Here is a 93339-nt window from a genome sequence, read left to right on the forward strand (position 1 = left end):
GAGCACGATGTCTTGAGAGTTCATAGCGGCACTCCATGTCACGGCTGACTATGGAAGAGTAGCTCAAGTAGGAAATTTATTTTTGAGACAGAACACTAGCAGCTCGTCGGCGAGAGGGCGTTTTGCTCATGTGTCACCGGTTCGAGCCGACAATGTCGATCATGAGCCGGTTGCATATGAATTCGGACAACATCGCGGCCTTTTGCGACGGCCGGCCGCAATTTGTAAATGGACGACCCACCATGCTTTGGTGGTAATTGTCACCATCCACCCGGTGCGCTCTTGCTTAATTCCAGTCTTCAGGCTAATCATTAGCAAATTTACAGGATCGCGTGGACTGTCACGTTCAGGTGCCGATCGCCTCCATCCAGCATGCGTGAGTGGATTGATCGTAACCTCCATATGAGTCAAGTCAAGAAAAATAAGTTATGTCTCGAATTTTTGATATAGATACAAATCTGTGGCGTACCTTCAAGTCCGTGAGCGAAACCCGCAGTATTACCCGTTCGTCGACTTTGCTTTGCAAAACGCCTCCCGCTATTAGCATGCAGATCAAGAAGCTTGAGGAACTGCTGGACCTACAACTTTTTCTACGCGGAGACCAACGCTTCAAACTAACTCCTATGGGTGAAGAGGTTCTGCTGACTGCCGAAAAGATACTAGGCATGAACGACAGCCTATTCACCCTCAAAGAGAAGGTGGGAAGCTATGATCTCCGCCTGGGGTTACCCGATGATTACTCACTTTTCTTCCTTCACGACATTATCAAATCTCTTAAACAGTTGCCGACTACCATCCACATCAGTGTGACCTGCAAGACTTCTGGATTGTTGCTTAAGGATATTGAACAGGATCTGCTGGATCTAGCGATTGTTGCCGCCCCGGAAGGTAAATATCTCAAGAATTCCGAACATATCCGTTTCGAAGAGTTATGCTGGATAGGTGACAAAAAACTGGTTAACCCTGGGCAACCGATTCCTCTGGTCCATTTTCCTCAAGGTTGCGTGTGTCGCGAGATTTCGATCAACACATTGAAGAACTCCAATGTTGAATCCCGCGTCGAGTTTACTTCCGACTCTAACTTCTCTGTATTCAACGCCATCAATGCGGGCGCAGGTATCGGTCTGAGTGAGCGGTCGTTCGTGCCCAGAGCAACACCTGTCATCCACAGCTCACTGTTGCCCGCATTACCACGTATTGAGATAAGTACTGTAGCGAACACTCAACGAATTCCAAGGCGAGTCTTGAAACAAATATTCTCGAGCGTTCAAACATGTGTGAACAAAGTGTGTGACGATTACAGGGCAAAAGCGAACGACTCCCAACATGATTGACCCTGGTAACGACCTGCTTCAAAACCCGTCACTTTCGGTCACCGAGGTGGCCTTACGGTGGGGCTTCGTGAACATTAGTAGGTTCAGTCGCTACTTTCAAGATGCATACGGAGTCAGGCCAGCCATGGCCGGACGAGATCTTTCGCATCAAAAATAGGTCACTGCTGGCGACCGAAGTAGTGGCACCGCCTGAGGTATGATTTTTTTACCGTGACGCTCTAGACCGAAATTATCTGTTGGACGGTCGTGCAAAGACCTTTAATCTCTAATATCCGAGAATTGCTAGGCTGATCCGCGCCTATGAGAGCGAATAAAAAAACGATAATCCATATCCAGCCTGGCAAAGCATACGAGGACATGAGGCTGCTCCAGCACCATGTCACGCCAGACCACACCCAAGAAAAAAATCTTACGATATATGCTCTGGCATCTGGTACTAACAACATAACAAAACCAGCAATCACAGAAGCAATTGTGCCATTCCGAATTGACCTGAAAGAACTCTCGCTCATGCTTCTCCCCGAGCTTGGTGTTAATGGATGTCGTACAACTGTCCTCGTCACCCTGCAAGCGTTTATCAAGCTTGGACGACGGCGCAGCAATCTTGGCGAGTCCGTAAAAAATGCTGCATGGATGGCTGTGCAAATCTGACGCTACCAATTCGCCACCATCTCGTCCAGCAAGGCTTTGCGCTCAATCCCGAGGAGTGAGAGAGGCGGGCGGACACCGTCGTTTCGGGCAATTCCGACCACCTTTTGTTACAATGCGCGATTTCCTGCGCTGGCCTGTGCAATCGGCCAAGGGCACCTTTTCAACTGTGTACATAACAGCGTACACAATCGAGATCCAGAACGATGTCCGACAGCAAAATTGTCAATGAAGTCAACAGCCGACGCACGTTTGCCATTATTTCCCACCCCGACGCGGGTAAGACCACCATCACCGAGAAGCTGTTGCTGATGGGCAAGGCGATTGCCATTGCCGGTACGGTGAAATCGCGAAAGTCCGACCGCCATGCCACCTCTGACTGGATGGAAATGGAGAAGCAGCGTGGTATCTCCATCACCACCTCGGTGATGCAGTTCCCTTATCGCGAGCACATGATCAACCTGCTCGATACCCCGGGTCACGAAGACTTCTCCGAAGATACCTATCGCACCCTGACCGCGGTCGACTCAGCGCTGATGGTGCTAGACGGTGGTAAAGGCGTCGAGCCACGGACCATCGCTCTGATGGATGTCTGCCGTCTGCGTGATACGCCGATCGTCAGCTTCATCAACAAACTCGACCGCGATATCCGTGATCCGATCGAACTGCTCGACGAGATCGAGGCGGTACTGAAGATCAAGGCCGCGCCGATCACCTGGCCGATTGGCTGCTACCGCGATTTCAAAGGCGTGTACCACCTGGCCGGTGACTACATCATCGTCTACACCCCGGGCCACGGCCACGAGCGTACCGAGGTGAAGATCATCGAGAAGCTCGACTCCGACGAAGCCCGGGCGCACCTGGGTGACGAGTACGAGCGTTTTCTCGAACAGCTGGAACTGGTGCAGGGCGCTTGCCACGAATTCGACCAGGGCGAGTTCATGCGCGGCGAGTTGACGCCAGTGTTCTTCGGTACCGCGCTTGGCAACTTCGGTGTTGACCATGTGCTCGATGCCGTCGTCGATTGGGCACCACGTCCGTTGCCACGCGTTGCCAACGAGCGCAGCGTCGAGCCGGTCGAAGAGAAGTTCAGCGGTTTCGTGTTCAAGATCCAGGCGAACATGGACCCCAAGCACCGCGACCGTATTGCCTTCATGCGTATCTGCTCGGGCAAGTACGAGAAGGGTATGAAAATGCGTCACGTACGTACCGGCAAGGACCTGCGTATCGGCGACGCGCTGACCTTCTTTTCCTCCGAGCGTGAGCAACTGGAAGAGGCTTGGGCCGGTGACATCATCGGTTTGCACAACCATGGCACCATCCAGATCGGCGATACCTTCACCGAAGGCGAAGCCCTGGGTTTCACCGGTATCCCGCACTTCGCTCCGGAGTTGTTCCGCCGCGTGCGCCTGAAAGACCCGCTCAAGTCCAAGCAATTGCGCCAGGGCTTGCAGCAGTTGGCCGAAGAAGGGGCAACCCAGGTGTTCTTCCCCGAGCGCAGCAACGACATCATCCTCGGCGCCGTCGGTGTGCTGCAGTTCGATGTGGTCGCCAGCCGCCTGAAGGAAGAGTACAAGGTCGAATGCGCCTACGAGCCAATCACCGTGTGGTCGGCGCGCTGGATCAGCTGTGACGACAAGAAGAAGCTTGAGGAATTCAAGAACAAGGCCGTGGAAAACCTGGCCATCGACGGCGGTGGTCACCTGACCTACCTGGCCCCGACCCGGGTCAACCTGGCGCTGATGGAAGAGCGCTGGCCGGACGTGAAATTCCGCGCGACGCGCGAGCACCACTAAAAACATCGCGGGGCAAGCCCGCTCCCACAGTGTTCAGCGGTGGGAGCGGGCTTGCCGCGATTGTCTCAATTCCCCGCTTTAATGCTGGTCCAGATCCGCGTACGAATGCGGTCGATCTTGGCCGGCATTGCCTCCAGTGCATACAGCTTGCCGAGCATCTCGTCGCTCGGGTAGATCATGGTGTTGGCCTTCAGGGCCGGGTCCACCATTGTGTCAGCCTTGAGGTTGCCGTTGGCGTACTGCACATGGTCGCTGATATTGGCCATCACCGCCGGTTGCAGCAGGTAGTTCATGTAGGCGTAGCCGGCTTTTTCGTCCGGGGCATCGGCCGGCATGGCAACCATGTCGAACCACATCGGCGCGCCTTCCTTGGGAATCGAATAGCCGACCTGCACGCCGTTGTTCGCTTCCGCTGCACGGTTCTTGGCCTGCAGCACGTCACCCGAGAAGCCCACCACCACGCAGATGTCACCGTTGGCCAGGTCACCGGTGTACTTGGACGAATGGAAGTAGCTGATGTACGGGCGCACCTTCATCAGCAGTTCCTTGGCTTTTTCATAGTCCTTCGGGTCCTGGCTGTGGTGCGGCAGGCCCAGGTAGTTGAGGGCGATTGGCAGCAGCTCCGGACCGTTGTCGAGCACCGCCACGCCGCAACTCTTGAGCTTGCTGATGTACTCGGGCTTGAAGATCAGGTCCCAGGAGTCCACCGGCGCATTGTCGCCCAGCACGGCCTTGACCTTGTCGATGTTGTAGCCGATTCCGGTGCTGCCCCACAGGTAGGGAAAGCCGTACTGGTTGCCCGGATCGTTGACCTCCAGTGCCTTGAGCAGCACCGGATTGAGGTTCTGCCAGTTTGGCAGTTGGCTCTTGTCGAGCTTTTTCAGCGCTTTGCCCTGGATCTGCCGGGCCATGAAGTGGTTGGACGGGAACACCACGTCGTAGCCGGAGTTGCCGGTCATCAGCTTACCGTCGAGGGTCTCGTTGCTGTCGAACACGTCGTAGGTCGGCACGATACCGCTGGCTTGCTGGAAGTTTTTCAGGGTATCGGGGGCGATGTAGCTGGACCAGTTGTAGATTTTCACCGAATCGGCCGCCTGGGCGACGGCGGTAGCCAACAACAGGGGGGCGATGAGCAATGGGCGCATGTCTGGATTCCTTGCTTTGTCTGTTTTTATTGAAGGAGGCAGGCGATCAAATGATCAGAAAATCAGTACATAGGTTTTGCGCACGGTTTCCTGGATATCCCAGATTCCGGTGCTGTTGGCGGGCAACATGATGGCGTCGCCGGCTTCGATGGTCAGCGGCTCGCCACCGTCAGGGGTGAAGATGCAGCGGCCCTTGATGAAGTGACAGAACTCCTGCTGAACAATCTGCCGCCGCCAACGCCCCGGGGTGCACTCCCAGATGCCGGTTTCGACGCCGTCGCTGCGCTCGACAGCGGTCACCGAGGCAATCGACACCGGCTCACCGAGGGGCACGGCGACCGGATTTGATTCTTGCAAAGCGACAGTGTCGGTGTTTTTGAACTGGGTAATGCTCATACCGGTGGATCCTGTGCAGGGGGAACGAAAAATCAGCGCATGAAACCTTCCATGAAGTCCGCCACACCACTGGCCAAGCGTCGGCGCCAGGGGGCGCTGTCCGGGTTGGCGAGGGTCTGGTCTTCATGGACGAAACTTTTGATGATCGCGTTGTAGCCGAGCCAGCGGCACGGCTCCGGCTCCCAGCCTTTGAGGCTGGACAACGTGCTGTCGGGGTAGACCCAGGGTTGTTCGGTCAGCTCACTGCGCCGCTCCAGAATCAGCTCGGCCAGGGTCCGTCCGCCCAGGTTGCTGGCACCCACCCCTTCGCCACCGTAGCCACCGGCCAGGGCGATGCCTTGCTTGCGATCACAGAGCATGTGTGGCTGGAAGCGCCGGGCCATGCCGAGGTTGCCGCCCCAGGCGTGGGTGATGGCGACGTCCTTGAGCTGCGGAAACAGCTCGCCAAACAGGTAGCGACGCAATTCGATTTCGCTGTCAGTGAGATCGAAGTTTTCCCGCAGGCGCCCGGCAAAGCGATAGCCGCCACGAGCCCCGAACACCAGACGATTGTCGGCGCTGCGTTGGCCGTAGGTGACCTGACGGCTGTTTTCGCTGAAGGCCTGACCGCGGTCCAGGCCAATCTTTTCCCAGATGTGCTCCGGCAGGGGCTCGGTGGCCACCAGCAGGCTCTGCACCGGCATCTGGTAATGCCCCAGCGGCGGCAGGTTGACCGAGTAGCCTTCGACGGCCGGCACCAGCCACTGACACTTGACCCGTGCCTGGGCCGTACGCACCTCACCTGCACGCCAGTCAATCACCGGACTGTTCTCGTAGAGACGCACGCCCATACGCTCCACCGTGCGCGCCAGGCTGCGCACCAGCTTGGCCGGTTGAATGGTTGCCACATTGGGGTTGAAGATGGCCCCATAGGGTTTACTGATGCGCAGTTGGCTGGCCAGTTGTTCCGGGCTCAGCCAGCGGTAGTCGGCTTCGTTCAGGCCTTGCTTGTAGAGCTTGTCCAGATAGGCGCGAAGGGTAGCTTGCTGCTCCGGGTAGCGTGCCGCGCAATACAGCACGCCACCTTTACGGTAGTCGCAGTCGATACTTTCGCGCTCCAGCACACCCTGCACTTCATCGGGAATGCCATGCAGCAGGTCATAGGAGGCGCGGCGTTGCTCGGGGGAACTGCCAGCGAGCAGGCGGTCCTCGCCCAGCAGATTGCCCATCAGCCAGCCACCGTTGCGCCCGGAGGCGCCGAAGCCGGCGATGTTGGCTTCGACGATGGCGATGTTCAGTTGCGGAGCGTGTAGTTTCAGGTAGTAGGCAGTCCACAGCCCGGTGTAGCCGGCACCGATGATGCAGACGTCCACGTCCAGGTCTTGCTGCAAGCCTGGGCGAGCGCTCAACGGTTCTTCCAGCTGGTCCATCCAGAGGCTGATCTTGCGCCATGCCTGCATTGTCTTCGGCTCCACATCCGTTACGGTCTGTGGGCGATCCTAGAAGCAGGCGGGGGGCGTTGTCTTAGCTGCGTGCACGCAGAGAATTCTGCTTGAGCCAGGCCTTGGGCGAGAGCCCGGTGTGCTGACGGAAACACTTGTAGAAAGCCGAGAGCGAATTGAAGCCGGCGGCAAACGCCAGGTCGTCGATCTTGGCGTTGCCCGGCGCTTGCTCCAGGCCATTGAGCAGGTGCTGCAGGCGAGCCTGGTTGACGTAGCGGTAGAAGCTTTGGCCGAGCACCTGGTTGAGCAGGTACGAGATCTGATTACGGCTATATCCGCTCTCGCGGGCTACCCGTTGCAGGTCCAGTTCCGGGTCAAGGTAGGGTTGCTGGCGCTGGAAGTACTGTTCCAGATCCTGAGCCATGGAGCTCAGTTGCCGGGGTGACAGGCCCAGGCGGCTCATGGTCGGGCGCACATCACCCTGACCGGATTGCGGCTTGGCTTCGCGTACCAGCGAGGCATATTCATTGACCCGCCAGACCAGCCCGTCGCGCACGGTGATCGCTTCGCTGGACTGGAACGCCACCAGCCCTTCGCCACCGCGCAGGGTGACCTGGTACTGGATGAAAGCGGTGCAGCCGTCGACGCGGATGCGGTCGCTGTGGACGATGTCTTCATCGGCCTCACGGGGCATGCTGACGCGCACGTACTCGCGCAGCTCGGCGAAGTGCATCACGCGGTTCAGGAAGAAGTCGTTGTACTGGATATCCGGATGGTACAAGGCCATCACCCCGTCCAGGTCGCGATGCTTCCAGCACAGGTGGTAGCGCAGGACAGTGGCGGCGGTTTCCGGGGTTTGTTCCGGGCCGTCGGGGATTGGGTCTAGGGTCATTGGAGGATAGTGATGGAGGGCTTCATCGCGGGTCAAGCCCGCTCCTACAGGTCCATGTAGGAGCGGGCTTGACCCGCGATAGACTTAGAGGAACTGCTCGGCGTAGTGACACGCCACCTGCCGCGTCCCCACCTGCCTGAACGCTGGCTCCTCAGAGGCACAACGCTCGGTGGCATACGGGCAGCGCTTGTGGAACGCGCAACCCGATGGCGGGTTCAAAGGGTTGGGCAACTCGCCGGCGATCTTGATCTTCGGCTTGAGCGGGTCCGGGTGGATGGTCGGGGTGGCCGACAGCAGGGCCTGGGTGTAGGGGTGCAATGGCTTGTTGTAGATATCTTCCTTGGGCCCCATTTCCGCCGGACGGCCCAGGTACATCACCAGCACCTGGTCGGCCACATGGCGCACCACTGCCAGGTTGTGGGAGATGAACACGTAGGCGGTGTTGAACTCCTTCTGCAGGTCCATGAACAGGTTCAGCACCTGGGCCTGGATCGACACGTCGAGGGCCGAGGTCGGCTCATCGGCCACCAGCACCTTGGGCTGCAGCATCATCGCCCGGGCCAGGGCAATGCGCTGGCGCTGACCGCCGGAAAACATATGCGGGTAGCGCTGGTAATGCTCCGGACGCAGGCCGACCTGTTGCATCATGGCCTGGACTTTTTCCCGCCGTTCGCGCTTCGGCAGGTTGGTATTGATCAGCAGCGGTTCGGCCAGCTGGTCACCAATCTTCTGCCGTGGGTTGAGCGAGGCGTAGGGGCTCTGGAACACCATCTGCACATCCTTGCGCAGTTGCTTGCGTTCGGCTTTGTTGGCCCCGGCCACTTCCTGGCCGGCAATTTTCAGCGAGCCGGAAGAGGGTTCCTCGATCAGCGTCAGGGCTCGCGCTAGGGTCGACTTGCCACAGCCCGACTCGCCGACCACGGCGAGGGTCTTGCCTGCTTCCAGTTCAAAAGACACGCCGTTAAGCGCACGGACCAGGGCATAGCCCTTGAACAGGCCACGGGAAACTTCATAGTGGCGGGTCAGTTCACGGGCGGTAAGGACGACGGTCATTACGCCACCTCCTGGTTCAACGGGTAGAAACAACGGACCTGGCTATGGGCCTGGGGATCGAGGGTCGGGCGTTGCCGGCGGCAATTGTCCTGGGCGTAAGGGCAGCGCGGTGAAAGCAGGCAGCCTTCGGGGCGGTCATAGCGGCCGGGAACGATACCCGGCAAGGTCGCCAGGCGCTCGGCGCCTTCGCTGTGCTCGGGGATCGCCGCCAGCAGCGCTTCGCTGTAGGGGTGCGCGGGAAAATCGAACAGCTCCGGCACCTGACCGACTTCCACGGCTTGCCCTGCATACATCACACAGACCCGCTTGGCAGTCTCGGCGACCACGGCCAGGTCGTGGGTGATCAGGATCAGGGCCATGTTCTGCTCTTTCTGCAGGTTGAGCAGCAGCTCCATGATCTGTGCCTGAATGGTCACATCCAGGGCGGTGGTCGGTTCGTCGGCGATCAGCAGCTTGGGCTCGCCGGCGATGGCCATGGCGATGGCCACGCGCTGACTCATGCCGCCCGAGAGTTGATGAGGGTAGGCGTCCAGGCGGCTTTCGGCGGCCGGAATCTCGACTTTCTTGAGCAGTTCCAGGGCGCGTTGACGGGCAGCCTTGCCACGCAGGCCGAGGTGCTGGCGCAGGACTTCCTCGATCTGGAAACCCACGGTGTAGCTAGGGTTGAGGGCGGTCATCGGGTCCTGGAAGACCATCGCCATATCCTTGCCGACTACCTTGCGCCGTTGCCGACCGCTGAGTTTGAGCATGTTGGTGCCGTCGAAGGTGAGGGCGTCGGCGGTGATCCGCCCAGGGGCGTCGATCAGCCCCATCAGCGCCATCATGGTCACCGATTTACCTGAGCCGGACTCGCCGACAATGGCCAGGACTTCGCCTTCGTTCACCGTTAGGTCGAGACCGTCGACCACCGGCACCGCGCTGGCATCGCCAAAGCGCACATTCAGATTCTTGATTTCTAGAAGTGACATGGCAATCTCCTCAGGCGGCATTCTTGAGCTTCGGGTCCAGCGCATCGCGCAGTCCGTCACCCATCAGGTTGATTGCCAGCACGCTGAGCAAAATGGTCAGCCCCGGCAGGCTCACCACCCACCAGGCGCGTTCGATGTAATCGCGGGCCGAGGCCAGCATGGTGCCCCACTCGGGGGTCGGCGGCTGGACACCCAGGCCCAGGAAGCCCAGGGCTGCGGCATCGAGAATCGCCGAGGAGAAACTCAAAGTGGCCTGGACGATCAGCGGCGCCATGCAGTTGGGCAGCACGGTGACGAACATCAGCCGCGGCAGGCCGGCACCGGCCAGGCGCGCGGCAGTGACGTAGTCACGGTTCAGTTCACCCATCACCGCGGCGCGGGTCAGGCGCACATAGGACGGCAACGACACGATGGCAATGGCGATCACTGTGTTGATCAGGCCAGGGCCGAGGATGGCGACGATGGCCACGGCCAGCAGCAGCGACGGCAGGGCCAGCATCACGTCCATCAAGCGCATGATCGACGGGCCGAGGATGCGCGGGAAGAACCCGGCCAGCAGGCCGAGGAAGATCCCCGGGATCAACGAGATCACCACCGACGACAGGCCGATCAGCAGCGACAGGCGCGAGCCCTGGATCAGCCGCGACAACAGATCGCGGCCCAGTTCGTCGGTGCCGAGAATGAACTGCCAGTTACCGCCTTCGAGCCACACCGGTGGGGTCAGCAGGAAGTCACGGTATTGCTCGCTGGGGTTGTGTGGCGCCACCCAGGGCGCGAACAGCGCGCAGAACACGATCAGGCTCATGAACATCAGCCCGGCCACAGCACCCTTGTTGCGCGAGAACGCCTGCCAGAACTCCTTGTAGGGCGAGGGGTAGAGCAGGCTCTGGTCGACAGCGGTGGCCTGAGTGGTGACAGATTTTGCAAGTGGGGTAGTCATGACTGGGCCCTCAGCGCTGATGACGGATGCGTGGGTTGGCCAGGCCGTAGAGGATATCCACGACGAAGTTGACCAGGATCACCAGGCAGGCAATCAACAGGATGCCGTTCTGTACCACGGGGTAGTCACGGGCGCCGATGGCTTCGATCAGCCATTTGCCGATGCCCGGCCAGGAAAAGATGGTTTCGGTCAATACCGCACCGGCGAGCAAGGTGCCGACCTGCAGGCCGAATACGGTGAGCACCGGAATCAAGGCATTGCGCAGGCCGTGCACGAACACTACTCGCGCAGGCGACAGGCCTTTGGCCCGGGCGGTGCGGATGTAGTCTTCGCGCAGCACTTCGAGCATGGATGAGCGGGTCATCCGCGCGATCACCGCCAGTGGAATGGTACCGAGGACGATGGCCGGCAGAATCAGGTGCATCAGGGCGTCCTTGAATGCGCCTTCCTCATCGCTGAGCAGGGTATCGATGAGCATGAAGCCAGTTTTCGGCTCGATGTCGTAAAGCAGGTCGATGCGTCCGGAAACCGGGGTCCAGCCCAGGCTTACGGAGAAGAACATGATCAGAATCAGGCCCCACCAGAAGATCGGCATCGAATAGCCGGCCAGGGAGATACCCATGACCCCGTGGTCGAACAGCGAGCCACGCTTGAGGGCGGCGATCACCCCGGCCAGCAGGCCGATCACCCCGGCGAAAAACAACGCCGCGATGGCCAGTTCCAGGGTCGCCGGGAACAGCGCTAGGAACTCGGTCCAGACGCTTTCGCGGGTACGTAGCGATTCACCCAGATCACCCTGGGCGAGCTTGCCGATATAGTCCAGGTACTGCGCTGGCAGCGGCTTGTTCAGGCCGAGGCGCTCCATGGCCTGGGCATGCATCTCGGGATCCACCCGACGCTCACCCATCATGACCTCCACCGGGTCACCGGGTATCAGTCGTATGAGCGCGAACGTCAACAAGGTGATGCCGAAAAAGGTCGGGATCAGTAATCCCAGGCGCCGGGCAATAAAACTAAACATCTTCTGGTGTACCTCATCAGCCGGTCAGGCATGCCCGCCAGCACCCGGGTAGGGGCTGGCGGCCGTTCTTGTTCTACTTCACCTGGGTAGTGGCGAAGTTGTTATTGGTGAGGGGGTTGATGTGATACCCCTCCACGTTGTTGCGCATGGCGGTGAACATCTTCGGATGCGCCATGCTGATCCACGGTTGGTCTTCATCGTACACCGCCAGCGCCTTTACATAGAGCGCTGCGCGCTCATCCGTGTCGGTTACTTTGCGGGCGTCGTCGATCAACGTCTGGAATGTCTGGTTGCACCAGCGGGCATAGTTCTCGCCGCTTTTCACCGCATCGCAGCTGAGCAGCGGGGTGAGGAAGTTGTCCGGGTCGCCGTTGTCACCCGCCCAGCCGGCAGACACCATGTCGGGCTCGCCCTTCTTGGCCCGGCGCAGCATTTCGGCCCATTCCATCACGCGGATATCGACTTTCAGGCCGATCTTGGCCAGGTCGGCCTGGAGCATCTGCGCGCTCAATTGCGGGTTGGGGTTGGTCGGGCCGCCGCCGTTGCGGGTGAACAGGGTCAGCACTGTGCCTTCTGGGACTCCGGCTTCCTTGAGCAGGGCGCGGGCCTTGTCGAGGTCGCGGGGCGGGTTCCGGTTGGCGGTGTTGTAGCCCATCAGCGTTGGTGGATAGGGGTTGATGCCAACTAGTGCATTACCCTTGCCGAACAGTTGGTCGACGTGGGTCTGACGGTCGAAGGCGATATTGATGGCTTTGCGCACGCGCACGTCGCTCAGGTATTTGTGCTCGGTGTTGAGCGAGATGTAACCGGTGGTCAGGGCTTCCATCTCGGCGACTTTCAGCTTGGGGTCGGCCTTGATGCTGGGGATGTCATCGGGCTTGGGATAGAGCGCCACCTGGCATTCATTGGCCTTGAGCTTCTGCAGGCGCACGTTGTTGTCGGTGGCGATGGCGAAAATGAGCGCATCGGCCGGTGGTTTGCCGCGAAAGTAGTCCGGGTTGGGCTTGTAGCGGACCTGGGCGTCCTTGTTGTAGCGCTGGAAAATGAATGGGCCGGTGCCGATGGGTTTGCTGTTGAGGTCAGCGGTCTTGTCGGCGTTGAGCAACTGGTCGCCGTACTCGGCGGAATAGATCGAGGTGAAGGCCATGGCCAGGTCAGGCAAGAATGGCGCTTCCGGGCGGGTGAGGGTGAAGACCACGGTGTGATCGTCGGTTTTCTCGACGCTCTTGAGCAGGTCCTTGAAACCCATGCTCTCGAAATAAGGGAAGCCGATGCTGGTCTTGTTGTGCCACGGGTGGTTCGGGTCCAGCTGTCGTCGGAAGCTCCACAGCACGTCGTCGGCGTTCATTTCGCGGGTCGGGGTAAAGTACTCGGTGCTGTGGAACTTCACCCCTTTGCGCAGGTGGAAGGTGTAGGTCAGGCCGTCGTCACTGATTTCCCAGCGCTCGGCCAGGGCCGGCTGGATCTCGGTGGTGCCGGGTTTGAAGTCGACCAGGCGGTTGAACACGGTTTCGGCTGAAGCGTCGGCGGTCACCGCCGTGGTGTACTGGACGATATCGAAGCCTTCCGGGCTGGCTTCGGTACAGACTACCAGCGGCTTGGCCGAGAGGCCCGCCGCAGTGCTCAACAGGACGGCTGCCAGGGCAGCCTGAAGCGGTAGCAATTTCATGAAACCTCCCTGCTATCAATTAAGCCAGCGTAGTCGCCACGACCGATTCAGTGAACCGGCCGTGACAGCTGACGCTTAGAGAATGTTGAATGGAATGGTGGTCACGATACGCAGCTCGTCCAGGCTGCCGTCGCCCTGGTTCTTGCTGGCCCGGTGCGCGGTGTAGGTGGCGCGGATGGTGGTGTCCTTGAGTGAACCGCTTTGTACCGCGTACGTGGTGCCGATGCCCCACTCGTAGTGGTTCTCGTCGTCCAGCTTCTTCACGTCATAACCGGTGCCGTTGTAGTGGGTACCATCGATGCCCCAGCCACGGGCGTTGTACAGGTTGAATTTCAAGCCAGGCACACCGTACTGGGCCATGTTCAGTACATAGGCGATCTGCACGGACTTCTCGTTCGGGCCGTTGAAGTCCGAAAGCAGGGAGTTGGCCAGATAGATCGCGTTGGTGTCGTGCAGGTAATCGAAGTATTCGTTACCGTTTACTTGCTGGTAGGAAAAGCTCAGGGTGTGCGCCTGATGCGTCAGGCCGAATGACAGACTGTAGGTGTCGTTGTCGATCTCACCGAGTTGGCTTTTACCTTCGTCTTTGGTTTTGTAGTAGTTCAGACCAGTGGTAAGGCTCAATACCGAACTATCGCCCAACTCGTGATTGGCGCCGAAGTAGTACTGGTTCCACAAGTCTTCGACGTTGGACACGTAGAAGCTGGTTTTCAAGCTCTTCAGTGGCTGGTAGTTCACACCGGCGATGTTGACGTGATCGGCTTCAAAGGCGCGATCACCATACTCGGCAACAAATTTGCTGGTGCCTTGTTCGGTCCGCGTCGAGAGCCGGTCGAAGGTGCCGATATCGAAGGCCAGGTTGTCGAATTCTTCGCTGCGGATGCTCACGCCCTCGAAGCTCGACGGCAAGGCACGGTTGCCGATGTAGGCAATGACCGGGGTGTCGATGGACTGGCGACCGGCGGTCAGCGTGGTGTTGGAGACACGGGCCTTGACGTTGGCCAGGCCCATCTTGCTCCACTGGCCGATTACATCACCGTCACTGTGGGTCAGGGTGCGGTTGTTCGGCCCGGCTACCGCTGCGCGTCCCTGCTCGAGGGCGATGGCGTTGTAGGCCGCGACTTCGGTGGCGAGACCGATGGTGCCTTCGGTGAAGCCTGAGCTGTAGTTGAGGATGGTGCCTTGCACCCAGTTGTCGCGGCTGTGCGTGTCATGGCGGGTGCCGTCGCTTTTGTAGTACTTCCACAGCGGTGCACGGGTGGCGCGTTCGCGGGCATACCAGTTGCGGGTCGAGCCGGACAGGCTCTGGCCTTCGATAAAGCCTGTGGCTTCGCTCTGGGCACTGGTGGATTTGACGCTGACCGGAACAAAGTCCTGGCTCACGGATTCGGCCTGGGCCACAGCTGACAGGCCACTGAGGGACAATGCCAGTACTACGGTTTTAGTTGGTCTCAAGGTAAAGCTCCCTTTCTTTTCTTTTTTTAGTTGCCGCCTGGCCTTGTGAGCTGGGCGTCTTTCTCGGTGGAACAAGGGTTGCAATCGTTTGCTGCAAGGAAATCGGGCATATTCAGGCTGAGTCAGGGCACGAGGGTGGGTTGCACCCCCGTGGCCGAATCAGGTCTTTACTCGGTGCTGACGCCTGAGAAAATGTTGCGCCCGAAAGGACTTACCTTGAAATCCACGACCTTGGCACTGAGCGGTTGGTTGACCGTCGAGTGGGCGATCGGGGTGATGGGCAACTGTTGCTTGAGGCGCTGTTGCGCCTGTTGGTAGAGCACGGTGCGCTGCTCGCGGTCGGTGATGGTCTTGGCCTTCTTGACCAGTGCGTCGTACTGCGGGTCGCACCACATCGAGTAGTTGCTGCTGCCGATCGCATCACAGCTGTACAAGGTGCCCAGCCAGTTGTCCGGGTCGCCGTTGTCACCGGTCCAGCCGATCAACGAGATGTCGTGTTCACCGTCCTTGGTGCGCTTGAGATATTCGCCCCATTCGTAGCTGACGATCTTCACCTTCAGACCGACCTTGCCCCAGTCGGCCTGGAGCATTTCGGCCATCAGTTTGGCGTTGGGGTTGTACGGGCGTTGCACAGGCATGGCCCAGAGGGTGATTTCGGTGCCTTCCTTGACTCCGGCGGCCTTGAGCAGCTCGCGGGCCTTGTCCGGGTCGTAGCCAGCGTCCTTGATGGTATCGTCGTAGGACCACTGAGTCGGCGGCATGCTGCCCACCGCCAGTTGTCCGGCCTGCTGGTACACCGCGTTGACGATGGCCGGTTTGTTCACCGCCATGTCCATGGCCTGGCGTACTTCGAGCTGGTCGAAGGGTTTGTGCTGCACGTTGTAGGCGATGTAACCGAGGTTGAAACCGGGCTTCTCGATGACCTGCAGCTTTGGATCGTTCTTCAGCGCATCGAGGTCGGCGGGGCGCGGGTGCAAGGTGACCTGGCACTCGTTCTTGCGCAGCTTCTGGATGCGCACCGACGGGTCGGTGTTGATCGAGAAGATCAGCTGATCGATCTTTACCTGGCTCGGGTCCCAGTAGTCCTTGTTGCCGCGGTAGCGGATCTGTGAATCCTTCTGATAACGCTGGAACACGAACGGCCCGGTGCCAATCGGCTTTTGGTTTATATCGCTGGGGCGCCCGGAGGTCATCAACTGCTCGGCGTATTGGGCCGAAAGCACCGAGGCGAAGCTCATCGCCAAGTTCTGCACGAAGGCGGCATCAATACTGTTGAGGGTAAAGACCACGGTCATCGGGTCGGTCTTCTCGATCCGGGCGATGTTCTTGTCCAGGCTCATGCCGACGAAGTAGGGGAATTCGGTGGGGTATGCCTTGCGAAACGGGTGTCCGCGGTCGAGCATTCGCTGGAAAGTGAACAGCACGTCGTCGGCATTGAACTCACGGCTTGGGGTGAAGTCCTTGTTGCTATGGAACTTCACACCTTCGCGCAAATGGAAGGTGTAGGTCAGGCCGTCATCGGATACGTCCCAGCTTTTTGCCAAGGCCGGCTTGACGGCGGTGGCGCCGCGCTCGAACTCCACCAGACGGTTGTAGATCGGCTCGGCGGCATCGTTGTCGGTGGCGCTGGTGTACTGGGCGGTGTCAAAACCACCTGGGCTGCCTTCGGAGCAGAACACAAGGTTACTGGCCAGGCCCGCGGGGGCCTGGGCGAGCAGGCCGAGGCCCAGCAATGCTGCATAAGTCGGGGTGTGGCGCATGACGATCCCTTCTCTCTTGTTGTTTTTCAAGCGGTCCATGGCGCACAGCCGTGCGAATCGCGCCGACTGCGACGCTGCCTTGACGGTAGGGCCGTCAGGACGCTGTCGGTAGGTACGATTACGCAAAGATGTGTAGGAGGTGTCCGGTAGGGCGCGCGACGTTTCCGTGTCGATGCGCTAACGGCTGACCTGCCAGGCCATCAGGCTACGGCCCCTGGTGCCGTACGGCATCAGCGGGGCCGGGGCCGGTGGCTGCTATTGGCTTACGCTGACCCCATAGAAGGAGTTCAAGCCAAACGGGCTGATCTTGAAGTCCTGTACGGTGCTGCGCATAGGTTGATACACCGTCGAGTGAGCAATCGGTGTCATTGGCACCTGGTCTTTGAGGCGATGCTGGGCTTGTTTGTACAGCTCGGTACGTTTGGCCTGGTCGGAGGTAGCCTTGGCCTGCTTGATCAGATCGTCATAAGGCTTGTCGCACCATTTGGAGAAGTTGTTGCCGGCAACAGCGTCGCAGCCGAACAGGGTGCCGAGCCAGTTGTCCGGGTCACCGTTGTCACCGCTCCAGCCAATCAGCATGGCGCCGTTCTCGCCACCCTTGGAGCGCTTGATGTACTCGCCCCACTCATAGCTGACGATCTTGGCATTGATACCGATCTTCTTCCAGTCGGACTGGAGCATCTCGGCCATCAACTTGGCGTTGGGGTTGTACGGGCGTTGCACTGGCATGGCCCACAGGGTGATCTCTGTGCCCTCCTTGACCCCGGCTTCTTTGAGCAGCTGCTTGGCTTTTTCCGGGTCGAACGGCACGTCCTTGATGGTGGTGTCGTAGGACCATTGGGTTGGCGGCATGGCGTTGACCGCCAGTTGGCCGGCACCCTGGTACACCGACTGGATGATTTCAGGCTTGCTCACAGCCATGTCCAGAGCCTGGCGGACCTTGAGCTGGGCCATGGGGTTGGCTTCGTTGCTGCCTTTGATCTTGTCCATCACGTTGTAGGCGATGTAACCGAGGTTGAAGCCAGCCTGGTCGGGCATCTTCAGGTTCGGGTCAGCCTTGAGCGGCTCGATGTCAGCGGGGCGGGGGAAGAGGGTGACCTGGCATTCGTTCTTCTTGAGCTTCTGCATACGCACCGAGGCGTCGGTGGTGATGGCGAAGATCAGGTTGTCGATCTTCACGTCATCGGGCTGCCAGTAGTCCTTGTTGCCCTTGAAGCGGATCTGCGCGTCTTTCTGGTACTTGCTGAACACGAACGGCCCGGTGCCGATCGGCTTCTGGTTGATGTCGGCGGGCTTGCCTTCCTTGAGCAGATGCGCGGCGTATTCGGCCGACTGGATCGAGGCGAAGCTCATGGCCAGGTTCTGGATGAACGCGGCGTCGACACCATTGAGGGTGAACTTGACCGTGTGATCGTCGACCTTCTCCACCTTGGCGATGTTCTTGTCCATGCCCATGTCGGTGAAGTACGGGAACTCGGTCGGGTAGGCCTTACGGAATGGCATGTCCTTGTCGAGCATGCGATTGAAGGTGAACAGGACGTCGTCGGCGTTGAATGCACGGGTTGGCTTGAAGAAGTCGGTGGTATGGAACTTGACCCCTTCGCGCAGGTGGAAGGTGTAGGTCAGGCCGTCTTCGGAAATGTCCCAGCTGGTCGCCAGGCCCGGAATCACAGCAGTACCGCCGCGCTCGAACTGGCTCAGGCGGTTGAAGACAGTCTCGGCTGAGGCATCGAAGTCGGTTCCGGTGGTGTACTGGCCCGGGTCGAAGCCAGCGGGGCTGCCTTCGGAGCAAAACACCAGATTAGTCGCCGCGAGGGCGGAAGGTGCGCCGGCAAGCAAGCTTGCGCCGACTAGAAACGGAATGACCGCGTGTTTGAGCATGGTGGCCTCATTGTTGTCATTTTTGGTTTTGAGGGGGCCTTGTGAGCCGACCTGCGGATACTTATGCAGGCCCCATACCCAATGCAACACTCAAAGGGATGTGTAGCGACAAACAGTGGGACGAACGTACAGGAATGTCGCATCCGTATAATTTTTTACGGAGTTGAACGTTTGCGAGTGGGTGATTCAGTATGTTTCGTAGACGTTACATGTCGGCGTGGTCACGTCTGGCACCAGAGTAGTGCATGGAGTTGCTACGCGTAACAGTGTTCGTGGCAGCCGCAACTGCCACGAAACAGCACAAAAGTAACGTTACTCAGGGCATCTGAACTTCGATGGTACCGTCGGCGCTGAGGCTGACCTGGCTGGTGCCTGCTTCGATGTCCGGGGTAGGCGCGGCGTCTTCAGCCATGCCGGCTTTCATCATCATTGGCGCACTACGCGCATAGGGATGCGGATAGCCGCTGCTATTGAGGTTGAGGTTGACCACTTTGTAGCCTTTGCCACCCAGTGCTTCGCTGGCCAGTTGCGCGCGGGCCTTGAAGGCATTGACTGCATCCTTGAGCAGCTCATCTTCGCTGGTCTTGCGCGTGGCCGGGGCGATGGAGAAATCCATGCCGCCCATTTTCAGGTCCTGCAGCAAGGTCCCGGTGAGCTTCGACAAGGCCGGGAAATCGGCACTTTCCAGACGCAGTTCGGCGCGCTCACGCCAACCGGTGATCTTCTGGCCCTTGTTGTCATAGATCGGGTAGCTGTTGCGGCTGCCCTGGCTGATCTTCACTTCCTTGACCTCGCGGGCCTGTTGCACCGCCTTGTTCATGGTCTCGGTGATTTCTTTGGCCAGCTTGCCCGGGTCGGTATTCTGCGCTTCGCTGTACAGGGTCACGATCATCAGGTCGCGCGATACTTCCTTGCTGACTTCAGCGCGCAGCGAGACCTGGTTGTAACGTGGCTCTTGTGCCCATGCTGGGAGGCTGGCGAGCAGGCTGGTGGCCATCACGAGGGCAGCGCTGCGACGGGAATTAAGCATGTAGGACTCCTTGAAAATGAGGCGTGGACACTGACTAATCCTTTCCACGCAGGCCCATGAGACTCGCAAGAGTGTAGTGAGGTTCAAAAAGGCCATCATTGTTGTGTAAAAAAGTGTGGCGCTTTGCCGCATCTCTGCAGACCAAGGTGCAGCTTCGGTATACTCGCCACGATTCGCCCTGGAGCACTCATCAGGAGAGCTCATGCTCGCCCCCGTACAACTGCTGTCCGCTACCCGTCAGAACCTTTGGCGCCTGACTTTCATCCGCATTCTGGTACTGGCCGCCCAGGCAGGCTCGGTGGGCGTTGCCTACTGGACCGAACTGCTGCCGCTGCCATGGGTGTCGCTGGTTATCACCCTGGGTCTGTCGAGCTTGCTGTGTGCTTTCACCGCCCTGCGCCTGCGCCTGTCGTTGCCGGTCACGGAGCTGGAATACGCCCTCCAGTTGGCCTGTGACCTGTTGATCCACAGTGCCTTGCTGTATTACTCCGGGGGCTCGACCAACCCCTTCGTTTCCTATTATCTGGTGCCGTTGGCCATTGCCGCGGTGACCTTGCCCTGGGTCTATTCACTGGTCCTCTCGGGTATCGCCCTGGCGGCCTACAGCTTGTTGCTGGTGCAGTTCTACCCGCTGGAGACCTTCCCCATGGCGCGGGAGAAAATGCAGGTCTATGGCATGTGGTTGAGCATTGCCCTGGCAGCTGCGGTGATCACCTTCTTTGCTGCGAAAATGGCCGAAGAGCTGCGCCGTCAGGAGCAACTGCGTGCCGAGCGACGCGAAGAAGGCCTGCGCGATGAGCAACTGCTGGCTGTTGCGACCCAGGCCGCCGGTGCTGCCCATGAACTGGGCACGCCGCTGGCGACCATGAGCGTGTTGATCAAGGAAATGCGCCAGGACCACAACGACCCGTTGCTACAGGAAGACCTGGCCGTGCTGCAGGACCAGGTCAAGTTGTGCAAGGAAACCCTGCAGAACCTGGTGCGGGCCGCAGAAGCCAACCGGCGTATGGCGGTGGAAGATCAGGAGGTCACGGCCTGGCTGGATGAAGCCCTCAATCGTTGGCACCTGATGCGCCCCGAGGCCAGCTATCGCTTTCAACGTCTGGGGCTGGGCAGTGTACCGCGCCTGGCGCCTCCGCCGGACTTGACCCAGGCGTTGCTGAACCTGTTGAACAATGCCGCCGATGCCTGTCCGGACGAACTTGAAGTGCGCCTGGACTGGGATGCACAAGATATGGTGATCAGCATCCGTGACCATGGTCCGGGTGTGCCGGTGGCCATTGCCGAGTCGATCGGCAAACCTTTCTTTACCACCAAGGGCAAAGGTTTCGGCCTGGGCCTGTTCTTGAGCAAGGCCAGCGTGACCCGTGCTGGCGGCTCGGTAAAACTCTATAGTCATGAGGAAGGCGGAACGCTCACCGAGCTGCGCCTGCCGCGTGACGCGCGAGGAGATGTGTAATGAGTGATGAAATCCAGGTTGAAGGCGAAGAACTCCCGCACCTGTTGCTGGTAGATGATGACGCCACCTTTACCCGGGTCATGGCACGAGCCATGAGCCGCCGTGGTTTTCGCGTGAGCACGGCGGGTTCCGCCGAAGAGGGCTTGCTGCTGGCTCAGCAGGATGTGCCGGACTACGCAACCCTGGACCTGAAGATGGATGGTGACTCGGGCCTGGTGTTGTTGCCCAAGCTGCTCGAACTCGACCCGGAAATGCGCGTGGTGATCCTTACCGGTTACTCAAGCATCGCCACTGCCGTAGAGGCCATCAAGCGTGGGGCCTGTAACTACCTGTGCAAACCGGCCGATGCCGATGACGTACTGGCTGCGTTGCTGTCCGAGCATGCTGACCTGGACAGCCTGGTACCGGAAAACCCGATGTCGGTCGACCGCCTGCAGTGGGAGCACATTCAGCGGGTGCTGACCGAGCACGAAGGCAACATCTCAGCTACAGCCCGCGCCCTGGGCATGCATCGGAGGACCTTGCAGCGCAAATTGCAAAAGCGTCCGGTGCGGCGCTGAAGGCCTCACCACGGGGCAAGCCCGCTCCTACCAGGTGGAGCGGGCTTGCCCTACGATAAATCTACTTGGTGCCTAGGATCGTCCGATCCACCCGCACCGCCTGCTGCCCGGTCCCGGGCGCTGCATCAAACACCACCTTGCCCGTCTCAGCCAACTTGGCCCGGCCAATCACTACGCCATCGCGCAGCAGTTCCAGTGGTACATCCTTAAGTGACTGGCCCGACGCCAGCTCGATGTTCAGGGTAATGCTCATAGGTGATTTCCTTATCACTGATGATGATCGATATAGGTTGTGGTGCCGGCAGCGAGCGCAGCAATCAGTTCCGGCGAACCGCCGCGAAACTGCCGGAACAGGTGGCGCGAGGTGGATTTTCCCGAGTTGTCCACTGGTACCGTCAAGGTCGGCTGGAAGCGGTCGTTGAGCTCGGCGTAGTCACTCCAGGGGCCGATGTACGATTCGTTCAGGCCGTTGACCATGCTCACTGCATAACGCACGGCGTGGCCGGGCAGCCAGTTCGGCGGGCTCGGCACCTGGGTCTGCCAGCCGTCGGCGTGAATGCTTGGCGCAGCAGCAGGGGCTTCGAGGTAGCCGCTGGGTTTGTTCGGCGTGTAGTTCTTAAGCAACAGGTAGGTGCTCCAGCCCCACCAGTTGTCGATCTGGGCCTGATCATTGAGGTTGCTGACATCGGCGCGGCGCATCAGCTTGCCGTTGCGCATGGCGAACAAAGGCGCGAAGTTGCCCGGCACCTGATCTTCAACGACGGCCTGCAGGTCGGCTGCAACGCGCAAGGCGCCGTAACTGTCTGGCGTTGGCAGGGTGCCGGTGTTGAAGGCCTGGAAAACTTCATCGGCAGACTTCTGCACCGCCTCGGCGATCTGTTTGCGGTTGGCCACATCGATGGTGTCGAAGTAGCGCTTGTCGCCATAGCCGCGCCAGGTATCGCCCTGGGCATTGCGCAGCACCAGGCCGTATTTACTGTCTTCGTCGTGCATGAAGCGCGAGATCAGCGAGCCGAGGTCGGCTGGGGTGACGTTGTCCTTGATTGCCTTGCGCGGTACCCGCACATGGCCGGCCGAGAACAGGTCGGTGAGGAAGTGGTCGGCGAAGGCGTTCATCGCGTAGGCCAGTTCCAGCTGCCCGACATCGCCACTGGCCCGTGCTTTCATGGCCTGATGCAAGGCGCCAGTGTGCCCGGCGATATAGGCGAGCAGCGCCCATTCACCGAAGTGGTCCCAGTTGCTGGCAGCCAGTTTCAGGTAGCGGCCCAAAGGGAACATCGGCGAGACGAAGCTGCCGCCACCGGTGATCTTGTTCCATTCTTCCGAGAGGCTGTCGCCCAACTGGTCGTACGCTTCATGCGGCTGGCGACCGTCTTTGATTGCTTGGTTGGCGGCGGCAATTTCCCGCTGCATTACCGCAAGGATCCTGCCAGCTTCGTCTCGGGAGGCGGGCAGTACGGCCAGGGAATCAAAGGCGGCGGCAAAGCGTTCGACCCGTTCCTGGGCGGTGGCGCCATCTGCAATCGGTCGCTCGGGGATGCCATAGAAGTCGCCGCCCAAGGCAGCGATCTGGCCATAGCTCAAGGTCAGGCCGTTGGGCAGATGCAAGGCGACTTTCCAGGCCTCAATCGGCGCGCTGTCGGCACTGAAGCGCAGCAGGGTATTGTCGCCGATGGCGATGTGTTCGCCGCCTTCGAAACGCAGTACCGGTTTGCCACTGGCTGGCGGTTTGGCTGGCAGGCCGAGGCGGTGATACTTGATGGTGTGATGGCCATCGAGCACCAGCACTACGCGGGCGTCGGGGCCAGGGATTTTGATGCCGTCAACGCTGAAGAGGGCATCGAGGTCGGCGACCACGGTGGTGGCAAGCGCCGGTTGGGCGTGCGGCCCGGTTTGCATACCTGACATGTTCAACTCCTTTGAGATGTCGTGAGTTTCCGTAAGTAGCTGTATATGCATACAGTGATTCAAACTGTATCCGAACCGCTCCCTATGTCAACAATTTTTTTTCTTACGCCAGAATGCCATTCATCAACTGGTGGCTGGCGTATCATTAGCCCCCTAACGACAGCCAACGGGACCGCCCTGCATGCTCGCCCTTTTTCTCCAGACGCTGAACATCACGGCGCCGGTGTTTGCCATGTTGTTCATGGGCGTGCTGCTCAAACGCATCAATGCGATCAACGATGGCTTCATCCATACCGCCTCGGCGCTGGTGTTCAATGTCTGTATGCCGGCGTTGTTGTTCCTGGGGATCTACCACGCCGATCTGACCTCAGCCGTACAACCGGGGCTGCTGCTTTACTTTGCAATCGCGACCTTGCTTGGCTTTGGCCTGGCTTGGGGGATGGCGATCTGGCGCTGCCCACGGGATGACCGCGGGATCTACACCCAGGGCGCGTTTCGCGGCAACAACGGGGTGATAGGGTTGGCCCTGGCCGCGAGCATGTATGGCGATTACGGCATTTCGCTTGGCGCGATCCTCGCCGGCTTGGTGATCCTGCTCTACAACTCGCTGTCGGTGGTGGTGCTGGCGGTATACAGCCCGAGCGCCAAATCCGACCCCTGGAGTATCTGCAAGAGCATCCTGCGCAACCCGCTGATCATCAGCGTGTTGCTGGCGGCAGTGCTGGCTTACGGGCAGGTAGCACTGCCGAACTGGCTGCTGACCTCCGGCGACTACCTGGCACAGATGACCCTGCCGCTGGCGCTGATCTGTATTGGTGGCACCCTGTCGCTCGCTTCGTTGCGCCAGAGTGGCGGACTGGCCTTCAGTGTCAGTCTGCTGAAAATGGTCTGGCTGCCGTTGCTCGCCACCCTTGGCGCCGTTGTCTGTGGTTTTCGGGGGGCCGAGCTGGGTATCTTGTTCCTCTACTTCGGTAGCCCGACGGCGGCGGCCAGCTATGTCATGGCCAGGTCGAGCAATGGCAACCATGAGTTGGCGGCGGCAATCATCGTCATAACTACCCTGATGGCCGCTATTACCACCAATATCGGCATCTTTTTCTTGCAGTGGGGCGGCTGGATCTAGATTCTGTAAGAAAATAATTCCAACACTGCCTCTTACCTTCGAGGACACTTCATGCAAGACGAGATCACCCCAGAGCGGTTACACCGCGGGCTGAAGAATCGCCATATCCAGCTGATCGCGCTGGGTGGCGCCATCGGCACCGGTCTGTTCCTGGGTATTGCCCAGACGATCCAGTTGGCCGGCCCGTCCGTGCTGCTGGGTTACGCCATTGCTGGTCTGATTGCCTTTTTCATCATGCGCCAGTTGGGTGAGATGGTGGTCGAAGAACCGGTTTCCGGGACCTTCAGTCATTTTGCTCACCGCTACTGGAGTGAGTTCGCCGGGTTCATGTCCGGCTGGAACTATTGGGTGCTGTACGTGCTGGTAGGCATGGCCGAACTCACCGCCGTGGGCATCTATATCCAGTACTGGTGGCCAGGCTTTCCTACCTGGGCGACGGCGGCAATCTTCTTCGCCGTGATCAACCTGATCAACCTCAGCCAGGTGAAAGTCTTCGGCGAGATGGAGTTCTGGTTTGCCCTGATCAAGGTCGTTGCCATCGTCAGCATGATTGCCTTTGGTGGCTACCTGTTGATCAGCGGCACCGGTGGGCCCGATGCCAGCGTGGCCAACCTGTGGCAGTTCGGCGGCTTCTTCCCCAATGGCGTCAGCGGCCTGATGATGGCGCTGGCGGTGATCATGTTTTCCTTTGGCGGCCTGGAGCTGGTGGGTATCACCGCCGCCGAAGCCGACAATCCCAAGTACAGCATTCCGCGGGCCACCAATCAGGTGATCTATCGCATCCTGATTTTCTACATTGGCGCCCTGGCAGTGCTGCTTTCGCTGTACCCGTGGCAGAAAGTGGTGCAGGGCGGCAGCCCCTTCGTGATGATTTTCCATGCCCTGGACAGCAATCTGGTGGCCACCATCCTCAACCTGGTGGTGCTGACGGCGGCCCTGTCGGTCTACAACAGTTGCGTGTATTGCAACAGCCGCATGCTGTTCGGCCTGGCGCTGCAGGGCGATGCACCCAAGCGTCTGCTCAAGGTCAACGCCCGCGGCGTGCCGTTGGCGGCTTTGGGGGTCTCGGCGCTGGCGACTGGGCTGTGCGTGGTGATCAACTACCTGATGCCGGCTGAAGCCTTTGGCCTATTGATGGCGCTGGTGGTGTCGTCGCTGGTAATCAACTGGGGCATCATCAGCATCACCCACCTGAAATTCCGCCGCGCCAAGCAGGCCGCTGGCGAGACGACGTTCTACAAGAGCTGGGGCTATCCGCTGAGCAACTATGTCTGCCTGGCCTTCCTTGCCCTGATCCTGGTCATCATGTACCTGACCCCAGGCATCCGTATTTCGGTGCTGTTGATTCCGGCGTGGTTGGCCGTACTGGGTGTGGCCTTCTGGCTGAAGAAAAAGGGCCACAAGACCGCCGTCACTGCCGACTGACGGCCTGGTGCGCAGTGATCGATCAGCTCTTCTGGTAGTTGTCGATCACTTCCTGGGCGGCGCGAAATGCATCGATGGCCGCCGGCACGCCGGCGTACACCGCGCAATGCAATAGCGCTTCGCGAATCTCTTCGACACTGCAGCCATTGTTCAGGGCGCCACGTACGTGGCCCTTGAGCTCCTGTGGGCACTTGAGTGCCGTCAGCGCGGCGAGGGTGATCAGGCTGCGGGTTTTCAGCGGCAAGCCTTCGCGACTCCAGACACTGCCCCAGGCATGTTCATTGACGAAGTCCTGTAGTGGCTGAGTGAACTCGGTGGCATTTGTCAGTGCGCGATCGACAAAAGCATCGCCCATGACCTGGCGGCGGACCTGTTCGCCGGTTTTGGTGTTGTCGCCCATGTTGTTTTCCTTAGTGTTGGCGGCGCCAGGCGTGCAGGGTCGTGTACAGCAGCAACGCCCCGAGCACTGGCAGTGCATAGAACAGCATCAGTTTTTCCAGGCGGGTGGCCAGCGGCATGCCGGTGGTGAAGGCCACCACATGCAGGCCATAAGCCAGGTACAAGCCAAGAAACACCAGACCTTCGGCGCGGGTTACCCGGTAGCCCGAGTAGAACACCGGCAGGCTCAAGGCGGCGACGCCAAGCATCACCGGCAGGTCAAAATCCAGGGCGTTGGGCGAGATCGACAGTGGCTCGGGTGCCACCAGCGCAGTCAGGCCGAGCACGGCCAGGAGGTTGAACAGGTTGCTGCCGATGACGTTGCCCACGGCGATCTCCCGTTCGCCGCGCAGTGCGGCAATCAGCGAGGTGGCCAGTTCCGGCAGCGAGGTGCAGACCGCGACCACCGTCAGGCCGATGACACGTTCAGACAGGCCCAGCTCGCCCGCCACTTCGACGGCGGCTTCAAGCAACAGGTGTCCGGCTGCGCTGAGCAAGCCCAATCCGGCCAACATCAGCAGCAGGCTGGTGATCCAGAATCCGCCCCCCTGTTGCGGTCGTGGACCGGGGGCAGGGAAGGTGCGGGCATAGTGACGCGACTGGTGCCAGAGGATCGCCAGGTAGGCAAAAAGGCCGAGCAGCAGCAACGCACCTTCAAGGCGGCCAAGCAGTTCATTGAGTGCCAGCAGGTAGACCAGCAGACTGGCGCCGATCATCAGCGGGATATCCAGGCGTACCAACTGGCGCGAAACGCGCAATGGAATGATCAGTGCGGCCAGGCCCAGGGTGACCAGGATGTTGAAAATGTTGCTGCCAATCACGCTGCCCACCGCCACATCCGGGGCGCCGGTGTAGGCCGCTTGCAGGCTGACGGTAAGCTGCGGTGCGCTGCTACCGAAAGCCACCAGGCTCAAGCCGATGATCAGCGGACGGACCTGCAAGCTGGCTGCCAGGCGCAGGGCGGAGCGCACCAGCAGCTCGGCACCGGTGATGAGTAGCAGCAAGCCGAAGGCCAATTGCAGCAGGCTGAAGGTGGGTAAGGCGGCCAGGTCGAAAATGGTCGTGCTCCGTTACAGGGTCAGTCGCTGAGACTTTGTACCCGTACGCGAGCCGTTCCGCTACGGATCATCCCCAGTTTTTCTGCGGCGGCGCGGGACAGGTCGATCAATCGGCCGCGGGTGTGTGGGCCACGGTCGTTGATGCGCACGACCACGCTACGGTCGTTGTTCAGGTTGGTGACCTGGACCCGGGTACCGAAGGGCAAGCTGCGATGGGCGGCGGTCATGGCATTCTGATTGAAGGGTTCGCCACTGGCGGTGCGTTTGCCATGGTGACGGGAGCCGTAATAGGAGGCGGTGCCAGACTTGTCGTAACCGCGAAGATCGATATCGTGGCTGGCGCAGCCGGCCAGCAGGGTAAAGAGTGCGAGTGCGCTAATGGGACGCCACATGTATCCAGTTGCTCCGAAGTGTGGCTTTCGCCTGTAGGAGTCGGCGTTGCCGGCGATGGGCTGCAAAGCAGCCCGGGAAGCTGGCAAGGTGCTGCCTTGCATCGCCGGCAACGCCGGCTCCTACAGCGCGATTTGCGATTACCCTTCGAGCTTGCTCTTGAGCAATTGGTTCACTTGCTGCGGGTTGGCCTTGCCCTTGGAGGCTTTCATGGCCTGGCCGACGAAGAAGCCGAACATCTTGCCACGCTTGGCTTCATCGGCGGCGCGGTACTGCTCGACCTGCTCGGCGTTGGCCGCCAGCATTTCGTCCAGCACCTTCTCGATCGCACCGCTGTCAGTCACCTGTTTCAGGCCTTCGGCCTCGATGATCTGGTCAGCATCACCTTCACCGGCAGCGATCTTCTCGAAGACCACCTTGGCGATTTTGCCGCTGATGGTGTTGTCGAGGATGCGCTGCAGCATGCCGCCCAGTTGTGCGGCAGTGACAGGTGCCTGATCGATTTCCAGGCCAAGCTTGTTGAGCAGGCTGCCCAGCTCGACCATGACCCAGTTGGCGGCCAGCTTGGCATCGCCACACACGGCCACTACCTGTTCGAAGTAGTTGGCTTGCTCGCGGCTCGAAGCCAGCACGTTGGCATCGTAGGCCGACAGACCGAACTGACTCTGGAAGCGCTCGCGTTTCTGCGGCGGCAGTTCCGGCAGGGTGGCACGAAGGGAGTCGAGGTAAGCGCCCTCGATCACCACCGGCAGCAGGTCCGGATCGGGGAAGTAACGGTAGTCGTTGGCTTCCTCCTTGCTGCGCATCGAGCGCGTCTCGTCCTTGTTCGGGTCGTACAGGCGGGTTTCCTGGGTGACCTTGCCGCCGTCTTCGATCAGTTCGATCTGACGCTGGATTTCGGTGTTGATTGCGCGCTCGATGAAGCGGAACGAGTTGACGTTCTTGATCTCGCAGCGGGTACCGAACTCGGCCTGGCCTTTGGGGCGTACGGAGACGTTACAGTCGCAACGCAGCGAGCCTTCGGCCATGTTGCCGTCGCAGATGCCCAGGTAGCGCACCAGGGCGTGGATGGCCTTGACGTAGGCCACGGCTTCCTTGGCGTTGCGCATGTCCGGCTCGGAAACGATTTCCAGCAGGGGGGTGCCGGCACGGTTCAGATCGATACCGGTGGAACCGCTGAAGTCTTCGTGCAGGCTCTTGCCAGCATCTTCTTCAAGGTGCGCACGGGTGATGCCGACGCGTTTGACCGTGCCGTCTTCGAGGGCGATGTCCAGGTGGCCCTTGCCGACGATCGGCAGCTCCATCTGGCTGATCTGGTAACCCTTGGGCAGGTCGGGGTAGAAGTAGTTCTTGCGTGCGAACACGTTGTGCTGAGCGATCTCGGCGTCAATCGCCAGACCGAACATGCAGGCCATGCGCACCGCTTCCTGGTTGAGCACCGGCAGCACGCCGGGCATGCCCAGGTCGATCAGGCTGGCCTGGGTGTTCGGCTCGGAACCGAAGGTGGTGGCGCTGCCGGAGAAAATCTTCGACTGGGTGGCGAGCTGGGTATGAATCTCCAGCCCGATGACAACTTCCCATTGCATGTGGTGATCCCTCAGAAGCCGGTAGGTGCGCGAGTATGCCAATCAGTCACTTGCTGATAGCGGTGCGCGACGTTGAGCAGGCGGCCTTCCTGGAAATACGGGGCGAGCAGTTGCACGCCAACCGGCAGACCATCGACAAAACCGGCCGGCATCGACAGGCCCGGCAGGCCCGCCAGGTTGGCGGTAATGGTGTAGACGTCCTCCAGGTATTCTGCGACCGGGTCGTTGTTCTTGGCGCCGATCTTCCAGGCCAGGTTTGGCGTGGTCGGGCCGAGAATCACGTCGACGTCGTTGAAGGCGGCCATGAAGTCGTTCTTGATCAGGCGGCGAATCTTCTGCGCCTGCAGGTAGTAGGCGTCGTAGTAACCGGCCGACAGGGCATAGGCACCGACCATGATCCGGCGCTGAACTTCGATACCGAAGCCTTCGCCACGGGAGCGCTTGTACAGGTCGGTGAGGTCGACCGGGTTCTCGCAGCGGTGGCCGAAACGCACGCCGTCGAAACGCGACAGGTTGGATGAGGCTTCGGCCGGGGCGATCACGTAGTAGGCCGGAATCGCGTGCTGCATGTTCGGTAGACTGATTTCCTTGACCACGGCGCCGAGCTTTTCCAGCTCCTTGACGCTGGCCTGGACCAGGTCGGCGATGCGTGGGTCGAGACCGGCGCCGAAGTATTCCTTCGGCAGACCGATGCGCAGGCCTTCGAGCGAGCCGTTGAGGCTGGCGCTGTAGTCCGGCACCGGCTCATCGATGCTGGTGGAGTCCTTGGCGTCGAAACCGGCCATGCCTTGCAGCATCAGCGCGCAGTCTTCGGCAGTGCGGGCGAGTGGGCCGCCCTGGTCGAGGCTCGAAGCGTAGGCGATCATGCCCCAGCGCGAAACACGGCCATAGGTCGGTTTCAGCCCGGTCAGGCTGGTCAGCGCCGCTGGCTGGCGAATCGAGCCACCCGTGTCGGTGGCCGTGGCCGCTGGCAGCAGGCGCGCCGCAACGGCCGCCGCTGAACCACCTGAAGAACCACCTGGAACGTGTTCCAGGTTCCACGGGTTTTTTACCGCGCCGTAGTAGCTGCTCTCGTTGGCAGAACCCATGGCGAACTCGTCCATGTTGGTCTTGCCCAGGGTCACCGCGCCGGCTTCGGCCAGTTTGCTGACCACGGTGGCGTCATACGGCGCCTTGAAGTTGTCGAGCATCTTCGAACCGCAGCTGGTGCGGATGCCCTGGGTGCAGAACAGGTCCTTGTGGGCGATCGGGGCGCCGAGCAGGGGGCCGTTCTCACCGGCGGCGCGACGTGCGTCGGCGGCGCGGGCCTGGCTGATGGCCAGCTCTTCGGTGATGCTGATGAAGCTGTTGAGTTGCGGGTCGAGCTGGTTGATTCGCGCCAGCAAGGTGCGGGTCAGCTCTTCGGAGGAGAAACTCTTGTCGGCGAGTCCGCGGGCGATCTCGGCCAGGGTCAGTTGATGCATGGCAGGCTCTATTCCCTTACTCGATGACTTTCGGAACCAGGTACAGGCCGTTTTCCGTCGCCGGGGCGATGGCCTGGTAACTGTCGCGATGGTTACTTTCTGTTACTACATCAGCGCGAAGGCGCTGATTGGCTTCCAGCGGGTGCGCCAGTGGCTCTATGCCAGTGGTGTCGACTGCTTGCATCTGGTCGACCAGTCCCAGAATACTGTTCAGGGCATCGGTAGTGCGTGGCAGATCGGCTTCATTCAGGCCCAGTCGGGCCAGATGAGCGATCTTTTCCACGTCGCAGCGTTCAAGCGCCATGGGGATCTCCTGGGAAAACAAAAAACGGATTTGGTCCGCGATAGAGGAACATGCTGGCAGATTTACGGTCATAAGGCCGCGATTGTGCGCTGGCTTGCTCGGAAAACTACCAATTTAACATATTGGCGCCTTGCCCAAAATCCCCGCCGTTGTTAGAGTTTGCCGCACTTTTTTACCCACGCGTTGCCTAGGGTCACTTTCCCATGTTCAAGAAACTGCGTGGCATGTTTTCCAGCGATCTTTCCATCGACCTGGGCACTGCCAACACCCTTATTTACGTGCGTGAGCGCGGTATCGTCCTGAATGAGCCCTCGGTTGTGGCCATTCGTACTCACGGCAACCAGAAAAGTGTCGTCGCGGTAGGTACCGAAGCCAAGCGCATGCTGGGCCGTACACCCGGCAACATTGCTGCCATTCGTCCGATGAAAGACGGCGTGATCGCCGACTTCAGCGTTTGCGAAAAAATGCTGCAGTACTTCATCAACAAGGTGCACGAGAATAGCTTCCTGCAGCCAAGCCCGCGGGTACTGATTTGTGTGCCGTGTAAATCGACCCAGGTCGAGCGTCGCGCCATTCGTGAATCGGCGCTGGGCGCCGGTGCCCGCGAAGTGTTCCTGATCGAAGAGCCGATGGCTGCCGCTATCGGTGCCGGCCTGCCAGTCGAGGAAGCCCGTGGTTCGATGGTCGTCGACATCGGTGGTGGTACCACTGAAATCGCACTGATCTCCCTCAATGGCGTGGTTTATGCCGAATCCGTCCGTGTCGGTGGTGACCGCTTCGACGAAGCGATCGTGACCTACGTGCGCCGTAACTACGGCAGTCTGATCGGCGAATCCACCGCCGAGCGCATCAAGCAGGAAATCGGTACTGCCTATCCAGGTGGTGAAGTGCGTGAAGTCGATGTTCGCGGCCGTAACCTGGCCGAGGGCGTGCCGCGTGCCTTCACCCTCAATTCCAACGAAGTGCTTGAAGCACTGCAGGAATCCCTGGCGACTATCGTTCAGGCGGTCAAGAGCGCCCTGGAACAATCGCCACCGGAGCTGGCTTCGGACATCGCCGAGCGCGGCCTGGTGCTGACCGGTGGTGGCGCCCTGCTGCGCGACCTGGACAAGCTGCTGGCCCAGGAAACCGGCCTGCCGGTGATCGTCGCCGAAGACCCGCTGACCTGTGTTGCCCGTGGCGGTGGCCGCGCCCTGGAAATGATGGACAAACACACCATGGACCTGCTCTCCAGCGAGTAAGCTGGCTGCAGCAAACATGCCGCCCGGTTTACAGGTAGTGCCCGCAGTGCTACCTGTATGTGCTGGGCTGACGTCCGTGTGGGCGTCATTTTCCGTCAATCCACAAGCAGGCCGGTGCGTTGCCGTATGAATGACCTCTTGAATCGTCGTCCACGAGGAGCGGCTTATTAAACCGCTTTTCGCCAAGGGCCCTTCGCTGGGCGTGCGCCTGCTGGTGCTGGTTGTGCTGTCGATCACTCTGATGGTGGTCGATGCGCGCTTCACCCTGCTCAAACCGGTACGCAGCCAGATGGGGCTGGTGCTGATGGAGTCCTATCACATCACCGACTTGCCGCAGAGCCTGTGGCAGGGTATCGCCAGCCAGTTCGGCAGCCGCACAGAGCTGATCGCCGAGAACGAAAAACTCAAGACCGAAGCCTTGCTGATGCAAGGGCGCGTGCAAAAACTGGCCGCCCTGACCGAGCAGAACGTGCGCCTGCGCGAGCTGCTCAATTCGTCGGCATTGGTCAATGAGAAGGTCGAGGTCGCCGAACTGATCGGTGTTGACCCCAACCCGTTTACGCACCGTATCCTGATCAACAAGGGCGAGCGCGATGGCGTGGTCCTTGGCCAGCCGGTGCTCGACGCCCGCGGCCTGATGGGGCAGGTGGTCGAGCTGATGCCCTATACCGCGCGGGTTTTGCTGCTGACCGACACCACCCACAGCATTCCGGTACAGGTCAACCGCAACGGCCTGCGGGCGATTGCCAGCGGCACGGGCAACCCCGAGCGCCTGGAGCTGCGCCATGTCGCCGATACGGCGGACATCAAGGAAGGCGACCTGCTGGTCAGCTCGGGCCTGGGGCAGCGGTTCCCGGCCGGTTACCCGGTGGCCACGGTCAAAGAAGTGATTCACGACTCCGGTCAGCCGTTTGCCATTGTCCGGGCGATTCCTACTGCCGCACTCAATCGCAGCCGTTACCTGTTGCTGGTGTTCACCGACAGCCGTACCCCCGAGCAGCGTGCCACTGATGCCGCCATGGCCCAGGAGGCTGCCGATCGTCAGGGGTTGCCTGGCAATGCCGAGGCAACACCGCCTGGCGCAGCTGCAGCCACTGCGGCGCCCCCCCCCGGTACTGCTCCGGTAACGTCCGCCAACGCCGGCCAAGCACCTGCTGCGCCGCCGCTGGCTGTACCCACGGCAACCCCGGCTGCAGCCAGCGGCACTGCCCCGACCCCTTCCCGGGAGAGACACTGATGGTGAGTACACGCAGCCGAAACGGCTGGGTAGTCTGGCTGACTTTCGTGCTTGGCCTGCTGCTCAGCGTTTCGCCGTTGCCGCAGTTCATGGAAGTCTTGCGGCCCATGTGGTTGGCCTTGCTCCTGGCTTTCTGGACCCTGGCCCTGCCGCACAAGATCGGCATGACCACGGCCTTTGTCCTGGGCCTGGCCGAGGACGTGCTGTACGGCACGTTGCTGGGGCAGAACGCCCTGGTGCTGACCCTGATCACCTTCCTGGTGTTGACCTTGCAACAACGCCTGCGGATGTTCCCGATGTGGCAGCAAAGCCTGGTGATCCTGGTGATCTTCGGTCTTGCCCAGCTGGTGCAGCTATGGCTGAGCGCCCTGACCGGAAACCGCCTGCCGACTCTGGCGCTGATCTGGTCGGCGGTCATCAGCGCCTTGCTCTGGCCGTGGATCAGCTTCGCCCTGCGCGGGCTGCGTTTGCGCCTGAGCATCAACTGAGCCCGCTTCCCGACGTTGACAGGGAGAAGTCACGATGACCCCGCTGTACCTGGCCTCCGGTTCACCCCGCCGTCGGGAATTGCTGACCCAGATCGGCATTCCTTTCACGACGCTCAGCGCCTCGGTCGACGAAAGCCCGCTGCCCGATGAAGCCGCGCCGGCTTACGTCGAGCGCCTGGCGCGGGCCAAGGCAAACGCCGGACTGGCCGCGCTGCTGCCCCTTGATGCGAGTGCGCCCCTGGCGGTGCTGGGGGCTGACACTGCTGTGGTGCTCGATGGGCGGATCCTTGGCAAACCTGTCGGTCGTGACGATGCTCTGGCCATGCTGGCCTTGCTGTCGGGCCGTGAGCATCAGGTGCTCACGGCCGTTGCGGTCGCCGATCAGCAGCGCTGCCTGAGCGTATGCGTCGTCAGCCAGGTACGCTTGCGGCAGATTTCTACCCAGGAAGCACAAGCCTACTGGGCCAGCGGCGAGCCGCTGGATAAAGCCGGCGCCTATGCCATCCAGGGTCTGGGTGCGGTGTTCGTGCAGCGTATCGAAGGCAGCTATTCGGCAGTGGTTGGTTTGCCGCTGAGCGAAACCGCCGAGTTGCTGGGACAATTCGCCATTCCCTGTTGGCAACCGCTGTCGGCCCGTTGAGCGAGGACAGACAAGAGCGCTGCTAGCCAGTCGCCCGTGAGCGATCCATCATTACTGAAGTCCTTTGACGAGAGCCAGCCATGAGTGAAGAGATTCTGATCAATATCACACCGATGGAATCACGCGTGGCGGTGGTGGAGAACGGTGTTCTTCAGGAAGTGCATGTTGAGCGTACCCAGCGGCGCGGGATTGTCGGCAACATCTACAAGGGCAAGGTGGTTCGCGTGTTGCCAGGGATGCAGGCAGCGTTCGTCGACATCGGCCTGGACCGCGCAGCCTTTATCCACGCCTCGGAAATCTCCCAGCGCGAAGGCTCCTCGGTGGAGAGCATCAGCGCCCTGGTGCATGAAGGCCAGAGTCTGGTGGTGCAGGTCACCAAGGACCCCATAGGTTCCAAAGGCGCGCGGCTGACGACCCAATTGTCGATTCCTTCGCGTTACCTGGTGTACATGCCGCGTACCAGTCATGTCGGTATTTCCCTGAAGATCGAAGACGAAGCCGAACGGGAACGCCTCAAACAGGTGGTTACCGACTGCGTCGCCGAGGAAAACATCGAGGATGCCGGCGGCTTTATCCTGCGTACCGCGGCCGAGGGCGCGGGCGCCGATGAAATCCTCATGGACATTCGTTACCTGCGCAGGCTCTGGGATCAGATCGGTGCCCAGATCAAGACGGTCGGCGCGCCAACGGAAATCTACGAGGACCTGGGCCTGGCCTTGCGTACCTTGCGCGACCTGGTCAACCCGAAAATCGAGAAGATTCGCATCGACTCTCGGGAAACTTTCCAAAAAACCACGCAGTTCGTCGGCGAACTGATGCCGGAAATCGCCGACCGCCTTGAGCACTACCCGGGCGAACGACCGATCTTCGATCTTTATGGCGTGGAAGACGAGATCCAGCGTGCGCTGGACCGCAAGGTGCCACTCAAGTCCGGAGGCTACCTGGTGGTCGATCCGGCGGAAGCGATGACCACCATCGACGTCAACACCGGGGCGTTTGTTGGCCACCGCAATCTGGAAGAGACGATCTTCAAGACCAACCTGGAAGCGGCCACCGCGATTGCCCGGCAACTGCGCCTGCGCAATATCGGCGGCATCATCATCATCGACTTCATCGACATGGAAGATGAGGAGCACCAGCGCCAGGTGCTGCGGACCCTGGAAAAGCAGCTCGAACGCGACCACGCCAAGACCAACATCATCGGTATTACCGAACTCGGTCTGGTGCAGATGACGCGCAAGCGTACCCGGGAAAGCCTTGAGCAGGTGCTGTGCGAGCCCTGCCTTTGCTGCCAGGGGCGCGGCAAGCTGAAAACCCCGGAGACAGTTTGTTACGAGATTTTCCGCGAAATCCTGCGCGAAGCCCGTGCCTACGAGGCTGAAGGTTATAGAGTGCTGGCTAATCAGAAAGTGGTGGATAGGCTGCTGGATGAAGAGTCGGGCAATGTGGCCGAGCTTGAGACCTTCATCGGCCGAACCATTCGTTTTCAGGTCGAGTCGATGTACTCCCAGGAACAATACGATGTGGTGCTGCTCTGAGGTCTGAATGCATCGGGCTGCTGCAAGGGCTGGCAAAGCGCCCGGTTGCGGTCATAGTTAAGGCTCGAGTTGGAGGGCCATTGCCATGGAACGTCTGATCCGCGTTCTGGGCGCGATGACCCGCTGGGGCCTGGGGATCTGTGCCTTGCTGGCTGTGCTGATGGCGCTGTATGTCAGCCTTGGCCGGCAACTGGTGCCGCTGGTGGCCGAATACCGCGCCGAAGTCGAAGACAAAGCCGAAAAGGCCTTGGGCTTGCCTGTGCACATCGGTAGCCTGGAGGGGCGCTGGAGCGGCCTGGCGCCGGTGCTGGTGGTAAACGATATCCAGGTTGGCGAGGGAGGCTCGGCGTTACGCCTGGACGGGGTCAAGGTGGTGCCGGATCTGTGGGCCAGCCTGAGCGAGCGTCGGCTGCGCCTGGCTAACCTGGAAGTGGGTGGCCTGCACCTGAGCCTGCATGAAGATGAGCAGGGCGCCTGGACCCTCGACGGTCTACCGAAAACCGATGACCAGCCGCTGGATCCGCAACAGTTGCTGGAGCGCATGCAAACGGTGTCGAAGATCACCGTGCTCGATAGTCAGGTCACCCTCGAGCCGTTCCAGCGCGATCCGATGACCCTTACTTACGTCAACCTCGGCTTGCAAACCGGTAGCATTCGCCAGCGTCTGGATGTGCGCCTGACCTTGCCCGACGGTCAGCCCGTGGCCATGAGTGTGCGTAGCCGCGTGCGTCCGGCGCACTGGCGTGATGGTCAGCTTGATGCCTACCTCAGCTTGCCCCAGAGCGACTGGGCACGCTGGTTGCCGCCGCGGTTGCTGGGGCAATGGCAGGCAAAGGAGCTTAAAGCCGGGGGTGAGTTCTGGCTGAACTGGAGCAAGGGCCAGCTGCAAAGCACCGTGGTTCGCCTGAATGCACCGCAATTGCGCGGCGCGTATGCCGGTCGTGAAGAGGCCAAGGTGGAAAACCTTGCTCTTAATGGCTGGTTCCAGCGCCGGGAACAGGGTTTTGATGTGCAGTTCGATTCGCTGGCCATGAGCCTGGGCAAGACCCGCTGGGAGTCGCACCTGCAACTGAACCAGAGCGCAGCCAGTGAGGCGGGCGAAGAAACCTGGAAGGTCCAGGCCGATCGTCTGGACCTGACGCCGCTCACGCCGCTGATCGAGTCGTTGGTGCCCTTGCCAGAGAAGGTCATGGCCGTGGTCCAGGGGCTGAAGGTCAAAGGCAGCCTACGCAATGTCCAGTTGGATATTCGGCCCAAGGCCACCGGGGATCAGCGCCTGAATTTTGCCGCCAATCTCGAACGGGTGGGCTTCAGTGCCTATCACGGTGCGCCGGCGGCGGGGAACGTCAGTGGTAGCATCAGCGGTGACCTGGGCCATGGCGAATTGCGCCTGGACACTGACGCTTTCATGCTTCATCTGTACCCGATTTTCGCCAAACCCTGGAACTACCAGAAAGCCAATGCGCGCCTGACCTGGCGCCTGGATCAGGACGGCTTCACGCTTATTGCACCCTACCTGAAGGTGCTGGGCGAGGAGGGCAAGATTGCCGGTGACTTCCTTATCCGCCTGCTGTTCGATGATGCCCGTGAAGATTACATGGACTTGCGTGTCGGCCTGGTCGACGGCGATGGTCGCTACACCGCCAAGTACCTGCCCGAGGTCCTCAGTTCGGCGCTGGATGAATGGTTGCGCACCGCCATTCTCAAGGGCGCGGTCGACGAAGGCTATTTCCAGTACCAGGGCTCGCTCAACCACGGTGCTTCCGAGCAGGCACGCAGCATCAGCCTGTTCTTCAAGGTCCATGATGCCGCGCTGGACTTCCAGCCAGGCTGGCCGCAGGTGCAGCAGGTTGATGGTGACGTGTATATCGACGACGATGGCGTTCGAGTCAATGCCAAGCGCGGGCAATTGCTCGATACCCAGGTCAGCGATGTGCAGGTCAACATTCCCCACGTCGCCAGTGGTCTACACAGCCACATGTACCTGGAGGGGGCATTCGCCGGTGGTCTGGGCGATGGTATGAAAATCCTCCAGGAAGCGCCGATCAGTACTGCCGCACTGTTCGCGGGCTGGGAAGGTCAGGGTAGCCTCAAGGGCAAGCTCAAGCTCGACATCCCCTTGGCCAAGGGTCAACAACCGCAAGTGGTGGTGGATTTCGACACCAGCGATGCGCGCCTGAAGATTGCCGCTCCGGTACTTGAACTGAATAAACTCAAGGGCGCGTTCCGCTTCGACTACGGCAAGGGGCTCAGCGGCCAGAACATCAGTGCGCGGCTATTCGACAAGCCGTTTACCGCGCAGATCTTTGCCGAGGGCAAGCCCGATGAGCTGCAAACGCGGGTTGAAGCCAAGGGCCAGGTGACACTTTCGGCCCTGACCCAATGGCTGCAGGTCAAGCAGGCCTTGCCGCTATCCGGAGAGCTGCCGTTTCAACTGCAGCTCAACCTGGGTAGCCGTGATAATGGGCTCAAAGTCGACTCCAGCCTCAAGGGTCTGGCCGTCAATCTGCCTGCGCCGTTCGGCAAGACGGCCGAGGAAACCCGCAACAGTCAGTTTGGCATGACCCTGCAAGGGCCTGAACGACGGTTCAATTTCCGTTATGCCGATGTCGCCAACATGCTCTATGCCGCGCCCATGGACAAGCTCGACCAGGGGCGTGGCGAACTGGTGTTTGGCAGTGGCAATGCGCAACTGCCAAGCGCTCAGGGTGTACAGGTACGCGGAAAACTGGCTGAACTGGACCTTGCGCCCTGGCAGCAGCAAATGGACAGTCTGGCCGGCAATGACCCAGGCGGCAGTGCCCGCCAGCTTTTGCGCGGTGTTGACCTGAGCATTGCTCGGCTCAAGGGCGTCGGCCTTGAACTGAACCAGGCGGTGGTACGTCTGGTGCGCAACCCGAACAACTGGGTGTTGCGCCTGGACAGCAAGGAGGTCATCGGCAACGCGCGTCTGCCTGACGCCAAGGGCGCGCCGCTGGTGGTGAACTTGCAGACCATTCACCTGCCGCCACAAGATCCGGCTGAGGTGATCGTGCCCAACGCACCCGACCCGATGGCTGCGATCGATCCGCGCAAGATTCCTTCCATCGACCTCAGTATCGACAAGTTGTACCGTGGCGATGACTTGCTCGGCAGCGCAGCGCTCAAGGTGCGTGCGACCGCCAAGGGTATCGCCCTGAATGATCTGGACCTCAACCTCAAGGGCCTGCAGATTGACGGCAATGGCGCTTGGGAGGGCGCACCAGGGGCCAGTGGCAGTTGGTACAAGGGGCGCATTGAGGGCAAGAACCTGGCCGACGTGCTCAAAGCCTGGAATTTTGCCCCGACTGTCACCAGTCGCGATTTTCGTATGGATGTCGACGCGCGTTGGCCAGGATCGCCAGCCTGGGTCAGCCTTGGGCGGCTCTCCGGCAGCCTCGATGCTGCCTTGCGTAAAGGCCAGTTTGTTGAAGTCGAAGGTGGCGCCCAGGCGCTACGGGTGTTTGGTCTGCTCAATTTCAACTCCATTGGCCGGCGTTTGCGCCTGGACTTCTCCGACCTGTTCGACAAGGGTTTGAGCTACGACCGGGTCAAAGGTCTGCTGGTGGCCAGCGAAGGCGTTTATGTAACCCGCGAGCCGATCACCGTGACTGGACCGTCGAGCAATTTCGAACTCGACGGTACCCTGGACATGGTGCGTGACCGAGTGGATGCCAACCTGCAGGTGACCTTGCCAGTGACCAACAACCTGCCGCTGGCGGCCTTGATTGTCGGCGCACCAGCAGTCGGCGGTGCATTGTTCCTGGTCGATCGCCTGTTGGGTGACCGAGTGGCGCGTTATGCCAGCGTGCACTATCGCGTCGAAGGTCCGTGGAAAGAGCCTAAAATCAGCTTTATCAAACCGTTCAACAAGTAACCTCGGGAGCGCCAATGAAGTCAGCAGTGATCCAGATGGTCAGCCAGAGCAATATCCCGGCCAACCTGGAGCAGGTTCGGCGGTTGCTTGAGCAGGCAGCTAAAGGCGGTGCGCGCCTGGCCGTGTTGCCTGAAAATTTCGCCGCCATGGGCCGTCGCGACAGCGCCGCCATCGGTCGTGCCGAGGCGCTGGGCGAGGGGCCGATATTGCCTTGGTTGAAACAGACCGCCCGCGACCTCAGGTTATGGGTGGTGGCTGGTACCTTGCCCTTGCCGCCGGCCGGACAGCCTGAGGCCAAGTCCCATGCTTGTTCGTTGTTGATCGATGAGCATGGCGAAACCGTTGCGCGCTACGACAAGCTGCACCTGTTCGATGTCGATGTGGCTGACAACCGCGGACGCTATCGCGAGTCTGATGACTATGCCCATGGCAGCCAGGTGGTGGTCGCGGATACCCCGGTCGGACGTCTGGGCTTGAGCGTATGCTATGACTTGCGCTTTCCGGAGCTGTACAGCGCCTTGCGCGCTGCCGGGGCCGAACTGATCAGTGCCCCTGCAGCGTTCACTGCCGTGACCGGGGCGGCGCATTGGGAAGTGCTGATTCGCGCCCGGGCGATTGAAACCCAGTGTTATGTTCTGGCCGCCGCTCAGGGCGGTACCCACCCGGGGCCACGGGAAACTTACGGTCATGCGGCGATCGTTGATCCCTGGGGGCGTATTGTCGCCGAACAGGCCAGCGGCGAGGCCGTGCTGCTGTGCGAACGCGACAGCAGCGAACAGGCGTCCATTCGGGCGCGGATGCCGGTGGCCTTGCACCGGCGCTTTTTCTCGCAGGACGCCTTGCGGCCTGCGCACACCTCGGAGTGACTATGAGTGAGATGCTATCCACTGTCAGCGAGCACCTGCTGGCGCCGGGGGGACTGACCCTCGACAGCCTGCAGTCAGTGCTGGGTGAGTTGGCCGGGCCGGGCATCGATGCCGCCGACCTGTATTTCCAGGGGCAGATTTCCGAGTCCTGGGCACTCGAAGACGGGATTGTCAAAGAAGGCAGTTTCAACCTCGACCAAGGCGTGGGCGTACGTGCCCAGTCCGGCGAGAAGACCGGTTTTGCCTACAGCAACGCCATCAACCTTGAAGCCCTGACCTCGGCTGCCCGTGCCGCCCGTTCGATTTCCCGCGCCGGGCAGAATGGCAGTGTCCAGGCTTTCAAGAGCCAGGATGTCACCCAGCTCTATGGCGCCGACAACCCGCTTGAAGTGATCAGCCGGGCCGAGAAGGTCGAGCTGCTCAAGCGTGTCGATGCGGCCACGCGTGCCCTGGATCCGCGTATCCAGCAAGTCACCGTGAGCATGGCCGGGGTCTGGGAGCGCATCCTGATTGCCGCTGCCGATGGCAGCCTGGCCGCGGATGTACGTCCGCTGGTGCGTTTCAACGTCAGTGTGATTGTCGAGCAGAACGGTCGGCGTGAGCGCGGCGGCCATGGTGGTGGCGGTCGAACCGACTATCGCTATTTCACCGACGAACGGGTCATGGGTTTTGCCCGTGAGGCCTTGCGCCAGGCGCTGGTCAATCTGGAGGCGATTCCGGCACCGGCTGGCACCTTGCCGGTGGTCCTCGGCTCCGGTTGGTCCGGCGTATTGCTGCACGAGGCGGTGGGCCATGGCCTGGAAGGTGACTTCAGCCGTAAGGGCAGCTCGGCCTACAGTGGCCACATGGGCGAGAAGGTTGCCTCCAGCCTGTGCACCATCGTCGATGATGGCACCCTGGAAGGTCGCCGCGGCTCGTTGAGCGTGGATGACGAAGGCACGCCAACCGAATGCACCACGCTGATCGAGAACGGCATTCTCAAGGGCTACATGCAGGACAAGCTCAACGCCCGACTGATGGGCATGGCAGTTACCGGCAACGGTCGCCGCGAGTCTTACGCGCACCTGCCAATGCCACGCATGACCAACACCTACATGCGTGCCGGGGAAAGCGATCCGCAAGAAATCATTAAGTCGGTCAAGCGCGGTATCTACTGTGCCAACCTGGGCGGTGGCCAGGTGGATATCACCAGTGGCAAGTTTGTCTTCTCCACCAGCGAAGCCTACCTGATCGAAGACGGCAAAATCACAGCACCGGTCAAGGGCGCGACCTTGATCGGCAACGGTCCGGAAGCCATGAGCCGGGTGTCGATGGTAGGGAACGACCTGTCCCTGGACAGTGGTGTGGGAACCTGTGGCAAGGATGGTCAGTCGGTGCCGGTTGGCGTGGGCCAGCCGACCCTGAAGATCGATGCGATCACCGTCGGTGGCACGGGCGCATGAAGTTGAAACCGGGCGGGCAGGGCGCCTGCCCGGTCGCGAGGCTCAACGCAGGCCGCGTTGAACTTCGTCCAGGGTGCGAATGTACTTGAAGATCTTACGGCTGGCGCTAGGCGGCTTGTTGGTTTTCAGCTCATGCTGGGCCTGGCGGATCAGCGAGCGCAGCTGCTGGCGGTCGGCTTGCGGATACTCCTGGACGAATTTCTCCAGGACTTCGTCGGTGCCGTCGATCAGCCGGTCGCGCCAGCGTTCGAGGCCGTGGAAACGCTCGTTGTACTGGCGCGAGGAGGCGTCGAGCTGGTCAAGAAGCGCAGTGATCGCGTCAATGTCCTGGTCACGCATCAGCTTGCCGATGAATGATCTATGACGCCTTTTCGCTTCGTTTGCCGTGTGCTTCTTGTGCTCTTCCAGGGCCGCGCGCAGTTCGTCGGTCAACGGCAGTTTAGCCAGGGTGTCGGGCTTGAGCGTGGTGAGGCGCTCGCCCATATCGACCAGCGCCTGCATCTCGCGCTTGATCTGGGTTTTGCTTTTTTCGCCGTCAAAGGCGGTGTCGTAAGAATCAACCATGGGGGCAGTCCGCTGAGAATCGCCGCCATGATAACCAGTCGGGGGCCGCTTGTCCGGCCCGGTCGTAGATTGACCCGTGCCGAACGCAGAATTTGAGTGGAGAAAACCATGAATGCAGTCCAGAGCGTAGGTCCACAGGCCCTGCCGGCGTTGCAGGAGCAGGTCGAACAGATCATCGCCGAAGCCAAGCGCCAGGGGGCCAGCGCCTGTGAAGTGGCAGTTTCGCTGGAGCAGGGGTTGTCGACCTCGGTACGTCAGCGTGAAGTGGAAACCGTGGAGTTCAACCGCGACCAGGGTTTTGGTATCACCCTGTATGTCGGCCAGCGCAAAGGTTCGGCCAGTACCTCGGCCAGCGGCAGCGAGGCCATTCGCGAGACCGTCGCGGCGGCCCTGGCGATTGCCAGGCACACCTCCGAGGATGATTGTGCGGGGCTTGCCGATCCGGCCTTGATGGCCCGTGATCTGCCTGACTTCGATCTGTATCACGCCTGGGACATCACTCCCGAGCAGGCTATCGAGAAGGCGCTGGCGTGTGAGGCCGCGGCATTCGATGCCGATGCGCGGATCACGAACGCCGATGGCACCACGCTCAATACCCATCAGGGCTGCCGTGTGTATGGCAACAGCAACGGCTTTATCGGTGGCTACGCGTCGACCCGTCACAGCCTGAGCTGCGTGATGATCGCCGAAGCCGATGGGCAGATGCAGCGCGACTACTGGTATGACGTCAATCGTCAGGGCGAATTGCTGGCCGATCCGCGCAGCATCGGCCAGCGCGCCGCACAACGGGCGGCCAGTCGTCTGGGCGCGCGGCCGGTGCCGACCTGCGAGGTGCCGGTGCTGTTTTCCGCGGAGCTGGCCGGGGGGCTGTTCGGCAGTTTCCTGTCGGCGATCTCGGGCGGCAACCTGTACCGCAAGTCGTCGTTCCTCGATGGCGCGATGGGCCAGCGCCTGTTTCCCAGCTGGTTGACCCTGGATGAGCGCCCGCATCTCATGCGTGCTCTGGGCAGTGCGGCATTCGATGGCGATGGTCTGGCGACCTACGCTAAACCGTTCGTTGAAAAAGGCGAGTTGGTGTCCTATGTACTGGGGACCTACTCCGGGCGCAAGCTTGGCCTGCCGAGCACCGCCAATGCCGGTGGCGTGCACAACCTGTACGTGACCCACGGGGTTGAAGATCAGGCTGCGCTGATCCGGCGCATGGGCCGCGGGCTATTGGTCACTGAGCTGATGGGCCATGGTTTGAACATGGTGACCGGCGACTATTCCCGCGGTGCTGCGGGGTACTGGGTGGAAAATGGCGAGATTCAGTTCGCCGTCCAGGAGGTGACAATCGCCGGCAATATGAAGGACATGTTCCAGCAGATTGTCGCGATCGGTAATGACCTGGAAACCCGCAGCAACATTCACACCGGCTCGGTATTGATCGAGCGGATGACAGTGGCGGGTAGCTGATTTCTGTAGGAGCGGGAAGCCCGGCCATGTGTCGGGCTTTTTTTTTTCTTCTTTTTCTACTTGAACTGATTATAATTATCACTTAATAATGAATATCATTATCAGGCGATGATGTTCATGAAACCCGTCTTTCACGAATTGCCCTACCTCGAAAACTGGCGCTGGCTCAGCCGCCGTATCCGTTGTGCGCTGGAGCCGGACGAACCGCGCTTGATCGAGCACTACCTGGCCGAGGGCCGCTATTTGGTGTGCTGCACCGAAACCTCGGCCTGGACCGTCGCCCTGACCTCATTCCGCCTGCTCCTGGACACTGCCTGCGACCGCATGCTGCCCTGGCATTGGCGCTGCCTGTGCCTGGACCAGGCCTGGAAGCCGCTGTTGCAGCTGCGCAAGCTCGACGGTGGTGAGCACGGCCAGCGTTGGCAGCCTCTCGCCCTGCAACTGGCGAACTGCACGCTACTGCCTTCGATTTCTTTCACTGAACTGATGCAAGGACTTGATGATGAGTAATACCCGTATCGAGCGTGACAGCATGGGTGAACTGCAGGTACCGACCGAGGCCCTGTATGGCGCTCAGACCCAGCGCGCGGTGAACAACTTTCCGATCAGCCAGCAGCGCATGCCGACTCAGTTCATTCGTGCACTACTGTTGGCCAAGGCCGCTGCGGCCAAGGCCAACATCGAACTCAAACAACTGCAAGAAGGGCAGGGCACGGCCATCGTCAAAGCGGTCGAGCAACTGTTGGCCGGCGATTTCATCCAGCACTTCCCGGTGGATATCTTCCAGACCGGCTCCGGCACCAGCTCGAACATGAACGCCAACGAAGTGATTGCCACCCTGGCAAGCCGCATTCTTGGCGACACGGTCAACCCGAACGATCACGTCAACTGCGGGCAAAGCAGTAACGACATCATCCCCACCACCATCCATGTCAGTGCCGCCCTGGCCTTGCATGAGCAACTGCTGCCGTCTCTCAAACATCTGGTCCAGGTAATCGAGCACAAGGCCGAAGCCGTGCATCCGTTCATCAAGACCGGTCGTACCCACCTGATGGATGCCATGCCGGTGCGTATGAGCCAGGTGCTGGGCGGTTGGGCGGCGCAGATCAAAGCGGCCCTCGGCCACCTCGAGTCGACCTTGCCAGCGCTGCAAGCACTGGCCCAGGGCGGGACTGCAGTGGGTACTGGCATCAACGCACACCCCGAGTTCGCCACGCGTTTCAGCCAGCAACTCAGTGAACTGACCAAGGTAGCGTTTACACCCGGACAGAATCTGTTTGCCCTGATCGGCTCCCAGGATACTGCGGTGGCCTTGTCTGGCCAGCTCAAGACCACCGCTGTGGTCTTGATGAAGATTGCCAACGATTTGCGCTGGATGAACTCCGGCCCCCTGGCGGGCCTGGGCGAAATCGAGCTGGAAGGCCTGCAGCCTGGCTCCTCCATCATGCCCGGCAAGGTCAACCCGGTGATCCCGGAAGCCACTGCCATGGTTGCCGCCCAGGTCATCGGCAACGACGCGACTATCGCCGTGGCCGGGCAGTCGGGCAATTTCGAACTCAACGTGATGCTGCCAGTCATCGCTCAGAACCTGTTGAGCAGCATCGAATTGATGGCCAATGTCAGCCGCTTGCTGGCCGACAAGGCGATCGCCAGCTTCAAGGTCAACGAATCCAAGCTCAAGGAAGCGCTGGCGCGTAACCCGATTCTGGTGACGGCGCTGAACCCGATCATCGGCTACCAGAAAGCCGCGGAGATCGCCAAAACTGCCTACAAACAAGGCCGGCCCATCATCGACGTGGCTCTGGAGCACACCGACTTGCCGCGCAGCCAGCTGGAAGTGCTGCTCGATCCGGAAAAGCTCACTGCTGGCGGTATCTGATATCGCACTGGAGGTTTGTCATGCAGCACTGGAAACGTACCACCGAAATTGCCAATCGCCTGTTCGACCAGAGCGAACTGGTCGATGCCCGCGAGTTGTATCTGCAGGCCCTGGCCCTGGCCCAGGTGTTGTTCGAGCGCTGGCATGACGCCGATGAAGCGGTGTCCGTGTGTGTGATCGCTCACCACAACCTGGCCGACCTGCACTTGCGTTTGAACCAGCCTCAGGAGAGCGCGGAGTACCTCTGCGCCATTCATCAGCGGCTGTTGCAGGCCATGCAGGACCCACGCCTGACGCCAGCGCTGCGCGAAGCGGCGCTGCGTCACAGCGGCAAAACCTACACCGAGTTACTGAATTTCATCAGTGAGTACGGCCAGTACCCGCGAACTGAACGTCTGCTCCATAGTCATGGCCCGCAACCGGTTGTTAATGCCGGTCAGGAAAGCGTCGGGTCCTCAGCACATCACTACGGAACCCACTGAGAATGTCTCACACCTTGCCTGCATTGCCTTACGCATACGATGCGCTGGAACCGCACATCGATACCCAGACCATGCAAATTCACCACAGCAAGCACCACCAGACCTACATCAATAACCTCAATGCGGCCGTCGAGGGCACCGAGTGGGCTGAGTGGCCGGTGGAACAGCTGGTGGCCGCGGTCAAGCAGTTGCCCCCGCAATTGCAGGCCGCCGTAATCAACCAGGGTGGTGGCCACGCCAATCACTCACTGTTCTGGACAGTGATGTCGCCCAAGGGCGGTGGTCAGCCCCAGGGCACGGTTGCCAAGGCTATCGATGAGCACCTGGGGGGCTTTGAGGCCTTCAAGGACGCCTTCACCAAGGCTGCATTGAGCCGTTTTGGCAGCGGTTGGGCCTGGCTGAGCGTGACAGCGGGAAAGAAACTGCTGGTAGAGAGCAGTGGCAACCAGGACAGCCCGCTGATGAACGGCAACACGCCGATTCTTGGTCTGGATGTTTGGGAGCATGCGTACTACCTGCTGTACCAGAACCGTCGCCCTGAATACATCAATGCCTTCTATAACGTGATCGACTGGTCCGAGGTAGAGCGCCGTTATGTAGCCGCCCTGGCGTGAGTCGTTCCGGTATGCGTACGGATGTGATGTCCATAAGCGGCGTGCGTCTGTTTCGCCTGGCGCTGGGTACCCTGTTGCTGCTGGTTGGTTGCATCTTGCTGGTAGCGCAGGGATTCGCCTGGCTAGACCTCGAGCCCCGCATGATGCGTGCGCTCGAAGGAGGTGCCCTGTGTGCACTGGGGGCAGCGCTAGGCGCTGTGCCGGTGCTGGTGATCCGCGGCATGCCAGCAGCGTTGGCTGATACCTTGCTGGGTTTCGGTGCCGGGGTGATGCTGGCGGCAACGGCGTTTTCCCTGGTCATTCCAGGACTAGACGCAGCTCAGGCTATTGGTCTGGGTCAATGGGGCGCGGGCGTGCTGATCAGTTTCGGTTTGTTGTTCGGCGCCTTTTGCCTGTACCTGGTCGATCTCAAGATCTCGGGAGCCTCGCCATTGGCATTGGTGGGCAGTGCCCAGCAACCGGTGATTGCCGCGCGGATCTGGGTATTCGTCATCGCCATCATCGCCCACAACATTCCAGAAGGCATGGCCATCGGGGTGTCGGCGGGTGCTGGAATGGCGGATGCGGACAGTCTGGCTATGGGTATTGCCTTGCAGGATGTGCCCGAAGGCCTGGTCATTGCCCTGGTACTGGCCGGGGCCGGTATGGCGCGGTTCAAGGCTTTTGCCATTGCAGCGGCATCTGGGCTGGTCGAGCCGGTGGCGGCCATGATCTGTGCCTGGCTGGTGAGCGTGGCCGAATTGTTGTTGCCACTGGGCTTGGCCTGCGCGGCCGGGGCTATGCTGCTGGTGGTGACTCAGGAGATCATTCCTGAATCGCGCAGTAACGGCCATCATCGCTTGGCCAGCCTGGGGCTGTGCGTCGGCTTCTGTCTGATGATGGTGATGGATACTGCGCTGTCTTGAGCGGGAAGCGGGGGCGGTTACTCGCCCTCGTCGAAGTAGTTGTTGATCAGCTCGATCAGTGCGTTCAGTGCTTCGTCCTGCTGCTCGCCTTCGGTGTGCAGATGCACCTGGGTGCCTTTACCTGCCGCCAGCATCATCACCGCCATGATGCTCTTGCCGTCAATCAATTTGTCAGGCGCCCGACCTACGCGCACAGTGCAAGGGAAGCGTCCGGCCACGCCGACAAACTTTGCCGCAGCCCGGGCGTGTAGCCCCAGCTTGTTGATGATGGTGATTTCACGAGCGGGCATCGCGGCGGTGGTCCTGTGGGCTAGAGGTCGCGGTGGCGAACCTGGACATTCTTCAAGGATTGCTGCAGCAACTGGCCCAGGCGTTCGGTCAGGTAAACCGAACGGTGGTGTCCACCGGTACAGCCAATGGCAATGGTCACATAAGCGCGGTTGCTGGCGGCAAAGCGTGGCAACCATTTGAGCAGGTAGCTGGAGATGTCCTGGAACATTTCTTCGGCATCGGGCTGGGCTGCCAGGTAATCGATGACCGGCTGCTCCAGGCCGGAATGCTCGCGCAACTCCGGCTTCCAGTAAGGATTGGGCAGGCAGCGCACGTCGAACACCAGGTCGGCGTCCACCGGCATGCCGCGCTTGAAGCCGAAGGATTCGACCAGGAACGCGGTTCCGGGCTCTGGCTGGTTAAGTAGGCGCAACTTGACCGCGTCACGCAACTGGTAGAGGTTCAGCTTGGTGGTGTCGATCTTCAGGTCGGCGAGGTCGGCGATAGGCCCCAGCAGGTCGGTCTCGACCTTGATCGCTTCGGCCAGCGAACGATTGGCGTTGGTCAGGGGGTGGCGCCTGCGGGTTTCCGAGAAACGCTTGAGCAGGGTCTCTTCATCGGCGTCCAGGTACAGCACGTCACACTGGATATGCCGGCTGCGGGCATCTTCCAGCAGCTCGGGGAAGCGTATCAGATGGCTGGGCAGGTTGCGTGCATCGATCGATACAGCCACTTTGGGTTGCATCAGCTCGGTGTTGATCAGGGCATTTTCGGCCAACTGTGGCAGCAACCCGGCGGGCAGGTTGTCGATGCAGTAGTAACCGTTGTCCTCCAGGACTGCGAGGGCAGTGCTCTTGCCGGAGCCGGATCGGCCGCTAACGATGATCAAGCGCATGTTCAGTGTCCGTTCTGTACGTCCAGAACGACCTGGTACAGCGCGTCGTTGCTGGCGGCCGCACGCAGCTTGTCGCGTACGTCCTTGCTGTCGAGCATGCTGGCAATCTGGCGCAGCAGCTCCAGGTGAGCATCGGTGGCAGCTTCCGGGACCAGCAATACGAACAGCAGGTCGACCGGTGCGCCATCGATGGCGTCGAAGTCGATAGGTGCGTCCAGGTGCAACAGTGCGCTGACCGGTTCCTTGCAGCCCTTGAGGCGGCAGTGAGGGATGGCAATACCATTGCCGAAGCCGGTTGAGCCCAGTTTTTCTCGGGCAATCAAGGCTTCGAACACGTCCTGGGTTTCCAGGTCGGGTACTTCTTTGCCGATCAGATTGGCAATCTGTTCAAGCGCGCGCTTTTTACTGCCTCCCGGCACGTTCACCAGGGAGCGGCCGGGGGTCAGGATAGTTTCAAGTCGGATCATGGATGAGGGGGATCAGCGGGCCGCTGCACCTTGCAGCAGGCTTTGCTGTTTTTCCTTGTGTTTTTTTAGTTGGCGGTCGAGCTTGTCGGTCAAGGCATCAATCGCTGCATACATGTCTGTGTGTTCGGCATTTGCAACCACTTCGCCGCCGGGAATAAACAGCGTCGCTTCAATCTTCTGCTGCAGCTTCTCGACCTTCATGATTACCGTCACATTGGTAATCTTGTCGAAGTGCCCCTCCAGACGTTTCAGTTTCTGTTCGACGTACTCGCGCAGCGGCTGGGTGACTTCTACATGCTGTCCACTGATATTGACTTGCATACAGCTTCTCCTTTGTTGCCCGTGCATAAGAGGCAGGTATTGCGCCTGCCACTGAACTGCTGTGGCGATCTCAGGGGCTACATCAGTCGCTTGCGCTCGCTCGACGGTGCAATGCCGAGGGACTCGCGGTACTTGGCGACGGTGCGACGGGCTACCTGGATGCCTTGTGCCTCCAGTAAACCAGCGATCTTGCTGTCACTCAATGGCTTTTTCTGATTTTCCGCTGCAACCAGTTTTTTGATGATCGCGCGAATCGCTGTGGACGAGCATTCACCACCTTCGGAGGTGCTGACGTGGCTGGAGAAAAAGTACTTCAGCTCGTAAATGCCCCGGGGTGTATGCATGTATTTCTGAGTGGTGACCCGGGAAATAGTCGACTCGTGCATGCCCACCGCCTCGGCGATGTCGTGCAATACCAGCGGCTTCATCGCTTCGTCGCCGTGGTCGAGGAAACCACGCTGGTGTTCGACGATCTGGGTGGCGACCTTCATCAGGGTTTCGTTGCGGCTCTGCAGGCTCTTGATGAACCAGCGGGCCTCCTGCAACTGGTTGCGCATGAAGGTGTTGTCGGCGCTGGTGTCGGCGCGGCGGACGAAACCGGCGTACTGCGGATTGACCCGCAGGCGCGGCACTGCTTCCTGGTTGAGCTCGACCAGCCAGCGTTCGTTGTCCTTGCGCACAATCACGTCGGGGACCACGTATTCGGCCTCGCTGGACTCGATCTGTGAGCCAGGGCGCGGGTTGAGGCTCTGGACCAGCTCGATGACCTGGCGCAGTTCGTCTTCCTTGAGCTTCATCCGCCGCATCAGCTGGCTGTAGTCACGGCTGCCGAGCAGGTCGATGTAATCGCGGACCAGGCGCTGGGCTTCGGCCATCCACGGGGTCTGGGCGGGTAGTTGGCGCAGTTGCAGCAACAGGCACTCGCTGAGGTTGCGGGCGCCGATGCCGGCAGGTTCGAATTGCTGGATGCGATGCAGAACGGCTTCGACTTCGTCGAGCTCGATATCCAGCTCGGGGTCGAAGGACTCGCAGACTTCTTCGAGGGTTTCGTCGAGGTAGCCCTGGTTGTTGATGCAGTCGATCAGGGTTACCGCGATCAGCCGATCGGTGTCGGACATCGGCGCCAGGTTCAGCTGCCAGAGCAGGTGGCTTTGCAGGCTTTCGCCAGCCGACGTGCGGGTGGTGAAGTCCCACTCGTCATCATCGTTGCTGGGCAGGCTGCTGGCGCTGGTCTGGTAGATGTCTTCCCAGGCCGTATCGACAGGTAGCTCGTTGGGAATGCGCTCGTTCCATTCGCCTTCTTCCAGGCTGTCCACAGTCGGTGTGGTTTCCTGGAAACTGGTGTCCTGGACTTCGGCGGCAGGCTTGCTTTCGGCGTTGTCCGCCATCGGGTCGCTGTTGTCGAAGTCGTCGCCTTCTTCCTGACGTTCGAGCATCGGGTTCGATTCCAGCGCTTCCTGGATTTCCTGCTGGAGGTCCAGGGTAGAAAGCTGGAGTAGTCGGATAGCCTGTTGCAACTGCGGGGTCATCGTCAGTTGCTGGCCCATTCTTAGGACGAGCGATGGTTTCATGGCAGGGGCTTAACACCTTTTTCGCCGGCGCACAGGCGCCATCCACTACAAGGGCACCGAAGCGCCAACTTTAAGCAAATTATATGCCTGAAGTTGGAGCGTTTGCCTAGGGTGCTGTAACAATATAAGCCGGATTTCACCGGGTCAGCAGCCCATGGCAAACGCTGTGTCGCCTCGAACTTACAAGCGGAACTCGTGGCCCAAGTACACCTCTTTGACCAGGTTGTTGGCCAGGATGGTCTCTGCATCGCCTTCGGCAATCAGTTGGCCATCGTTGACGATGTAAGCGGTTTCGCAGATATCCAGGGTCTCACGGACGTTGTGGTCGGTGATCAGTACACCGATGCCCTTGGCCTTGAGGTGATGGATGATCTGCTTGATGTCGCCGACCGAAATCGGGTCGACACCGGCAAAGGGTTCATCAAGCAGGATGAATTTCGGTGCGGTGGCCAGGGCACGAGCGATCTCCACGCGGCGACGTTCGCCACCGGAAAGGCTCATGCCTAGGTTGTCGCGAATGTGGCTGATGTGAAACTCCTGCAACAGGCTTTCCAGCTCCTTGCGACGCCCGGCGGTGTCGAGGTCCTTGCGCGTCTCGAGGATCGCCATGATGTTGTCGGCAACCGAAAGCTTGCGAAAGATCGATGCTTCCTGGGGCAGGTAGCCGATGCCGGCACGGGCGCGGCCGTGCATTGGCTGGTGGCTGACATCCAGGTCGTCGATCAGGACGCGGCCCTGATCGGCCTGGACCAAGCCAACGATCATGTAGAAGCAGGTGGTCTTGCCGGCGCCGTTAGGGCCGAGCAGGCCGACGATCTGGCCGCTGTCGATGGACAGGCTGACGTCGCGGACCACTTGTCGACTCTTGTAGCTCTTGGCCAGGTGCTGGGCTTTGAGGGTTGCCATTTACTCGGCCTTCTTCTTCGGCTGGATCACCATGTCGATACGCTGGCGCGGCGTGCTCACGTTGCCGCCACGACCTGCGGTCGCTACCTGGGACTTGGTGTTGTAGACGATCTTCTCGCCTTCGGTGGTGTTGCCCTCGTTGATCACCTTGGCGCGGTCAGTCAGTACCACCAGGTCTTTTTGTGCCTGGTACTGGATGGTCACGGCATAGCCTTGCATCTTGTCTGGCTTGGCGGCGCTCTGCTGCTGTTCGAAGTAGGCCAGGTTGCCCACCGAGGTCACCACGTCGATGTCGCCGGAGTCGGCGCGAGTGATGGTCACGGTGTTGCCTTTGATCATCATCGACCCCTGGGTGATGATGACGTCGCCGGTGTAGGTGGCAACACCTTTCTTGTCATCCAGATGCGCGTTGTCGGCCTGGATGCGAATAGGCTGGTCACGGTCGTTCGGCAGGGCCCAGGCGCTCGCGCTTCCCAGTGCTGCGCTCAGGCTGAGCAAAAAGGGGAGGGTTTTAACGAGCCTCATACTGTCCTCTTACGTTGGACAGCAGGTCCATCCTGCCGTCTTTCAAATACGCTTTCATTCCATTGCCCGTAGTGACGCCACCGGCGCCGTCGATTCTAACGGCTTGCTCGGTTTGCGCATATTGCTTCTGCGGGAATACTGTCATGCGACTGCTGGTAATGATCATGGTGCGGTTCTTTTCATCAGTGCGGGCAACCCGTACCGAGTCGATCAATTCCACTTCGCTGCCATCGGGGTTGACCTCGCCTTTTGCGCTCTGCACATGCCAGGGGTAGGTCGTGCCGCGGTACAGCTGCAGGTCCGGCTTGGTCAGCAGGGTCACTTCGCTGACCTTGAGGTGTTCGACCTTGTCGGCGGTCATCTCGTACTGCATCTTGCCATCTGGCAGGAACTGCACGCTGCTTGCATTGGTGGCGTAGTAGTCAATAGCGTTGTTGTCGACGCGGGCCACCGGTTTGTCGAGGAAGCTCTCGGGGCCGATGTTCCAGTAGCCGACCGCCACCAGCAAGGCGGCAATCACACTGAACAGCGCAATGGTGCGGATTTTTTTACTGAACATGTGTCGCTCTACAGGTAATGGGCGTTGGCCGCGTCGAGATTGCCCTGGGCTTGCAGGATCAATTCGCAGAATTCGCGGGCTGCGCCTTCACCGCCACGGGCATTGGTGATCCCGTGGGCGTGCTCGCGGACGAAGGCTGCGGCGTTGGCCACGGCCATGCCCAGGCCCACCCGGCGGATCACCGGCAGGTCAGGCAGGTCGTCGCCCAGATAGGCGACCTGTTCATAGCTTAGGTTGAGTTGGTGAAGAAGTTCGTCCAACACCACCAATTTATCTTCACGCCCTTGATACAGGTGCGGGATGCCGAGATTCTTGGCCCGGCGCTCGACTACCGGGGTTTTGCGTCCGCTGATGATTGCCGTAGTCACGCCCGAAGCCATGAGCATCTTGATGCCCTGGCCATCGAGGGTGTTGAAGGTCTTGAATTCACTGCCATCTTCGAGGAAATACAAACGGCCGTCGGTCAGTACGCCGTCAACGTCGAACACGGCAAGCTTGATGGCCTTGCCACGCTGGAGCAGGTCCTGGCTCATTTACATCACTCCCGCACGCAACAGGTCGTGCATGTTCAGGGCGCCAACCGGGCGCTCGTCCTTGTCGATCACCACCAGGGCGCTGATCTTGTGGTCTTCCATGATTTTCAGGGCTTCAGCGGCGAGCATCTCGGCGCGGGCCGTCTTGCCATGCACGGTCATGACGTCTTCGATCAGGGTGGTGTGCACATCGATATTGCGATCCAGGCTGCGGCGCAAGTCACCGTCGGTGAAGATCCCGGCCAACCGTCCGTCGGCTTCGAGGACCACGGTCATCCCCAAACCTTTGCGAGACATTTCAAGAAGCGCGTCTTTGAGCAGGGTCCCGCGCTGCACCTGAGGCAGTTCTTCGCCTGCGTGCATGACATTCTCGACTTTCAACAGCAGGCGACGGCCCAAGGCGCCACCGGGGTGGGAGAAAGCGAAGTCTTCAGCGGTGAAACCGCGCGCCTCGAGCAAGGCAATGGCCAAGGCGTCGCCCAGTACCAGCGCAGCCGTGGTCGAGGAGGTCGGTGCCAGGTTCAGCGGGCAGGCTTCCTGGGCGACGCGCGCATCCAGGTTGACCTCGGCGGCCTTGGCCAGCGGCGAATCCGGGTTACCGGTCAGGCTGATCAGCTGGATGCCCAGGCGTTTGATCAACGGCAGCAGGGTGACGATCTCGGCAGTCGATCCGGAGTTGGACAGGGCCAGAATGACATCGTCGCGCGTGATCATGCCCATGTCGCCATGACTGGCTTCGGCCGGATGGACGAAGAACGACGGCGTACCGGTGCTGGCCAGGGTCGCGGCAATCTTGTTGCCGATATGCCCTGACTTGCCCATGCCGACCACCACCACCCGGCCCTTGCTGGCCAGGATCAGCTCGCATGCCTTGACGAAATCGGCGTCGATGTGGGCTAGCAAGCCCTCAACCGCCTCGAGTTCGAAACGGATGGTGCGTTGCGCGGATTGGATCAGGTCGCTGGATTGGCTCATGTCGAAAATCGGGTTGCCTGATGAAAAGGCGGCGATTATAGCGGTAATGCGCAAAACCCTCACCTTGTGATTGTCACACAGTCACTGACCAACCTTAACCCTAGCTGAACAAGCGCTGCTGTGGCCTTGGGGCAGCGCTATGAGCGATGGTATAGTTCGCCGTCTGTTCGGCCCGCTCAGGGCGTGCGTGCCTCCATGAAGGGGGCGCGCGTCTGAGTGAGAAGGCTGCATCGCAAGGAGTCTAGATGAGCGTTGATAACGCCTACGCGGTCGAGTTGAAGGGCGTGTCCTTCAAGCGCGGTTCGCGCAGCATCTTCAATAATGTCGATATACGCATTCCCCGCGGCAAGGTCACCGGCATCATGGGGCCTTCCGGGTGCGGCAAGACCACACTGCTGCGTCTGATGGGCGCACAGTTGCGCCCGGCCAGCGGCGAGGTCTGGGTTGCCGGGCAGAACCTGCCGACGCTGTCGCGCAGCGATCTGTTCGATGCGCGCAAGCAGATGGGCGTGTTGTTCCAGAGCGGTGCGCTGTTCACTGATCTTGACGTGTTCGAAAACGTGGCGTTTCCGCTACGGGTGCATACCCAGCTGTCCGACGAAATAATCCGTGACATCGTTCTGATGAAGCTGCAGGCCGTCGGCCTGCGCGGTGCCATCGAGCTGATGCCCGACGAGCTGTCCGGGGGCATGAAGCGCCGTGTTGCCCTGGCTCGGGCCATCGCCCTGGACCCGCAGATACTTATGTACGACGAGCCCTTCGTCGGTCAGGACCCTATCGCCATGGGCGTTCTGGTGCGCCTGATCCGTCTGCTCAACGATGCCCTGGGCATCACCAGCATTGTGGTGTCCCACGACTTGGCCGAAACCGCCAGTATTGCCGACTACATCTATGTGGTCGGCGATGGCCAGGTGCTTGGCCAGGGCACGCCGGACGAGTTGATGGGTTCCGATAACCCGCGCATTCGCCAATTCATGAAAGGCGACCCGGACGGCCCGGTACCCTTTCACTTTCCTGCGCCGGATTACCGCGCCGATCTTCTGGGGAAGCGTTGATGCGCAGAAAATCCTTGCTCGAACGTATTCGTCGCTTTGGCCGTTCGGCCATCGACGTGCTGGCCGTGCTCGGTCGCTCCTTTTTGTTCCTGCTGCATTCTCTGGTCGGGCGCAGTGGTACCGGCGGAGGTTTTCAGCTGCTGGTCAAACAACTCTATTCGGTTGGCGTGTTGTCGCTGGCGATCATTGTCGTTTCCGGGGTCTTCATCGGCATGGTGCTGGCCCTGCAGGGTTTCAGCATCCTGACCAAATACGGCTCGGAGCAGGCGGTTGGGCAGATGGTTGCCCTGACCTTGCTGCGTGAACTGGGGCCGGTGGTCACTGCGCTGCTGTTCGCTGGGCGTGCCGGTTCCGCGCTGACTGCCGAAATCGGCAACATGAAGTCCACCGAGCAACTGTCCAGCCTGGAAATGATCGGTGTCGATCCGCTCAAGTACATCGTTGCCCCACGGCTGTGGGCCGGGTTTATCTCGCTGCCGTTGCTGGCACTGATCTTCAGCGTGGTCGGCATCTGGGGTGGGTCCTGGGTGGCAGTGGACTGGCTGGGCGTCTATGAGGGCTCGTTCTGGGCGAACATGCAGAGCAGCGTGTCGTTCACCGACGATGTACTCAATGGCGTGATCAAAAGCCTGGTGTTTGCCTTTGTCGTTACCTGGATTGCCGTATTCCAAGGCTATGACTGCGAGCCCACTTCAGAGGGGATCAGTCGTGCCACTACCAAGACCGTGGTCTATGCCTCATTGGCAGTCCTGGGTCTGGACTTTATTCTGACCGCCTTGATGTTTGGAGATTTCTGATGCAAAACCGCACCCTGGAAATCGGTGTCGGCCTGTTCCTCCTGGCCGGGATCCTGGCGCTGATCCTGCTGGCCCTGCGTGTCAGTGGCCTGTCGGCGAGCCCGAGCAGCGATACCTATAAAGTTTACGCATACTTCGACAATATCGCCGGTTTGACGGTCAGAGCCAAAGTGACCATGGCCGGTGTGACCATCGGCAAGGTCGCGGCCATCGATCTGGATCGTGACACCTACACCGGTCGGGTGACGCTGCAACTGGAAAAACGCGTAGATAATCTGCCTACCGACTCCACTGCATCTATCCTCACCGCTGGGTTGCTCGGCGAGAAGTACATCGGTATCAGTGTGGGCGGGGAAGAGGCGGTGCTCAAGGATGGTGCGACCATTCATGACACCCAGTCGGCGCTGGTGCTGGAAGATCTGATTGGCAAGTTCCTGCTCAATACCGTTGGCAAAGAAGCTAAATAAGGAGTTTCCATGATTTCTATCCTGCGACGCGGCGTGCTGGTGTTGTTGGCGGCGCTGCCGTTGATGGCCAGCGCTGCTGCCCAGTCACCCAAAGAAGTGATCGAGAAGACCACCACTCAGTTGCTGGCTGATCTGAAGGCCAACAAGGAGCAATACAAAGCCAACCCGAGTGCGTTCTACGACGCCCTCAATGCCAACCTGGGTCCGGTTGTCGATGCCGATGGCATTTCCAAAAGCATCATGACCGTCAAGTATTCGCGCAAGGCCACCCCGGAGCAGATGCAGCGCTTCCAGGAGAACTTCAAGCGCAGCCTGATGCAGTTCTATGGCAATGCCCTGCTTGAGTACAACAACCAGGGTATCACCGTAGGGAATGTCAAGCCGGATGGTGATGATCGCGCCAGTGTCGACATGACGGTCAAGGGCAACAACGGTGCCGTTTACCCGGTGTCTTACACCATGACCAAGCTCAATGGCGAATGGAAAGTGCGTAACGTCATCGTCAATGGCATCAACATCGGCAAGCTGTTCCGTGACCAGTTTGCTGACGCCATGAGCCGCAATGGCAACGACCTGGACAAGACCATCGACGGTTGGGCTGGCGAAGTGGCCAAGGCCAAGGAAACCGCCGAGCAAGAAACCGAGAAGCAAGCGCAATGACCGACAGTGCCGTGACCATGAGCGAGCCAGGCGTGTTGAACCTGGCCGGGGTGCTCGACTACCGCAGCGGGCCTGGCTTGCGCAAGGAAGGCAAAGCCTTGATCGCGGCGTGCAAGGCTGCAGATCTGGTGCTCGACTGCTCGAAGGTGGAGAAATCCAGCAGCGTCGGCTTGTCCCTGTTGCTGGCGTTCATGCGCGATGGCAAGGCGGCCGGCAAGGCCGTCGAGGTTCGCGCGATGCCTCAGGACATGCGTGAAATCGCCGAGGTTTATGACCTCGACGAGGTGCTGGCCGGTCAATGACCACCAGCCAGCGACTGGCCCCTCTGTCAGAGTCTCCGTTTACGGGGTTCGCAGGCGAGGGGCTTTTTTGTATGATGGCCGACCCGCGCGCACAGGGCGCCGATTGAGGTTGAGCATGCAGGCCGTAGAAGTTAAGAACTTCCTTGAAGAAAAGTTGCCGGGAACCCGGGTCGAAGTTGAAGGCGAAGGCTGTAACTTCCAGTTGAACGTGATCAGCGACGAGTTGGCGGCCCTGAGCCCGGTCAAGCGTCAGCAGCAGATCTATGCTCATCTTAATCCGTGGATCGTTGATGGCAGCATCCATGCGGTAACCATGAAATTTTTCAGCAGCGCAGCCTGGGCTGAGCGCAACTGAGCCTAAATTGGCGGCGAGACAGAAATGGACAAACTGATTATTACTGGCGGCGTTCGTCTTGATGGCGAAATCCGCATTTCCGGTGCCAAGAACGCGGCTCTGCCGATTCTTGCCGCAACTCTGCTTTGCGATGGTCCGGTCACGGTCGGCAACTTGCCGCACCTGCATGACATCACCACCATGATCGAGCTGTTCGGGCGCATGGGCATCGAGCCTGTGATCGACGAGAAGCTCTCGGTAGAAATCGATCCGCGCACCATCAAGACCCTGGTCGCGCCGTACGAGCTGGTCAAGACCATGCGCGCCTCGATCCTGGTGCTGGGCCCGATGGTTGCCCGCTTTGGCGAAGCCGAAGTGGCGTTGCCTGGCGGTTGCGCCATCGGTTCGCGTCCGGTCGACCTGCACATCCGTGGTCTTGAAGCCATGGGCGCAAAAATCGAGGTCGAAGGCGGCTACATCAAGGCCAAGGCCCCTGAAGGCGGCCTGCGTGGCGCGCACTTCTTCTTCGACACCGTCAGTGTCACCGGCACCGAGAACATCATGATGGCCGCTGCCCTGGCCAAGGGCCGCAGCGTGCTGCAGAACGCCGCGCGTGAGCCGGAAGTGGTCGATCTGGCCAACTTCCTCAACGCCATGGGTGCCAAGGTCCAGGGTGCCGGTACCGACACCATCACCATCGATGGCGTCGAGCGCCTGGGTTCGGCGACCTATCGGGTCATGCCGGACCGTATCGAAACCGGTACTTACCTCGTCGCTGCTGCCGTCACCGGTGGCCGGGTCAAGGTCAAGGACACCGATCCGACCATCCTCGAAGCTGTCCTTGAAAAACTCAAGGAAGCTGGCGCTGAAGTCACTACCGGTGAAGACTGGATCGAGCTGGACATGCACGGCAAGCGGCCAAAAGCCGTCAACCTGCGTACCGCCCCGTACCCGGCGTTCCCGACCGACATGCAGGCGCAGTTCATCTCGCTCAACGCCATTGCCGAAGGCACGGGTGCAGTGATCGAGACGATCTTCGAAAACCGTTTCATGCACGTGTACGAAATGCACCGCATGGGCGCCCATATCCAGGTCGAAGGCAACACCGCCATCGTCACCGGCACCAAAACCCTCAAGGGCGCGCCAGTAATGGCTACCGACCTGCGGGCGTCGGCAAGTCTGGTACTCTCGGCGCTGGTAGCCGAAGGCGACACCCTGATCGACCGCATCTACCACATCGACCGTGGTTACGAGTGCATCGAAGAAAAACTGCAGATGCTCGGCGCCAAGATCCGTCGCGTACCGGGCTAGTCTGTAATCGGCGCAGGGACGCGCCAGCCAATTGCTGCACCGAATTGAATGCGGTCGGGCCACATCGGGCCCGGCCGGCTGTAGCCGCATAAGGACCGACGTTTCCCATGTTGACCATCGCGCTATCCAAAGGTCGGATTCTCGACGATACCCTGCCGCTGCTGGCGCAAGCCGGTATCGTGCCGACCGAGAACCCGGAAAAAAGCCGCAAACTGATCATCCCCACGACTCAGGACGATGTGCGCCTGTTGATTGTGCGGGCGACCGACGTGCCGACTTACGTCGAGCATGGTGCCGCCGATCTCGGTGTGGCCGGCAAGGACGTGCTGATGGAGTACGGCGGCCAGGGCCTTTACGAGCCGCTGGACCTGCAGATTGCCCAGTGCAAGCTGATGACCGCCGGTGCCATCGGCGCCGCTGAGCCCAAGGGCCGTCTGCGCGTGGCGACCAAGTTCGTCAATGTCGCCAAGCGTTACTATGCCGAACAGGGCCGTCAGGTCGATATCATCAAGTTGTATGGCTCGATGGAACTGGCGCCGCTGATCGGCCTGGCTGACAAAATCATCGACGTTGTCGACACGGGTAACACCCTGCGTGCCAATGGCCTGGAACCCCAGGAACTGATTGCCACCATCAGCTCCCGGCTGGTGGTCAACAAGGCTTCGATGAAGATGCAGCATGCGCGCATCCAGAGCCTGATCGACACCCTGCGCCAGGCTGTCGAATCGCGACACCGCGGCTGACCTCTGCGCGCGACCTTCGCTGTCGCGCCCGTCTATCCGCGTCATAGCCAATTTTCTCGGGTGCCCGCGCGGATGGACTGGTAGCTTAGGGCACCTGAGCATTCGCCATTTATTGAGGCCCTCGCTATGACCACGTCCACTGCAATTGCCCGACTCAATGCCGCTGACCCGGATTTCGCCCGACATCTGGATCATCTGTTGAGCTGGGAAAGTGTGTCTGACGACGCGGTCAACCAGCGTGTGCTCGACATCATCAAGGCTGTGCGTGAGCGCGGCGATGCGGCACTGGTGGAGTTCACCCAGCGTTTCGATGGCGTTGATGCCAAGTCGATCAATGACCTGATTCTCGGGCGCGAGCGCCTTGAGCTGGCCCTGACGCGTATCACCCCAGCCCAGCGCGAAGCCCTGGAAAAGGCTGCCGACCGCGTGCGCAGCTACCATGAGCGGCAGAAACAGGACTCCTGGAGCTACACCGAAGCTGACGGTACTGTGCTGGGCCAGAAGGTCACCCCGCTGGATCGTGCCGGGCTGTATGTGCCGGGCGGCAAAGCGTCCTACCCTTCGTCGGTGCTGATGAACGCGATTCCGGCCAAGGTTGCCGGCGTCGCTGAAGTGGTGATGGTGGTGCCTACCCCGCGCGGTGAGATCAACGAGCTGGTGCTCGCGGCCGCCTGCATTGCCGGCGTTGACCGGGTGTTCACCATCGGCGGCGCCCAGGCGGTAGCGGCGCTGGCCTATGGCACCGAGAGTGTGCCGCAGGTGGACAAGGTGGTCGGCCCCGGCAACATCTATGTCGCCACGGCCAAACGTCATGTGTTTGGCCAGGTCGGTATCGACATGATTGCCGGACCTTCGGAGATCCTCGTGGTCTGCGACGGCCAGACCGATCCGGACTGGATTGCCATGGACCTGTTTTCCCAGGCTGAGCACGACGAAGATGCCCAGGCGATCCTGGTCAGCCCCGATGCGGCATTCCTCGACAAGGTTGCTGCCAGTATCGACAAGCTGCTGCCGACCATGGAGCGCGCCGAGATCATCAAGACCTCGATCAATGGTCGTGGCGCGCTGATCCAGGTGCGTGACATGCAGCAGGCCATGGAAGTCGCCAACCGCATCGCTCCCGAGCATCTGGAGCTGTCGGTGGCCGACCCACAGGCCTGGCTGCCGCAGATTCGCCACGCCGGCGCGATCTTCATGGGCCGCCACACCAGCGAAGCCCTGGGTGACTACTGTGCAGGTCCGAACCACGTGTTGCCGACCTCCGGCACCGCACGTTTCTCGTCGCCGTTGGGGGTCTATGACTTCCAGAAGCGTTCGTCGATCATCTTCTGCTCCGAGCAGGGTGCGTCGGAACTGGGCCACACCGCGTCGATCCTGGCCCGTGGCGAATCGCTGACCGCCCACGCCCGTAGCGCTGAATACCGCATCCTTACCGATAGGAAGGGGAACTGAGCATGAGTAAATTCTGGAGCCCCTTCGTCAAGGACCTGGTGCCTTACGTCCCGGGTGAGCAGCCGAAGCTGGCCAAGCTGGTCAAGCTCAATACCAACGAGAACCCCTACGGCCCGTCGCCCAAGGCGCTGGAGGCCATGCGTGGCGAGTTGAACGATAACCTGCGTTTGTACCCCGATCCCAACAGCGACCTGCTCAAGCAGGCGGTGGCGGACTATTACGGGGTCAAGGGCAATCAGGTGTTCCTCGGTAACGGTTCTGACGAAGTGCTGGCGCACATTTTTCACGGCTTGTTCCAGCACGGCGCGCCGTTGTTGTTCCCGGATATCAGCTACAGCTTCTATCCGGTGTATTGCGGCCTGTATGGCATTCCTTACGAGACGCTGGCGCTGGACGAGCAGTTCCAGATTCGTGTCGAGGATTACGCCAGGCCCAATGGCGGGATCATTTTCCCCAACCCCAATGCCCCGACCGGCTGCCTGTTGGCGCTGGAGGCCATCGAGCAACTGCTCAAGGCCAATCCGGAGTCGGTGGTGGTGGTCGATGAGGCCTATATCGATTTCGGCGGGCAGACGGCCATCAGCCTGGTAGATCGCTACGACAACCTGCTGGTTACCCAGACCCTGTCCAAGTCGCGCTCGCTGGCGGGGCTACGGGTTGGTCTGGCGGTCGGTCACCCGGACCTGATTGAAGCCCTTGAACGAATCAAGAACAGCTTCAACTCCTATCCGCTGGACCGCATGGCGATAGTCGGTGCGGCTGCAGCGTTCCAGGATCGCGCCTACTTCGAGGAGACGTGCCGCAAGGTGATCGACAGCCGCGAGAAGGTGGTGGTTGAGCTCACTGCCCGTGGCTTCGAAGTACTGCCGTCGGCGGCCAACTTCATCTTCGCTCGTCATCCGCAGCAGGATGCTGGCGAACTGGCGGCCAAGTTGCGTGAGCAAGGGGTGATCGTGCGTCACTTCAAGCAAGCGCGTATTGCTCAGTTCTTGCGTATCACTATTGGAACCCCGGAGCAGAATCAAGCATTGCTTGATGCTTTGAACTGATTCCGCGTCTCCCCTGATCGCGGGGCAAGCCCGCTCTCACAAGTCTCTGTGAGAGTGGGCTTGCCCCGCGATTGCTTTTACACAATTGAGGGGGGTATTCTCTCTCTCCTAAATTCATCCGATGATTGGATGTAAGCTCAGATGACCTTGCTAATCAAACGTTCTCTGGTCGAACAGGCCGTCGATCAACTGCGTCAGCGCATCGCCAATGGCGCCTGGGCGGTGGGTCAGCGCCTGCCAACTGAGCCGGAGCTGGCTACGGAGCTGGGCATTAGCCGCAACACCGTGCGCGAAGCCATGCGCGTGTTGGCCTTCAGTGGCCTGGTCGAAGTCCGCCAGGGTGACGGCAGCTATCTACGTACCGCAGTCGACCCGCTGCAGGCCGTCCAGGCGTTGTCCCGCTGCAATCTGGAACAGGCGCGGGAAACGCGTCATATCCTCGAGGCCGAAGCCATCGGCCTGGCGGCGTTACGCCGCACAGAAGAAGACCTGCAAGGCTTGCGCGAAGCGCTGGCCCACAGCAGTGAGCATTTCCACGATGATCTGGAGCTCTACGTAAGCTGCGACCTGCTCTTCCACCAACGTCTGGTGGATGCTGCGCACAACCCGGCGTTGAGCGAGCTGTATCGCTATTTCTCCGGCGTAGTGGCCGCTACTGTGCACCACAACCTGAGTCATGCGCCGCGGTGCCAGTCGGTCTTCGACCTGCATGGACAGATACTCGAGGCTATCGAACAACGCGATTCGGACAAGGCCAAGGCCCTGAGCCGGACACTGATCAACGAATCCTGACTTTGCGAGGCTGCCATGGCACATGACACTGCCCGAAACACCCAGCCGGCCAATGGGCCGGAGCTGGAAGAGCTGCTGATCGACGCCGAGGCCGACGACGAACAGGTGCAACAACAGCCGGTTTTGCTCACGCGGCCCTGGCTATTGCTACTTGGCCTGGTGCTGGTGGCGCTGAACTTGCGGCCGGCGCTGTCGAGCATGGCGCCATTGCTCAGCCAAATCTCTGATAGCCTCGGCCTGACGGCCTCTCAGGCCGGTTTGCTGACGACCCTGCCGGTGCTCTGCCTGGGCCTGTTTGCCCCCTTGGCGCCGGTCCTGGCGCGACGTTTTGGCAGCGAGCGGGTGATCCTCGGCATCCTCCTGACCTTGGCTGTCGGCATCGCCGTGCGCAGCGCTTTCGGCAGCACTGGCGTGTTCATCGGCAGCATCATGGCCGGAGCCAGCATTGGTGTGATTGGGGTCTTGCTGCCGGGTATCGTCAAACGCGACTTTCCCAAGCATGCCGGTACTTTGACCGGGGTCTACACCATGGCGCTGTGTCTCGGGGCCGCCATGGCCGCCGGGGCCACGGTACCGCTGAGCGAACGCTTGGGCGACAGTTGGTCCCTGGGCCTGGGCTTCTGGCTGATACCAGCCTTGCTGGCGGCGTTGATCTGGTTGCCGCAAGCGCGCCAGGGGCACGGTGCGCATCATGTGGCTTATCGGGTGCGGGGCCTGCTGCGCGACCCGTTGGCCTGGCAAGTAACCTTGTACATGGGGTTGCAGTCGTCGCTGGCCTACATCGTCTTTGGCTGGTTGCCGTCGATTCTCATCGGTCGTGGATTGACCCCGACCCAGGCGGGCCTGGTGTTGTCCGGTTCGGTGATCGTGCAGTTGATCAGCTCGCTCAGCGCACCCTGGCTGGCGACGCGCGGCAAGGACCAGCGCCTGGCCATTGTCGTGGTCATGCTTTTGGCGGTGGCTGGCCTGTTCGGCTGCCTGTACGCGCCGCTTGATGGTCTGTGGGGCTGGGCAATCGTGCTCGGGCTGGGGCAGGGGGGGACCTTTGCCCTGGCACTGACCCTGATCGTGTTGCGCTCCAAAGATGCCCATGTGGCGGCCAACCTGTCGAGCATGGCCCAAGGCATCGGTTACACCCTGGCATCCATGGGGCCGTTTGCGGTGGGGCTGGTGCATGACCTGAGCGGCGGTTGGAATGCGGTCGGCTGGATTTTTGCGGTGCTGGGTGTCGGCGCCATCGGTTTTGGCTTGAAGGCCGGGCGTAACCTGCATGTGCAGGTGGTTAGCGAGCGGGTTTGAGGCCCGCGATTGTAGTTACCTCGGTATTCTCCGGGTAAATGCCCATAGCTTTTTGCCACATGAGCGGACTATGGTGCGGGTCTATTCCATCGGAAACGGACCCGCCTCATGGATGCTCACAGTGCTTTGATCACTCGCTTCTACCAGGCTTTCCAGCGTCTGGACGCCGAAGCGATGGTTGCCTGCTACAGCGATGACATTGTCTTTAGCGACCCGGCCTTCGGTATCTTGCGCGGCAAGGATGCCGGCGATATGTGGCGGATGCTGGCCACCCGTGCCAAAGATTTTTCCCTGACCTTCGACAGCGTGCGTGCGGATGAGCGCAATGGCAGCGCCCATTGGGTTGCCACCTACCTGTTCAGCCAGACCGGGCGTACGGTAGTCAACGACATCCAGGCGCGCTTTGTCTTTCGCGACGGCAAGATCAGCGAGCATCACGACACCTTTGACCTGTGGCGCTGGACGCGGCAGGCGCTGGGTACCACGGGGCTGTTGCTGGGCTGGACGCCGATGGTCCAGGGCAAGGTTCGCCATCAGGCGTTGCAAGGCTTGCGCGCGTTTCAGGCCGGTCGCTGAACGGGTAAGCTGTGGGCTTTGTCGTCCGATAGTCAGCACTGTGACCGAAACCGCCGTCGATACTCCCGTCAAACCCTGGTATGTCTACCTGGTGCGTGCCGCCAATGGTTCGCTCTATTGCGGGATCAGTGACAATCCACAACGACGTTTCCTGGCCCATCAGAAGGGCCAGGGCGCCCGCTACTTCAGCACCAGCCCGGCGGTGGCGCTGGTGTACGTCGAAGCCTGGCCGGACAAGGCCGAGGCACTGCGTCAGGAACGCTTGGTGAAGAGGTTGCGCAAAAGCGCCAAGGAGTCCCTGGTGGCCTCCTGGCAGGGACTCAGTCCTTGCGACGCTTGAGCTGATCGGTCAGCTGCGTCGGCAGGCCCTTGATGATCAGCGTGCCGGCCTCTTCGTCGTATTCGATCTTCGAGCCCAGCAGGTGCGCCTCGAAGCTGATCGACAGGCCTTCGGCGCGACCGGTGAAGCGGCGGAACTGGTTCAGGGTGCGTTTGTCGGCGGGAATCTCCGGCGACAGGCCGTAGTCCTTGTTGCGGATGTGCTCGTAGAACGCCCGTGGCCGGTCCTCATCGATCAGCCCCGAAAGTTCCTCCAGGGTCACCGGCTCACCGGCCTTGGTCTGGCTGGTGGCGTACTCGACCAGGGTCTGGGTCTTTTCCCGGGCGGCTTCTTCGGGCAGGTCCTCGCTTTCGACGAAATCGCTGAACGCTTTGAGTAGGGTGCGGGTTTCGCCCGGACCGTCGACGCCTTCCTGGCAGCCGATGAAGTCACGGAAATACTCCGAGACTTTCTTGCCGTTCTTGCCTTTGATGAACGAAATGTACTGCTTTGAAGCCTTGTTGTTCTTCCACTCGGAGAGGTTGATCCGGGCGGCAAGGTGCAACTGGCCCAAGTCCAGGTGGCGGGATGGGGTTACGTCCAGTTCAGCATTCACTGCCACGCCTTCACTATGGTGCAGCAGGGCGATGGCCAGGTAGTCGGTCATACCTTGCTGGTAGTGGGCGAACAGAACGTGACCACCAACCGACAGGTTGGATTCTTCCATCAGTTTTTGCAGATGCTCCACCGCCACACGGCTGAAGGCGGTGAAGGTGCTGCCGTCTTCCAGGTACTCTTTCAGCCAGCCGCTGAACGGGTGCGCGCCGGACTCGGCATGGAAGAAGCCCCAGGCTTTGCCTTGTTTGGCGTTGTAGCTGTCGTTGAGGTCGGCCAGGAGGTTTTCGATGGCACTGGACTCGGCCAGTTCAGAGTCGCGGGCGTGCAGCACTGCGGGGCTGCCATCGGGTTTCTTGTCGATCAGGTGGACGATGCAATGACGGATCGGCATGGGATTCTCGGTTGAAAATGGGCGGTGCTGGCCGCGCTGCAAAGTTGCCAAGTGTACCTCAGCCCGGAGGTGATTCAGCGGCCAGATGTTGGCAGAAATGGCGGTTGTTCGTTTTTTGTTCAGTTTTTTGCGTTTTTTCGCGCAAAGCCCCGAAAAACCTGCACATTTGCCTTGTCAGCAGCGGATATTTATCCATTCCTGTGGTAGTTTTGCCCGGTCTTGCGCCCCGTGTGTGGCGCATTGCTGGCAGACCGCTCGCGTCAGGTCGAACCAAACGTCGTTTTGCGTATCTACATACACGATTAGACGTGGCTGTAACCCCGGACCGCCGGTTACCCCGCAGGTCTGGCTCGATGACTGACGTAGCACTCTGCATACTCACTGAATTTGATAGGGAAGGAACACCACCATGGCATTGACCAAAGACCAACTGATCGCCGATATCGCCGAAGCTATCGACGCGCCGAAAACCACCGCGCGTAACGCTCTGGAGCAACTGGGTCAGATCGTTGCTGATCAACTGGAAAATGGCAGCGAAATCACTCTGCCAGGCATTGGCAAACTGAAAATCACCGAGCGTCCTGCCCGTACCGGCCGCAACCCTTCGACTGGCGCTGCCATCGAAATCGCTGCCAAGAAAGTCGTCAAGTTCGTGCCAGCCAAAGTGCTGACCGATGCTGTAAACAAGTAATTGTAAACAGTCTCGAAAAGCCGCGTCTGGTGTGAGCCAGACGCGGTTTTTTATGCCTTGTTGCTGGCCCAGCGCTGTGCCCGCCAAGCCTGGCGGGCACTGGCATCCTGGAACGTCCAGGCGACCATGCGGCTCTGTTTCTGTCCCTGGCCCATCTCGACAATGCGCAGGTCCTGCGCACCGGCCTTCTTCAGTGCGGCCTGGATGCCGGGCAGGTTTGACGCCTTGGACACCAGTGAGGTGAACCACAGTACCTGCCGACCGAGCGCAGCACTTTCTGCCACCAGCTGGCTGACAAAGCGGATTTCGCCGCCTTCGCACCAGAGCTCGTTGTTCTGCCCACCAAAGTTCAACACAGGCAATTTGCGCTTGGGATCGGCTTTGCCCAGGGCGCGCCACTTACGCTGACTGCCGCGGGTGGCTTCTTCCCGTGATGCGTGGAAGGGCGGGTTGCACAGGGTCAGGTCGTAACGTTCGTCGTCTTTGAGCAGACCGAGCAGGATGTGCTTGCGATTGCTTTGCTGGCGCAGGCTGATGGCTTTGTCCAGGCCGTTGGCCTGAACGATGGCCTTGGCAGCGGCCAGGGCGGTGGCGTCGATGTCCGAGCCGAGAAAGCGCCAGCGGTAGTCGCTATGGCCCAGCAGCGGGTAGATGCAGTTGGCACCGACACCGATATCCAGAACACGCACCTGGGCGCCGCGAGGGACCTCGCCGTTGTTCTCATCGGCTAACAGGTCGGCCGCTACGTGGATGTAGTCAGCGCGACCGGGAATCGGTGGGCACAGATAGTCGGCAGGGATGTCCCAGTGCTGGATGCCGTACTGGGCCTTGAGCAGGGCGCGGTTGAACATCCGGACGGCGTCGGGGTTGGCAAAGTCGATGCTCGGTTTGCCGTGGGGATTGGTGATCATGAACTGGCCCAGTTCGGGGCTGCTCTTGATCAGCTCAGGAAAGTTGTAGCGACCCTGGTGGCGGTTGCGTGGGTGCAGGGTCGGTTTGTTGGCTGTGGTCATCGCGTTTTCCGGTGGAAAGCATCGCGGGTCAAGCCCGCTCCCACAAAGTAGTGTGGGAGCGGGCTTGACCCGCGATAGCGTCGCTGAGATTAGCGCGTATTACAGCGCGGCAATCCGCGCATGCTGCTCGGTAAAGTTGGCCAGGGCCTGTTCGGCTTCGGCCAGCTTGGCGCGTTCCTTGTCGATCACCGCAGGCGGTGCCTTGTCGACAAAGGCGGCATTGGACAGCTTGCCACCCACGCGCTGGACTTCGCCTTGCAGACGCTGGATTTCCTTGTTCAGGCGTGCCAGTTCGGCGTCCTTGTCGATCAGCCCAGCCATCGGCACCAGCACTTGCAGGTCACCGACCAGCGCGGTGGCGCTCAGTGGTGCTTCGTCCTGCTCGCCGAGCACAGTGAAGGATTCGATCTTCGCCAGCTTCTTCAGCAGCGCTTCGTTTTCCTGCAGGCAGCGCTGGTCTTCGGCGCTGGCGTTCTTGAGGAACAATTGCAGCGGCTTGCCCGGGCCGATGTTCATCTCGCCGCGGATGTTGCGCACGCCGAGCATCAGCTCCTTGAGCCATTCGATGTCGCCTTCGGCAGCCGCATCGATGCGGCTTTCGTTGGCCACAGGCCACGGCTGCAGCATGATGGTCTTGCCCGTGCTACCTGCCAGCGGCGCCAGGCGCTGCCAGATTTCTTCGGTGATGAACGGCATGAACGGATGGGCCAGGCGCAGGGCCACTTCCAGCACGCGCACCAGGGTGCGACGGGTGCCGCGGGCACGCTCGACCGGGGCGTTCTCGTCCCACAGCACAGGCTTGGACAGCTCCAGGTACCAGTCGCAGTACTGGTTCCAGATGAACTCGTAGAGCGCCTGGGCGGCCAGGTCGAAGCGGAACTGCTCCAGCTGGCGGGTCACTTCGGCTTCGGTGCGCTGTAACTGGGAGATGATCCAGCGATCAGCCAGCGACAGCTCGTAGGCTTCGCCGTTCTGGCCGCAGTCTTCGCCCTTGTCCAGCACATAGCGTGCGGCGTTCCAGATCTTGTTGCAGAAGTTGCGATAGCCTTCGACGCGACCCATGTCGAACTTGATGTCGCGACCGGTCGACGCCAGCGAGCAGAAGGTAAAGCGCAGGGCGTCGGTGCCGTAGCTGGCGATGCCTTCGGGGAACTCGGCCTTGGTCTGTTTGGCGATTTTCTCGGCCAGCTTTGGCTGCATCATGCCGCTGGTGCGTTTTTCCAGCAGCTCGTCCAGGGTGATGCCGTCGACGATGTCCAGCGGGTCAAGGACGTTGCCCTTGGACTTGGACATCTTCTGGCCCTGGCCGTCGCGGACCAGACCATGGACGTAGACCGTCTTGAACGGCACTTGCGCGGTGCCATCCTCGTTCTTCACCAGGTGCATGGTCAGCATGATCATCCGGGCGACCCAGAAGAAAATGATGTCGAAGCCGGTGACCAGCACGTCGGTGGAGTGGAAGGTCTTGAGGAATTCAGTCTGCTGTGGCCAGCCCAGGGTCGAGAAGGTCCACAGGCCCGAGCTGAACCAGGTGTCGAGGACGTCGTTGTCCTGGTTCAGGACCACGTCGGCAGCGAGGTTGTGCTTGGCGCGGACCTCTTCTTCGCTGCGGCCGACGTAGACCTTGCCGGACTCGTCGTACCAGGCCGGAATACGGTGGCCCCACCACAGCTGGCGGCTGATGCACCAGTCCTGGATATCGCGCATCCAGGAGAAGTACATGTTCTCGTACTGTTTGGGCACGAACTGGATGCGGCCGTCTTCGACAGCGGCAATCGCCGGCTCAGCCAGCGGTTTGGTCGAGACGTACCATTGGTCGGTCAGCCACGGCTCGATGACAGTGCCGGAGCGGTCGCCCTTCGGCACTTTCAGGGCGTGGTCGTCGACGCTGACCAGCAGGCCTGCAGCGTCGAAATCGGCAACGATCTGCTTGCGTGCCATGAAGCGGTCGAGACCGGCGTACTGGGCGGGCAGGGTGGCGTCGATGGTTTCGTTGACGCTGCCATCGAGGTTGAACACCTGGGCGGCAGGCAATACGAAGGCGTTCTTGTCGAAGATGTTCAGCAGCGGCAGGTTGTGGCGCTTGCCGACTTCGTAGTCATTGAAATCGTGAGCCGGGGTGATCTTCACGCAGCCGGTGCCGAATTCAGGGTCGCAGTAGTCGTCGCCGATGATCGGGATGCGGCGGCCAACCAGCGGCAGTTTGACGAACTTGCCGATCAGGGCCTTGTAACGCTCGTCTTCGGGGTTCACGGCCACGGCGGCGTCACCGAGCATGGTTTCCGGACGGGTGGTGGCAACGATCAGGTAGTCCTTGCCGTCGGCAGTCTTGGCACCGTCAGCCAGCGGGTAACGCAGGTTCCACAGGTGCCCCTTCTCGTCGTGGTTTTCCACTTCGAGGTCGGAGATCGCCGTGTGCAGCTTGGTATCCCAGTTGACCAGGCGCTTGCCGCGGTAGATCAGGCCGTCTTCATGCAGGCGCACAAAAGCTTCTTTCACCGCTTCCGACAGGCCGTCGTCCATGGTGAAGCGCTCACGGCTCCAGTCGACCGAGGAGCCCAGGCGGCGAATCTGGCGGCTGATGTTGCCACCGGACTGGTCTTTCCATTCCCAGACTTTTTCCAGGAATTTCTCGCGACCCAGGTCATGGCGGCTCTGACCTTTGGCTTCGAGTTGACGCTCGACCAGCATCTGGGTGGCGATACCGGCATGGTCGGTACCCGGCTGCCACAGGGTGTTGCGGCCCTGCATGCGGCGGAAACGGATCAGGGCATCCATGATCGCGTTGTTGAAACCATGACCCATGTGCAGGCTGCCGGTGACGTTCGGCGGCGGAATCATGATGGTGTAGGAATCGCCCGCGCCTTGCGGAGCGAAATAATTCTCGGACTCCCAGGTGTTGTACCAGGAAGTTTCAATGGCGTGCGGCTGGTAGGTCTTATCCATGCGCGGCGGGACCCTATGGCATTTATTCAGGAAAGCCGGAGAGTATAACGAAGCGGCAAGCTTCAAGCGACAAGCTGCAAGATAAGAGCGCCGCACGGCTCTTGCAGCTTGTAGCTGCTTTTTTACTGATTGAGCAGGCGCTCGAGCCGGGCATCGAGCCGGCGCTTGATCTCGTTCTCGATGTGCGGGGTAAAGTCGTTGATCACGTCCTGCATGATCAACTGCGCCGCCGCGCGCAGTTCGCTATCCAGGTGCAACAGGGTTTCCTGGCGCTTTGCCTGCGGGTCGACAGGCGATTCGGGCACAGGTTCTGGCGCAACCACAGGCGCAGACTCGACCTCTTCGAGCAGCAGCGGAATCTGCTCCTCGACGGTGTCGGTTAGCAGCGGCGGCTCAAGGGATTCGTCGCCCAGCAACTGCCGGATCGATTCGAGGTCGTCCAACAGGTGTGCGGATTGGGGCAGGGGAGTGGGTTTATCCATCGTCTTCAGAGTCGCTGTAAGCGGTGATCTTGCAGAGCATAGCCCTGTTCGCGGTAGAAACGGAAACTCTCTCGGGCAGCCTGACGAATCGTCGGCTCCTCGACCACGATCTCGGCAATGCGGGCAAAGCGTGCGGCGAACGGCGCAACCTTGAGGTCCAGGTTGATCAGCAGGTCCTGGTGGCTGCCGGGGTCGGTCCCCAGACCCAATACCACGCTGCCTTGGGGCTGCTCTTCAGCGCCATTGTGTGGCACGAAAGCTTCACTCTTGAAGGCCCACAGGCGGGCATCCAGTTCGTCACGCTGGGCAGCGTCGGCGCAGTGCAGGTAGACCTGATGACCCATGCGCCAGGCCTTGTCGCAGAGCTTGCAGGCAAAATCCAGGCGCGCCGAGGGCGCGTCGCTGGGCAGAATATAGAAATCAACTTTGCTCATGTTCGCTGCGCCGGCCGTCTACACCCAGGGTGCAGGCGGCCGGCATTCACTCAGGCGTTGGCGCGATCGAGCAGGTACTGGGTCAGCAGCGGGACCGGACGGCCAGTGGCGCCCTTGTCCTTGCCGCCACTGATCCAGGCGGTGCCGGCGATATCCAGGTGGGCCCAGTTGTAGGCCTTGGCAAAGCGCGACAGGAAGCAACCAGCGGTGATGCTGCCAGCCTTCGGCCCGCCGATGTTGGCGATGTCGGCGAACGGGCTGTCCAATTGCTCCTGATACTCGTCGAACAGTGGCAGTTGCCAGGCACGGTCATCGGCACGCTTGCCGGCGTCGAGCAACTGGCCGAGCAGTTCGTCGTTGTTACCCATCAGACCCGAGGTGTGGCTGCCCAGGGCGACGATGCAGGCGCCGGTCAGGGTAGCGATGTCGATCACGGCCTGGGGCTTGAAACGCTCGGCATAGGTCAGGGTGTCGCAGAGCACCAGGCGGCCTTCGGCGTCGGTGTTGAGGATCTCGACGGTCTGCCCGCTCATGGTCGTGACGATGTCGCCCGGACGAGTGGCGCCGCCGCTCGGCATGTTTTCGGCACAGGCCAACAGGCACACCAGGTTGATTGGCAGTTGCAGTTCCAGTACCGCGCGCAGGGTACCGAAGACACTGGCCGCACCGCCCATGTCGAACTTCATTTCATCCATGCCGGCGCCAGGCTTGAGGCTGATGCCGCCGGTGTCGAAGGTGATGCCCTTGCCCACCAGCACGAACGGCTTCTCGCTCTTCTTGCCGCCCTGGTAGTTGAGCACGATCAGGCGAGGTGGCTGGTCGCTGCCCTGGCCAACGGCGTAGAACGCGCCCATGCCCAGTTCCTTGATCTTTTTCTCGTCGAGCACTTCGACCTTGAGGCCCTTGTAGGCTTTGCCCATGCCCTTGGCCTGGTCGGCCAGGTAGCTTGGATGACAGACGTTGGGCGGCAGGTTGCCCAGGTCGCGGGCGAAACTCATGCCGGCGGCAATGGCGCCGGCATGCTTGACGGCGCGCTCGACTTCAGCGGCACCGGCCTTGTCGGCCAGCAGGGTGATTTTCTTCAGGGCACGGGGTTCGGCCTTCTTGCTCTTGAACTGGTCGAAGACATACTCACCATCGAGCAGGGTTTCGGCCAACAGACGCGACTTGCCATAGAAGGCATCGCGGCCAGTGACGGCGACATCGTCCAGCGCCAGGACCGCGTCGTTGCCGTTGAGGCCCTTGAGCACCGCCAGCACGCCAGCAACCACTTTGCGCCAGCTGCGGTCACCCAGTTCGCTGTCCTTGCCGGTGCCGACCAGCAGTACACGCTCGGCCTTGAGGTTTGGCAGGCTTTGCAGCAGCAGGGTTTGGCCCAACTTGCCGGTCAGGTCGCCGCGCTTGAGGATGGCGCTCAGGGCACCACCGCAGGCTTCGTCGACAGCCTTGGCGCTGGCGCCGAGTTTGCGGTCTTCACCTACCGGGAGCACCAGTGTGGCGGTTTTCAAGGATGCAGCGGCTACGCTTTTTACAACCAGTTCCATGTCAGGTTCCCCGAATGATCTGTCTTTGCGCGCTGTCTGTGCAGGCGCTTTAAGCGAGCTGGCCGCGTGGTCGCGGGCCAGTGAGAAAGCTGCCAGTTTGAGCCTGCTCGGACCGACCTGACAACCCCGTTAATGAAGCATTGTGCGTCGCCAGTGACAGGCACGGCCAATCACAGGATAATGCGCCAACTTTTGTGCAGGTTCGCTCTGGCGAGCCTGCAACTATCTTGGCTGTTATGGATTTTTTGTTTGGCTGTCCGAGCCTGACAACCCAGGAGTGTCTGGTTTGATCGTCTTCCGATATCTGTCCCGTGAGGTCCTGGTGACCTTGAGTGCCGTCAGCGCCGTGCTGCTGGTGATCATCATGAGCGGGCGCTTCATCAAGTACCTGGCCCAGGCGGCCCAGGGTATGCTCGATCCGGGTGTGCTGTTCCTGATCATGGGCTATCGCCTGCCAGGGTTCTTGCAATTGATTCTGCCGCTGGGATTGTTCCTGGGGATTCTCCTGGCCTACGGTCGCCTTTACCTGGAAAGCGAGATGACCGTGCTGTCGGCCACCGGCATGAGCCAGCAGCGCCTGCTGGGCATGACCATGGCGCCGGCTGCTTTGGTGGCCGTGCTGGTTGCCTGGTTGAGCCTGGGCCTGGCGCCTCAGGGGGTTACCCAGGTGGCACAGATCATCAACCAGCAGGATGCCCTGACCGAGTTCGATACCCTGGTCCCGGGCCGTTTCCAGACCTTGCGCGATGGCTCGCGTGTCACCTATACCGAGCAATTGTCCGAAGACCGCGGCAACCTGGCAGGCGTGTTCATTTCCGAGAAGCGTTTCTCCCAGGACAAGACCAAGGAACGCGCACCTTCGGTGCTGGTCGCTGAAAAGGGTCGCCAGGAAATCGGCGCCGACGGCAACCGCTACCTGATCCTGGAAAACGGCTATCGCTATGACGGTAACCCTGGGCAGGCCGACTACCGTGCCATCAAGTACGACACTTACGGCGTACTGTTGCCCAAGCCAGAAGTCAGCGAAGAAATCACTGACCGCGAGGCCATACCGACCTCCGAATTGATTGGTAGCGAGCTGCGTCGTGACCGTGCCGAGCTGCAATGGCGCCTGTCGTTGCCGTTGTTGGTGTTCGTGGTAACCCTGCTGGCGGTGCCGCTGTCACGGGTCAATCCCCGCCAAGGCCGTTTCCTCAAGCTGCTGCCGGCAATTCTTCTGTATATGGCGTACCTGACAATGCTGATTGCTGTGCGCGGTGCCCTGGAAAAAGGCAAGTTGCCGATTGAACTGGGTATCTGGTGGGTCCACGGATTGTTCCTGCTCGTCGGCCTCGGGCTGATGTATTGGGAGCCACTACGCCTCAAGCGTGCCGCGCGTCGTGCGGAGGTGGCCCATGGTTAAGCTCGACCGCTACATCGGCCAGAGCGTGCTGCTGGCCATTCTTGCCGTGCTCGGGATCATCCTCGGCCTGGCTTCGTTGTTTGCCTTTATCGATGAGATGGGTGACATCACCGACAGCTATACCCTCTGGGATGCCGGCAACTTCGTGTTGCTGACCGCACCGCGGCGACTTTACGACATGCTGCCGATGGCTGCCCTGATCGGCTGCCTGATCGGCCTGGGCAGTCTGGCCAGCAGCAGCGAACTGACCATCATGCGCGCCGCCGGGGTGTCCATCGGGCGCATCGTCTGGGCGGTGATGAAGCCGATGCTGGTGCTGATGCTGGCCGGTATCCTGATTGGCGAGTACCTGGCGCCGGTGACCGAGAACAAGGCCCAGGCCGATCGTTCGCTGGCTCAGGGCAGTGGCGAAGCGCAAAGCTCCAAGCGTGGTATGTGGCATCGCCAGGGCGATGAGTTCGTGCATATCAACTCGGTGCAGCCCAATGGCCTGTTGTACGGTGTCACTCGCTACCGCTTCGACAACGAGCGCCATCTGCTGACGTCTAGCTTTGCACGTCGTGCCCAGTACCAGGAAGATCACTGGCAACTGAGCGACGTGACCACCACGCATTTCCGTGGCGACCACACCGAGGTCGTCAAGACCCCGGCAGAGCGCTGGGACGTTACCGTTACTCCGCAACTGCTCAATACCGTGGTGCTGGCGCCAGAGTCCTTGTCGATCACCGGCTTGTGGGATTACATCCACTACCTGTCCGATCAGGGTCTTAACAATGCGCGCTACTGGCTGGCGTTCTGGAGCAAGGTCCTGCAGCCGATGGTCACCGCAGCCTTGGTGCTGATGGCCATTTCCTTCATCTTTGGTCCGTTGCGTTCGGTAACCTTGGGTCAGCGCGTCTTTACCGGCGTACTGGTGGGCTTTGTGTTCCGTATCGCCCAGGACCTGCTCGGGCCGTCGAGCCAGGTGTTTGGCTTCCCGCCGCTGTTGGCGGTGGTGATACCGGCGGCGATCTGCGCCGGCGCCGGGTTCTGGATGTTACGTCGCGCCGGTTGAGTCTGGCAGGTACAAAAAACCGACCCTTGGGTCGGTTTTTTTATAGACGTTATTTCTTGGTTTTGGGTAGCTGGACCAACTGGGTATCGGAGTAGATGTCATGCCAGGTGCGCTGGCGCTTGTCAAACAATGACCAGATGAAACCCAGGCCCAGGCACAGCCAGGAGGCAATCGCGACGACAAAGCGCAGCAGGGCCTGCCACAGGCTGATGGCACTGCCGTCGGCGTTCTGTACGCGAATGCGCCATACCTGCATGCCCAGCGTCTGCCCGCCATGGGTCCAGAACTTGGCGAAGAAACCGAACAGAGCGAACAACAGGACGGTCGACAGTAACGGATCACCGTCCAGGGCGCCGGCGTCGGTCAGGGTGCGCATCTGCGCTTCACCGATGATTGCCATCTGGATCATCTTGTACACGCCAGCGGTAACGATCAGCAGCGCGGTACACAATAGGAAATCATAGAACATGGCAGCCAGGCGGCGACCGAGGCCGACGACGGGGAAATCACCCTGGGGCTGTAACAACTGCTTGGGCATACACGAGGCCCTCCTTGGGTAAAACAGCCATTCTACGGAATTGCGTGCACAAAAAAGCCCCTGCTGTTGCCAGCAGGGGCTTCTTTGTTGATGAAGATCAGCCTTCGGCTTGAACTTCGTCAGCCTGCATGCCTTTCTGGCCTTGCACGGCGATGAAGGTGACTTTCTGGCCTTCTTTCAGGCTCTTGAAGCCGTTACCCTGGATAGCGCGGAAGTGTACGAACAGATCCGGGCCGCTTTCTGGAGTGATGAAACCAAAACCTTTCTCGTCGTTAAACCACTTGACGGTACCGCTCTGACGTTGGGACATTGTCTTATTTCCTTTGAAACTTAGAATTAGTAACAGCTTCTTCCAAATGAAAGAGTACTGGGCTGGGTTGCAGGAAAGTAAGAGACGTCGAACGGGTTGTAGCAAATCTCAGCGCTACTGCCCAGGTCACGAACCATAGCGACCCATGCAAACACAGTGCAGTGACTCTACGCTAACTCTGGCGGCAAAAACAAGCCCTGAAAGCCGCTGCCGTTCTACCTTTTAGCAGCCGTTCGGTCGATTTTTTTCTGCTCATTCCAGCGCATGCAGCAAAGCTTTTCGAAAGTAATAAAACGCGTTCGAATTCGAAAATCCAAACGCGTAATGACACAAAGTTTCAACTAACGATTCAGCCGCGATAGTAGCGCTGCGTAACGAATGGCATCTTGCTGACTTTCATTGCAACACGCTTGCCGCGAACAATGGCCCAGACTGCTGTTTCCAGCGCCGTATGTGCAGCATCCAGGTAACCCATTGCTACGGGTGCATTCAGGCTCGGTCCGAAGCCACCGCTGCACACACTGCCGATGACAGTGCCCGCTTCGTCGACGATCTCGGCACCTTCACGCACGGGCGTGCGTTCCTGCGGTAGCAGGCCTACGCGTTTGCGCGCAACACCACTTTGCTGCTGGGCAAAGATTGTGTCGGCACCCGGGAAGTCACCGGCACGCTCACCGTCGGCGCGACGGACCTTGGAGATAGCCCAGAGCAGGCTGGCTTCGATTGGCGTGGTCTGTTCGTTCATGTCGTGGCCGTACAAGCACAGGCCGGCTTCCAGGCGCAGCGAATCGCGGGCACCAAGGCCGATGGCGGCGACTTCCGGTTCGGCCAGCAGGCGGCGAGCCAGCTCTTCGGCCTTGTCGGCTGGAACCGAGATCTCGAAGCCGTCTTCGCCGGTGTAGCCCGAGCGGCTCACGTAGCAGTCAGCGCCCAGCAGTTGTACAGGCTGGAACTGCATGAAGGTCATCTTCGCCACTTCAGGCGCCAGGCGCTCCAGCACCTTGACCGCCGCCGGGCCTTGCAGGGCCAGCAGGGCGCGTTCTTCGAACAGCGGCTGGATCTCGCACTGGGTGCCGATGTGCTTGCGCAGGTGTGCCAGGTCCTGATCCTTGCAGGCGGCGTTGACCACCAGGAACAGCTCATCGTTACCCAGGTTGGCAACCATCAGGTCGTCAAGGATACCGCCCTGTTCGTTGCTGAACATCGCGTAGCGCTGCATGCCCACTGGCAAGTCGATGATGTCGACCGGTACCAGGGTTTCCAGGGCCTTGGCGGCGTTGGCGCCGGTCAGGCGGATCTGGCCCATGTGCGAGACATCGAACATACCGGCCTGTTCGCGGGTGTGCAGGTGCTCTTTCATCACCCCCAACGGGTACTGAACCGGCATGTCGTAGCCTGCGAACGGCACCATGCGTGCGCCCAGTTCCAGGTGCAGGGCATGCAGCGGGGTCTTTTGCAGCGTTTCGGTGGACATTGATGACTCCTTGGGGCTTGAGAGGGTGTCAGCATTCGATGATGTTGACGGCCAGACCGCCGCGGGCGGTCTCCTTGTATTTGCTTTTCATGTCGGCGCCGGTCTGGCGCATGGTGCGGATGACCTTGTCGAGGGAGACGAAGTGCTGACCGTCGCCACGCAGGGCCATGCGCACCGCATTGATGGCCTTGACCGAGCCCATGGCATTGCGCTCGATACAAGGCACCTGGACCAGCCCGCCAATCGGATCGCAGGTCAGGCCCAGGTTGTGTTCCATGCCGATCTCGGCGGCGTTCTCGACCTGTTGCACGCTGCCGCCCATGACTTCGCACAGGGCACCGGCGGCCATTGAGCAGGCCACCCCCACCTCGCCCTGGCAGCCGACTTCGGCGCCGGAGATTGAGGCGTTTTCCTTATAGAGGATGCCAATCGCGGCGGCGGTGAGCAGGAAGCGCACCACACCATCTTCGTTGGCGCCGGGGATGAAGCGCATGTAGTAATGCAGTACGGCCGGGACGATGCCGGCGGCGCCATTGGTGGGTGCGGTGACGACTCGTCCGCCAAAGGCATTTTCTTCATTGACGGCCAGGGCGTAGAGGTTGACCCAGTCCAAGACCGAAAGCGCGTCGCGCAGACTCGCCTCCGGATTGCTGCACAACTGGCGATACAGCGCGGCGGCGCGGCGCTTGACCTTGAGTCCGCCCGGCAGGATGCCTTCGTTGCGGCAGCCGGCAGCGACGCAGTCCTGCATCACTTGCCAGATCCGCAGCAAGCCGCTGCGGGTTTCGCTTTCCGGGCGCCAGGCCGCTTCATTGACCAGCATGACCTGGCTGATCGACAGGTTCTGCGCAGCGCAATGGCCGAGCAGCTCTTTTGCCGTTTTAAACGGGAACGGCAGCACCGTGTTGTCTTCGACGATACGGTCGGCACCGGCGGCATCTTCATCGACTACAAAACCACCGCCCACCGAGTAGTACTCGCGGCTGCGGATCTGCAGACCGGCACGGTCGAAGGCGCGGAAGATCATGCCATTGGGGTGGTAGGCCAAGGGCTTGCGAATCATCACCAGGTGCTGTTTTTCGATGAATCCGATCTCGTGTTCGCCCAGCAGCTTTAGCCGTCCATGGCTGCGGATGGCCTGCAAACGGGCGGGAATGCTCTCGGTGTCGACGCTGTCGGGGTGCTCGCCTTCAAGGCCCAGAAGCACGGCCTTGTCACTGCCATGCCCCTTGCCGGTGGCACCGAGCGAACCATAGAGCTCGGCCTTGACGCTGACCGTGGCGGCCAGCAGGCCATCGCGACGCAGGCCTTCGGCAAAACGCGCAGCGGCGCGCATGGGGCCTACGGTATGGGAACTGGAGGGGCCGATGCCGATCTTGAACAGGTCAAAGACGCTTAGTGACATGGTCGTACCCTCAAGAGTGAGTGTAGGAGCCGGTCTTGCCGGCGATCCAAGGCATAGCCTTGCTGATTGGGCCGCCAAGCGGCCCATCGCCGGCAAGGCCGGCTCCTACAGGTGGTCGAGGTATGCCAGGACTCAGACGTCCTGATAGCTCTCGATCGACGGGCAGGCGCAGACCAGGTTGCGGTCGCCAAACACGTTGTCGACGCGACCGACCGGCGGCCAGTACTTGCCTTCCACCAGCGTGGCCAGCGGGTACACCGCTTGCTCGCGGCTGTACGGATGGCTCCACTCGCCGGCAATTTCGGCAGCGGTGTGCGGCGCGTTCTTCAGCGGGTTGTCGTCCTTGTCCAGGCTACCGTTTTCCACTGCGCGAATCTCTTCACGGATGCGGATCATCGCCTCGCAGAAGCGATCCAGTTCTTCTTTGGACTCGCTTTCGGTCGGCTCGATCATCAGCGTACCGGCCACCGGGAACGACATGGTCGGGGCGTGGAAGCCGAAGTCGATCAAACGCTTGGCCACGTCGTCGACGCTGATACCGCTACTGTCCTTGAGCGGGCGCAGATCAAGGATGCACTCGTGTGCCACCAGACCATTGCTGCCTGTGTACAACACAGGATAGTGCTCTTCCAGGCGGCGGGCGATGTAGTTGGCATTGAGGATGGCCATCTGCGAGGCACGCTTGAGACCCGCACCACCCATCATACGAATGTACATCCAGGTGATCGGCAGGATGCTGGCGCTGCCGAACGGTGCGGCGCAGACTGCGCCTTGCTTGTTCTGCATATGCCCGTGACCCGGCAGGAACGGTGCCAGGTGCGACTTGACGCCAATCGGGCCGACGCCCGGGCCGCCGCCACCGTGCGGAATGCAGAAGGTCTTGTGCAGGTTCAGGTGCGAGACGTCACCGCCGAACTTGCCCGGGGCGCAGAGGCCGACCATGGCGTTCATGTTGGCGCCGTCGATGTACACCTGGCCGCCATTGTCGTGGATGATCGCGCAGATTTCGCCGATGGCTTCTTCGAACACACCGTGGGTCGACGGGTAGGTAATCATCAGCGCGGCGAGGTGTTCGCGGTGCTCGATAGCCTTGGCGCGCAGGTCGTCGATATCGACGTTGCCGCGAGCGTCACAGGCGGTCACTACCACGCGCATGCCGGCCATATGGGCGGTGGCCGGGTTGGTGCCGTGGGCCGAGGACGGGATCAGGCAGATGTCGCGGCGGGCGTCGCCACGGCTCTGGTGGTAGGCACGAATGGCCAGCAGGCCGGCGTACTCGCCCTGGGAGCCGGCGTTGGGTTGCAGCGACACGGCGTCATAGCCGGTGGCGGCGCAGAGCATCGCCTCCAGCTCGTCGGTCAGTTGCTGGTAGCCCTGGCTCTGTTCGGCAGGTGCGAACGGGTGCAGGTTGCCGAATTCGGCCCAGGTCACCGGAATCATTTCGCTGGCGGCGTTGAGCTTCATGGTGCACGAACCCAGCGGGATCATGGTGCGGTCCAGCGCCAGGTCCTTGTCGGCCAGGCGGCGCAGGTAGCGCATCAGCTCGGTTTCGCTGTGGTAACGGTTGAACACTGGATGTTCAAGGATTGCCGACTGGCGCAGCAGGGCGGCAGGCAGATGAGCCTGAACGCTGGCAGCCAGGGTGCTGAATTCAGGCACGGCTTTACCGTCGGAAAACAGCTGCCACAGCGCTTCAACGTCAGCCTGGGTGCTGGTTTCATCCAGCGACAGGCCCAGACGCTGGGCGTCGATCTGGCGCAGGTTCAGACGTTTGGCCTGAGCCTTTTCGTGCAGGCTGGCGGTAGCGTCGCCGGTCACCAGGGTCAGGGTATCGAAGAACACTGCGGTTTCGACGCTGGCCCCGAGCTGCTTGAGGCCGGCAGCGAGGATCGCGGTCAGGGCGTGGGTGCGCTGGGCGATCTGCTTCAGGCCTTGCGGGCCATGGTAGACGGCGTACATGCTGGCGATGTTGGCCAGCAGCACTTGGGCAGTGCAGATGTTGCTGGTGGCCTTCTCGCGGCGGATGTGTTGCTCGCGGGTCTGCATGGCCAGACGCAGCGCGGTTTTACCGAAGCGGTCGATGGACACGCCGACCAGACGGCCAGGCATGTCGCGCTTGAACGCATCGCGGGTGGAGAAGTAGGCCGCGTGCGGGCCACCGAAGCCCAGCGGCACGCCGAAGCGCTGGGCGCTACCGATGGCCACGTCGGCACCGAACTCGCCGGGCGGGGTCAGCAGGGTCAGGGCCAGCAGATCGGCGGCGACCGCGACCAGGGCATTGGCAGCGTGGAAGCGCGCGGCCAGCTCGCTGTAGTCGAACACGTCACCATTGCTGGCCGGATATTGCAGCAGGGCGCCGAAGAAGGCATTGACATCATCGAGCTCGCGCTCATCACCCACCACCACTTCAATACCCAGCGGTTCGGCGCGAGTACGCAGCACATCGAGGGTTTGCGGGTGGCAATGCACGGAGGCGAAGAAGGCATGGCTGCTCTTGTTCTTGCTCAGGCGCTTGCAGAAGGTCATGGCTTCGGCAGCGGCGGTGGCTTCGTCGAGCAGCGAGGCGTTGGCGATTGGCAGGCCGGTGAGGTCGCTGATCAGGGTCTGGAAGTTCAGCAGCGCTTCCAGGCGGCCCTGGGAGATTTCTGGCTGGTACGGGGTGTAGGCGGTGTACCAAGCCGGATTTTCCAGGAGGTTGCGCAGGATCGGTGCCGGGGTATGGCAGTTGTAGTAACCCTGGCCGATGAAGCTTTTGAACAGCTGATTATTGCCGGCGATGGCCTTGAGCGAGGCCAGGGCGTCGGCTTCGCTTTGCCCAGCGCCCAGTTCCAGCACGCTGGTGCCCTTGATGCTGTCCGGAATGACCGCGGCGCTCATGGCCTCCTGGGAATCGAAGCCCAGGGTGGCAAGCATTTGCTGCTCGTCAGCCTGGCGCGGGCCGATATGACGGGCGATGAATTCGTTGGTAGTGCCGAGGTTGATGGTCATGGCGAGTCCTCAGGCGTCAGCGTTGGCTTTGATCAGGCGGTCGTAGGCATCCTGGTCGAGCAATTGCGCGACGGCGCCGGCATCGGCCGGGATGAAACGGAAGAACCAGCCTTCGCCCAGCGGATCTTCGTTGACCAGCTCAGGGTTGCCTTCGAGTTGGTCGTTGACCGCAACCACTTCGCCAGTCAGCGGCATGTACACGCCGCTGGCAGCCTTAACCGATTCGACAGTCGAAGCTTCGGCACCCTGTTCGTAGCTCTGCAACTCCGGCAGTTGCACATAAACCACGTCGCCCAGGGCGTTCTGAGCGAAGGCGGTAATCCCGACGGTGACGCTGCCGTCAGCTTCAGTACGCAGCCATTCGTGATCTTCGGTAAAACGCAACTCGCTCATGGAAACTCCTCAAGGGTAGGCGTGGCTCAGGTTCGGCACTGAGCACTGATAATGAGGATTTTCTTAGCAATATCGCGGCCATTTATGAAAAATATATATAAAACAATAAGTTATGTATTTGGCGCAACGACAGATGTTCAGTGGCGTAGCGAAATCGCTACACCCGGAGAGCGGAAAAAAAGGTCAAGAGGATCAAAACCTTGCAACACAGCGGTTGAGCACTGATGTATTGAAATCGTTACGGTGTAGCGTTTTCAATACAGCTGCTGTCGCGATCAGGCCTTGGTGGGTATGCCGTACTTGCGCAGGCGGTGCGCAATGGCGGTGTGCGAAGTCTGCAGACGGCTGGCCAATTGGCGGGTGGAAGGGTAGCTGGCATAGAGCTTTTCCAGCAGGTTGCGTTCGAAATCCTCCACTGCCTGTTCCAGGCTATCGACGTCGCCATTGTGTTCGCGGGCCACCGACGTACCGGCGATGTCCAGATCACCGATGTCGACCAGGCTGCTTTCGCAAATGGCCGCGGCGCGGAAAATCACGTTCTGCAACTGCCGCACATTGCCCGGCCAGCGGTTGTCGAGCAGGGCTGGATAGGTGCCCGGGGCCAGGCGGCATAGTGGACGCTGGATCTGGGTGCAGGCCTGCTGCATGAAGTAGCCGGCCAGCAGGAGGATGTCCTGGCCGCGCTCGCGCAGCGGCGGCACCTGCAGGTTGAGCACGTTCAGGCGGTAGAACAGGTCTTCGCGAAAACTGCCCTCGGCGACCATTTTTTCCAGGTCGCGGTGCGTGGCGCTGAGGATCCGCACATTGACCTTGACCTCGCGATCGCCACCGACCCGGCGAAAGCTGCCGTCGTTGAGGAAACGCAGGAGCTTGGCCTGCAGGTACGGCGACATTTCGCCGATTTCGTCGAGAAACACCGTGCCCTGGTTGGCCAGTTCCATCAGGCCCGGTTTGCCGCCGCGCTGGGCGCCGGTGAAGGCGCCGGGGGCATAACCGAACAGCTCGCTTTCGGCGAGGTTTTCCGGCAACGCCGCGCAGTTCAGGGCCAGGAACGGGGCACTGTGACGGCTGCTTATAGCGTGGCAGGCGCGGGCCACCAGTTCCTTGCCGGTACCGGTTTCACCGTGGATCAGTAAGGGTGCGTCGAGGGCTGCCACACGCAGGGCGCGGGCCTTTAGTGTGCGGATCGGCGGTGAGTCGCCGAGCAACGCATCGAAGCCTTCGGCGTGATCGTGGTGCAGCGCCGACAGCCGTTCGCCGATGCGGTTGGGCTGGTACAGGGTCAACAGGGCGCCGGCGTTGGTGATCGGCGTAGCATCGAGCAGCAGGGTCTGGCCGTTGAGCACCACTTCGCGCATGGGCAGGCGAAAGCCCTGTTCGATCAGCGCCTCAAGCAGGCCAGGGTCGTCAAACAGATCGACCACCGAGCGATCGGAGGGTTCCTGGCCGCACAGGGCCACCAGTGCCGGGTTGGCCAGCAGCACGTGACCGGCGCTGTCCAGGGCCAGTACCGGGTCGCTCATGGCCGCCAGCAGGGCATCGAGCTGCAGGTGGCGGCGCTGGCCGGGGAGAATGTCGACGACCCGCACCGATTGCACACCGTGTACGTTCAACAGGGCGTCATGCAGCTCTTCGAGCACGTGCGGGCTGAGGGTCGGGGCGTCGATGTAAACGTTGGGCGGCACCATCTCCACGGCGTCCAGGTTGAGATTGCGGGCGCCGAGCAGGGCCAGCACTTCCTGGGTGATACCGACGCGGTCGATGAAGCTGACGTGGATGCGCATGGGGAAACGGGTTCAAGGCTGCCGAAGAGGGCAAGTATGCCTTAAATCGTGGGGCAAGCCCGCCCCCACAGCGTTGTAGGAGCGGGCTTGCCCCGCGATGAGGTCCGAGTGGTTACTCGAAATGTTCTGGCTTGATTGGATCGCCGGATTTCATATTCAGCTGTACGCGGACATCTTCGAACATGGCGTCGTAGTGTTTGTGTACCGAACCGATACTGCTCATGGTCTTCGGAATGCCGTATTTCTCGGCGATTTTCGTTACGTTGCTTGCAAAGTTATAGGCCTCTTCCTTGGGCAGGAAGAATGTTTCACTCATATCCTTGCCCTGGATCGATCCGTGCATTTTGAATTGCATGCCTTTGCCTTTGCCGGGATCGGTGACAACTTCGTAATTGATGTTGAGGTCGTAACTGACGTCGTCTTTGGTCAGCGCATGGCGCTCGATGTGCAGATGACCGGGTTCGAACTTGGCCATGGAAGACTCCTCTGGAGGTTGAAAAGGGCGGACCTTGAGTCCGCCCAACTGCATCAACGGTAGCTTATTCCAGTCGTGGCCGTGCTGACACGGGTACCGGCGGTACCTTTGACGATGTCTTCGATATCGGCCAGCGAACCGATCACTGCGACCTTGCCAGTGTTACGAGCAAAGTCGCACGCGGCCTGGACTTTCGGCCCCATGGAGCCCGCTGCGAAACCAAGGCGCTCCAGTTCGTCCGGGTGCGCCTGGGCAATTGCCTTCTGGCTCGGCTTGCCGTAGTCGATGTAAGCGGCATTGACGTCGGTGGCGATCACCAGCAGGTCGGCCTCCAGCTGTTCGGCCAGCAGCGCCGAGCACAGGTCCTTGTCGATCACCGCCTCGATGCCTTTGAGCTTGCGGTTGGCGTCATACATGGTCGGGATGCCGCCACCGCCAGCGCAGATCACGATGCTGCTCTTTTCCAGCAACCACTTGATCGGGCGAATCTCGAAGATGCGCTTGGGTTTCGGGCTGGCCACCACACGGCGATACTTGTCGCCGTCGGCCTTGACCACCCAGCCTTTTTCCTTGGCCAGGCGCTCGGCTTCTTCCTTGCTATAGACCGGGCCGATGAACTTGCTCGGGTCCTTGAAGGCCGGGTCGTTGGCGTCCACCTCGACCTGGGTCAGGAGGGTGGCGAACGGCACTTCGAAGGCCAGCAGATTGCCCAGCTCTTGCTCGATGATGTAGCCGATCATGCCTTCGGTTTCAGCCCCGAGGACGTCCAGCGGATAGGCTTCGTCCGGCTTGTAGGATTGTGCCTGCAACGACAGCAGGCCAACCTGTGGACCATTGCCGTGAGCGATGACCAATTCGTTGCCGGGATGGATCTTGGCGATCTGTTCGGCGGCGACACGGATATTGGCGCGCTGATTGTCCGCAGTTAAGGGTTCGCCACGGCGCAACAGGGCGTTGCCGCCCAATGCAACAACGATACGCATGATGAAATTCCTTCTAGGGAAAGGGGGGCTGCACCGCTGCTCCGACAGGGAGGGGGTGCAGCTGCAGAGGCCTTACAGGTCAGCCAGGGTCGAGACCAGGATTGCCTTGATGGTGTGCATGCGGTTTTCCGCTTGCTCGAAGGCGATGCAGGCTGGCGACTCGAACACGTCGTCGGTGACTTCGATACCGTTGGCCAGGTGCGGGTACTGCTCGGCGATCTGTTTGCCGACCTTGGTGTCGGAGTTGTGGAACGCCGGCAGGCAGTGCATGAACTTGGTCCGTGGGTTGCCGGTGGCTTTCATCAGCTCGGCGTTGACCTGGTACGGCAGCAGCTGCTGGATACGTTCGGCCCAGGCTTCAACGGGTTCACCCATCGATACCCAGACGTCGGTGTGGATGAAGTCGACGCCCTTGACCGCAGCTTTCGGGTCTTCGGTCAGGGTGATGCGTGCGCCACTTTCTTCCGCGTATTTCTTGCAGCGGGCGACCAGGTCGTCATGCGGCCACAGGGCTTTAGGGGCGCAGATACGTACGTCCATGCCGAGCTTGGCTCCGACCAGCAGCAGCGAGTTGCCCATGTTGTTGCGGGCGTCGCCCAGATACACGTAGCTGATCTCGTGGATCGGCTTGTCGGCGTGCTCACGCATGGTCAGCACGTCGGCGATCATCTGGGTTGGGTGGTATTCGTCGGTCAGGCCGTTGAACACCGGGACGCCGGCAAACTTGGCCAGCTCTTCGACGATTTCCTGCTTGAAGCCACGGTACTCGATAGCGTCATACATGCGCCCGAGGACCCGTGCGGTGTCCTTCATGCTTTCCTTGTGGCCGATCTGCGAGGAGTTGGGGTCGATGTAGGTGACGTTGGCGCCCTGGTCGTAGGCAGCCACTTCGAAGGCGCAACGGGTTCGGGTCGAGGTTTTCTCGAAGATCAGCGCAATGTTATTGCCTTTGAGGTGCTGCTGCTCGGTGCCGGTGTATTTGGCACGCTTGAGGTCGCGGGACAGGTCCAGCAGGTAGCGCAACTCGCGAGGGGTGTGGTGTTCCAGGCTCAGCAGGTTACGGTTGTGGATGTTGAACGCCATGATGATTCTCCTTGAGTGCGGTGATCGGCCCGGCCGGCGCCCGGCCTTTGTCTAGGAGGCGCGCGGCCGGGGAAATGCTCGTTTAGTAGTCGATCGGATCGCGGACGATCGGGCAAGTCATGCAGTGGCCGCCGCCGCGGCCCCGGCCCAGTTCGCCGGCGCTGATGGTGATGACTTCGACACCGGCCTTGCGCAGCAGGGTGTTGGTGTAGGTGTTGCGGTCATAACCGATGACCACACCAGGCTCCAGGGCTACCACGTTGTTGCCGTCATCCCACTGCTCGCGTTCGGCGGCGAAGCTGTTGCCACCGGTTTCAACAACGCGCAGTTTCTTCAGGTTGAGGGAGTCGGCCACGACCTCGATGAAGGTTTTGTTCTCGCGGCGCACGTCCATGCCATAAGGCTTGCTGTTGTCAGGACGGATGACGAACGGCACGATTTCCTTGACCACTTCCGGGAAGACTGTGACCAGATCGCGGTCGCAGAAGCTGAACACAGTGTCCAGGTGCATGGCGGCGCGGGATTTCGGCAGGCCGGCCACTACGACCTTCTCCACTGCGCCTTTGGCGAACAGCGATTGCGCCAGTTGGCCAATGGCTTGGCGTGAGGTGCGCTCGCCCATACCGATCAACACCACACCATTACCGATCGGCATGACGTCGCCGCCTTCGAGGGTGGCCTTGCCGTGGTCCTCGTCAGGGTTGCCGTACCAGATGTCGAAGTCTGCACCGGTAAATTCGGGATGGAACTTGTAGATGGCGGTGGCCAGCAGGGTTTCCTGACGTCGCGCCGGCCAGTACATCGGGTTCAGGGTGACGCCGCCGTAGATCCAGCACGTAGTGTCACGGGTGAACTGGGTGTTGGGCAGTGGGTCCAGCAGGAAACTGGAGTGGCCCAGGTAGTCGCGGTACATCTTGATGACGCCGGAGCCTTCGCTTTCTGGCAGGTCTTCACCGGCCACACCGCCGATCAGGAACTCGGCCAGATGGCGTGGCTCAAGACCTTCGAGCCAGCTACGCACTTCGTTGGTCAAGCCGATACCGACGGTGTCAGAGGTAATCTTGCGGTCAAGGATCCACTTCAGCGCTTCGGGTTGCGCGACGATATCGGTCAGCAGATTGTGCATTTCCAGCACTTCGATGCCGCGCTCACGCATTTTGGTGACGAAATCGAAGTGGTCGCGTTTGGCCTGGTTGACCCAGATGACGTCGTCGAACAGCAGCTCGTCGCAGTTGCTCGGCGTCAGGCGCTGGTGCGCCAGGCCAGGGGAGCAGACCATCACTTTGCGCAGTTTGCCGGCTTCGGAATGGACGCCGTACTTAACTTTATCGGTGGACATGGTTCTTACCTCCAAGTAACAAATTCGGGTTTAAAGAGTCAGGAAGCCGTCATAAAGACCGTAGGCAGCCACTAGGGCGCCGACGACCACGGCAGCGAAGAGCAACTTCTCCACGTTGGTAAAAATCGGTTGGCCGACCTCGCGCTTGGCCTTGGCGAACAGGATCACGCCAGGGGCATAGAGCAGCGCCGAGAGCAGCAGGTATTTGACGCCACCGGCGTACAGCAGCCAGATCGCGTAAATCAGGGCGATACCGCCGATGACCAGGTCTTTCTTGCGTTCGGCCAGGGCTTGTTCATAGGTTTCGCTACGCCATGCCAGCAGGAAGGCATAGGCTGCCGACCACAGGTAGGGCACCAGGATCATTGAGGTGGCGAGGTAGATCAGCGACAGGTAGGTACTGGCCGAGAACAGGGTGATGACCAGGAAAATCTGCACCATGGCGTTGGTCAGCCACAGGGCATTGGCCGGTACATGGTTGGCGTTCTCGCGGCGCAGGAACTCCGGCATGGTGTGGTCTTTGGCGGCGGCGAACATGATCTCGGCGCACAGCAGCACCCAGGACAACAGGGCACCGAGCAGCGAGATGATCAGACCGACGCTGATCAACACCGCGCCCCAGTGGCCGACTACATGCTCAAGCACGGCCGCCATCGATGGGTTCTGCAGTTTGGCCAGCTCAGGTTGAGTCATGATGCCCAGCGACAGTACGTTGACCAGCACCAGGAACAGCAGCACGGTGATGAAGCCGATGACGGTTGCCTTACCTATGTCCGAACGTTTTTCCGCCCGGGCCGAGAAGATGCTCGCACCTTCGATACCGATGAACACCCAGACGGTGACCAGCATCATGTTGCGCACCTGGTTCATCACGCTGCCAAGGTCCGGGTTCATGGTGCCCCAGATGTCAGCGGTGAAGATGTCCAGTTTGAAAGCGAACAGGGCGATCAGGATGAACAGTGCCAGTGGCACGACCTTGGCCACAGTGGTCACCAGGTTGATGAAGGCCGCTTCCTTGATCCCACGCAATACCAAGAAGTGTACGGCCCACAGCAATACCGAGGCGCCGATGATGGCCGCCGGGGTGTTGCCCTCGCCAAAGATCGGGAAGAAGTAGCCCAGGGTGCTGAACAACAGGACGAAGTAGCCGACGTTGCCCAGCCAGGCACTGATCCAGTAACCCCAGGCGGACGAGAAGCCCATGTAATCGCCGAATCCGGCCTTGGCATAGGCATACACCCCACCGTCGAGGTCCGGCTTGCGGTTGGCCAGGGTCTGGAACACGAAGGCCAGGGTCAGCATACCGATTGCGGTAATGCCCCAGCCGATCAGAACAGCGCCTACATCAGCACTGGCAGCCATGTTTTGTGGCAGCGAAAAGATCCCGCCGCCGATCATAGAGCCGACTACAAGTGCGACCAGCGCACCGAGTCGTAGTTTTCCGGGAGCGTCTGACATCGAATAACTCCGTATCAGGAGAAGAGATGACGCTAGAGTAGATCCAGCGACGTATTCATAAGCTGATTCAGGTCAGTTAATAGGGCAATCCATTGCTGTCATTGACTGAAAGAGCTCCTCCGGAGTATGCCGACGGCAATGCTGCAAGCCTCGTACACAGGCACCTCCATGGTGTTTTAGAGCATTCGCTCTGACAGCCTGCGAGATTTGAAGCTAGACCGTTTCCCAGGTTTCGCAAATTTTTTACGAGATTTTTTCTTATTTACTTGAACCGGTGGGGGTAGTGCACAAAACTCACCATTTAGTTTGTTTGGCATAGACGCCATAGTTATGATGGTTATAGTTTTAAAGACGGAATATTTATAAACGCCTAGACTGAGCATATATTTAACTCAGGGTGTACCCCTGAGGTTACAAAGACGAGACAGAAAGGGGATGTGCATGTCCGAACCTGGACAGAAATTGCGCCTGGGTGCGTTGATCGCGCTGGTGGTCGGTTCGATGATCGGTGGCGGAATTTTCTCCTTGCCGCAGAACATGGCAGCGCGCGCCGACGTCGGTGCGGTGCTGATCGGGTGGGGGATCACTGCGGTGGGCATGCTGGCCCTGGCTTTCGTGTTCCAGACCCTGGCCAACCGCAAGCCGGAGCTCGACTCGGGGGTGTACGCCTATGCCAAGGCCGGATTTGGCGATTACATGGGCTTCTCGTCCGCCTGGGGCTACTGGATCAGCGCCTGGCTGGGCAACGTCGGTTATTTCGTCCTGCTGTTCAGCACCCTGGGTTTTTATTTTCCGCTGTTCGGCGAGGGCAACACACCGATCGCCATCGCCTGCGCTTCGCTGCTGCTGTGGGCCGTACATTTTCTGGTGCTGCGCGGGATCAAGGAGGCAGCGTTCATCAACCAAGTGACCACCGTGGCCAAGATCGTGCCGCTGGTGATGTTCATTGTCATTGCCGCAGTGGCCTTCCGTGCCGACATCTTCACCCGCGACATCTGGGGGCTGAGCAACCCTAAATTTGGTAGCGTGCTCGATCAGGTGCGCAACATGATGCTGGTGACCGTGTTTGTGTTCATCGGCATCGAGGGCGCCAGTGTTTATTCAGGACGGGCGCAGAAGCGCTCGGACGTGGGCAAGGCCACGGTGATCGGCTTCATCGGCGTGCTGGCCTTGCTGGTACTGGTCAACGTGTTGTCGCTGGGGGTCATGACCCAGCCGGAACTGGCGGCGTTGCAGAACCCGTCGCTGGCCTCGGTGCTGGAGCATATCGTCGGGCCTTGGGGGGCCTTGCTGATTAGCATCGGTCTGGCGATTTCATTGCTCGGTGCCTTGTTGTCCTGGGCCTTGCTCTGCGCCGAGATCCTGTTTGCCACGGCCCGTGACCAGACCATGCCGCGCTTCCTGGCCAAGGAAAACGCCAACCATGTGCCGGCCAATGCCCTGTGGCTGACCAACATCATGATCCAGTTGTTCCTGCTGATCACGCTGTTCTCGGCCGGCACCTACACCAGCCTGATCTACCTGGCTTCGTCGATGATCCTGGTGCCTTACCTGTGGTCGGCGGCCTATGCCGTGTTGCTGGCGGTGCGTGGCGAGTCCTACCAAGGCCATGCCGGGGCGCGGCGCAAGGATCTCTTGATCGCCGGGATCGCCCTGGTCTACGCGATCTGGCTGCTGTATGCCGGTGGCTTGAAGTACCTGCTACTGTCGGCGTTGCTGTATGCGCCGGGGGTGATCCTGTTTGCCCGGGCCAAGCATGAGCAAGGTCAGGCGCTGTTTACCCATTGGGAGAAACTGATCTTTGCAGCGGTGTTGGTCGGGGCGGCTGTGGCGGCGTACAGCCTTTATGCAGGATTGCTGACTCTGTAAAAGCATCGCGGGGCAAGCCCGCTCTCATCAAACAAAATATAAGCCACTGATTCTTAAGTCTCTTAGGCTGCCACAAGCTGATACCCCAGTTTCCGGGCTTTGCGAAGCAAAGCCCGGA

At 60.5% G+C, this 93339-nt stretch carries 90 protein-coding genes; 40 read left to right on the plus strand and 50 right to left on the minus strand.

Annotation, left to right across the window (positions count from 1 at the left end):
• The first annotated feature begins 428 nt into the window (after positions 1 to 428).
• From ACRESH_RS11770 to ACRESH_RS11785, 4 genes are all read left to right on the plus strand, one after another.
• Complete coding sequence (locus tag ACRESH_RS11770) at positions 429 to 1334, plus strand: LysR family transcriptional regulator (RefSeq protein ID WP_431742158.1); 906 nt, start codon at positions 429 to 431, stop codon at positions 1332 to 1334.
• Complete coding sequence (locus tag ACRESH_RS11775) at positions 1327 to 1491, plus strand: helix-turn-helix domain-containing protein (protein ID WP_431742159.1); 165 nt, start codon at positions 1327 to 1329, stop codon at positions 1489 to 1491. Before ACRESH_RS11770 ends, ACRESH_RS11775 begins: the two co-directional genes overlap by 8 nt.
• A 200-nt stretch (positions 1492 to 1691) precedes the next feature.
• The gene (locus ACRESH_RS11780) at positions 1692 to 1985 is read left to right on the plus strand and encodes a hypothetical protein (protein ID WP_431742160.1); all 294 of its coding nucleotides are present in this window, start codon (positions 1692 to 1694) and stop codon (positions 1983 to 1985) included.
• A gap of 203 nt (positions 1986 to 2188) precedes the next feature.
• A complete protein-coding gene (locus ACRESH_RS11785; protein ID WP_431742161.1) occupies positions 2189 to 3778 on the plus strand; it encodes a peptide chain release factor 3 in 1590 nt (529 codons plus the stop codon).
• 65 nt (positions 3779 to 3843) lie between these two features.
• On the opposite strand, the gene ACRESH_RS11790 is transcribed toward ACRESH_RS11785, so the two are convergent.
• From ACRESH_RS11790 to ACRESH_RS11850, 13 genes are all read right to left on the minus strand, one after another.
• Complete coding sequence (locus ACRESH_RS11790; protein ID WP_431742162.1) at positions 3844 to 4923, minus strand: polyamine ABC transporter substrate-binding protein; 1080 nt, start codon at positions 4921 to 4923, stop codon at positions 3844 to 3846.
• Between the two features lie 54 nt (positions 4924 to 4977).
• Positions 4978 to 5319, minus strand: coding sequence for a cupin domain-containing protein (locus ACRESH_RS11795; protein WP_431742163.1), 342 nt, complete (start codon positions 5317 to 5319; stop codon positions 4978 to 4980).
• Positions 5320 to 5351: 32 nt separating this feature from the next.
• Positions 5352 to 6758, minus strand: coding sequence for an NAD(P)/FAD-dependent oxidoreductase (locus ACRESH_RS11800; protein ID WP_431742164.1), 1407 nt, complete (start codon positions 6756 to 6758; stop codon positions 5352 to 5354).
• A gap of 64 nt (positions 6759 to 6822) precedes the next feature.
• On the minus strand, positions 6823 to 7632 hold the full coding sequence (locus ACRESH_RS11805; RefSeq protein ID WP_431742165.1) for a helix-turn-helix domain-containing protein: 810 nt from the start codon (positions 7630 to 7632) through the stop codon (positions 6823 to 6825).
• Between the two features lie 84 nt (positions 7633 to 7716).
• Complete coding sequence (locus ACRESH_RS11810; RefSeq protein WP_431742166.1) at positions 7717 to 8685, minus strand: peptide ABC transporter ATP-binding protein; 969 nt, start codon at positions 8683 to 8685, stop codon at positions 7717 to 7719.
• The gene (locus ACRESH_RS11815) at positions 8685 to 9653 is read right to left on the minus strand and encodes an ABC transporter ATP-binding protein (RefSeq protein WP_431742167.1); all 969 of its coding nucleotides are present in this window, start codon (positions 9651 to 9653) and stop codon (positions 8685 to 8687) included. The genes ACRESH_RS11810 and ACRESH_RS11815 overlap by 1 nt, the downstream gene beginning before the upstream one ends.
• Before the next feature lie 10 nt (positions 9654 to 9663).
• A complete protein-coding gene (locus ACRESH_RS11820; RefSeq protein ID WP_431742168.1) occupies positions 9664 to 10593 on the minus strand; it encodes an ABC transporter permease subunit in 930 nt (309 codons plus the stop codon).
• A gap of 10 nt (positions 10594 to 10603) precedes the next feature.
• Positions 10604 to 11614 (minus strand): ABC transporter permease subunit, encoded by a 1011-nt coding sequence (locus tag ACRESH_RS11825; protein ID WP_038614460.1) that lies wholly within the window; start codon positions 11612 to 11614, stop codon positions 10604 to 10606.
• A 73-nt stretch (positions 11615 to 11687) separates the two neighbouring features.
• Positions 11688 to 13283: an ABC transporter substrate-binding protein gene (locus ACRESH_RS11830; RefSeq protein WP_431742169.1), complete on the minus strand. Its 1596-nt coding sequence runs from the start codon at positions 13281 to 13283 to the stop codon at positions 11688 to 11690.
• Between the two features lie 75 nt (positions 13284 to 13358).
• A complete protein-coding gene (locus ACRESH_RS11835; protein ID WP_431742170.1) occupies positions 13359 to 14738 on the minus strand; it encodes an OprD family porin in 1380 nt (459 codons plus the stop codon).
• Positions 14739 to 14905: 167 nt separating this feature from the next.
• The gene (locus ACRESH_RS11840) at positions 14906 to 16498 is read right to left on the minus strand and encodes an ABC transporter substrate-binding protein (protein ID WP_431742238.1); all 1593 of its coding nucleotides are present in this window, start codon (positions 16496 to 16498) and stop codon (positions 14906 to 14908) included.
• A 255-nt stretch (positions 16499 to 16753) separates the two neighbouring features.
• Positions 16754 to 18379: an ABC transporter substrate-binding protein gene (locus ACRESH_RS11845; protein ID WP_431742171.1), complete on the minus strand. Its 1626-nt coding sequence runs from the start codon at positions 18377 to 18379 to the stop codon at positions 16754 to 16756.
• Positions 18380 to 18695: 316 nt separating this feature from the next.
• Entirely contained in the window at positions 18696 to 19409 is a 714-nt protein-coding gene (locus ACRESH_RS11850) for an SIMPL domain-containing protein (RefSeq protein WP_431742172.1), read from the minus strand.
• A 202-nt stretch (positions 19410 to 19611) separates the two neighbouring features.
• Here ACRESH_RS11850 and ACRESH_RS11855 point away from each other — a divergent pair, with 202 nt between their 5' ends.
• Positions 19612 to 20868, plus strand: a complete 1257-nt coding sequence (locus tag ACRESH_RS11855) for an ATP-binding protein (protein WP_431742173.1) — start codon at positions 19612 to 19614, stop codon at positions 20866 to 20868.
• Entirely contained in the window at positions 20868 to 21428 is a 561-nt protein-coding gene (locus ACRESH_RS11860; RefSeq protein ID WP_038614443.1) for a response regulator transcription factor, read from the plus strand. The genes ACRESH_RS11855 and ACRESH_RS11860 overlap by 1 nt, the downstream gene beginning before the upstream one ends.
• A 61-nt stretch (positions 21429 to 21489) precedes the next feature.
• Here the strand turns inward: ACRESH_RS11860 and ACRESH_RS11865 are convergent, their stop codons facing one another.
• A complete protein-coding gene (locus tag ACRESH_RS11865; RefSeq protein ID WP_431742174.1) occupies positions 21490 to 21681 on the minus strand; it encodes a hypothetical protein in 192 nt (63 codons plus the stop codon).
• A gap of 14 nt (positions 21682 to 21695) precedes the next feature.
• On the minus strand, positions 21696 to 23336 hold the full coding sequence (locus ACRESH_RS11870) for a phospholipase (RefSeq protein ID WP_431742175.1): 1641 nt from the start codon (positions 23334 to 23336) through the stop codon (positions 21696 to 21698).
• Between the two features lie 181 nt (positions 23337 to 23517).
• Between ACRESH_RS11870 and ACRESH_RS11875 the strand changes: the two genes are divergently transcribed.
• Both ACRESH_RS11875 and ACRESH_RS11880 read left to right on the plus strand, forming a co-directional pair.
• On the plus strand, positions 23518 to 24459 hold the full coding sequence (locus ACRESH_RS11875) for an AEC family transporter (protein ID WP_431742176.1): 942 nt from the start codon (positions 23518 to 23520) through the stop codon (positions 24457 to 24459).
• 51 nt (positions 24460 to 24510) lie between these two features.
• Positions 24511 to 25884: an amino acid permease gene (locus tag ACRESH_RS11880; RefSeq protein WP_431742177.1), complete on the plus strand. Its 1374-nt coding sequence runs from the start codon at positions 24511 to 24513 to the stop codon at positions 25882 to 25884.
• A 22-nt stretch (positions 25885 to 25906) separates the two neighbouring features.
• On the opposite strand, the gene ACRESH_RS11885 is transcribed toward ACRESH_RS11880, so the two are convergent.
• From ACRESH_RS11885 to gatC, 6 genes are all read right to left on the minus strand, one after another.
• Entirely contained in the window at positions 25907 to 26284 is a 378-nt protein-coding gene (locus ACRESH_RS11885) for a carboxymuconolactone decarboxylase family protein (protein ID WP_431742178.1), read from the minus strand.
• A gap of 10 nt (positions 26285 to 26294) precedes the next feature.
• On the minus strand, positions 26295 to 27338 hold the full coding sequence (locus tag ACRESH_RS11890) for a calcium/sodium antiporter (RefSeq protein ID WP_431742179.1): 1044 nt from the start codon (positions 27336 to 27338) through the stop codon (positions 26295 to 26297).
• Positions 27339 to 27400: 62 nt separating this feature from the next.
• Positions 27401 to 27772 carry a septal ring lytic transglycosylase RlpA family protein gene (locus ACRESH_RS11895; protein ID WP_431742180.1) on the minus strand — a complete coding sequence of 124 codons (372 nt, stop codon included), beginning with the start codon at positions 27770 to 27772 and terminating at the stop codon, positions 27401 to 27403.
• Between the two features lie 138 nt (positions 27773 to 27910).
• Complete coding sequence (gene gatB / locus ACRESH_RS11900) at positions 27911 to 29356, minus strand: Asp-tRNA(Asn)/Glu-tRNA(Gln) amidotransferase subunit GatB (RefSeq protein ID WP_431742181.1); 1446 nt, start codon at positions 29354 to 29356, stop codon at positions 27911 to 27913.
• Between the two features lie 11 nt (positions 29357 to 29367).
• A complete protein-coding gene (gene gatA / locus ACRESH_RS11905) occupies positions 29368 to 30819 on the minus strand; it encodes an Asp-tRNA(Asn)/Glu-tRNA(Gln) amidotransferase subunit GatA (RefSeq protein ID WP_431742182.1) in 1452 nt (483 codons plus the stop codon).
• Positions 30820 to 30835: 16 nt separating this feature from the next.
• Positions 30836 to 31123 carry an Asp-tRNA(Asn)/Glu-tRNA(Gln) amidotransferase subunit GatC gene (gene gatC / locus ACRESH_RS11910; RefSeq protein ID WP_038614429.1) on the minus strand — a complete coding sequence of 96 codons (288 nt, stop codon included), beginning with the start codon at positions 31121 to 31123 and terminating at the stop codon, positions 30836 to 30838.
• 203 nt (positions 31124 to 31326) lie between these two features.
• Between gatC and mreB the strand changes: the two genes are divergently transcribed.
• The 8 genes from mreB to tldD all read left to right on the plus strand — a co-directional run bounded on the left by mreB (position 31327) and on the right by tldD (position 42470).
• Entirely contained in the window at positions 31327 to 32364 is a 1038-nt protein-coding gene (gene mreB / locus ACRESH_RS11915; RefSeq protein ID WP_008371426.1) for a rod shape-determining protein MreB, read from the plus strand.
• Between the two features lie 196 nt (positions 32365 to 32560).
• Positions 32561 to 33601 carry a rod shape-determining protein MreC gene (mreC, locus tag ACRESH_RS11920; RefSeq protein WP_431742239.1) on the plus strand — a complete coding sequence of 347 codons (1041 nt, stop codon included), beginning with the start codon at positions 32561 to 32563 and terminating at the stop codon, positions 33599 to 33601.
• Complete coding sequence (gene mreD, locus ACRESH_RS11925; protein WP_431742183.1) at positions 33601 to 34089, plus strand: rod shape-determining protein MreD; 489 nt, start codon at positions 33601 to 33603, stop codon at positions 34087 to 34089. Before mreC ends, mreD begins: the two co-directional genes overlap by 1 nt.
• A gap of 34 nt (positions 34090 to 34123) precedes the next feature.
• Entirely contained in the window at positions 34124 to 34729 is a 606-nt protein-coding gene (locus ACRESH_RS11930; protein WP_431742184.1) for a Maf family protein, read from the plus strand.
• A gap of 80 nt (positions 34730 to 34809) precedes the next feature.
• Positions 34810 to 36267: a ribonuclease G gene (gene rng, locus ACRESH_RS11935; RefSeq protein ID WP_431742185.1), complete on the plus strand. Its 1458-nt coding sequence runs from the start codon at positions 34810 to 34812 to the stop codon at positions 36265 to 36267.
• 85 nt (positions 36268 to 36352) lie between these two features.
• On the plus strand, positions 36353 to 40162 hold the full coding sequence (locus ACRESH_RS11940; RefSeq protein ID WP_431742186.1) for a YhdP family protein: 3810 nt from the start codon (positions 36353 to 36355) through the stop codon (positions 40160 to 40162).
• Positions 40163 to 40176: 14 nt separating this feature from the next.
• Positions 40177 to 41028, plus strand: coding sequence for a carbon-nitrogen hydrolase family protein (locus ACRESH_RS11945; RefSeq protein ID WP_431742187.1), 852 nt, complete (start codon positions 40177 to 40179; stop codon positions 41026 to 41028).
• 2 nt (positions 41029 to 41030) lie between these two features.
• Positions 41031 to 42470, plus strand: a complete 1440-nt coding sequence (gene tldD / locus ACRESH_RS11950; RefSeq protein WP_431742188.1) for a metalloprotease TldD — start codon at positions 41031 to 41033, stop codon at positions 42468 to 42470.
• 42 nt (positions 42471 to 42512) lie between these two features.
• Here the strand turns inward: tldD and yjgA are convergent, their stop codons facing one another.
• Positions 42513 to 43034, minus strand: coding sequence for a ribosome biogenesis factor YjgA (yjgA, locus tag ACRESH_RS11955; RefSeq protein ID WP_431742189.1), 522 nt, complete (start codon positions 43032 to 43034; stop codon positions 42513 to 42515).
• Between the two features lie 108 nt (positions 43035 to 43142).
• Between yjgA and pmbA the strand changes: the two genes are divergently transcribed.
• The 6 genes from pmbA (at position 43143) to ACRESH_RS11985 (ending at position 48369) form a co-directional block, all read left to right on the plus strand.
• A complete protein-coding gene (pmbA, locus tag ACRESH_RS11960; protein ID WP_431742190.1) occupies positions 43143 to 44489 on the plus strand; it encodes a metalloprotease PmbA in 1347 nt (448 codons plus the stop codon).
• Between the two features lie 108 nt (positions 44490 to 44597).
• On the plus strand, positions 44598 to 44999 hold the full coding sequence (locus ACRESH_RS11965) for a FagA protein (protein WP_431742191.1): 402 nt from the start codon (positions 44598 to 44600) through the stop codon (positions 44997 to 44999).
• Positions 44992 to 46368, plus strand: coding sequence for a class II fumarate hydratase (locus ACRESH_RS11970; RefSeq protein ID WP_431742192.1), 1377 nt, complete (start codon positions 44992 to 44994; stop codon positions 46366 to 46368). Before ACRESH_RS11965 ends, ACRESH_RS11970 begins: the two co-directional genes overlap by 8 nt.
• A 20-nt stretch (positions 46369 to 46388) precedes the next feature.
• Positions 46389 to 46850 (plus strand): hypothetical protein, encoded by a 462-nt coding sequence (locus ACRESH_RS11975; RefSeq protein ID WP_431742193.1) that lies wholly within the window; start codon positions 46389 to 46391, stop codon positions 46848 to 46850.
• Between the two features lie 2 nt (positions 46851 to 46852).
• The gene (locus ACRESH_RS11980) at positions 46853 to 47464 is read left to right on the plus strand and encodes a superoxide dismutase (RefSeq protein WP_431742194.1); all 612 of its coding nucleotides are present in this window, start codon (positions 46853 to 46855) and stop codon (positions 47462 to 47464) included.
• An 11-nt stretch (positions 47465 to 47475) separates the two neighbouring features.
• Positions 47476 to 48369 (plus strand): ZIP family metal transporter, encoded by an 894-nt coding sequence (locus tag ACRESH_RS11985; protein WP_431742195.1) that lies wholly within the window; start codon positions 47476 to 47478, stop codon positions 48367 to 48369.
• 17 nt (positions 48370 to 48386) lie between these two features.
• Here the strand turns inward: ACRESH_RS11985 and ACRESH_RS11990 are convergent, their stop codons facing one another.
• The 10 genes from ACRESH_RS11990 to ACRESH_RS12035 all read right to left on the minus strand — a co-directional run bounded on the left by ACRESH_RS11990 (position 48387) and on the right by ACRESH_RS12035 (position 55391).
• Positions 48387 to 48659: an HPr family phosphocarrier protein gene (locus ACRESH_RS11990; RefSeq protein WP_431742196.1), complete on the minus strand. Its 273-nt coding sequence runs from the start codon at positions 48657 to 48659 to the stop codon at positions 48387 to 48389.
• A 20-nt stretch (positions 48660 to 48679) separates the two neighbouring features.
• On the minus strand, positions 48680 to 49534 hold the full coding sequence (gene rapZ, locus ACRESH_RS11995; protein ID WP_431742197.1) for an RNase adapter RapZ: 855 nt from the start codon (positions 49532 to 49534) through the stop codon (positions 48680 to 48682).
• A 2-nt stretch (positions 49535 to 49536) separates the two neighbouring features.
• Positions 49537 to 50001, minus strand: a complete 465-nt coding sequence (gene ptsN / locus ACRESH_RS12000) for a PTS IIA-like nitrogen regulatory protein PtsN (protein WP_431742198.1) — start codon at positions 49999 to 50001, stop codon at positions 49537 to 49539.
• 12 nt (positions 50002 to 50013) lie between these two features.
• Complete coding sequence (gene hpf / locus ACRESH_RS12005) at positions 50014 to 50322, minus strand: ribosome hibernation-promoting factor, HPF/YfiA family (protein WP_028942831.1); 309 nt, start codon at positions 50320 to 50322, stop codon at positions 50014 to 50016.
• Between the two features lie 77 nt (positions 50323 to 50399).
• Positions 50400 to 51893, minus strand: coding sequence for an RNA polymerase factor sigma-54 (locus tag ACRESH_RS12010; protein ID WP_431742199.1), 1494 nt, complete (start codon positions 51891 to 51893; stop codon positions 50400 to 50402).
• A gap of 180 nt (positions 51894 to 52073) precedes the next feature.
• A complete protein-coding gene (lptB, locus tag ACRESH_RS12015; protein WP_431742200.1) occupies positions 52074 to 52799 on the minus strand; it encodes an LPS export ABC transporter ATP-binding protein in 726 nt (241 codons plus the stop codon).
• Entirely contained in the window at positions 52800 to 53324 is a 525-nt protein-coding gene (lptA, locus tag ACRESH_RS12020; RefSeq protein WP_431742201.1) for a lipopolysaccharide transport periplasmic protein LptA, read from the minus strand.
• Positions 53311 to 53883, minus strand: coding sequence for an LPS export ABC transporter periplasmic protein LptC (gene lptC, locus ACRESH_RS12025; protein ID WP_431742202.1), 573 nt, complete (start codon positions 53881 to 53883; stop codon positions 53311 to 53313). The genes lptA and lptC overlap by 14 nt, the downstream gene beginning before the upstream one ends.
• A gap of 8 nt (positions 53884 to 53891) precedes the next feature.
• Complete coding sequence (locus tag ACRESH_RS12030; RefSeq protein ID WP_431742203.1) at positions 53892 to 54416, minus strand: KdsC family phosphatase; 525 nt, start codon at positions 54414 to 54416, stop codon at positions 53892 to 53894.
• The gene (locus ACRESH_RS12035; RefSeq protein ID WP_431742204.1) at positions 54417 to 55391 is read right to left on the minus strand and encodes a KpsF/GutQ family sugar-phosphate isomerase; all 975 of its coding nucleotides are present in this window, start codon (positions 55389 to 55391) and stop codon (positions 54417 to 54419) included.
• A 245-nt stretch (positions 55392 to 55636) separates the two neighbouring features.
• Between ACRESH_RS12035 and ACRESH_RS12040 the strand changes: the two genes are divergently transcribed.
• The 14 genes from ACRESH_RS12040 (at position 55637) to ACRESH_RS12105 (ending at position 66568) form a co-directional block, all read left to right on the plus strand.
• Entirely contained in the window at positions 55637 to 56446 is an 810-nt protein-coding gene (locus ACRESH_RS12040) for an ATP-binding cassette domain-containing protein (RefSeq protein WP_431742205.1), read from the plus strand.
• Entirely contained in the window at positions 56446 to 57243 is a 798-nt protein-coding gene (gene mlaE, locus ACRESH_RS12045; protein ID WP_431742206.1) for a lipid asymmetry maintenance ABC transporter permease subunit MlaE, read from the plus strand. Before ACRESH_RS12040 ends, mlaE begins: the two co-directional genes overlap by 1 nt.
• Positions 57243 to 57710 carry an outer membrane lipid asymmetry maintenance protein MlaD gene (gene mlaD, locus ACRESH_RS12050; RefSeq protein WP_422417281.1) on the plus strand — a complete coding sequence of 156 codons (468 nt, stop codon included), beginning with the start codon at positions 57243 to 57245 and terminating at the stop codon, positions 57708 to 57710. Before mlaE ends, mlaD begins: the two co-directional genes overlap by 1 nt.
• A 9-nt stretch (positions 57711 to 57719) precedes the next feature.
• Positions 57720 to 58370: an MlaC/ttg2D family ABC transporter substrate-binding protein gene (locus tag ACRESH_RS12055; protein WP_431742207.1), complete on the plus strand. Its 651-nt coding sequence runs from the start codon at positions 57720 to 57722 to the stop codon at positions 58368 to 58370.
• Entirely contained in the window at positions 58367 to 58672 is a 306-nt protein-coding gene (locus ACRESH_RS12060; protein ID WP_431742208.1) for an STAS domain-containing protein, read from the plus strand. Before ACRESH_RS12055 ends, ACRESH_RS12060 begins: the two co-directional genes overlap by 4 nt.
• Positions 58673 to 58787: 115 nt before the next feature.
• Entirely contained in the window at positions 58788 to 59027 is a 240-nt protein-coding gene (locus ACRESH_RS12065; protein WP_431742209.1) for a BolA family protein, read from the plus strand.
• A gap of 24 nt (positions 59028 to 59051) precedes the next feature.
• Positions 59052 to 60317 carry a UDP-N-acetylglucosamine 1-carboxyvinyltransferase gene (gene murA, locus ACRESH_RS12070; protein ID WP_431742210.1) on the plus strand — a complete coding sequence of 422 codons (1266 nt, stop codon included), beginning with the start codon at positions 59052 to 59054 and terminating at the stop codon, positions 60315 to 60317.
• A 107-nt stretch (positions 60318 to 60424) separates the two neighbouring features.
• Positions 60425 to 61060, plus strand: coding sequence for an ATP phosphoribosyltransferase (hisG, locus tag ACRESH_RS12075; RefSeq protein WP_431742211.1), 636 nt, complete (start codon positions 60425 to 60427; stop codon positions 61058 to 61060).
• Between the two features lie 126 nt (positions 61061 to 61186).
• Complete coding sequence (hisD, locus tag ACRESH_RS12080; protein ID WP_431742212.1) at positions 61187 to 62512, plus strand: histidinol dehydrogenase; 1326 nt, start codon at positions 61187 to 61189, stop codon at positions 62510 to 62512.
• 2 nt (positions 62513 to 62514) lie between these two features.
• Positions 62515 to 63561 (plus strand): histidinol-phosphate transaminase, encoded by a 1047-nt coding sequence (gene hisC / locus ACRESH_RS12085; protein ID WP_431742213.1) that lies wholly within the window; start codon positions 62515 to 62517, stop codon positions 63559 to 63561.
• A 141-nt stretch (positions 63562 to 63702) separates the two neighbouring features.
• A complete protein-coding gene (locus ACRESH_RS12090) occupies positions 63703 to 64353 on the plus strand; it encodes a FadR/GntR family transcriptional regulator (protein ID WP_431742214.1) in 651 nt (216 codons plus the stop codon).
• 15 nt (positions 64354 to 64368) lie between these two features.
• A complete protein-coding gene (locus ACRESH_RS12095; RefSeq protein ID WP_431742215.1) occupies positions 64369 to 65652 on the plus strand; it encodes a CynX/NimT family MFS transporter in 1284 nt (427 codons plus the stop codon).
• A 108-nt stretch (positions 65653 to 65760) separates the two neighbouring features.
• A complete protein-coding gene (locus ACRESH_RS12100; RefSeq protein WP_431742216.1) occupies positions 65761 to 66228 on the plus strand; it encodes a nuclear transport factor 2 family protein in 468 nt (155 codons plus the stop codon).
• A gap of 40 nt (positions 66229 to 66268) precedes the next feature.
• On the plus strand, positions 66269 to 66568 hold the full coding sequence (locus ACRESH_RS12105) for a GIY-YIG nuclease family protein (RefSeq protein ID WP_431742217.1): 300 nt from the start codon (positions 66269 to 66271) through the stop codon (positions 66566 to 66568).
• Here the strand turns inward: ACRESH_RS12105 and yejK are convergent.
• Positions 66549 to 67556 carry a nucleoid-associated protein YejK gene (gene yejK / locus ACRESH_RS12110; protein ID WP_431742218.1) on the minus strand — a complete coding sequence of 336 codons (1008 nt, stop codon included), beginning with the start codon at positions 67554 to 67556 and terminating at the stop codon, positions 66549 to 66551. The genes ACRESH_RS12105 and yejK overlap by 20 nt on opposite strands.
• Positions 67557 to 67965: 409 nt before the next feature.
• Here yejK and ACRESH_RS12115 point away from each other — a divergent pair, with 409 nt between their 5' ends.
• Positions 67966 to 68247 carry an HU family DNA-binding protein gene (locus ACRESH_RS12115; RefSeq protein WP_009398256.1) on the plus strand — a complete coding sequence of 94 codons (282 nt, stop codon included), beginning with the start codon at positions 67966 to 67968 and terminating at the stop codon, positions 68245 to 68247.
• A 50-nt stretch (positions 68248 to 68297) separates the two neighbouring features.
• On the opposite strand, the gene rlmF is transcribed toward ACRESH_RS12115, so the two are convergent.
• The 5 genes from rlmF to ACRESH_RS12140 all read right to left on the minus strand — a co-directional run bounded on the left by rlmF (position 68298) and on the right by ACRESH_RS12140 (position 74666).
• The gene (rlmF, locus tag ACRESH_RS12120; RefSeq protein ID WP_431742219.1) at positions 68298 to 69260 is read right to left on the minus strand and encodes a 23S rRNA (adenine(1618)-N(6))-methyltransferase RlmF; all 963 of its coding nucleotides are present in this window, start codon (positions 69258 to 69260) and stop codon (positions 68298 to 68300) included.
• A gap of 99 nt (positions 69261 to 69359) precedes the next feature.
• On the minus strand, positions 69360 to 72206 hold the full coding sequence (locus tag ACRESH_RS12125; protein ID WP_431742220.1) for a valine--tRNA ligase: 2847 nt from the start codon (positions 72204 to 72206) through the stop codon (positions 69360 to 69362).
• Positions 72207 to 72328: 122 nt separating this feature from the next.
• The gene (locus ACRESH_RS12130) at positions 72329 to 72688 is read right to left on the minus strand and encodes a DNA polymerase III subunit chi (RefSeq protein ID WP_431742221.1); all 360 of its coding nucleotides are present in this window, start codon (positions 72686 to 72688) and stop codon (positions 72329 to 72331) included.
• Between the two features lie 5 nt (positions 72689 to 72693).
• Positions 72694 to 73122, minus strand: coding sequence for a DNA polymerase III subunit chi (locus ACRESH_RS12135; RefSeq protein ID WP_431742222.1), 429 nt, complete (start codon positions 73120 to 73122; stop codon positions 72694 to 72696).
• Positions 73123 to 73172: 50 nt separating this feature from the next.
• Positions 73173 to 74666, minus strand: a complete 1494-nt coding sequence (locus tag ACRESH_RS12140; protein ID WP_431742223.1) for a leucyl aminopeptidase — start codon at positions 74664 to 74666, stop codon at positions 73173 to 73175.
• 286 nt (positions 74667 to 74952) lie between these two features.
• Here ACRESH_RS12140 and lptF point away from each other — a divergent pair, with 286 nt between their 5' ends.
• The gene (gene lptF / locus ACRESH_RS12145; RefSeq protein ID WP_431742224.1) at positions 74953 to 76068 is read left to right on the plus strand and encodes an LPS export ABC transporter permease LptF; all 1116 of its coding nucleotides are present in this window, start codon (positions 74953 to 74955) and stop codon (positions 76066 to 76068) included.
• Positions 76061 to 77122, plus strand: a complete 1062-nt coding sequence (gene lptG, locus ACRESH_RS12150) for an LPS export ABC transporter permease LptG (protein WP_431742225.1) — start codon at positions 76061 to 76063, stop codon at positions 77120 to 77122. Before lptF ends, lptG begins: the two co-directional genes overlap by 8 nt.
• 49 nt (positions 77123 to 77171) lie before the next feature.
• On the opposite strand, the gene ACRESH_RS12155 is transcribed toward lptG, so the two are convergent.
• The 12 genes from ACRESH_RS12155 to arcD (ACRESH_RS12210) all read right to left on the minus strand — a co-directional run bounded on the left by ACRESH_RS12155 (position 77172) and on the right by arcD (ACRESH_RS12210) (position 91352).
• Positions 77172 to 77660 (minus strand): RDD family protein, encoded by a 489-nt coding sequence (locus ACRESH_RS12155; protein WP_431742226.1) that lies wholly within the window; start codon positions 77658 to 77660, stop codon positions 77172 to 77174.
• Between the two features lie 97 nt (positions 77661 to 77757).
• Positions 77758 to 77970 (minus strand): cold-shock protein, encoded by a 213-nt coding sequence (locus tag ACRESH_RS12160; RefSeq protein ID WP_007931076.1) that lies wholly within the window; start codon positions 77968 to 77970, stop codon positions 77758 to 77760.
• Positions 77971 to 78319: 349 nt separating this feature from the next.
• The gene (gcvT, locus tag ACRESH_RS12165) at positions 78320 to 79444 is read right to left on the minus strand and encodes a glycine cleavage system aminomethyltransferase GcvT (RefSeq protein ID WP_431742227.1); all 1125 of its coding nucleotides are present in this window, start codon (positions 79442 to 79444) and stop codon (positions 78320 to 78322) included.
• 28 nt (positions 79445 to 79472) lie between these two features.
• Positions 79473 to 80849 (minus strand): L-serine ammonia-lyase, encoded by a 1377-nt coding sequence (locus tag ACRESH_RS12170; protein WP_431742228.1) that lies wholly within the window; start codon positions 80847 to 80849, stop codon positions 79473 to 79475.
• A 132-nt stretch (positions 80850 to 80981) separates the two neighbouring features.
• Complete coding sequence (gene gcvP, locus ACRESH_RS12175; RefSeq protein ID WP_431742229.1) at positions 80982 to 83837, minus strand: aminomethyl-transferring glycine dehydrogenase; 2856 nt, start codon at positions 83835 to 83837, stop codon at positions 80982 to 80984.
• A 9-nt stretch (positions 83838 to 83846) separates the two neighbouring features.
• Positions 83847 to 84230 (minus strand): glycine cleavage system protein GcvH, encoded by a 384-nt coding sequence (gcvH, locus tag ACRESH_RS12180; RefSeq protein ID WP_431742230.1) that lies wholly within the window; start codon positions 84228 to 84230, stop codon positions 83847 to 83849.
• A 275-nt stretch (positions 84231 to 84505) separates the two neighbouring features.
• Entirely contained in the window at positions 84506 to 86014 is a 1509-nt protein-coding gene (locus ACRESH_RS12185) for a sigma-54-dependent transcriptional regulator (protein WP_431742231.1), read from the minus strand.
• Positions 86015 to 86126: 112 nt separating this feature from the next.
• The gene (locus ACRESH_RS12190) at positions 86127 to 86489 is read right to left on the minus strand and encodes a DUF5064 family protein (RefSeq protein ID WP_431742232.1); all 363 of its coding nucleotides are present in this window, start codon (positions 86487 to 86489) and stop codon (positions 86127 to 86129) included.
• A 53-nt stretch (positions 86490 to 86542) separates the two neighbouring features.
• Positions 86543 to 87472 carry a carbamate kinase gene (arcC, locus tag ACRESH_RS12195; RefSeq protein ID WP_431742233.1) on the minus strand — a complete coding sequence of 310 codons (930 nt, stop codon included), beginning with the start codon at positions 87470 to 87472 and terminating at the stop codon, positions 86543 to 86545.
• Between the two features lie 72 nt (positions 87473 to 87544).
• Complete coding sequence (locus tag ACRESH_RS12200; protein ID WP_431742234.1) at positions 87545 to 88555, minus strand: ornithine carbamoyltransferase; 1011 nt, start codon at positions 88553 to 88555, stop codon at positions 87545 to 87547.
• Positions 88556 to 88637: 82 nt separating this feature from the next.
• Entirely contained in the window at positions 88638 to 89894 is a 1257-nt protein-coding gene (arcA, locus tag ACRESH_RS12205; protein WP_431742235.1) for an arginine deiminase, read from the minus strand.
• Between the two features lie 30 nt (positions 89895 to 89924).
• Positions 89925 to 91352 (minus strand): arginine-ornithine antiporter, encoded by a 1428-nt coding sequence (arcD, locus tag ACRESH_RS12210; RefSeq protein ID WP_431742236.1) that lies wholly within the window; start codon positions 91350 to 91352, stop codon positions 89925 to 89927.
• 441 nt (positions 91353 to 91793) lie between these two features.
• On the opposite strand from arcD (ACRESH_RS12210), the gene arcD (ACRESH_RS12215) reads away from it, so the two are divergent.
• Entirely contained in the window at positions 91794 to 93221 is a 1428-nt protein-coding gene (gene arcD, locus ACRESH_RS12215; protein ID WP_431742237.1) for an arginine-ornithine antiporter, read from the plus strand.
• The last annotated feature ends 118 nt before the right edge of the window (positions 93222 to 93339 follow it).

The sequence above is a fragment of the Pseudomonas sp. genome (assembly GCF_050739775.1).
Taxonomy (GTDB): domain Bacteria; phylum Pseudomonadota; class Gammaproteobacteria; order Pseudomonadales; family Pseudomonadaceae; genus Aquipseudomonas.

Bases quoted from the DNA above. Each gene is read 5' to 3' on its own strand.
- ACRESH_RS12040 (WP_431742205.1), top strand. From the start codon at position 55,637: ATGAGCGTTGATAACGCCTACGCGGTCGAGTTGAAGGGCGTGTCCTTC.
- yejK (WP_431742218.1), bottom strand. From the start codon at position 67,556: ATGCCGATCCGTCATTGCATCGTCCACCTGATCGACAAGAAACCCGAT.
- ACRESH_RS11810 (WP_431742166.1), bottom strand. From the start codon at position 8,685: ATGACCGTCGTCCTTACCGCCCGTGAACTGACCCGCCACTATGAAGTT.
- ACRESH_RS11840 (WP_431742238.1), bottom strand. From the start codon at position 16,498: ATGCGCCACACCCCGACTTATGCAGCATTGCTGGGCCTCGGCCTGCTC.
- ACRESH_RS12140 (WP_431742223.1), bottom strand. From the start codon at position 74,666: ATGGAACTGGTTGTAAAAAGCGTAGCCGCTGCATCCTTGAAAACCGCC.
- ACRESH_RS12100 (WP_431742216.1), top strand. From the start codon at position 65,761: ATGGATGCTCACAGTGCTTTGATCACTCGCTTCTACCAGGCTTTCCAG.
- gcvP (WP_431742229.1), bottom strand. From the start codon at position 83,837: ATGACCATCAACCTCGGCACTACCAACGAATTCATCGCCCGTCATATC.
- ACRESH_RS12155 (WP_431742226.1), bottom strand. From the start codon at position 77,660: ATGCCCAAGCAGTTGTTACAGCCCCAGGGTGATTTCCCCGTCGTCGGC.
- ACRESH_RS11880 (WP_431742177.1), top strand. From the start codon at position 24,511: ATGCAAGACGAGATCACCCCAGAGCGGTTACACCGCGGGCTGAAGAAT.
- ACRESH_RS11855 (WP_431742173.1), top strand. From the start codon at position 19,612: ATGCTCGCCCCCGTACAACTGCTGTCCGCTACCCGTCAGAACCTTTGG.
- ACRESH_RS12185 (WP_431742231.1), bottom strand. From the start codon at position 86,014: ATGCGCATCCACGTCAGCTTCATCGACCGCGTCGGTATCACCCAGGAA.
- arcD (WP_431742236.1), bottom strand. From the start codon at position 91,352: ATGTCAGACGCTCCCGGAAAACTACGACTCGGTGCGCTGGTCGCACTT.
- rng (WP_431742185.1), top strand. From the start codon at position 34,810: ATGAGTGAAGAGATTCTGATCAATATCACACCGATGGAATCACGCGTG.
- ACRESH_RS12135 (WP_431742222.1), bottom strand. From the start codon at position 73,122: ATGAGCAAAGTTGATTTCTATATTCTGCCCAGCGACGCGCCCTCGGCG.
- ACRESH_RS12130 (WP_431742221.1), bottom strand. From the start codon at position 72,688: ATGGATAAACCCACTCCCCTGCCCCAATCCGCACACCTGTTGGACGAC.
- lptC (WP_431742202.1), bottom strand. From the start codon at position 53,883: ATGTTCAGTAAAAAAATCCGCACCATTGCGCTGTTCAGTGTGATTGCC.
- ACRESH_RS11770 (WP_431742158.1), top strand. From the start codon at position 429: ATGTCTCGAATTTTTGATATAGATACAAATCTGTGGCGTACCTTCAAG.
- ACRESH_RS12060 (WP_431742208.1), top strand. From the start codon at position 58,367: ATGACCGACAGTGCCGTGACCATGAGCGAGCCAGGCGTGTTGAACCTG.
- hisG (WP_431742211.1), top strand. From the start codon at position 60,425: ATGTTGACCATCGCGCTATCCAAAGGTCGGATTCTCGACGATACCCTG.
- ACRESH_RS11930 (WP_431742184.1), top strand. From the start codon at position 34,124: ATGACCCCGCTGTACCTGGCCTCCGGTTCACCCCGCCGTCGGGAATTG.
- ACRESH_RS11830 (WP_431742169.1), bottom strand. From the start codon at position 13,283: ATGAAATTGCTACCGCTTCAGGCTGCCCTGGCAGCCGTCCTGTTGAGC.
- ACRESH_RS11970 (WP_431742192.1), top strand. From the start codon at position 44,992: ATGAGTAATACCCGTATCGAGCGTGACAGCATGGGTGAACTGCAGGTA.
- ACRESH_RS11850 (WP_431742172.1), bottom strand. From the start codon at position 19,409: ATGCTTAATTCCCGTCGCAGCGCTGCCCTCGTGATGGCCACCAGCCTG.
- ACRESH_RS11865 (WP_431742174.1), bottom strand. From the start codon at position 21,681: ATGAGCATTACCCTGAACATCGAGCTGGCGTCGGGCCAGTCACTTAAG.
- arcD (WP_431742237.1), top strand. From the start codon at position 91,794: ATGTCCGAACCTGGACAGAAATTGCGCCTGGGTGCGTTGATCGCGCTG.
- mlaE (WP_431742206.1), top strand. From the start codon at position 56,446: ATGCGCAGAAAATCCTTGCTCGAACGTATTCGTCGCTTTGGCCGTTCG.
- gcvH (WP_431742230.1), bottom strand. From the start codon at position 84,230: ATGAGCGAGTTGCGTTTTACCGAAGATCACGAATGGCTGCGTACTGAA.
- ACRESH_RS11800 (WP_431742164.1), bottom strand. From the start codon at position 6,758: ATGCAGGCATGGCGCAAGATCAGCCTCTGGATGGACCAGCTGGAAGAA.
- ACRESH_RS11985 (WP_431742195.1), top strand. From the start codon at position 47,476: ATGCGTACGGATGTGATGTCCATAAGCGGCGTGCGTCTGTTTCGCCTG.
- ACRESH_RS11825 (WP_038614460.1), bottom strand. From the start codon at position 11,614: ATGTTTAGTTTTATTGCCCGGCGCCTGGGATTACTGATCCCGACCTTT.
- gcvT (WP_431742227.1), bottom strand. From the start codon at position 79,444: ATGTCCACCGAAACGCTGCAAAAGACCCCGCTGCATGCCCTGCACCTG.
- ACRESH_RS11775 (WP_431742159.1), top strand. From the start codon at position 1,327: ATGATTGACCCTGGTAACGACCTGCTTCAAAACCCGTCACTTTCGGTC.
- ACRESH_RS11945 (WP_431742187.1), top strand. From the start codon at position 40,177: ATGAAGTCAGCAGTGATCCAGATGGTCAGCCAGAGCAATATCCCGGCC.
- murA (WP_431742210.1), top strand. From the start codon at position 59,052: ATGGACAAACTGATTATTACTGGCGGCGTTCGTCTTGATGGCGAAATC.
- ACRESH_RS11980 (WP_431742194.1), top strand. From the start codon at position 46,853: ATGTCTCACACCTTGCCTGCATTGCCTTACGCATACGATGCGCTGGAA.
- rlmF (WP_431742219.1), bottom strand. From the start codon at position 69,260: ATGACCACAGCCAACAAACCGACCCTGCACCCACGCAACCGCCACCAG.
- ACRESH_RS11795 (WP_431742163.1), bottom strand. From the start codon at position 5,319: ATGAGCATTACCCAGTTCAAAAACACCGACACTGTCGCTTTGCAAGAA.
- ACRESH_RS12095 (WP_431742215.1), top strand. From the start codon at position 64,369: ATGGCACATGACACTGCCCGAAACACCCAGCCGGCCAATGGGCCGGAG.
- ptsN (WP_431742198.1), bottom strand. From the start codon at position 50,001: ATGATCCGACTTGAAACTATCCTGACCCCCGGCCGCTCCCTGGTGAAC.
- ACRESH_RS11990 (WP_431742196.1), bottom strand. From the start codon at position 48,659: ATGCCCGCTCGTGAAATCACCATCATCAACAAGCTGGGGCTACACGCC.
- hpf (WP_028942831.1), bottom strand. From the start codon at position 50,322: ATGCAAGTCAATATCAGTGGACAGCATGTAGAAGTCACCCAGCCGCTG.
- ACRESH_RS11870 (WP_431742175.1), bottom strand. From the start codon at position 23,336: ATGTCAGGTATGCAAACCGGGCCGCACGCCCAACCGGCGCTTGCCACC.
- ACRESH_RS11785 (WP_431742161.1), top strand. From the start codon at position 2,189: ATGTCCGACAGCAAAATTGTCAATGAAGTCAACAGCCGACGCACGTTT.
- lptB (WP_431742200.1), bottom strand. From the start codon at position 52,799: ATGGCAACCCTCAAAGCCCAGCACCTGGCCAAGAGCTACAAGAGTCGA.
- ACRESH_RS11805 (WP_431742165.1), bottom strand. From the start codon at position 7,632: ATGACCCTAGACCCAATCCCCGACGGCCCGGAACAAACCCCGGAAACC.
- mreB (WP_008371426.1), top strand. From the start codon at position 31,327: ATGTTCAAGAAACTGCGTGGCATGTTTTCCAGCGATCTTTCCATCGAC.
- ACRESH_RS12030 (WP_431742203.1), bottom strand. From the start codon at position 54,416: ATGAGCCAGGACCTGCTCCAGCGTGGCAAGGCCATCAAGCTTGCCGTG.
- ACRESH_RS12160 (WP_007931076.1), bottom strand. From the start codon at position 77,970: ATGTCCCAACGTCAGAGCGGTACCGTCAAGTGGTTTAACGACGAGAAA.
- ACRESH_RS12010 (WP_431742199.1), bottom strand. From the start codon at position 51,893: ATGAAACCATCGCTCGTCCTAAGAATGGGCCAGCAACTGACGATGACC.
- ACRESH_RS12065 (WP_431742209.1), top strand. From the start codon at position 58,788: ATGCAGGCCGTAGAAGTTAAGAACTTCCTTGAAGAAAAGTTGCCGGGA.
- arcC (WP_431742233.1), bottom strand. From the start codon at position 87,472: ATGCGTATCGTTGTTGCATTGGGCGGCAACGCCCTGTTGCGCCGTGGC.
- ACRESH_RS11885 (WP_431742178.1), bottom strand. From the start codon at position 26,284: ATGGGCGACAACACCAAAACCGGCGAACAGGTCCGCCGCCAGGTCATG.
- mreD (WP_431742183.1), top strand. From the start codon at position 33,601: ATGGTGAGTACACGCAGCCGAAACGGCTGGGTAGTCTGGCTGACTTTC.
- ACRESH_RS11965 (WP_431742191.1), top strand. From the start codon at position 44,598: ATGATGTTCATGAAACCCGTCTTTCACGAATTGCCCTACCTCGAAAAC.
- ACRESH_RS11860 (WP_038614443.1), top strand. From the start codon at position 20,868: ATGAGTGATGAAATCCAGGTTGAAGGCGAAGAACTCCCGCACCTGTTG.
- gatB (WP_431742181.1), bottom strand. From the start codon at position 29,356: ATGCAATGGGAAGTTGTCATCGGGCTGGAGATTCATACCCAGCTCGCC.
- gatC (WP_038614429.1), bottom strand. From the start codon at position 31,123: ATGGCGCTTGAACGCTGCGACGTGGAAAAGATCGCTCATCTGGCCCGA.
- hisD (WP_431742212.1), top strand. From the start codon at position 61,187: ATGACCACGTCCACTGCAATTGCCCGACTCAATGCCGCTGACCCGGAT.
- ACRESH_RS12035 (WP_431742204.1), bottom strand. From the start codon at position 55,391: ATGAGCCAATCCAGCGACCTGATCCAATCCGCGCAACGCACCATCCGT.
- ACRESH_RS12115 (WP_009398256.1), top strand. From the start codon at position 67,966: ATGGCATTGACCAAAGACCAACTGATCGCCGATATCGCCGAAGCTATC.
- ACRESH_RS11940 (WP_431742186.1), top strand. From the start codon at position 36,353: ATGGAACGTCTGATCCGCGTTCTGGGCGCGATGACCCGCTGGGGCCTG.
- tldD (WP_431742188.1), top strand. From the start codon at position 41,031: ATGAGTGAGATGCTATCCACTGTCAGCGAGCACCTGCTGGCGCCGGGG.
- lptA (WP_431742201.1), bottom strand. From the start codon at position 53,324: ATGAGGCTCGTTAAAACCCTCCCCTTTTTGCTCAGCCTGAGCGCAGCA.
- mlaD (WP_422417281.1), top strand. From the start codon at position 57,243: ATGCAAAACCGCACCCTGGAAATCGGTGTCGGCCTGTTCCTCCTGGCC.
- arcA (WP_431742235.1), bottom strand. From the start codon at position 89,894: ATGTCCACCGATAAAGTTAAGTACGGCGTCCATTCCGAAGCCGGCAAA.
- ACRESH_RS12055 (WP_431742207.1), top strand. From the start codon at position 57,720: ATGATTTCTATCCTGCGACGCGGCGTGCTGGTGTTGTTGGCGGCGCTG.
- ACRESH_RS11845 (WP_431742171.1), bottom strand. From the start codon at position 18,379: ATGCTCAAACACGCGGTCATTCCGTTTCTAGTCGGCGCAAGCTTGCTT.
- ACRESH_RS11790 (WP_431742162.1), bottom strand. From the start codon at position 4,923: ATGCGCCCATTGCTCATCGCCCCCCTGTTGTTGGCTACCGCCGTCGCC.
- hisC (WP_431742213.1), top strand. From the start codon at position 62,515: ATGAGTAAATTCTGGAGCCCCTTCGTCAAGGACCTGGTGCCTTACGTC.
- pmbA (WP_431742190.1), top strand. From the start codon at position 43,143: ATGAATGCAGTCCAGAGCGTAGGTCCACAGGCCCTGCCGGCGTTGCAG.
- ACRESH_RS11895 (WP_431742180.1), bottom strand. From the start codon at position 27,772: ATGTGGCGTCCCATTAGCGCACTCGCACTCTTTACCCTGCTGGCCGGC.
- lptG (WP_431742225.1), top strand. From the start codon at position 76,061: ATGGTTAAGCTCGACCGCTACATCGGCCAGAGCGTGCTGCTGGCCATT.
- gatA (WP_431742182.1), bottom strand. From the start codon at position 30,819: ATGCATCAACTGACCCTGGCCGAGATCGCCCGCGGACTCGCCGACAAG.
- ACRESH_RS12090 (WP_431742214.1), top strand. From the start codon at position 63,703: ATGACCTTGCTAATCAAACGTTCTCTGGTCGAACAGGCCGTCGATCAA.
- yjgA (WP_431742189.1), bottom strand. From the start codon at position 43,034: ATGGTTGATTCTTACGACACCGCCTTTGACGGCGAAAAAAGCAAAACC.
- ACRESH_RS12125 (WP_431742220.1), bottom strand. From the start codon at position 72,206: ATGGATAAGACCTACCAGCCGCACGCCATTGAAACTTCCTGGTACAAC.
- ACRESH_RS12190 (WP_431742232.1), bottom strand. From the start codon at position 86,489: ATGGCCAAGTTCGAACCCGGTCATCTGCACATCGAGCGCCATGCGCTG.
- ACRESH_RS11875 (WP_431742176.1), top strand. From the start codon at position 23,518: ATGCTCGCCCTTTTTCTCCAGACGCTGAACATCACGGCGCCGGTGTTT.
- ACRESH_RS12200 (WP_431742234.1), bottom strand. From the start codon at position 88,555: ATGGCGTTCAACATCCACAACCGTAACCTGCTGAGCCTGGAACACCAC.
- ACRESH_RS11780 (WP_431742160.1), top strand. From the start codon at position 1,692: ATGAGGCTGCTCCAGCACCATGTCACGCCAGACCACACCCAAGAAAAA.
- ACRESH_RS12170 (WP_431742228.1), bottom strand. From the start codon at position 80,849: ATGTCACTAAGCGTCTTTGACCTGTTCAAGATCGGCATCGGCCCCTCC.
- rapZ (WP_431742197.1), bottom strand. From the start codon at position 49,534: ATGCGCTTGATCATCGTTAGCGGCCGATCCGGCTCCGGCAAGAGCACT.
- ACRESH_RS11975 (WP_431742193.1), top strand. From the start codon at position 46,389: ATGCAGCACTGGAAACGTACCACCGAAATTGCCAATCGCCTGTTCGAC.
- ACRESH_RS11815 (WP_431742167.1), bottom strand. From the start codon at position 9,653: ATGTCACTTCTAGAAATCAAGAATCTGAATGTGCGCTTTGGCGATGCC.
- ACRESH_RS11820 (WP_431742168.1), bottom strand. From the start codon at position 10,593: ATGACTACCCCACTTGCAAAATCTGTCACCACTCAGGCCACCGCTGTC.